Here is a 115343-nt window from a genome sequence, read left to right on the forward strand (position 1 = left end):
GAGGCCGAGCAGTTCGGCTTCACCAAGTCCTTCACGATCTACGACTCCGGCGACTCGCGCGCGCTCATCAAGCGCCTCGTCAAGGAGCACGAGGCGGACGCGTTCGGCCTCACTCCCGCGGCCACGCAGTCGAAGATCTCGCGGCTGAAGAACGAGCTGGCTGATGCTGAGTCCTACGCCCGCTCGGCCAACATGAGCGACCCTGCCGAGCGCGTGTTCGTCGAGCTGTTCGGCGCGTACCAGCGCGAGCTGCAGAAGGCGAACGCGTTCGACTTCGACGACCTCATCGGGCAGACGGTGTTCCTGTTCCGCGCGTTCCCGCAGGTCGCCGACGTCTACCGGCGGCGCTTCCGGCATGTGCTGGTCGACGAGTACCAGGACACCAACCACGCGCAGTACGCGCTGATCCACGAGCTGACGCGTCCGCCGGGATCGGATGCCGCACCCCTCGCCGGCTCCGGCGGCATGATGATCTTCGAGCCGGAGCCCGCCGCCGAAGAGGGCGCGTCGCTCACGGTGGTCGGAGACTCGGATCAGTCGATCTACGCGTTCCGCGGCGCCGACATCCGCAACATCAGCGAGTTCGAGAAGGACTACCCGGGCGCCAAGGTCGTGCTGCTCGAGCAGAACTACCGGTCGACGCAGAACATCCTGTCCGCCGCGAACGCGGTCATCAGCCACAACTTCGACCGCAAAGACAAGAAGCTGTGGACGGACGTGGGCGCGGGTGAGCAGATCGTCGGCTTCACCGGCTACTCGCAGCATGACGAGGCCCAGTTCGTCGCGGACGAGATCGAGGCGCTGCGCCGTGCCGGCGTGGACTACTCGCAGGTCGCGGTGTTCTACCGCACCAACTCGCAGTCGCGTGCGCTGGAAGAGATCTTCATCCGCTCCGCGCTGCCTTACAAGATCATGGGCGGCACGAAGTTCTACGAACGGGCCGAGATCAAGGACGCCCTGGCGTACCTCGTCGCCGTCGCGAACCCGGCCGATGAGATGGCGATGCGCCGCATCATCAACCGCCCGCGCCGCGGCATCGGCGACGTGACGATCGAGACGATCTCGCGGTACGCGGCCGACCAGCAGATCACGTTCCGCGACGCGCTCGCGAACGCGTCGGCGCTGGGCGTCGGACCCAAGATCCAGGCGGCCATCGCACATCTCGACGCGGTGCTGGCCGAGGCATCCGAGATCATGCTCCCTGCGTCGGGCGAACTGGCCCCCCCGACCGCGGTCGCCGAGGGCCTCACGCTGCTGCTGAACAAGAGCGGCTACTACGACGCGCTGCGTGCGAGCAAGGACGCGCAGGACGAAGCGCGCATCGAGAACCTCGACGAGATGGTCGCCGTCGCCCGCGAGTTCGCACGCAACAACCCCGAGGGCACGTTGCTGGACTTCCTCACCGAAGTCGCTCTCGTGTCGGATGCCGACGACCTCGAGGACGCCTCAGGCTCGGTGTCGCTCATGACGATGCACACGGCGAAGGGTCTCGAGTACGACGCCGTGTTCGTCACGGGTGTCGAAGAGGACCTCATCCCGCACCGGATCTCGGCGGGGGAGCCCGGCGGCCCGCAGGAGGAGCGGCGGCTGTTCTACGTGGGCATCACGCGAGCCCGCAAGCGCCTGTACCTCTCGCTCGCGATGACCCGCGCGCAGTTCGGCGAGGTGACGGTGGCGATGCCGAGCCGGTTCCTGCAGGAGATCCCGGCCGAGCTGCTTCACTGGCGCCAGTCGCCGGGCGACGTCAACTCGCGCGGCGGGACGCAGTCGCGCGCGCTGAACGCGCGCCGAGGTTCGGGGTCCGGCTCCGGTTTCGGCGGTTCGGGCAGCCGGCGCTACGGCGACGACCTGGTGCCGCTGGCGCGGCGCGAGCCGTCGGGCAACCTCGAGCGGTTCGCGAACAAGATCCCCGCCAAGGTGCGCGACAACGGCGACCTCGAGCTGGCGCCGGGCGACCGCATCCGTCACGACGACTTCGGCGAGGGCCGCGTCGACGCCGTCACCGGCGAGGGTGCCAAGCGCGTCGCCCACGTGCGGTTCGACTCCGCAGGGCCGAAGAAGCTGCTGATCAAGATCGCCCCGATCTCCAAGCTCTGACGGGTTATCCACAGACCGCCTCTACGTGTCCGCGGACTCTGTCAGGATGAGCGCGCGCGGCGTCCGCCGCGTCTTCTTTGTCGCGCGATGGGGTGTCGATGACTGCAGTCTGGGGCCGTTCTGGTTCTCGCTATCTCGGTGTTGTACTGGCTGTGCTGGTGCTGTTGGCGGGGGTGCTCGGTGCCACGCCGGCGCGCGCCGACGACACCGGATCGATCTCCGGTGTGGTTGCGGCGGAGGACGGCACGGGCGCTGACAGCGTCTCGGTCATCGCGCACCGTTACCAGTCGGCATGGGGATACTGGGCATGGCACACTTCCGTCGCGACGGATGCAAGTGGGGCGTACACCCTGTCCGGTCTGCCCGACGGGGACTACCGGATCGAGTTCCGACCCTTCTCCGGCGCGTCCGAACTGATCGCGGAGTACTGGGACGACGCCGGCGACATCCTGTCGGCGAAGACCATCTCCGTCGTGTCGGGTGCAGCTGTCGTCGACATCGACGCGGAACTCGGCGTGGGCGCGGCGCTCTCCGGCGAGGTGAGCGATGAAGCCGGCGAGCCGATCACGGGCGTGTCGGTGCGCGCCATCGACGACATGGGCCGGTGGGCGAGCAGCGGCTTCACAGACGCGACCGGTGCCTACCGCCTCGCGGGCCTGCGGACGGGCTCCTATTTGCTCGAGTTCGCTCCGGCCCTTCTCAGCGCCGCCTTCGCGGGCGAGTGGTGGGACGACGCCGCTTCACGCTCGCAGGCGACGTCGGTCGCGGTCACCGCCGGGACGGAACACACGGGGTACGACGCGGTACTCGGATTGGCCGGCTCAGTCGCAGGCACGGTCACGGACAGCGACGGAACCCCTGCCTCCGGCGTGGGCGTATCGGTGTACCACGCGGAGGCGTGGGGCGCGGGCGAGTGGGCGGGATCCGCCACGACGGACGAAACCGGTGCGTACGCAGTGCTCGGTCTCGCCGCGGGCGATTACAAGGTCGCGTTCTGGTCCTCGGGCTCGCTTCTCGGCGAGTGGTTCGACGACGCGCCCTACGCCGACACGGCCCGGACTGTGAGCGTCGGCTCCGGTGCGACAGCCACGGCAGACGCCGAACTGACCATCGGCGCGACGGTCACGGGCGTTGTCACAGATGAGGCCGGCGCACCGGTTGCCGACGTGGCGGTGTGGGCGCGTCCGGTCAACATCGGTGGTCCGAACTACGCGAGTGGGGTGAGCACCTCGTCGGATGGCTCGTTCACGCTCACCGGTCTCACACCTGGTGACTACCGCGTGCAGTTCATGACCGATAACGCGTCCGTCAACGTCGTCGGCGAGTGGTGGAACGACGCGAGGACGGAGGCGGCGGCGACGGTGCTGTCACTGGCGCCGGGCGAGGTCGCCACCGATGTGAGTGCACGCCTGGCGGTGGGGGCGTCGATCACGGGTGTTCTCCGCGACGGCGAGGGGGCGCCATCGGCGGATGCCCAGGTCACCCTCTACGACTCCGAGGGCCAGTGGTTGCGCGATGGCCGAGCCGGAGCCGACGGCTCCTACGAACTTCGCGGCCTCGAGGCCGGGACGTATCGTGTGGGGTTCACCACTGAGACCGGTGGCGGGGCCGCGCTCAAGGAGTGGTGGCACAACGCGCCGGACGTCGCCTCGGCCGACGACATCGTTGTCGGCACCGCGGCGACGATCTCCGGAATCGACGCAGTCCTCTCGCTCGACGACGAGTCGGTGCTCGAGACCTTCAGCGCAACCCTCTCAGGAGTGGTGACGGACGCGCTGGGGAACCCGCTCGAGGGTGTCTCGGTGGTCATCGACGCAGGCTCCTGGGGCGATGGGGCGCGGACCGATGCGGACGGCCGCTGGACGTCGCTGGGGCTCCCCGCCGATTCGTACCGCGTCTCGTTCTCGACGGAGATCGACGGAGCGCTCATCAGTGAGTGGTGGGACGACGTCGCCGACCGTGGGTCGGCCACCGTCATCCGGATCGCGAACGGCGAGCAGCGCACTGGAATCGACGCAGTACTCGGATCGGCTGTCCTGCCCGTGCTCGAATCTTCGATTCCGAAGATCACTGGTCCCCTGCGCGTGGGCAAGACGGTCAAGGCTCACCCTCGCGGCTGGACCGAGGGCACGCAGTTCGCGTTCCAATGGTTCGCCGACGGGGCGCCGATCCCGAACGCGAGCGGTGAGTCACTCGTTCTGACCCCGGACATCGCGGGTGCCCGCCTCACGGTCGCGGTGACCGGAACGCTGGCGGGCTACCAGACGGTTGTCGAGTCGTCCGAGGCCACGCGGGCCGTCGCATCGCGATAGCCCGCGCAGAGGTCACACGGAGGCCGGCTTCTCTTCGGAGAGTCGGCCTCCGTCGGGTCCGGTGGCGAGCAAATGGTGGTGGGCCAGGCGGCGCAGCGCGAGCATGACCGGCTCGTACAGCGCGGTGCCGAGCACCGCGTAGGGCACCGCCTCGGCGCGCGACATGCCGGCCATCGGGGCGAGCTCTTCGGTCGCGACCTGGCGCATCGCGTCGCTGTAGCGGCGGAGCACGGCGGGGGAGGCATCCAATCCCGCCGCTTCCAGAGCCCGCAGCGCCTCGTCGAGCTGGGGAACCGCGGTGAAATCGGGGTCGTACGTGAGGCCGAGTTCGCCGATCGCCTCTCGCGCGCGGGGATAGTCGTCGCGGTCGGACTCGACGTACGGCGGGAGGGCGCCCACCGCACGCCCCAGGGTCGCGATCGGGTCGTCGTCGGGGGCGTCGATCAGGGCCAGGATGTCGCGCACACGAGACAGCGGGAGTCCGCGCACGTCGGCCAGCGCGCCGATGAGGGTGAGGCGGGAGAGGTGCTCCTCGCCGTACTCCGCGCGGGTCGTGGAAAGCGCCTCACCCCGGGGGAGCATGCCCTCGCGAATATAGAACTTCACGGTGGCCACGGGCACCCCGCTGCGCTCCGACAGCTCCGAGATCTTCATGACGCAGCCCCCTAGGTCTTGACATTGGATACTATAGCTATCCAATATTGGAGAGCGAAACTATCCAACGGAGGCCACGATGGACCCGATCCTCACGATCGTCGCCGGCGCGACGATCCTCACCGTCATCGGCATCATGTCGGGCGGCGCCTTCCTGCTGCGGATCGCGACGCGCGGTCTGCCCTTCAACGGGCTGCAGAAGACCTTCTTCCGCGCCGGGCACGCGCACGCCGGCGTGCTCGTGATCCTGGGGCTCGTGAGCCTCCTCCTGGTGTCGGCGGTCGGCGTCCCGATGCCGTGGCAGTGGGCGTCGGTCGGCGTGCTTGCGAGCGCGCTGCTCCTCCCGGGCGGATTCTTCCTGTCGGTGCTGGGCCGCGATCCGCAGCGCCCGGGTCGCGCGATCGCTCTCCTGTGGGCCGGAGTCGTCGTGCTCGCAGCATCCCTTCTCGCCGTCGGCATCGGGGTGATCGTCGCCGGGGCCTCCGCGCTGGGCTGAGCTGTGCAGGTGCCGAGTCGCGTTCCATCCGGAGGGCGGCGGCGCGGCGGCGGGTTAGGCTCGCACAATGGCCTTGTTCTCGCGCCGTCCGAAGAAGCCCGCCGAGCAGCCGTCGACCTCCCCCGAGCCCGCACAGGCTGAGGACGTCGCGGCCGAGATCGCACCCGACGGGCCGGCCGCCGCTCCGTCCGACTCCGCGCAGGCCGCCGTGAGCGACCCGCCTTCTCCGGAGACGGATGCTGCGGCCCGGACCGCGGAGGCGGGCACCGCCCCCGACGCACCCGACGATGAAGCGCAAGCGGCATCCGTTTCCATCTCCGTCTCGTCGTTCGGCGGGCTCGGGGTGTCCCCGTCCTCCTCGCAGCCGGCCCAGCCGCGCGAGCCGCGGGCCGACGAGACCGTGCCCCCCGGCCCGCAGCCGCGCATGGGTCTGCGGGAGTGGATGCGCACGGCGCCCGAGCAGACTGAGACCGTGCCGGGGCTGCGCGACAATGTGCTGCTGCGCGCTGCGCTCGGGCGCGTCGGCGACGCCCCGGCGTCCCAGGCGCTGCTCGACGTCGCGCGGCAGCTGCTGCAGGGGCATCTCTTCCTGCGGGTCAAGGGCGACGCCCGCGCGCTCCTCGCCGAGGGTAAGGGTCTGCCGCTCGCGATCGCCAACTCCGGTGAGCGCACATTCGCCCTGGTCTACTCGAGCGGCGCCGCGCTGCAGGCGAGCGTCAAGGCAGACGGCGACACGGAGACGTCGGCAATGGGCCAGCCGGTGCTCACGGTGCTGCGGCACGTTTTCGCCAGCGCCTACGACGGGATCATCATCGACCCCGCGTCCGCCCCCTCTCGTGCCGTGCTTCCGAAGGAGCTGCTCGAGCGGGCCGTCGAGCAGGCCGATCCGCAGCTGACCGTCAAGACCCTCCTCGCGGCGGAGCGCACTCCTGAGATCAGCGGCAAGGTGGCGGAGGCGCTCACTCGGGTGCCCCTGTGGGTCGCGGTGGGAGTCGCGGAGAGCGGCGCACCCGGCCTGGCCGAGGGCCGCGACGCGGAGGGGCATCGCTTCCTCGAGGTGTACTCGCATCCGCTCGAAATCGCTGTCATGGGTCGTGGCGACAACGCCGGACCCATCACCGGCGCCCAGCTCGCCAAGGCGCTGCGCAGCGACGACGGGATCACGGGGATCGTGGTCGACCCCGCGGGGCCGTGGATCCGACTCGGCCGCGAGGATCTCGCGCCGGTGCTCGCCCTCGTGGACTGAGGCTCGCCGCCGGGCCGGGCAGCTCTACCGCTTCGCGCGGTGAGCGGGGTGACGGATGTCGCGGCTCCCCGCTAGCGTCTGATCCATGGCGTCCCCGCGGATCACCCTCACCGTGCCCGGCCCCGACGGCGATCGCGAGGTGGGGATCTCGAACCCCGACCGGGTGATCTGGCCGGAGGTCGGCATCACGAAGCGCGAGCTCGCGGAGTACCTCATCGCGGTGCAGGAGCCCTTCCTGGCCGCGAACGGCGACCGCCCCGTCTCTCTCGAACGGTTCCCCGAGGGTGTCGACGGCGAGCGGTTCTACTCGAAGAACCCGCCGAAGGGGGCGCCGGCCTTCGTCGAAGCCCAGACCGTCACGTACAACAGCGGGCGGCGGCATCCCCAGATCATCCTCACCGAGATCGCCGCGGCGGTGTGGGCCGTGCAGATGAACACGATCGTCTTCCACCCGTGGGCGTCGCTGACCGCGAACACCGACAACCCCGTCGAGCTGCGCATCGACCTCGATCCGCAGCCGGGAACGGATTTCACGGATGCCGCGGCCGTCGCCCCCGCGATGCGCGACGTCCTCGCCGAGGCGGGTCTGACGGCGTTCCTCAAGACCAGCGGCAATCGCGGCATCCACGTGTTCTGTCCGATCGAGCCGGAGTGGGAGTTCCTCGATGTGCGGCACGCGGTCATCGCCGCCGGCCGCGAGCTCGAGCGGCGTCTGCCTGACAAGGTGACGATGAACTGGTGGAAGGAGGAGCGCGGCGAGCGCATCTTCATCGACTTCAACCAGGCCAACCGCGACCGCACGATGGCCGGCGCCTACAGCCCGCGGGCGCTGCCGAACGCGACAGTGTCGACGCCCCTCACGTGGGACGAACTGGAGGCCGGGGTCGACCCGGCCGCGTTCACGGTGCGGACGGTTCCCCGGCGCCTGGCCGACGTCGGCGACCCGTGGGCGGACCTGCTCGCGAAGCCGGGGCGCATCGACACGCTGCTGGAGTGGTGGCAGCGCGACCTCGACGACGGGCTCGGCGAGCTGCCGTTCCCGCCGGACTTCCCGAAGATGCCCGGGGAGCCGCCCCGTGTGCAGCCCAGCCGCAAGAACGAGGCGAACTGGCCGAAGGATGACGCCTGAGCGTTCGCGCCACGGAGCGACCCGCAGGACGGGACTCACCCGGAGTCGGCGGACAGGTCGGCGAGGAGCAGACTCGCCAGTCCCACGGCGGTCGCACTCGCGTAACCGTGGTTCCCGCGCAGATCGTCGACCGTGACTTCGGAGGCGATCACCGCGACGGCATCCCTGACCGGATCGACGACGACCGCCGTTCCGCCCTCGCCCTGGACGTAGAACACGTCGCGACTCGGATCGATCCACCACTGGTAGCCGTAGCTGATGTCTCCATAGCCGATCGTGGCGACGACGGGGCTGGTCGCCTGGACGGCCCAGGTGGCCGACACCACCTGCTCTCCGCTCCACACCCCCTCGTCGAGGAAGAGCTGGCCGAGGCGGACGAGGTCCGTCGGGTGGAGTCGCAGGTGCGTGAAGCCGAGGTTCACCCCCTGCGGGTCGGCGGGCCAGGCGACCCCCGCATCCTGGTAGTCCTGGAGCAGTGCCTCGGGGTCGCCGGGGGTGAAGCGCTCCTCCCACCAGGGGTCGGTGTCGATCTCCAGCGGACCGAACAGCGTCTGCTCGGCGAACCGGAAGGGCGACATCCCGGTCGCCTCGGCGACGACGGCGGCGAGGATGTGAGTGCCCATGTCGGAGAAGAGGAACGCGCCATCTCCCGGCCCGCGGGCCGCCCGGTCCGCGAGGATCGAGGCGACCCAGTCCGTCTGTGCATACAGGTCGGCCGGGCTTCCGCGGATGTCGCGCTCTTCGGACGTCGGCGCGAAATTCGCAGTGTGCGTGAGCACGGACTTCAGCTGGATGGCCGCGGTCTCGGGCGTGAGGGCGGCCGCGTAGTCGGGAAGCAGCTCACCGAGCGTCGCGTCGACTCCCGAGATGAGTCCGCGGTCGATGGCGATGCCGACGAGGGTCGACGTCACCGCGCGGGTGACGCCGCGCACGTCCCAGGTGTCGTCGGCGGTCGAATCCTCATACTGCTCATACACGAGTTCGCCGTGCTGCTGCACGAGCACCGCGCGGACCGCATCCTCGCCGTAGAGCGTGCCGAAGACGGCGTCGATGTCCTCACGGATCACGTCGGCCGGTGGCGTCTGCTCGGGGAGCGAGGACGACGCTGACGAGCATCCCGAGATCAGCAGTGCCGCGAGCGCGGCGCACATCAACGCGACCCGCGTGCCTGCACGACCGCGAGAGCGCTGGTGGTCGATGCGGGCCATGGATGCCTCCGTCAGCAGTGACCCTGACCGCACGGTACACCCGCGCAGAGCACGCCAACAGAGCTCTGCCGGCAAGCACCCGCCCGCCGCGCGAAGCGTCAGACCAGGACGTCGGCGAGGTCGTACGCCGCGACCACCTCGAGCTGCTCGTACGTGCACGAGACGGGGTCTCGGTCGGGGCGCCAGCGCTCGAATTGCACGGTGTGGCGGAATCGCCAGCCTTCGAGCTGGTCGTAGCGCACCTCGAGCACGCGCTCGGGGCGCAGCCGTACGAACGACGAGTCGGCCCGACCCGCCTGGAAGCGCGACTTCTCGCCTTCGCCGCGCAGCGCCTCGCCGTCGGCGTCGCGCTCGACGAGCGGGGCGAGCTCTTCGATGAGCTCGAGCCGGCGGGCGTTGCTCCAGGCGGCCACGCCGCCGACGGGGTAGAGCGTGCCGTCCTCGCTGTACAGGCCGACGAGCAGGGAGCCGACACCCTCGCCCGACTTGTGGATGCGATAGCCCAACGCCACGACATCGGCGGTGCGCGCGTGCTTGATCTTGAACATCGTCCGCTTGCCCGGGGCGTACGGCTGATCGAGGGGCTTCGCGACCACGCCGTCGAGCCCGGCACCCTCGAACTCGGCGAGCCAGCGGCGGGCGAGGTCGGGGTCGTCGGTCGTGCGGGTGACGTGCACCGGGTCTGGCACGTCGCGCAGCAACTCGACGAGCCTCGCACGGCGCGTCGCGAACGGTTCGTCCTGCAGGTCGGTGTCGGCCACGGCGAGCAGGTCGAACGCGATGAATATCGCCGGGGTCTGCTCGGCGAGCATGTTCACGCGGGATGCCGCGGGGTGGATGCGCTGCGACAGCGACTCCCAGTCGAGCCGCCGCCGCCCGTCGCGGTCGATCGGCACGACGATCTCTCCGTCGAGCAGGCACGGCTCCGGCAGGAGCCGCGCGAACGCCTCGACGAGCTCGGGGAAGTATCGCGTGAGCGGCTTCGCGCCGCGCGACCCGATCTCGACGTTCTCGCCGTCCCACGAGATGAGGGCACGGAACCCGTCCCACTTCGGCTCGTAGCTCAACCCGCCCGCCGACTTCGCCGGCTCGGGAACGTCGGGAACCGACTTCGCGAGCATCGGCGCAGGGATCTCGTAGGGCATGCGCTCCATCCTGCCGCCCCCCGCCGACACCCGACAGGGGGCGTTCCTGGTCAGGCGGACGTGGGCGTCGAGGCCGAGGCGGCGTACAGCGCGGCCGCCTCGGCGCGGTTGGCGGCGCCGATCTTCGCGAGGATCGCCGAGACGTGCACGGACGCGGTCTTGGGACTGATGAACAGGCGCTGGCCGATCTGCGGGTTGGTCAGGCCTTCGGCGATCAGCTCGAGCACCTGCAGCTCGCGCGGCGTCAGCGTCGCGACGGCGCCGTGCGAGGAGTCGGCGGTCGCGGAACCGGGCGCGAGCCGCGCCTGGGTCGCGAGCTCGGTCGCCCAGCGTGCGACGCGGGCGACCCCGAGCGCCGGAGACTCGGCCGCGACGTCGCTCAGCAGGGTCGCGGCCTCGGTGCGCTCACCGGCGTCGATGAGCGCCCACGCGAGGCGGCAGTGCGCCGTCTGCACGTGCCAGATCGGCATGCCGCCGCCCGAGAGATCGTCGACGACTCCTCGCCACGCCTCGACGCGCTGGGCGGCGGGGACGCCGTCGGCGTCGGCCAGCGACGCCCGCACGAACCCTGCGACCGACCGTGCGAGCCCGACGCCGGGCAGCGTCTCGACCGCCGCCCCGATCCGCGCGCGTGCGTCCGGGTCGGGGGTCCGGCCGGGAGCGAGGGTCAGCAGGGCTGCCGTCAGCAGCGCGTACCGCCGCACCGCGGGCGTGCGCGCCTCGCCCTCGGCGGCCGCGAGGACGTCGGTGGCCACAGGCCCGATCTCCCCGCCGTGCAGCGCGAGCGCGGCCTCCGCGCGCTCGATCGCCCACCAGTCGTCCTTGTCGGGGTAGCGGCGCTGCGACTCCTCGATCCTGCCGCGCTCGGTGGCGAAGAGGTCGTCGCGCTCCGCCGCGCGGTCATCCCACGAGAGATGCGACGCGAGCCGGCGCACCACCGAGGCGCTGTCGACGGGGCTCAAGAGCCTGCGGGCGCGCTGCGCATACCTCAGGCCGGCGTCGGGCCGGCCCGTCGCGAACAGCGCGAACGACAGCGAATGCGCCAGCGCCGCCCCCGAGCCGCGCTCGATGCCGGCGCGCGAGACCTCTTCGAAGTGCTGCGCGCCGACGACGGAGGCCTCGTCGAACCGGCCTACCCGCAGCAGCATGTCGGTGAGCGCCTGACCGGCGTACGCGCGCATCGACGGGTCCAGGCGCAGCGTCACGGCGCGTTCGAGGGGCGCCAGCGCGCCGGGCTCGTCGTCCTCGTCGCCGGCGATGCGCCACGCCTCGACGGTCAGCGCGACCGCGAGGGCGTCGTCGTCGCCGGACTCCTCCGCCAGCGCGATCGCGCGGGCGGCGTGCTGCGCCGCATCGGTGCCGTGCTCGTCGATCGCCATGTTCGTCAGCACCCGCGAGAGCAGGATCCTCGCGCGGCGGTCGTCGCTGCCCTCCAGCAGCGAGACGGCCTCGTCGATGTCGTCGCGCCGGCCCCGGTGCTCGAGGTTGAACGTCTCGACATACCGCCGCCGCAGCAGCGCGGCGCGTGTGATCGGATCGTCGGGGCAGACGGCGAGCCCCTCGTTCGCCGATCGCAGCGCGCGCTCCGGGTCGCCGAGATCGTGCCACGCCTGCGCCGCGTCGAGGTGCAGGGCCGGCAGCGTCGTGCCGGAGCGGGTCTCGGCATCCGGGACCTGATCCCAGAGCTCGGCGAGACGCTCGGCGAGCTTCGCGGCGGTCGCGGGGGAGAACCGGGACCGCGTCTCCTGCAGGGCGACCACCGTCGCGTCGAAGGCGGCCGGCAGGTCGCGCGCGGCGAGCCAGTGCTCGGCGACGGCGGACGCGTCGTCGGGCGACTCGCCGCGGTGATCGCGAAGGTGCTCGGCGTACCGACGGTGGACGCGCACGCGCTCACTCGGCAGCATCTCGCCCTCGACCGCCTCGCGGGTGAGCGCGTGCCGGAAGGCGTAGCCGGCACCGTCGGCGACGATCACGCGCGTGTCGATGGCCTCGCGCACGGCGTGGTCGAGCGCGTGCTCGTCGAGTGCGGTCACGGCGGCGAGCACATCGTCGTCGACGTGCACTCCGCCCGCGGCCATCGTGCGCAGGGCCTGCTGCGCGTCCTCGCCGAGGCGCGCGTAGCGCGCGAGCACGAGCTCGCGCAGCGTGTCGGGAAGGGCGCGGTCGCCGAGATCCACGAGCTCCTCGACGAGGAACGGGATGCCGCCGCTGCGCTCCGCGAGCGCCTCGACGACACGCGGGTCGAGGCCGCCGGCCAGCTGCGCGACCTGCTCGGCGACCTCGTCCGGGTTCAGTGGCGTCACCTCGACACGCACGACGGAGCGCGTGCGGTCGAGCTCGGCGAGGACGGGCCGCAGGGGGTGGAAGCGGTCGATGTCGTCGGAGCGGTACGTGGCGACGATGGTGAGCCGGCGGCCCCGGAGCGTGCTGGCGAGGGTCTTCAGCAGAGCCATGGTCGCGGCATCCGCCCACTGCAGGTCTTCGAGCACGACGATCACGTGCCGGCGCTGCGAGAGGCGCTCGAGGAGCACCTCGATCGCCTCGGCGAACTCCCCGGTCGCCTCTTCGGCTTCGGGCGTCTCGTCGGCGATGCCCGGCACGAGGGCGGCGAGGCTCGCGATCGCCGCGGCGGAGCCCGCGGCCTCGCGCAGCGCGTCGGTGCCGACGGCGGCGTGCAGGTCGCGCAGCACCCGGCGGACCGGGCCGAACGCGGCGCCGATGGGGCCGAGGTCGACGCACTGGCCGAACGCGACGACCGGCTCGTCGTCGGGATCGGACCGTGACCCGAGCGGATCGGCCGTGACGAGGGCGAGGAACTCCTGCACCAGCCGGGTCTTGCCGACCCCCGCCTCGCCGCGCACGATCACGGTGCGCGGCACTGCGCGCACACCGTCGTCGTACGCCTCGAGGAGGGCGGCGAGCTCGGTGTGCCGGCCGACCATGCGCGGGCTCGAGGAGGGAGCGGGCATGGTCATATCGTGGCACCTTCCGGGCATCGGATGTCGTTCATGTGCGTCTCCTGTCGGATGCCCGCCGCGGGGGGCCCTCGCACAGGGTGCGGAAGCGGGCGGAGCCCCTGCGACTCCGCCCCCTTCCGGCGCACATCCGTGGGCAGACCTCGGGGTGTGCGCTCCCCGTCCGGAAAGCGTCAGTGGCTCGGCGCGACCGATGCGCCGCTGTTCGAGCCGTGGTGCAGCACCCCGCGGAACCAGGCGGCGAGCGGCTGGCCGTCGGGCCGTGCCGGCGACTGGCCGCGCTCGCGGTGGATGCGCATCAGCTCGTTCTCGTGAGCGAGGTCGGCGGCGCGGTGCTGGTCGAGGATGTAGCCGGTGTAGGTCATGTCGTTCATGGGTCTCTCCCGTCTGCGACGGAACCCTGGAGGCGGTTCCGGTTGTGCTGACAGGTACGACTTTCCTCGCTAAGGGGGGCGCCGCTCATCGGGCGATCGCCTTGTCTTGGCGGCCGCGGGTGCCCTAGTGCGCCGCCTGGGTGCCTTAGTGCGCCGTCGTGCCTCAGCGCGCCGCCGGGGTGCCTCAGTGCGCCCCCGGGGTGCCAGAGGCGGGCTCGTCTCGCCCTCGCCTCTCGCGTCCGGCGTCACTCGGCGACCGGATGCTTCGGCCTTGCCCACCGTGCCGGAAGATCCGGCCCGTCCCACACCTGGACGATGCCCCACGCGGCTGCGGCGATGGGCACCGCGAGCACCGCGCCGACGATGCCGCCGAGCACGGTGCCGACGGTCAGGGCGACCAGGATCACGAAGGCGTGCAGCTTCATCGACCGGCCCATCAGCACCGGCTGCAGGAAGTTGCCCTCGAGCTGGTTGACCAGCACGACCACCCCGACGACGAGGAGGGCGTTGAACCAGCCGTTGGCGACGAGCGCGACGAGGGCGGCGAGGATGCCGGCGAGCGTGGCGCCGACGATCGGGATGAACGCAAGCAGGAACACCAGCACCGAGAGGGGGATCGCCAGCGGCACCTGGAGGATGAGCAGACCGATCAGGATGCCGATCGCATCGACCGCCGCGACGGTAGCGGTGCCGCGCACGTAGGATCCCAGCACGGTGGTGGTCTTGTCGCCGATGCGCCGAGCGCGCAGGTAGTCCGCGCCGTGGAACGGCCGCAGCAGGAACTCCCACATCTGGGGCCCGTCCTTGAGGAAGAAGAACAGGATCGTCACCATCAGCACGAGCCCGGTGACGAAGTTGGCCACGGCGCTCACGCCGGCGAGCGCGCCGGAGCCGAACTGCGCGCTCGTGACGAAGTCGGTGAGCGTGGCGACCCACTCGTCGATCTGATCCGGCTGCAGGAAGTCGAACGGCAGCGTCTGCACCCAGGCGAGGAGGCTCTGGAATCCGTCTTCGGCCTGGGCATACAGGTCCTCCCACTGGTTCTGCACCGCCCACGCGATGAGCCAGCCGAGAAGGCCCAGGAGCACCACGATCGCGATCATCGTGATCAGGGTCGCGAGGATCGAGGGGACGCCGCGGCGCCGCATCCAGCTCATCACCGGGTGGAAAGCGCAGGCGAGGATGAGCGCGATCACGAGGGGGATGGTCACGAGCGTCAGCGACTGGATCGTGAAGACGATCCCCGCGACCACCGCCACCACGACGATGATCTGGATGGCCCGGATGCCGAGCTTGCCGAATCCGTCGGCCCACAGGCTCCACGGCGCACGGGTGGCCTTCGGCTCGACGTCGTGCGAATCGAGGACCACGCGCTGCGGGTCGTTACGGAACAGTCCCATGTGCCGAGCGTATTCAACGCCGCCGGCGAACCCGGGCGGGTTGCGCCGGAACGCCGCCAAGAGCTAGGCGAATGCGCTCATACCCGTGATGTCGCGGCCGATGAGCAGCGCCTGCACGCTCTCGGTGCCCTCGTACGTGTGGATCGCCTCGATGTCGGCCAGGTGCTGCATGACGCCGTTCTCGAGCAGGATGCCGTTGCCGCCGAGCATGTCGCGGGCGGTCGACGCGATCCGGCGTGCGGCGCGGGTGTTGTGGTACTTCGCGAGCGAGGCCTGCGTCGGGCGCAGCTCGCCGCGCTCCTCGAGATCGGCCATCCAGCGGCAGTACAGCTGCATCGCGGTGAGCTCCTCGAGCATGTTCGCGAGCCGCTCCTGCACCATCTGGAACTTCGCCAGAGGCTTGCCGAACTGGATGCGCTGCTGCGAGTACGACAGCGCCGCCTCGTAGCAGGCGGTCGCATGACCGAGCGCCGACCAGGCGACACCCGAGCGGGTCGAGTACAGCACGGTCGAGGCATCCTTGAAGCTCTTGGTGCCGGGCAGCACGGCATCGGACGCCACGCGCACGCCGTCGAGCGCGATGTGCGCCTGATGGATGCCGCGCAGCGACGCCTTGCCGGTGATCACCGTGCCGGTGTAACCCGGGGCGTCCTGCTCGACGAGGAAGCAGCGCACCGCGCCGTGGAACTCGTCGTCGTCCGCCTCGACACGCGCCCACACGAACGTGATGCCGCCCGAGGCGCCGTTGCCGATCCACTTCTTCGCGCCGTCGATCACCCATTCGCCGGTGGACGAGTCCCGGCGGGCGACGGTCTCGAGGGACACCGAGTCCGATCCGTGGTCGGGTTCGGTGAGGGCGAAGGATGCGGCGACCTCGCCGCGTGCGATCGGCACCAGCCAGCGGGCCTGCTGCTCGTCGCTGCCGAACAGCGCGAGCGTGCGGAGGGCGAGGCCGCCCTGGACCGCGAGCACGGTGCCGAGCGAGCCGTCGCCGCGCGAGATCTCCATGTTCACCAGTCCCGCCGCCAGAGGCGAGAAGCGCGTCAGCGCGGGGTGGACGATGCCGTCGTTGAAGAGGTCGAGCGCGCCGCCGCGCATCGCGATGTCGAGCGGGTACTCGCCGGTGTCCCACGCGTCCTGCATGCGCGTACCCACCTCGTCGACGTACGCCTGCGCCCGCTCCCACACCTCGCGGTCGGCGGCGGGGATGTCGCCGAACACGGCGTAGTAGTCGGTGCCCCGGCGGCGGGTGACATCGTAGCCCTCGACGCGCTGGCCGGGGCGGGGCTGGAAGTCGGTCACGATCGGACTCCTGGCGGTGGGTGCGGGTGGTGCGGTATCCGATTCTCGTGGAACTGAATCCCACGATCAATAGTACTCAGTCTCATCGTCCCCTCCCACCCGGACTGTTCGCGCCGATCCGGAATTCGGAGCTCGCGTCCGTTTCCGGAGCGTCGGTGGCGCATAACTTCGGAAAGGGCGTGGTTCTGCGAATTCCGGATCCGCTGCGCTAGCTTCTCGAGCATGGAACTGGTCCGGTTCTCGGCGCCCGCACACCTCGACGATGCGGGGCCGGCATCGGATTTTCCCGATCAGTGGCACGACCTCGTCAGCGGGCTGATCGCCGCGTCGACCGAGGTGAGCGGGCGCGGCGCGTACGTGAACCCGACGCTGCGTCCCGGGCGACGCGATCGCGCGCGGGCGATCACCTGGACGGGACTCTCGAGGCCGTTGCTCATGGAACACCGCGACGACCGCCGCGCCGCGTACGCGGCGGCGGAGTCGCGCGAGGTGCAGATCGAGTACCTCGAATGGCACGTCGAGAAGGTCGACGGCAGGATCGCGCGCGTCACCTTCACCACCGAGACGCCGGAGTACTGGATGCTGCTCGCCGAGCTGCACCCGGAGGCCGTGCTCGCGCTCTACCGGCGATTGGTCTCGCCGGCCGTCGCTGAGCAAGACCTCTTTCCCGACGGCGGCGCATACGACCCCCGGAACCGGTGGAATACGACCGACGGCATCGTGCACTACGTCATGCCCATCAACTCGATGGGCGATCTGCTCGGAGTCTCCCAGGAGAGCGAGCCGTCGCAGCACGCCATCGACGGCTACGACGCGCTGCCGTATTCGAGGGCGACCGGTGCCGACGCCCGCATCAACTTCGACGTCTGGGCGATGTCGCGGCAGGGGCTGTCGGTCGCCACGGCGGATCCGCCCGGCCTCTACATGATCGGCTGGGACGACTCGGGCTGGACCAAGCCCGACGGCACGCCTGTCGGCGACTACTGGACGATCGAGCGCGGCGCACGAGGCGCGGCGTTGCGGGTGGCGTACGAGGTGCCGGCAGATGAGGGGTTCCGGGTGGGCGACATCCGCATCGGCGGGCGACCGATCGACTTCGGCGGCCAGATCGCCGAGCACATCACCATGTCGGCGCACGTCGTGAGCGGGGGAGCGGCATGAGCGGCGAGGGAGCGCACGCGCTGGCACGGCTGATGCCGGCCGGCGTCCCGCGCCTTTCGGGAATCGAGCTGCCTACGCCCGAGCCGGCGCCGGTCGCCCGGTCGCTCGCGGCGGACGCGGTCCCGGAGGGGGAGCCGCGGTTCGATCCGGCGACGACCGCCGACATCCAGGGCAACGTCATCCCCGGGTTCAACAAGGATCACCAGCGGTTCCTGTTCCTGCGGATCGACGAGGTCGACGGCGCCCGCGCCTGGCTCGAGTGGCTCGCGCCGCGCCTCAGCAGCATGCAGGAGGTGCTCGACTTCCGTCGCGAGTTCCGGCGGGAGCGACTGCGGACGGGCGCCACCGAGCCCACGACACCCGCCACCTGGGTCGCCTTCGCGCTCTCGGGCCCGGCCGTCGCGAAGCTCCTGGGCGACGAGGCGCTGGACGCGATGAGCGATGCCGCCTTCCGGCAGGGGCTCGCCGCGCGTTCGACCTACCTCGGTGATCCGGCCGACCCCGCGAGGTCCGGACACCGCGCCCGCTGGCGCGTCGGCGGCGATGAATCGGAGGCCGACTTCCTGGTGACGGTCGCCGCCGATTCCGCCGCGGATGCCGAGGCCGAGGCATCCGCGATCCTCGAAGCGGGTGCGCGGAACGGGGTGTCGGCGCTCTTCGCTCAGGCCGGCGAGAACCTGCCTGGCAACCTCGGCGGGCACGAGCACTTCGGCTTCAAGGACGGCGTCTCGCAGCCCGGCGTGCGGGGCGCGACGGCCGATGGCGAACTGCTCGCACCGCGTTACCTCGACCCGCGCGACCCGCACGCACGCCTCTTCGGGAACGCGGGTCAGCCGCTCGTCTGGCCGGGACAGTTCGTGCTCGGGATGCCGCGGCAGAACCCCGCCGATCCGCTCGTGCCCGCGGCCGACGAAGGGGTGTTCCCCGACTGGGCACGCCTCGGCTCGTACCTGGTCTGCCGGCGCCTCGCGCAGGACGTGCCCGCGTTCTGGGACTTCGCGGCCGCCGCGAGCGCGGAGTACGGCACGGATCCGGTGCTTTTCGCCTCGCTGATGGTCGGCCGCTGGCCGAGCGGCGCTCCCCTCTCCCGAACACCGGATCGTGACGACCTCGACCTCGCCGGCGACGAGTTCGCGCACAACCACTTCCAGTTCGACGACGGCACGAAGGCGTGGACGCCGGACGCCGGCCTCATCGAGGGCGGCTACGGCGGCGACGGGCACCCGAAGGCACGGGCCGACGTCTTCGGCGACGTGTGCCCGATGGCGGGGCACATCCGCAAGGTGAACCCGCGCGACAGCGGCACCGACTTCGGCGCCCCCGCCGACACGATGATGCGGCTGATGCTGCGTCGCGGCATCCCGTACGGGCCCGTGCTCGCGGGTGTCACCGATCCGTCACCGGAACTGGTCGCTGCCGAGCGCGGCCTCATGTTCGTCGCGCACATGGCGTCGATCGAGGACCAGTTCGAATTCGTCACCCGGCGGTGGGCGAACTCCGCCCTCCAGCCCAACGCCGGCGGGCATGACCCGGTCATCGGCCAGGCCGACGTCTACGGCCGCCGCGACCGCTCGTTCGAGGTGCGCACACCGTCGGGGAAGGCCCACAGGTTCGTCCTCGACCGCGAGTGGGTGACGCCGACCGGCGGCGGCTACTTCTTCGCCCCGGCGATCTCGGCCGTGGGCGGGCACCTGGCGGGGGAGGCCACGCCGGCCGGCTGACCGGCCGGCTGCCGACGCTCAGCTCTCGGGGTCGTACGGGAAGGCTCGCAGCTCCTGCGCGCGCCGGCAGGCGACCGCGAGCCGACACCTCCGACATGCGCCATCCCGCCGTGCGGGCCGCCCCGGATAATGAGGAGGTGGAGCTGTGGGAGATGCGCGAGTGGTACGCCGACTTCCTCGACGCATGCAACCGCCACGACCTCGATGCCATCCGGTCGTTCCTGCATCCCTCGGTGCGCCGCGCCCACCTTCCGGCGGGTGCCGACGCCTGGATCTCCGACCTGGCGGATCTGTTCGCCGCTTTCCCGGACTGGCGGTGGCGGCGCATCCAGCTCGTCGCCGAGGACGACCGCCTCGCCGCCCACGTGCGCGGCGCCGGCACCCAGGTCGGCGCGTACCTCGGCGTCGAGCCCACCCGCCGTCACGTCAACGTCGCCGAATTCGCGATGTACCGGGTGGTCACAGGCCGGATCACCGAGTACTCCGGCTCCGATGCGCGGTTCGAGGTGCGGGAGCAGCTGAGCGGATCGCCCGTCGGCCGTTGACCGGTCTGCCGGGCGGGGTGACCGCGCGCCATAATGACGACGTGAGCGAGATCAAGACCCAGGCGACGGACGCGGATGTGTCGGCTTTCCTCGAGTCGGCGACGCCGCGGCGACGGCGCGACGATGGGATGGCCCTGGCGGAGATCTTCGGCGAGGTGACCGGAGCCGAGCCCGTCATGTGGGGTCCGTCGATGGTCGGCTACGGAAGCTATCGCTACGTGTCTCCGTCAGACCCCAAGCGGCAGGGCCAGTGGCCCAAGGCCGCGTTCTCACCGCGCAAGGCGCAGCTCTCGCTCTACGGGCTGAAGGACCTCCCCGCCGGCGCCGAGCTGCTGCCGGAGCTCGGAGAGTACACCGAGGGTGCGGGCTGTGTGTATGTCAAGAAGCTCGACGACGTCGATCTCGACGTCCTGCGGCGGCTGATCGCCATCGCGTGGGGGCGCGGCGACGACCCGCTGCCCTAGCCCGCGTGGTCGTCGAGCGCCCGGCGCAGGTACTTCGGCGCCTGCACGCGCCACGCCTCGGTGACCAGCTCGGCGAGGTGCTCCTCGTCGATGCCGGCCATGCGGAACGCGACCTTCGGCTCGCCCCACGGCGTGGTCGTGCGCAGGAACACGTCGGGCTCCATCTCGACCAGGGCCAGGGCGTCGATCGGATCGGCGACCTTGACACCGACGACGAGCTCGGACGCGATGATGGCCCGCATGTCATCGGGGATGCTCGGCCAGGGGTGGCACTCCCAGGCGTAGAGCTTGCCGCGCACGAACCAGGCAGCGCCGCCCGTCGTCGTGCGCTCTTCGCTGCCCGGAAGCGCGGCCGCGGTGCCGCGCAGATCGTCGAGGGTGGCCACGCCCAGAGCCTACGGCGCCCCTCCGACGCGCCCGTGGCCCCTGTCCCGTTCGCTCAGAACGTGATCAGCTGGCGCAGCTCGCCGCCCGCGGCGAGCCGGTCCATCGCGGCGTCGAGGTCGTCGAGACCGATGCGGGACGAGACGAGCCTCTCGAGCGGCAGGCGCCCCGCGCGCCACAGCTCGACGTAGCGCGGAATGTCGCGGCTCGGCACGGCGGAGCCGAGGTAGCTGCCGACGACGGTCCGTGCTTCGGCGGTCAGCAGCAGCGGAGACACGCTCGCGCGCGCGTCGGGCGCCGGCAGTCCCACCGTGACGGTGGTGCCACCCGGCGCAGTGAGGGCGAGCGCGGTCTCGAACGCGCGCGCGGCGCCGGCCGCCTCCACGACGACGGGGGCACGGATGCCGCGGTCAACGGCTTCGGCGGGAGTCAGCGCCTCGCTCGCCCCGCACGCCAGGGCGGCGGCGAGCTTCGAGGGCATCGTGTCGACCCCGATCACCTCGTGTCCGAGCGCGACCGCGACGAGGAGGGCCGCCATGCCCACGCCGCCGAGACCCACCACGACGACACGGCCTCCCGTCGCGGGGCGGCCGGCGTTGACGACCGCTCCGCCGCCCGTGAGCACCGCGCAGCCGAGGAGTGCGGCGATCTCGGGCGGCACGTCGGTGTCGACGCGCACGACCGACGCGCGACTCACCACGGCGTGGGTGGCGAAGGCCGAGACGCCGAGGTGGTGGTGCACCTCCTGCTGCTCGCCCCCGCGATCGCGATGGAGACGGATGCCGCCGCCGAGCAGCGTCCCGGCGGCATTGGCCGCCGAACCCGGCGTGCACGGCAGCCGCCCGTCGGTGAGGCATCCGTCGCACTCGCCGCAGCGGGGAAGGAACGTCATGACCACGCGATCGTCGACGGCCACGCCGTCGACGCCGTCGCCGACCTGCTCGACGATGCCCGCGGCCTCGTGGCCCAGCAGCATCGGGACCGGACGCACGCGGTTGCCGTCGACGACGCTGAGGTCGGAGTGGCAGACGCCCGCGGCTTCGATCCGCACGAGCAGCTCGCCGTCTCCGGGCGGCTCGAGCTCGAGCTCGCCCACCGTGAACGGGTGCGTCTGCGCGAACGGCGACGGGGCGCCCGAGACCTCGAGCACTGCTGCGGTGATCTTCATCTCTCCGTGTACGTGTCAGGGCTGTGCGGCGCGGCGGCGGAGCCGCGCGCGGCGGATCCACTTCTCGAGCTCGATCAGCACCGGCACGAGCAGGGCCAGGCCGAGCGCGGTGAGCCACTCGTCGCCCGTGAGGCTGATCGTGCCGACGAGACGCTGCATGAACGGCACCTCGACCGCGACGACCGTGAGGGCGAGCGGGATCGACAGCCACTTCACCGCGTCGATGATCGGAGCGGCGAGACCCGACTCGGGGTCACGGCGCATGACGAGACCGCCGAAGATCGAGCCCAGTGCGCAGACCACGAACGCCATGGTCACCGGCATGTTGGGCTCGGTCGAGCTGAGCAGGTCGGGGTAGAGGAGCAGGGGGACGAGCGTCGTGATGAAGATCAGGCTGCCGTAGACGAACCAGAGCGTGACGGCGGCCGGGTTGGCGATCGTCTTCTTCGGATCGCGCGGCGGCTTCAGCATGATGCCGTCGGGCGCCGGATCGAGGAGGATCACGATGACCGGGAAGATGGCGATGAAGAAGTTCAGGAACAGCACCATGATCGGCGTGAGCGGCACGCCGTTGTTGATGTCGAAGATGCTCGCGACGAGGAACAGGAGCACGAGCGAGAACAGCTGCGACATCTGGAACCGGACGTAGCTGACGATCTTCTCGTAGATCGACCGGCCGAGCCGCACCGCCGTCACCAGCGTGCCGAAGTTGTCGTCGACGAGGATCATCTTCCCCGCCTGCTTCGTGACGTCGCTGCCGGAGCCCATCGCGACGCCGATGTCGGCCTGCTTGAGCGCGGCGGCGTCGTTCACGGCGTCGCCGGTCATCGCGACCACCGCGCCCTCCTCCTGCATGAGGCGGGCGAGACGCAGCTTGTCCTCGGGGGTGACGCGGCCGAACATGTGCAGGCGCGGGAGGGCGGCCTTCAGCTCGTCGTCGCTCATCGCCTGGATCTCGGCGCCGCTGGCCGCGCCGTCGCCGAGCCCGAGCTTCGCGCCGATCGCGGCCGCCGTGATCGCGTGGTCGCCCGTGATCATGCGGACCTCGATGCCGGCCTCGCGCGCGATGCGCACGGCCTCCTTCGAGGACGGCCGCAGCGGGTCGATGATGCCCACGAGACCGACGAACGTGAGGTCGGCGACGGCCGCCATGGGGTCGTCGGCCACGGGTGCGTCGGGGGCGAACCGGCGGAACGCGAACGCCAGGACGCGCAGCCCCTGCTCGGAGAGCGAGCGGTTCGCCTCGAGAATCGCGTCGCGGCGGTCGGCGATGGGCACGACGCCCTCCATCGTCGCGACCGAGCTGCAGCGGTCGAGCACGACGTCGGGTCCGCCCTTGACGTAGCCGACGAGGGTCTCGACGCCTTCTACGGGGATCTCGTGGAATGTCCCCATGAACTTGTACGCCGAGTCGAACGGCACCTCGGCGATGCGCGGGAACTTCGCCCGCGTGAGCTCAGCGTCGGCGCCGAGCTTCGCGGCGAGCACGACGAGGGCGGCCTCGGTGGGATCGCCGATCACGGCGCCGTCGTCGGAGACGGTCGCGTCGCTGCAGAGGGTGAGTCCGAGCGCGAGCTGGTTGAACTGGGGTACCGGCAGGCCCGCGACGTGGCGCACTTCGCCGGTCTTCTCGTAGCCGGAGCCCGCGACGTTGAACCACTCGCCGCGGTAGTACAGCGACTCGACCGTCATCTCGTTCATCGTGAGCGTGCCGGTCTTGTCGGAGTTGATGGCGCTCGTCGCGCCCAGCGTCTCGACGTCCGTCAGGTTCTTGACGACGGCCTTGTGCTCGGCGAGCTGGCGCGAGCCGTACGAGAGCATGGCCTGGACGAACGAGGGCATGCCGGTCGGGATCGCCGAGATCGCCATCGAGATGCCGAGGAGGATCACCGACGCGATCTCCTGGCCGCGCAGCAGGCCCGTGATGATGATGATGGCGACCGCGCCCCACGCGATCCAGCCGAGCACGCCGGTGAGCGCGTCGAGCTCGCGCTGCAGCGGGGACTTGGCGGGCTTGACCGCCGAGAGCATCGACGCGATCTGGCCCATCTGCGTCTGCATGCCGGTGTCGGTGATGACCACCGTCGCCGTGCCGCGCGTGACCTGGGTGTTCTGGAACACCATGTCGGTGCGGTCGCCCAGCGTCGTCTCGGGGTCGGTCAGGGTGCCGGCGTCCTTCGGGATCGGCGCACTCTCGCCGGTGAGCGCCGCCTCCTGCGTCTCGAGCGTCGCCGAGCGCAGGATGCGGCCGTCGGCAGGCACGATGTCACCCGCCTCGAGGGCGACGATGTCACCCGGCACCAGGGTGGTGGCGTCGACCTGCAGCAGCGAGCCGTCACGGACGACCTTCGCCTGGGGGATCTGCATCTTGGCGAGGGCGTCGACGGATGCCTTCGCCTTGAGCTCCTGCCGCGTGCCGAGCACGATGTTCAGCACGACGAGCGCGCCGACCAGGATGCCGACGCTGACCTGATTGATGAACAGGCTGATGATCGCGACCGCGACCAGCATGACGTTCATAGGATCGGCCAGCTGCTGCAGGGCGACCTGCCACGTCGACGGCGGCTTCTCGGCCGCGATCGAGTTGGGCCCGTGCTCGGCGAGCCGCTGGGCCGCGTCGGCGGCCGTCAGGCCGCGGTCGCGGTCGCTGCGCAGCGCGGCGACGACGGCATCTGGATCCTGCGTGTACCAGGCGGCTTCGGCAGGAGTGTCGGCAGTGGTCTCCACGGCGCTCATGGCATGAACATACCGTCGGGGCGCGCACCTCAGGCAAGCAAATCGCCCGGCAGCGTCGGAGACCTCAGTCGTCGAGGCGCTCGCGCAGGCGGCGAGCCAGCTCAGCCGTCGGCATCGCCCGCGGGAACACGGCCACGACGACCTGTTCGGCCGCGGGATCGCCTTCGCGATCGGGCAGCACGCCGAACCGCCGGCGGGCGTCGTCGAGGGCCGTGCGCAGCACTGCGACCGGCACCTTCTTCGGGCCGCGGATGAGCCGGCGCAGCACGTGGTTGTGGATCGCGGTGATGAGCGCCGAGAACCCGACGGCGTCCAGCGGGTCCAGGCCCGGAAGCGACGCGCGAAGGTACTCGTCGAAGAGCCGCTCGTACCGGAACACCGTCACGATCTCGCGATCGCGCAGCGCCGGCACGCCGCGCACGACCGCATAGCGGCGCCGGGCGAGCTCGGGGTCCGCCGCGAAGTGCGCATACACGAAGACGGATGCCTCGCACACGGCCGCCCACGGATCCCGATGCGGCTGCGCCAGGAACTCGCGCAGACGCTCGAGGAGCAGCTCGTGGTCGGCGAAGACGACGTCGTCCTTGCCCCCGAACTGCCGGAAGAACGTCGAGCGCGACACGCCGGCCGCCTGCGCGATCTGCTCCACCGAGGTCTGGTCGAACCCCTGTTCCGCGAACAGCTCGAGCGCGGCGGCGACCACGGCCGAGCGGGAGGCGGCCTGGGTGGCGGAGGCGGCAGCGGTGTCGGACATCTCGGGGAGAGCCTAATGCGCCCACCGCCGTCGGTGCGGCATGCCGTCGCGCGCCGCGCCCGCATCCGGTCCCGTGCTGTCAACGGGGTCGACACACCGCATGCGGAGGTCTTCTATAGGTCCATGGCGCCGATCTGGAGGACAGAAGCCGACAGCGTCATGGGCACGCCCTTCCAATCCGCCCGGCGTCGAGACGTCGTGGTCGTGGGCGCGGGGCTCACGGGCCTGTCGACGGCACTGCTGCTGACGCGCCAGGGCATGGACGTCGCCGTGGTCGACGCCGCCGAGGTGGGCGCGCTCGCGTCGGGCGCCAACACCGGAAAGCTGACGCTGCTGCAGGGATCAGTTCTCTCAGGTCTGCGCCGCCACCATCCCGCGCACCTCGTCCGTGCCTACGTCGAGTCCAACCGCGACGGCGCCGAGTGGCTCACAGGGATCGCCGACGAGCTCGGCGTGCCGTACTCGCGGCGCGCCGCCTATTCGTACGCACAGACGCCGCAGGGCGCCGAGCGCATCGAGGCGGAGCTTCGTGCGGCGGTCGAGGCCGGTCTCCCGGTGCGGCGGGTGGAACCCGATCAGCTCGCGCAGTCCCCGTTCGACATGGTCGACGCCGTCGCGCTCGATCGTCAGGTCGCGATCGATCCGTGCCGCCTCCTCGTCGCGCTCGCGCGGGCGCTGCTGCGTGAGGGAGGGACGCTGCACACCGGCGTGCGCGTCACGCGCGTGCACGCCGTGCCTTGGGCAGGCGTCGAGACGACGAGGGGCTTCATCGCGGCGAACCACGTCGTGCTCGCGACCGCGACCCCGATCATCGACCGCGGGCTCTACTTCGCCAAAGTGCGGGGGCTGCGCTCGTCGTGCGTCGCGTTCGCGACCGACGGACCTCTCCCCGAAGGCCTCTACATCTCGGTCGACGGCGAGACGAAGTCGGTGCGGTCGATCACGCCTGAGGACGGCCCGGCCGACGCCGCCCAGCTCATCGTCGGCGGCAACGGCTTCCCGGTGGGGCGCGCGTCCTCCCCGCTCGCCGCCGTGAACAGCCTCGTGTCGTGGACGCGGCACCACTTCCCTGGTGCCGAGCCGGTGGCCTCGTGGTCGGCGCAGGACTACGAATCGCACGACCTCATCCCGTTCGTGGGCGCGATGCCGCGAGGGCTCGGCCGCATCCGGTTCGCCACCGGGTACGCGAAGTGGGGACTGTCCAACGCGCCCGCCGCGGCGCTGAGGCTGACGGCCGAGATCTGCCGTGTCCCGCGACGCGAGCGTCCCGACTGGATGAACGTGATCTCCACGCGTTTCACGGTGCCGGCCGATCTCGCCCGTGGTGGCGTCGAGAATCTCCGGGTCGGGTGGGAGGCGGCGTCGGGGTGGATCGGCGCCCAGGCGGTGCCCACGCCGGTTCGCCGGCCGGCCGAGGGCGAGGGCGTCGTCGCCAGCCGTGCCGGCCAGCCCGTCGGCATCTCGACCGTCGACGGGCGCACCTGCGCGGTGAGCGCGGTCTGCACGCACCTCGGCGGGGTGCTGCGGTGGAACGACGCCGACCTCACGTGGGACTGTCCGCTGCACGCGTCGCGGTTCACGGCGGACGGATGCCGCATCGAGGGGCCCGCGCTCCGCGACCTCCCGCGCCTGCCGCGTGTGCCGGGCGAGGAACTCGACGACGAGCCCGGCGCGTCGCTGCGGTCAGAACCGGACATCGACCGGTAGTAGGCTGGGGGACTGGTCGATATCTCGACGTCGAGACGCTTTTGAGCGTCGTCCCCACCCCCATTCGCCACCTGCGAAGGAAATCACTGTGGATCTGTACGAGTACCAGGCACGAGACCTTTTCGAGAAGTACGAGGTGCCGGTGCTCGCCGGCATCGTCGCGGACACGCCGGAGGAGGTGCGTGCCGCAGCCGAGAAGATCGGCGGTGTCGTCGTCGTCAAGGCCCAGGTCAAGACCGGCGGTCGCGGCAAGGCCGGCGGCGTGAAGGTCGCCAAGACCCCCGACGAGGCCTACGAGGCCGCGAAGGCCATCCTCGGCCTCGACATCAAGGGTCACGTCGTCAAGCGCGTCATGGTCGCGCAGGGTGCCCGCATCGACAAGGAGTACTACTTCTCGGTGCTGCTGGACCGCGCCAACCGCTCGTACCTGTCGCTGGCGAGCGTCGAGGGCGGCATGGAGATCGAGGAGCTCGCGGTCGAGCGCCCCGAGGCGCTCGCGCGCGTCGACGTCAACCCGGGAGCGGGCATCGACAAGGCGAAGGCCGTCGAGATCGCCGAGGCAGCCGGCTTCTCCGCCGACCTGGTCGACAAGGTGAGCGACGTGTTCGTCAAGCTCTACAACGTCTACAAGGGGGAGGACGCGACGCTCGTCGAGGTCAACCCGCTCGTGCTCACCGAGGAGGGCGACATCATCGCCCTCGACGGCAAGGTCTCGCTCGACGAGAACGCCGACTTCCGTCACGCCGGGCACGCACTGCTCGAGGACAAAGACGCGGCCGACCCGCTCGAGGCGAAGGCCAAGGCCAACGACCTCAACTACGTCAAGCTCGACGGCGAGGTCGGCGTGATCGGCAACGGCGCGGGCCTGGTGATGTCGACGCTCGACGTCGTCGCGTACGCCGGTGAGCACCACGGCGGCGTGAAGCCCGCCAACTTCCTCGACATCGGCGGCGGCGCCTCGGCCGAGGTCATGGCCGCGGGCCTGGACGTCATCCTGGGCGACCCGCAGGTCAAGTCGGTGTTCGTCAACGTGTTCGGCGGCATCACCGCGTGCGACGCCGTCGCCAAGGGCATCGTCGGCGCGCTCGCCGAGCTCGGCTCGTCCGCCTCGAAGCCGCTGGTCGTGCGCCTCGACGGCAACAAGGTCGAGGAAGGACGTGCGATCCTCCGCGACGCGAACCACCCGCTCGTGACCCTGGCCGAGACGATGGACGAGGGCGCCGACAAGGCCGCCGAGCTCGCCAACGCCTGAACCGCAGACATCCGGAACTAGGAAAGAACCAGACATGTCGATCTTCCTCAACAAGGACTCCAAGGTCATCGTCCAGGGCATCACCGGCGGCGAGGGCACCAAGCACACCGCGCTCATGCTCAAGGCCGGCACCCAGGTCGTCGGCGGCGTGAACGCCCGCAAGGCCGGCACCACCGTGCTGCACACCGACGCCGACGGCAACCCCGTCGAACTGCCCGTGTTCGCCTCGGTGCAGGAGGCCATCGACGCCACCGGCGCCGACGTCTCGATCGCGTTCGTGCCGCCCGCGTTCACCAAGAGCGCCATGGTCGAGGCCATCGACGCCGAGATCCCCCTCCTCGTGGTGATCACCGAGGGCGTGCCCGTCGGCGACACCGCCGAGGCGTGGGCCTACGCGCAGTCGAAGGGTGACAAGACCCGCATCATCGGCCCGAACTGCCCCGGCATCATCACCCCCGGCGAGTCGCTGGTCGGCATCACGCCCGCCAACATCACCGGCAAGGGCCCGATCGGTCTCGTGTCGAAGTCGGGAACGCTGACGTACCAGATGATGTACGAGCTGCGCGAGATCGGCTTCTCGACGGCCATCGGCATCGGCGGCGACCCGATCATCGGCACCACGCACATCGACGCGCTCGCCGCGTTCGAGGCCGACCCCGAGACGAAGGCGATCGTCATGATCGGCGAGATCGGCGGCGACGCCGAAGAGCGCGCGGCCGACTTCATCAAGGCCAACGTGACCAAGCCGGTCGTCGGCTACGTCGCGGGCTTCACGGCCCCCGAGGGCAAGACGATGGGCCACGCCGGCGCCATCGTGTCGGGCTCGGCGGGCACCGCGCAGGCGAAGAAGGAGGCCCTCGAGGCCGCCGGCGTCAAGGTCGGCAAGACGCCGTCCGAGACCGCTGCGCTCATGCGCGACATCATCGCGGGGCTCTGAACCCCACGCACGACGCGACGAGAAAGGCCTCGCTTCGGCGGGGCCTTTCTTGGTCTGATCTGGATGTATTCCAGAAGGGGAATTCGACTCCTCTCTTGTGGATGTCGGATCGAGCCGCTACCGTCCCAGACGGATGCGCACCGAATGTCTGGCGGAGCGTAGCGGGACTGGGGATTCCTGCGGCCGAAATGGGCAGAAGGGGTCCCATGAGTCGGAGGTCCCCCGGGTTCGGGGTTGGGCGAGAGAGCCGTGGCGTCCACGACGTGGCGGCCTCGGTCGTGCACGGCCGGCGGAAGGCCGCGGTCGTGGCGATCGTCGCGTCCTCGCTCGTCCTCTCGCAGCTGACCTGGGCTTTTCCTGCAGCCGCCGCCCCCGCTCAGGCGGACGCGACGCCGGTGGCACCCGCGCGTCCGCCGATCGTCTTCACGCCCGCCGACCTCAGCGGCCCTCCCGCTCCCGAGCTCGTCCCGGTCGAGCAGCCGCCTGCCGTCGCCCCCGTCGCCCTCATCGCTCCCGTCACCGTGACGACTCCGCGCACGCGGACCACGGTGACCGTCGTCGTCGTGCCGCCCGCCGCGGCCGTGCCGCCCGCATCGCCGTTCGGCCCGAACTGCCAGCAGATCTCGACCGGCTCGACGCCGCAGGCAGGCGGCAGCACGACGAACTCGTCGACCACGAGCACCAGCAGCACGAGCCTCACGTGCGGACCCGGGACGGTGAATCCGGGCTCGATCGGAAGCGGCCCGGCCGCCCCGCCGGCGCCGAACATCCCGGGCCTGCCGACGCCTCCCGAGCCTCCCGACCCGCCGGAGCCGCCGACGCCGCCGATCCCGACACCGACGCCGTCCCCCACGCCGACGCCCGAGCCGGAGCCGACACCCGAGCCGGAGCCGACACCCGATCCCTCATCGGGCGAGAGCCAGCCCGAAGCCGCTGGCACGGGCGTCTCCGGCGCCCCGGCGATGCTGTCGGTGCGGCCCTTCGACGCGACCGCGGGCGCCGGCGAGGAGGCTCCCGCGGAAGCCCCTGCGGCGTCCGAGGCGGGTGCGGGCGACGTTCAGCCCCTCGGCGACAGCGCCGCCGGCGATGCGTCCGCCCTGCAGCCCGAGGCGGAGCAGCTTCCGGCACCGGCCGAGCAGCCGGCACCCGCTGATGCTCCCGCGGCGCCGGACGCCGAGACCTCGGAAGAGCCCGAGGCGCCCGCCGCCGGCGCCACGACCAGCACGGAGCCGGTCGCATCGGACACGCCTGCCGCTCTGGCGGAGCCGGCCGCACCGACGGCCGAGCAGCCCGGACCGTGGCAGCTGTCGGCGGCAGGAGACGTGTCGGTGTCGGTCGACGGCGTCGACCTGGTGGTCGTCGCCGACGGCGTCACGACACGGCGGTCCGCGGCATCCGTCACCGCCCTCACGATCTCCGCGGGCGGGCGTGTCAGCCTTCCCGCCTCGCTCGCCATCCCGGTCACGGTCACCTCGGCATCCTCGCTCGCCGTGAGCGGCTCGAATGTCACCTGGAAGTCCGCCGGCGCCGGTGCCGGCTCGGTCGGGGCCGTCGCGTTCTCGGGCGTCGGCCATCTCGTCGCCGTCGGCGGCGGTCACGTGCTGCGCGGTCCGGCGGCCGACACCACCTGGCAGATCGACGGGGTCCGCACGGGCACCGTCGCGGGCCAGCGCTTCTCGGGCTTCGACGTGCTGCAGGGCGCCGCCGGCAACCGCGACGACTTCGTGGTGGCGCCGGGCGGGGGCATCGGGCGGGTCGACGGCGGTGCCGGCGGCTACGACGTGCTCCGCTTCAGCGGAGCCCACTCGGCGATGACGTCGCGCCCGACCGGCTCCCAGTCGGGCTCGATCGTGGTCGGCGGCAGCACGATCGTCTACGACGGCCTCGAGCCGGTGGGCCCGGCCGACGTCACCGACTTCGACTTCGCCGACGCGACCGACGACGACACGATCGAGGTCTCGGCCGACACGACCAACGTCGGCTACATCCTCGTCCGCAGCCTCGCCAACGCCTTCGAGTCGCACTCGGTCCGGCCGCTGGGCTCGTTCATCGTCAAGGGCACCGGCAAGGGCGCGACCATCCGCATCGTGGGAGTCCTGACCTTCCACGGCGTCACGTTCCGCTTCGAGGCGACGCGCGTCCTGATCGGCGCGGGCGGCGTCCTGGACGCCGGCCTCGCGGACGTCACGCTCACCGCGACATCGACCACCACCGGCGACACCCCGGCGCGGGCCGAGGTCATCCTCACCGACGCGATCGTCCGCGGGGGCAGCGTCAGCGCGACGGCCACCGCGGTCAACACCTCGGACGCCGGCGCCACAATCGGCCTCGCGCTCGGCGAGAGCGTCGCCGCGGCGCTCGTGCAGCTGGCCGGTGCCTCACGGATCGAGGCGCAGGGGGCGGTATCGCTCTCGAGCTCGTCGACCGCGACCCTGGTCACGACTTCGACGGGGACGGGAACGGATGCCGCGATCGACGCGGCCGTCGCCCACGCCACCATCGACAACTCGGCCGTCACCCGGATCACCGGCACCTCCTCGGTCCAGGCCGGCGGCGCAGTCAGCCTCTCGGCCAAGACGGTGACGACCGCGACGACCACGGCGGACGCGACCGCGGCGACGGCGGGCGCGGCGATCGCGACGACGGATGCGACGACCCGCACCTCTGCGGAGATCGACAGCACGGCGCCGGCCGGCATCGTCTCGGGCGGTGCGCTCACCGTCACCGCCGACTCGACGCACACGCTCCTCACGAAGGCGACCGCGAGCCCCGGCGGCGCGACGGCCAACGGCACATCGCCCAGCGCGACCACCGCGACCGCGTCGCAGCCGGGCGGCTTCGCCTCGGCCCCCGGCGGCTCGATCGGCGTCGCGGGGGCGCTGGCCTTCTCCGACCTCGACCAGGAGACGGTCGCCTCGGTCGGGGGCGCCTCGCCGCTCGCGGTGACAGCCGGCGGCTCCGGCGTCACCGTCGCCGCGATCTCGTCCGGGTCTGCGGTGACCGAGGCCGACGGCTCGGCCGTCGGCGGCTCCGCGACCGGCGTGGGGGTCGGCGTCTCGGTCAACCTCGCCGGCGCCCGCACGGAGGCCCGCATCGGCAACGTCGCGTTCACGGCGACGGGGGTCACGGCATCCGCCACCGCCGCGCCGCGCACCGCCGCCGGCGTCAACGAGTACCGCGCGCAGTCGGTGTCGGGCGCGGGCGGCGCGTCCGTCGTCGGAGCCGCGGGCGCGCTCGCCGTCAACGTCGCGAGCTTCCTCACGCGAGCAGCAATCCTCGCCGGCGTCACCGTGACGGCTCCCGGAGCCGATCTCGCGTTCGCCGCGACCGGCGACAACGACACCATCGCCCGCGCGCTCCCCGGCACCATCGCCGGCGCCACGACGGGCATCGGCGCCAGCATCGCGCTCAACGTCGCGAACGACCGTGCGATCGCCGAGGTCGGCGACGGCGCCACCCTCACGGGTGCGGCCGACCTGACCCTGGCGGCGCAGTCGACGTCGCCCGCGACGGCCGAGGCGCAGGGCGGCGTCGCCTCGTCCGCCGCCGTCTCGACGGTCATGGCCGTCAACATCTCGAACGTCACGACGCTCGCGCGGCTGGGCAGCGGTTCGCCGCTCGTGCTCACGGGCGCATACCGGTCGACCGCGACCCAGGTGGCGCCGGTGGTGACGACGGCGACCGGCAACGTCAGCGCCGAGGACGGCGCCGCCGTCTCCACCGTGATCGCCCTGACCTTCGCCGACCACGCCGTCCGCTCCGAGCTGGCGCGCGACCTCACCGCCGCGGCGATCCTGCTGAAGGCGGTCGGCATGGCGTCGTCGGCGACGACCGCGTCGGCGTCGGCGACCGGCGCACCCGCCGACGGCTCGCCGTCGGCGCAGACGCCTGCGGCACAGGCGACCGACGCCCGCACGTGGGCCGACGGCGTGGCTCCGGCGGCGGGCGCGGCGGGGGACGGCACCGGCGGCAGCGGCTCGACGCCGATCCCGACACCGAGCGCGCCGCAAGGCGACGTCACGGTGACGGCCGCGTTCGCCCTCACGGTCCACCAGCTCAGCGCCGATGCGTCGGTGTCCGGCATCGCCCTCGTCGCGCCGACGGTGAGGCTCGAGGCGCTCGGCAATCTGTCGGCCGCGTCCACGGCGACGGGCTCGCCCGCGACCCGCGGCCCTCCGAGCGATGCCACGATCGCAGCGGCCGTCGCGATCACCCTCGCGGATGTCACCGTCCGCGCGGAGGTCGGCCCCTCCACCAGCATCACCGCTGACACGCTCCAGCTCATCGCGGGCATCGCCCCGCAGAACGCGGCAGGCGCATCCGACGCCTCGCACCGCTTCACCACCACCGCCACCGCCGGGCAGGGATCCGGAGGCGATCTCGGAGTCGCCGGATCCGTCGCCATCTCGGTCATCGTCCTCAGCGCTTCCGCGGGACTGGCCACCGGCTCGGCCGTGAACCTGACCGGCGCCGATCGATCGCTCACGATCTCGGCCTCGTCGGCAGCGCAGGCGCAGACCCGGGCGCTCCTGGCCGATGCCGGGGTGGGAACGCCCACCACGGGCCTCGGCGCCGCGTTCGCCCTCACCAGCGTCGACCACCACACGCGGTCCGCCATCGGGGACGGCGCCACGGTCACCGGTGCCGACGACATCAGCATCACCGCGAGCACCGCGGATGCCGCATCCGCCGTCGCCCAGGGTGCGGCGCGCGGCGCCGACGCCGCGGTGGCCCCTTTCGTCGCGGTCACCCTGTCGTCCGTCTCCACCGCGGCGGGAATCGGCGCCGGCCCCGCGATCACCATCACGGGCGCTCTTCTCGTGAGTGCCGCGCAGCGAGCGACGTCCTCGACCGAGGCGCGGGCGGCGACCGGCACGTCGGCCGGCACCGCTGCCGGGCTGGGCCTCGCGATCACGGTGTCGACCCACACGGCGCGCGCCGCCCTCGGCCGCAGCGCGACGCTCGGCGGGGCAGTGACCCTCGGTGCGGCCTCGGTCTCATCCTCGACGTCCGCCGCGGGCGCGTCCGCGGCGGGCGCACCCCAGAACCCGGCTGACTCGGGGGATGCGTCCCACCCGGGCGGTGCGGCAGGCGGTGGCGTCGACGCGGCCGTGTCCGGGGCGCGCGACCACGCCGACAGCGTCGCCACGGCGGCGGGCGGATCCGGATCGGGCACCGCGGCCACACCCAGCGCCTCGACCTCGCAGGGCCGGATCAACGCCGCCGCCGCGGTGGCCGTGACCATCGTCACTGCGGCGGTGGAGGCATCCGTCGGTCCGGGTGCGATCGTCACCGCGGGCGGCGCCGTCGCGATCACCGCCGGAGAGAACACCGATGCCGCCTCCGACGCGAACGGCTCGGCGTCGCAGGGCACGGATGCCACCATCGGCGCCGCCGTCGCCCTGACCTTCGCCACGCTCACGGGCCGCGCCGCGATCGCGGCGGGCGCGAGCGTCACCGCACCCACCACGACCCTCCGGGCCGCGACGGCCGCCGACGGCGCCGACACCACGTCGACGACGGGCGCCCGCTCGATCGCCGGTGCGGGGGGCGGCAAGGTCTCGGTCGCGGGCAGCCTCGCGCTGGCGATCGTCGACCGCACCACGACGGCAACGGTGGACGGGGTCGCGGGCGGCGGGGCGGTCACCGTCTCGTCCGAAGCGGACTCCGCCACCAACGTCGCCGCACTGCCCGCCGGTCAGGGCGTCACCGACGGGGGCGACCTCGGTCTCGGCGCCGCGGTCGCGCTCGCGCTCGTGACGGTGGCCGTCCGCGCCGGAGTGGGCGACGGCGGCGACCTGCCCGGGGTCACGGCCCTCACCGTTCTCGCGAGCAGCACGAGCACCTCCACCACCGAGGCGCGGATGGGTGCCTCCGGCGGCGGGGTCGCGGTCGTCCCCGCGGTCGCCGTGACGCTCTCCAACGTGTCGACGCTCGCCCGCATCGGGGCGGGTTCCCTCATCACGGCGAGCGGAGCCGTACAGGTCGCGGCGGTGCAGAAGGCCACCGCAGGGTCCACTGCCGGCGCGATCGTCGTGGGGGCAGGCGATGCCGGCATCGGCGCGGCCGTGGCGCTGACGTTCGCGAACCATGCGACCCGAACGGCTCTCGCTCGGAGCCTCACCGCCCGGCAGGTCGACCTGATGTCGCACGCCACGTCGGACGCGACCGCGAACGCCACCGCGTCCACCGCCGGCGCGCCGCAGAACGCCGCGGACTCGGGCGACGCGTCCAACCCCGGCGGGGCCGCCGGCAACGGCGTCGACGCCGCGGTCACGGCCGAACGCGACCACGCGGATGCCGTCTCGGGCGCGCACGGCGGCGCCGGCACCGGCAGCGCCGCGGCGCCCGCCGCCGAGACGTCGCAGGGCGGGGTCAACGCCGCAGCCGCCGTCGCGCTCCTCGTCGCGACGATCGGCGCGAGCGTCGATCTCGCACCCGGCATCACCGTGACGGCGACCCAGCTCGTGCGCCTCGACACCGCTGCCGACACCGATGCGACGGTCCGCGCCGACGGCTCGGCCTCGCAGGGCGCCGATGCCACGATCGGTGCGGCGGTCGCCCTCGCCCTCGTCGACGCGGACGCGACAGCGATCGTGCCCGCCGGGGTGACGATCGTCGCCGGACAGCTCACGATCGCCGCGCGCGCGCTCGAAGAGCCGGGGGACCCGGTGTCGCGCCTCACCGTGGAGTCGGTCGCCGGCGCCGGCGGCGGCAAGGTCTCGGTGGCAGGTTCCGTCGCGATCCTCATCGCGAACCACGACGTGCGCGCCGCGCTCGAGGGGACGGCGACCGTCGGCGGCGCGGTGGCGATCAGCGCCGCGAGCGTGCTCGCCGCCTCGGTGAAGGCGCTGCCGGCCGGGCAGGGAGTGACGGATGCCGGAGACCTGGGTCTCGGCGCCTCGTTCGCGCTCGCGGCGGTCACCGCCGGGACCCGCGCAGAGCTCGCCGACGGGGCGAGCCTCGCCGGCGCCACCGACCTCACCGTGATGGCGACGGGCGACGCGGAGGTGCGCAGCGAAGCCCGCATGGGCGCGGCGGGCGGCAAGGTCGCCCTGGCGCCCGCGGTCGCCGTGACCCTCGCGACTCCCACCACCATCGCCCGCATCGGCTCGGGCGCCGCGACCACGCTGACCGGCGCGCTGGCGCTCTTCGCCTCGCAGCGCTCGCTCTCCGCGAGCACGTCCGGCGCCATCGTGCTCGGCGCGGGCACCGCCGGCGTCGGCCTGTCACTGGCACTGACCATCGCGGGTGTCACGAGCGCCGTCCAGCTCGCCCGCAGCGCGACAGCGGCCAGCGCGATCTTCGAGACCCGCGTGCTGTCGGCATCCACGTCCACCGCGACGGCGTCCGCGAGCGGAGCGCCCGAGAACGGTGCCGACTCGTCCGACCCGGGCAACCCGGGCGGTGCCGCCGGATCGGGCGTGGACGACGCCATCGCCGCGGAGCGCGCACACGCGGGTGCCGCCTCGACGGCTCACGGCGGAGCCGGCACGGGCGCCGCGAGCACGCCCAGCGCCTCCTCGTCGCAGGGCGGTGTCAACGCCGCCGCAGCGGTCGCGGTCACTCTCGCGACCGTCGCCAACAGCATCCAGCTGAGCCCCGGTGTCGTCGTCACCTCGGCGGGCGCCGTGACCCTGCTCTCGCGTGCCGACACCGACGCCTCCTCGTCGGCTGACGGGTCGGCGTCGCAGGGCGCCGACGCCACGATCGGCGCCGCTGTCGCGATCACGCTCGCCACCGTGCACAACCTCGCCGAGCTCGGCGCGGGGGCATCCGTGTCGGCCGCGAGCCTCCAGGTGCGCGCCGATGCCTCGGCCCCCGGCGGTGACGGCGTCTCGACCTCCGGCTCACGCGCGGTCGCCGGCGCGGGCGGCGGCAAGGTGTCGGTCGCGGGCTCGTTCGCGCTGGCGGTCGTCAACCACACGACGCGCGCCGCGATCGCGGGCTCGGCCGCGCTCGCAGCGGGCGACGCGATCGTGAGCGCCGGCAGCCGCACCGTCACCACGGTGGCGGCCCTGCCGGCAGGAGTCGGAGTGACCGGCGCCGGAGACCTGGGCGTCGGCGCGGCCGTCGCGCTGGCGCTCGCGACGCAGTTGACGGTCGCCGAGCTCGCCGACGGCGGCGGGCTGTCGGGGGCGCGGGACCTCACGATCTCGGCCGACGGGCGCGGAGAGGCCACCGCCGAGGTGCGCATGGGCGCCCGCGGCGGTGACGTCGCCCTGGCGCCCGCCGTGGCGGTGACGCTGTCCACCGTCACGACGAGCGCGCGCGTCGGCACGGGTGCGCTCCTCACCCTGAGCGGTTCGCTCGGCGAGACGGCAACACAGCGCGCGACGGCGGCCGCGATCGCGTCGGCGCAGGTGCTCGCCGCGGGCGACGCCGGCATCGGGCTCTCGCTCGCGCTGGCGATCTCGCAGCACACGGTCACCGCGGCGCTCGCCCGCAGCGCCTCGGCGGCCGTCGGGGCCCAGCTGCAGGCGACCGGCGTCTCGTCCTCCAGCTCCACCGCATCGGCGTCCGCCGCAGGCGCACCCGAAGATTCCAGCAGCGGTGGCGGCGGGGCGGGCGTCGACCAGGCGGTCGAGGCCGAGCGCACCCACGCGTCGGCGGCGTCGGCGGCGAACGGCGGGGCGGGAGCGGGCAGCGCCGCGGCGCCGAGCGCGTCGTCGTCGCAGGGCGGCGTCAATGCCGCCGCTGCCGTCGCCGTCACGCTCGCCGACGTGCGCGCCGAGTCCGCGCTGGCCTCCGGCGTCGTGCTGACCTCGGGCGGCACGGTGAGCCTGGTCACCGGCACGAACACCGATGCCGCCTCGTCCGCCGACGGGTCGGCGTCGCAGGGCTCCGACGCCACCATCGGCGCGGCGGTCGCGATCACCCTGGCCGACGTCGTCAACCGCGCGGTCGTACCCGTCGGCGCGACGATCGCCGCGCGGGCGCTCACGACGACGGCGACCGTCGTCACGGACGGCGACGACGCCTCCGCCTTCGGCGCGCGCTCCGTCGCCGGGGCGGGCGGCGGCAGCGTCTCGGTCGCCGGGTCGTTCGCTCTGGCGATCGTCAACCACACGGTGCGCTCCGGGGTCGAGGGCACCGCCGCTCTCACCGGCGGCGCGCTGACCTCCGACGCGGTGACGCGCACGACGACCGCCGTCGCGGCTCTGCCGGCCGGAGCGGGCGTGACGGATGCCGGAGACCTCGGAATCGGGGCATCCGTCGCACTGGCCATCGTCACGTCGCGCACGACCGCCGAGATCGCGAACGACGCGGCCGTCACCGGAGCCGGGTCGGTCACCCTGCTGGCCTCGGGCCGCAGCTCCACATCGGCCGAGGCGCGCATGGGCGCCGCCGGGGGCGACGTCGCGCTGTCGCCTGCCGTCGCCGTCGCGCTCTCCACGATCGCCTCGACCGCGCGGATCGGCACGGGTGCGCTGGTCACGGTCGCGGGGGCCGTCGATCTCGATGCGGTCCTGGAGGCCACCGCGACGGCGACCGCGTCGTCGTCAGCGCTCGCCGCCGGCGATGCCGCGGTGGGCCTCGCCGTCGCGATCGCGATCGCGAACCACTCGTCGCTCACCGAACTCGCCCGCAGCCTCAACGCCGCCGGCGCGGTGACGCTGGCGACGTTCCTCACGTCCACCGCCACGTCCAGCGCCACCGCCTCGGCGGGTGGCGCGCCCGAGAACCCGGCGGACTCGGGCGACGCCGGCAACCCCGGCGGAGCGGCGGGAACCGGAGTGGACCAGGCCGTCGCCGCCGAGCGTTCGCACGCCGACGGCGTGGCGACGGCCAACGGGGGTGCCGCCAGCGGCCCGGCCGCCGCCCCCAAGGCCGAATCGTCTCAGGGAGGGGTGAACGCGGCCGCCGCCGTCGCGGTGACGCTCACCACAGCCCGGGCCGAATCGCGTCTCGCGAGCGGCATCACGGTGACCTCGGCCGGCCTCGTCTCGCTCGCCTCGCTCGCGAACGTCGACGCCACGTCGGCGGCGGACGGATCGGCGTCGCAGGGTGCCGACGCCACCATCGGCGCCGCCGTGGCGCTGACGCTCGCCGACGTCGTGAACCGCGCGATCGTGCCCGTCGGCGCCTCGGTCGCCGCGCACGATCTGACGCTGCAGACGGGTGTGCAGCCCGCCGGTGCCGACACCGCCTCCGCGTTCGGCGCGCGGTCGGTCGCAGGAGCAGGCGGCGGCAAGGTGTCGGTCGCGGGGTCGTTCGCGCTCGCGGTCGTCGCACACACCACGCTGTCCGCGCTCGACGGAGACGTCGCGCTGACGGGCGGCGACGTCGTCGTCAGCGCCGCGAGCGTCGTGACCTCCACCGTGTCGGCGCTGCCGGCAGGCGCCGGCGTCACCGACGCGGGCGATCTCGGGGTCGGGGCATCCGTCGCCCTCAACCTCGTCACCGACCGCACGAGCGCACAAGTGTCTTCGGGAGCCGCGATCAGCGGCGCCCGCGACCTCACCCTCTCCGCCGCGGCGGACTCGGCGGCCGTGACCGAGGCCCGCATGGGCGCGTCCGGCGGCGACGTGGCGCTGTCGCCGGCCGTCGCGGTCACCCTGTCGACGGTCGCCACGGCGGTCGTGCTGGGCGCCGGCGCGCCGATCAGCCTGGCACGGAGCCTTTCGGCCACCGCGACGCAGAAGGCCCGCGCGGCGACGACCGCGTCGGCAGCCGTGCTCGGCGCCGGCGACGCGGGCGTGGGTGTCGGACTCGCGCTCACGGTGAGCGGCCACACGGTGACCGCGGCCCTGTCGCGCAACGTCACCGCGGGCGGGGACGCGAGCCTGCGGGCCTTCGGCATCTCGTCCTCGTCGTCGACTGCCGCCGCGTCTGCGGCTGGGGCTCCCGGTGACCCCGGGGGCGGGGGAGGGGCCGGCCCCGGCGTCGACCAGGCCGTCGAGGCGGAGCGCTCGCACGCGTCGTCCACCTCTGCGGCGAACGGCGGGGCCTCGGCCGCCGGCGCGTCGGCCCCCGCTGCGGAGTCCTCGCAGGGCGGCGTCAACGCCGCCGCGGCCGTCGGGGTCACGCTTGCGACGGTGGCCGCCGAGACCTCCGTCGCGGCCGGCGTCGTGCTGACGGCGGGCGGCACGGCGATGCTCGCGTCCAGTGCGAACTCGGATGCCGCGTCCTCGGCTGACGGCTCGGCGTCGCAGGGACCCGATGCCACGATCGGCGCGGCCGTCGCGATCACTCTGGCGAATGTGGTGAACCGGGCGTCCGTGCCCCCCGGCGTGACCGTGAACGCTCACGACCTGATCGTCTCGGCGGGCGTCACCGCCGACGGAGCCGATCAGACCTCGACCGTCTCGGCGCGGTCGGTCGCCGGCGCGGGCGGCGGCGACGTCTCGGTCGCCGGGTCGTTCGCGCTGGCCGTGGTGAACCACACCACGCGCGCGGGGATCGACGGCACGGTCGCCCTCTCGGGCGGAGACGCGGCACTGACGGCGGCCGCCGCCGTGTCGAGCACGGTCACGGCGCTTCCCGCAGGCGCCGGGGTCACGGGCGCCGGGGACCTCGGGTTCGGGGCCTCCGTCGCTCTGAACCTCATCACCGACAAGACGACGGCCGACCTCGCGAACGGCGCCACGGTGATCGGTGCGCGGCACCTGACGCTGAGCGCCGCCGCGGCCGACACCGCCGTCACCGAGGCGCGCATGGGCGCCGCGGGCGGCGACGTCGCCTTGTCGCCGGCCGTCGCCGTGACCCTCTCGAACGTCACGACGACCACCGGGATCGGCACGGGCGGGCTGCTCTCGCTGAGCGGTTCGCTGACCTCGACCGCGACGCAGAAGGCCGCCGCCTCGACCACGGCGTCGGCGGCGGTGCTCGGTGCGGGCGACGCCGGTGTCGGTGTCGGTCTGGCGCTCACGATCGCGAACCACACCGTGGTGGCCGAGCTGCGCAGGTCGCTCTCGGCGGGCGCGGACGTCAGCCTGAACGCATCGAGCATCTCGGTCACGTCGGCGACGGCTGCCGCCTCGGCCGCGGGCGCGCCCGAGAGCGGCGGCGGAGGCGGGGGAGGGGGCGCCGGCGTCGACCAGGCGGTCGCGGCCGAGCGCGCGCACGCCGATTCGGCCTCGACCGCCAACGGCGGCGCCGGCGCCGGCACCGCCACGGCGCCGAAGGCCGAGTCCTCGCGGGGCGGCGTCAACGCCGCCGCAGCCGTCGCCATCACGCTCGCGACCGTCCGCTCCGAGACGGTCGTCGGGTCCGCCGTCACGGTCATGGCCGGCGGCACCGCAATGCTCGCCAGTGCGGCGAACACCGACGCGTCCACCGCTGCCGACGGATCCGCGTCGCAGGGATCCGATGCCACGATCGGCGCGGCCGTCGCGATCACCCTCGCGAATGTCGTCAATCGCGCGAGCGTTCCGACGGGCGTCACCGTCACCGCGCACGACCTGATCGTCTCGTCCACGGTCGCCGTGGACGGCGCCGACCAGACCGCCACGATCTCGGCCCGCTCCGTGTCGGGCGCCGGCGGCGGCGACGTCTCGGTCGCGGGATCGTTCGCCCTGGCGGTCGTGAACCACACCACGCGTGCGGCGATCGACGGCACCGCGTCCCTCACCGGTGGCGACGCCGCACTCACCGCCGCGAGCACGGTGTCGAGCACGGTCTCGGCTCTCCCCGCGGGAGACGGGGTCACCGACGCCGGCGACCTCGGGTTCGGGGCATCCGTCGCACTGAACCTCATCACCGACCGGACGAGCGCCGAGATCGCCGACGGCGGCACGCTCGCCGGTGCGCGGCATCTCACACTCGCTGCGACGGCGACCGACGCGGGGGTGACCGAGGGCCGCATGGGCGCGAAGGGCGGCGATGTCGCGCTGTCGCCCGCCGTCGCGGTGACGCTCTCGAACGTCACCACCTGGACCCGCGTCGGCACTGGGTCGCTGTCGCTGCTGGGCAGCCTCACGATGGCCGCCACCCAGACCGCGTCGGCGCAGACGACCGCTTCGTCTGCGGTCGCCGGCGCGGCGGATGCCGCCATCGGCGTCGCGCTCGCCCTCAGCATCGCCAACCACACCGTCACGAGCGCGCTCGGCCGCAGCGTCACCGCGGGGGCCGACGTCTCCCTGCGCGCCATCGGCATCTCGTCGTCGGCGTCGACCGCAACGGCCTCTGCCGCCGGTGCCCCGGAGTCCGCCGGCGGCGGCGGAAGCTCGGGCTCTGGCGTCGCCGACGCCGTCGAGGCCGAGCGCACCCACGCGGACGTCGCCTCGGCCGAGAACGGGGGCGAAGGCGCGGGCGCTGCGACCACCCCCGCTGCGGAGTCGTCGCAGGGGGAGGTGAACGCCGCCGCCGGTGTCGCGATCACCCTCGCCACCGTGCGCGCCGAGACCCTCGTCGAGCCCGCAGTGTCGTCGGTCAGCGCGGGCGCCACCGCGGTTTTCGCCAGCTCGGCCAACACCGACGCCGCGTCGTCGGCCGACGGCTCGGCGTCGCAGGGATCCGACGCCACGATCGGAGCCGCCGTCGCCATCACCCTCGTCGACGCGGTGAACCGGGCGACCGTGCCGGCCACGCTGACCGTGACGACTCAGCACCTCATCGTCTCAGCGACGGTGACCGCGAACGGCGCCGACCAGACCTCGACCATCTCGGCCCGGTCGGTCGCCGGGGCCGGTGGCGGCGACGTCTCGGTGGCGGGCTCGTTCGCCCTCGCTGTCGTCAACCACACCACGCGCGCGGGCGTCGACGGCACTGTCGCCCTCACGGGCGGCGATGCCGCGATCACCGCCCTGAGCAGCGTGTCGAGCACCGTCAAGGCGCTGCCGGCCGGCGAGGGTGTCACGAGTACGGGCGATCTCGGGTTCGGGGCATCCGTCGCCCTCAACCTCATCACCGACAGGACCACCGCCGAGATCGCGAACGGCGTCAGCCTCACGGGTGCGCGTCACGTCACCCTCACAGCGACCGCGACCGACGCGGGCGTGACCGAGGCGCGCATGGGCGCCGCCGGTGGCGATGTCGCGCTGGCCCCGGCGGTCGCGATCACCCTGTCGAACGTGACCACGACGACCCGCATCGGCACAGGCACCCTCGTCATCGCCGGCAGCCTGACGATGGCCGCGACGCAGAAGGCCGCCGCCGCCACGACGTCGTCCTCGTCGGTGCTGGGAGCCGCGGATGCCGCGATCGGGGTCTCGCTCGCCCTCACTGTCGCGAACCACGTCGTCACGAGCAGCCTCGGCCGAGGCGTCACCGCGGGCGCCGACGTGTCGCTGAAGGCGTCGAGCATCTCGGCGTCGTCGGCCACGTCGGCCGCTTCGGCCGCGGGCGCCCCCGAGAACGACGAGGACTCCGCCGACGCGGCCAACCCGGGCGGCGCCTCGGGCACCGGCGTCAACGAGTTCGCGGCGAGCGAGCGGGCCCACGCCGACGCCGTCGCGACGGCCAACGGCGGCGACGACTCCGGCGACCAGGCCGCCCCGCAGGCCGAGTCCAGCGACGGTCCGGTGAACGTCGCCGCCGCCATCGCCATCACGATCTCGACCGTGCGGGCCCGCACGGTCATCGAGCCGGTCGTCACGGCCGTCACCGCGGCCGGCACGGTCGCGCTCGCCGCGAGCGCCAACACCGACGCGACATCATCGGCCGACGGGTCGGCGGCAGGCGACGGCGACGCGACCATCGGCGCGGCGGTCGCGCTGACCCTCGCCAACGTGACGAATACGGCCGACGTGCCGGTGACGCTCACGCTCCGGGCGCACGACCTGCTCGTCACGGCGACGGTCACCGCGGACGGAGCCGACACCGCCGCGACGATGAGCGCCCAGGCCGTCTCGGGCGCCGGCGGCGGAAAGATCTCGGTCGCCGGCTCGTTCGCACTCGCGGTGGTGAACCACACCACGCGCGCGGGTGTCGATGGCACGGTCGTCCTCACCGGCGGCGACACCGCGCTCACCGCGGCCAGCTCCGTCTCGAGCACCGTCAAGGCGCTGCCCCATGACGACGGCGTCGTCGCGACCGGCGACGCCGGAATCGGCGCTTCCGTCGCTCTGAACCTCATCACCGACCGCACCAGCGCCGAGGTGTCGGACGCCGTGAGCCTCACCGGCGCACGGCACGTCACCCTCACCGCCACGGCCACCGACGCCGCCGTCACCGAAGCGCGCATGGGCGCCAAGGGAGGCGACGTGGCGCTCGCACCCGCCGTGGCGGTGACCCTCTCGAACGTCACGACGTGGACGCGCATCGGCACCGGCATCCTGAACATCGCCGGCAGCCTCACGATGACCGCCACCCAGAAGGCCTCCGCCGCCACGACCGCGTCGTCGGCGGTGCTGGATGCTGTGGATGCCGCGATCGGCGTCGCCCTCGCGCTCACCCTCGCGAACCACGGCGCGACCAGCGCGCTCGCCCGCAACGTCGCGGCGGGCGCCGACGTCGTGGTGCGCGCCTCGAGCATCTCGGCGTCGGGCGCACTGGCGTCGGCGTCTGCGGCAGGCGCGCCCGAGAACGAGGACTCCGGCGATCCGGGCAACCCCGGCGGGGACTCGGGGACCGGCGTCGACCAGCTCGCGCAGCGCGAGCGCGACCACGCCGACGACGTCTCGACGGCGAACGGCGGCGCGAGCTCCGGCGCCGCCGACAACCCGAGCGCAGAGACGAGCGACGGGCCGGTCAGCGTCGCAGCCGCCGTCGGCATCGTCGTGTCGACGGTCCGCGCCGAGACAGTCGTCGAGCCGACGGTGTCGTCGATCACCGCGGCGGGCGCGGTGGTTCTGGCATCGAGCGTGAACACCGACGCCCGCTCGGGCGGCGACGGGTCGGCGGCCGGCGACGGCGACGCCACGATCGGGGCCGGCGTCGCGCTCACTCTCTCGAGCACGATCAACCGGGCCACCGTGCCGGCGACCCTCACGGTCCGCGCGCACGACGTGACGCTGTCGGCGACTGTGACCGCAGACGGCTCGGATGCGACCTCCACATTCGGCGCCGCGGCCTCGTCCGGGGCGGCCGGCGGCAACGTGTCGGTCGCCGGCTCGGTCGCCGTCGCGATCGTCACCACCGACACGCTCGCGGCTGTCTACGGCACGCTCGTGCTCACCGGCGGCGATGTCGCCCTCCTCGCGCGCAGCGCGGTCGCGGGCACCGTGACCGCCCTGCCGGTGGGGGACGGCGCCGGCGGCACGGGCGACGCGGGGGTCGGCGCATCCTTCGCCCTCACGCTCGACACCCACCGGACGTCCGCGCTCATCGCGGACGACGTCGCGGTGACCGGTGCCCGCGACGTCGGCCTCACGGCCGAAGCGGTCGACGCGACGACGACCGAGGCGCGCATGGGCGCCAAGGGCGGCGGGGTCGCGATCGCCCCGGCCGTCGCGATCGTGCTCTCCAACATCACCACCCTCGCCCGCATCGGCGCCGGCGTGCTCGCGACCACCGGTGACGTGCTCATCCGCGCCACGCAGCACGCCTCCGCCGAGAACTCGGCCTCGGCCGCCGCCATCGCCTCCGACGACGCCGCAGTGGGCGTCGGGTTGGCGCTCACGATCGCCAACCACACCGTCACGGCGATGCTCGGACGCAACACCACCGCAGGCGGCGACCTCACGATGCAGGCCTTCAGCTGGTCGCGCTCGAGCGCGCTGGCCGCCGCCTCCGCGGCGGGCGCGCCGGAGAACGACGAGGACGCCGGCACCGGAGACCCCGCAAACGAAGGCGGCGCCGCAGGCACCGGGGTCGACGAGCAGGTCACCGGGCAGCGCGATCACGCCGACCAGGTCGCGGGCGACCACGGCGTCGAGGGGTCGGGCGGCGCCGAGACGCCGAACGCCGAGACGAGCTCCGGCCCCGTCAACGTCGCTGCTGCCATCGGCATCGTCATCGCGACCGTGCGGGCGCGCTCGATCGTCGAAACCCCGGTGTCGGACATCACCGCCGCCGGCACCGCAACCCTCGCGTCGTCGCAGAACACCGACGCCGCGTCCGGCGGCGACGGGTCGGCCTCGCGGGGCGGCGACGCCGCGATCGGCGCCGGTGTCGCGATCACGTACGTCGACGTCGTCAACCGCTCGGTCGTGCCCGCCACGCTGACCCTCCGCGCCCGCGCGCTCGCCGTGCTCGCCACGATCACGACCGACGGCTCCGACGACACGTCGACCATCCGCGCCGTCGCCTCCTCCGGGGCGGGCGGCGGCAAGGTCTCGGTCGCCGGCTCCGTCGCGCTCGGGCTGGTGTGGTTCGACACCCTCGCGGCGGTCTCGGGGACCGTGATCCTGACCGGCGGCGACGCCACCGTCGGCGCCGGCAGCAAGATCGACACGACGGTCAAGGCCCTCGCGGCCGGCGAAGGCGTCGTCTCGACCGGCGACGCCGGGGTCGGCGTGTCCTTCGCCCTCGCGCTCGTCACCAGCGACACGCACGCACGCCTCGACGACGAGGTGTCGCTGACCGGCGCGAAGGACCTGACGGTCGCGGCGTCGTCGATCAGCCGCACCACCACCGAGGCGAGCATGGGCGCCAAGGGCGGCGATGTGACCGTGACCCCGTCGATCGCGATCACCGTGTCGGATGTCAGCACCACCGCCGTCATCGGCTCGCTCGCGTCGGGGCCGATCGTCGTCACCGGGAACGTCCTCGTCTCGGCGATGCAGCATACCGCCGCTCGCACCACCGCCGGCGCTGTGGCCACCGACGCCGGCGACGCCGCCGTCGGCGTCGCGATCGCGCTGAACTTCGCGTTCGACAGCGTCTTCGCGACGACGCGGCGCAGCATCACGTCCGGCGGCTGGATGGCATTCTCGGCGACCGGCTCCTCGCTCAACAGCGCGACCGCGGCGGCATCGGCCAGTGGCGCCCCCGGTGAGTCGAGCGGCGACGCGCCGTCGGGAGGCGTCGACGGTCAGGTGCAGGAGCAGCGCGACTACGCGGACACCGCCAGCCTCGGCCAGGGCGGGGCGGGCGTGCAGAACAGCGACAGCCCCTCGGCGTCGACGAGCGACGGCGGCGTCTCGGTCGCCGGAGCGGTCGCGCTCACGATCTCCGACGTCAGCTTCACGGCGTGGCTGCCCGACGCCCTCGTGCTCACCGCCGGCGGCCACGTCTGGCTCATCTCATCGGCGCAGGTCGACAGCAAGGCCGAGGCGAACGGCACCGCGCTCGCGCAGGACGACGCCGGCGTCGGCGCCGCGGTCGCGCTGAACCTGGTGTTCCTCGTCGACAACGCCTGGGTGGGCGAGGACGCCGTGATCGCCGCGAACGGCTTCACCGCCGCCGCCCTCATGACGACCCTGGGGTCTGACGCCACTCACGACTTCTCGACGATCGCGAACGCCGGGGCGGGCTCCGACGATGTGGGCGTCGCCGGAGCGGTCGCCCTCAACATCGTCTTCGACAGCACCGAGGCGTGGATCCCGTCGAGTGCACGCGTGGACTTCGGCACCGGCGACGTGCTCGTCGCCGCCGAGAACCGCCGCACCGACACCGCGAAGGCGAAGGCCGACGCGAACGGCGGCGGCTCGAGCACAGGGGTCGGGGCGGCCGTCGCGATCAACGTCATCTCCGACGACGTGACGCGCGCCGAGATCGAGCACGGCGCCGACGTCACCGGCGGAGCCGACATCACCGTCCGGGCCGACCACGCCGACGCCGTGCTGAACGAGGTCGCAGCGGGCTCCGAAGGCGGCACGGCGGTGAGCCCTGCGGTCGGCATCAACGTCGTGCTGCCGGTGGTGCTGGCGCGCATCGGCACCCCCGGTCCGCGACCGTTCGTCGCGACCGGCACGGTCATGGTGCGCGCGACCCACTCCGGCTCGGTCACTGTCGAAGGCGATGCGGATGCCGCCGGCGGCAGCGTCGCGATCGGTGCGATCATCGTCGTGAACGTCGTCGACATCGACGTGCAGGCCACGGTGGCCCGCGACATCGCCGCCGGCGCCCTGTGGCTCGTCGCCTCGAGCGAGCTGCACGCGAGCGCCTCGGCCAAGGCCAGCGCACGCGGCACGCTCGGCGGGTCCGAGAGCGGCAGCGACGCCGAGAACGCCGACCAGCAGGCGCAGCAGCAGCTCAGCGGCACGCCGGCCACGAGCGGCTTCGGCGGCACGCTTCCCTCGTCGAGCGACAGCGTCGCGCAAGGCAACAGCCAGGCGGGCGGGCAGTCCGGCCAGTCCAGTGACGGCGTCGGCGTCGCCGCGGCCGTCGCCGTCGACTGGATCACGGTCGACAGTCTGGCGACCGTCGTGCCTGGCCTCACGATCGTCGTCGACGGCGTCTTCGCGGTGCTCGCTTCGAACGAGACGGATGCCGCGGCCAAGGCCCTCGGAACCTCGTGGAGCATCGAGAACGACACGAACACCGTCGGCGCCGCCGTCGGGCTGAACGTCGCGACGGTCACGAACCGCGGATCGATCGGCGCCGGCGCGGACGTCACGGCCGGGTCGGTCGCGGTCACGGGACTCACACCGGCCGACGCGCGCAACGACTTCCAGGCGTGGGCGATCGCCGCGGCCGCCGGCCAGGGCGATGCGGCGGTCGCCGGCTCGGTCGCCGTGCAGGTGCTCATCCTCGTCAACGAGGCGGTGATCGGGAGCGGATCGACGCTCGTCGTCGCCGGCGGCATCTCGCTCGACGCGTCCCACCCCATGGGCCTGCAGGGTCTCGCGGCTTCCGCCGCCCTCACCACCAACGGCAGCGGGGTCGGCGCCGGCATCGTGGTCCAGTTCGTCGAGTCCACGACGCTCGCCCACATCGACTCGACCTTCGCGAGCCCGACCACCATCCGAGCCGGCGGCGCGATCATCGGACGGGCCACGGCATCCCTCGTCCCGCTCGCGGCTCCCGATGTGCCGCTCATCGAGCTGCCGGCGTTCACGGGCGTCGCCCTCGGCGCGGCGCTCGGCGGCGGCGACGCGGGGGTCGGCGGATCCCTCGTGGTCGATGTCGTGAATCGCGCCACCCGTGCGTGGCTGGGCGACGCCGCGTCGGTCAACCAGGGCATCGCGAGCGCTGCGGCCCAGGACCTGTCGTTCACCGCCTCCGACCAGACCGAATTCGTCGACGTCGCCGGCGCCCTCGGCGCGAGCACCGGGAGCGCCGGCGTCGGCTTCGCCCTCATCGTCGGCGTGCACAACAAGGACGTGCGGGCGTCCGTCGGCCGCGGCGTGACCGCCGACCTCGGCGGGTCCGTGTGGGTCATGGCGACCGCGGGGGAGAAGTTCACGCAGGTCGTCGCGGGAGGCGGCGTGGCGTCGGACGCCGGCATCGCAGGCTCGTTCGTCGTGCTCGTCGTGAACCAGGGGGCGGCCGCGCCGGGCACCCGTGCTTTCGTCGACAGCACCGCCGAGACGCCCACCGCGCTGCGCGCGCGGGGCTCGATGACGATCTCGGCCGCCGACCCCGTCACCATGACCCTGTTCGCCGGTGCGATCGGTGCCGCCAGCACCGCCGGCCTCGGTCTCTCGTCGGTCGTGTTCGTGCGCACCGGCACCGTCGACGCCTTCGCGGGACCGGAGGCCGAGCTGTGGGCCCGCGGCGGCATCGGCCTCTCGCTGACCGCCACGCAGAGCGAGGACCTGTGGCTCGTCGCCGTCGGCGGCGGAGTCGGAGGCACCGCGGGCCTCGCAGGGGCGGCGACCGTCGGCGTGCAGAACAACACCACCCACGCACACCTCGACCGCAGCGTCACCGTCGACGGCGTCGCCCCGGGCGGCTCGGCCGGCGTGCGCATCGCCGCCTCCGACGACACCACCCTGCGGGGCATCGCGGGTCAGCTCGCCGTCGGCGGCACCGCGGGCGTCGGTCTCGGTGCGGACGTGCAGGTCGTGGACAAGTCCACGCAGGCGTGGATCGCACCGCAGACCCTCGTCACGGTCGGCGGCGACGTGACCGTCGACGCCACGTCGGGCGAGAAGGTCACGAGCGTCGCGGCCGGCGGCAGCGTCGGCGGCACGGCGGCGGTCTCGGCCAACGCGACGGTGTCGGTGTACACGATCGTCACGAAGGCGTTCGTCGGCGAGGTGTGCAGCGCAGCGGTCCCGAGCGAGGCACTGTGCGCGGCATCCCGTGCCGTCGTCGTCGCCGGCGGCAGTGCGCGCATCGCGGCCGACGAGGTGCTGTCGATGGACGTCGTCGCGGGCTCGGTCGCCGTGAGCGGCACCGCCTCGGTGGGACTCACGGCGGCCGTGCCGGTGCTCAACAAGACGACCACCGCCTTCATCGGCGACCTGTCGCGCGTGACGGCCCTCGCAGGCGGCTCGGGCCTCACCGGCGCGCTCGGCGGCTACGACGTGGACTACATCGACACCCGGTTCAACCCGCAGACGGCCATCATCGGCGGCGACCAGCTCGAGCTCGGCTACGTCCACGGCATCGAGGACGGGCAGCGCGTCTCGTACGAGACCGGCGGCGGCCAGGCGATCATCGGCCTGACGCCCGGCGCCGCGTACTTCGCGATCGTCGACGCGGCGTTCCCGACCCGCCTGCGCCTGACTGCCACCTCGGGCGGCGCCCCGATCGCACTCGCGTCGCCCGCCCGACCCGGACAGTCGCACCGCATCTTCCCGACGGATCAGGCCACCGTGCCCGAGCGCATCGCGCCATACCTGACGCCGTCGAGCGATGTCGACGGCGGTTCGAACACCGTCAACCTGCCGTACGACATGCCCAGGGACAAGGCCGACAACTCCGCCACCCCGCTGGTCACCGGCGACGCCGTGACCTACACGGCCAACGGCGGAGCGCCGATCGGCGGCCTCGTCGACGGCGAGACGTATTACGTCGTCGTGACCGGCCCCCACAGCTTCCAGCTCGCTCGCACCAAGTGCCAGGCAGACCCGGCCGCGTCCGGCTGCAGCGGCACGCCGTTCGCGGTCATCGACCTCGACCCGGCCATCGCCACCGGCCGCGCGCACAGCTTCGTGCGGCAGGGGATGCAGTCACCCGGCGACCCCGCCAAGATCACCGGCATCCGCGTCCTCACTCCGCGCACCGGCGCGATCCACGGCGTCGCGGTCGTCGCGAACAACAGCGACGAGATCCTGGCCGTGGGTGCGAGCGCCGCCGTGGCTGCCACCGCCGGCGTCGGCGTCGCGGGCAACGTCAACGTCGTCACCGCCGACACCGACGCTTTCATCGGCCGCCTGGCGCGGGTGAACGACGTGAACGACGGCGCTGCTCCGTGGCAGTCGGTCACCGTCGCCGCCGGCGGCGTGTTCCGCCAGCTGATGGTGTCGGCCGCCGTCGGCGGCGGCATGGCAGGGGTCGCGACCAACGCCACCGTCGACATCGTCACGCTCGATGTCGATGCCACCATCGCCGACGACGCCATCGTGCGCGCAGCGGGCGACATCCTCCTCTCGGCCGTCGGCAGCCAGGAGATCACGGCGATCGCCGCCGCACTGGGCGCGGGTGTCGCAGGTGTCGCCGCGGCCGTCGCCGCGGTGGTGCTCGACACGCACACGCATGGGCGCGTCGGCCGCCACGTCACGCTCGACGCGGGCAACAACATCCTCGTCGCCGCCGATGACCGCACCGGGTTCACCACCGTCTCGGGCGGACTCGGCGTCGGGTTCGTCGGCGTCGGCGCCGGCGTGGTCGTGGTGTCGGCCGTCAAGGACACCGCCGCCACCATCGGTGTCGGTGGCATCGTCGACGCGCGTGCCGCGCGCGGCTGGTCGCTCGGCGGCATCCCGCTCGGCACGATCAGCGGCGACACCTTCCCGGCCGCCGGGCAGTCGGGCCTCGCCGTGCTGGCCTCCTCGAGCCAGCGCGTGTTCGGCATGGCGATCTCGGGCGGCGCGGGCTTCGTGGGCGTCTCGGGTGCGGTGAACGTCACGCTCATCCGCGGCACGACGGTCGCCGCGATCGAGAGCGCCGCGGGCGACCGCACGTTCGTGAACGGCGACCGCGCCGGCGCCGGAGCGCCGCAGAGCGTGTCGGTGACCGCCACCGACCTCACCGACACCTTCACGATCGGCGGCGGTGTCGCCGGCGGGTTCGTGGGCGTCGCGGGCGGCGTCGACATCGGCGTCGTGGACGTCGCCGCGAACGCGATCATCGGCGACTACGCCTCGATCCAGGCCAGCTCGCACCTGCGCGTGCAGGCGCTGTCGGTGCGACACATCCAGACGTACGCCGTCAGCGCCGGCGGCGGCGCCGTCGGCGTCACCGCGTCGGTGTCGGTGTGGACCGCCGGCGGTCAGCCCACCGGCAGCTACGACGACGGCAGCGGTCAGAAGGACGCGCTGTCGTCGTCCGACGGCACGCCGCAGAGCCAGGCCGACCAGCACGCGTCGGGCACCGGCTCCAACGGGTACCTGTCGATCCTCGGCGGCGCGAACGACTCGTCGGGCACGAACACCGCGCAGCGCAAGCAGGCCGGCATCGACGCCGCCGGAGCGCGAGTCGCGGCGGCCGCCCCCGGCACCACGCTCGCCTCCAGCGCCTTCTCGTCGCCCCCGCCGCTGCGGGGCACCACGAGCCGCATCGGCGTCGGGGCGTTCATCCTCACCGGCGGCTCCGTGTCGGTCACGGCCGACGCGCGCGACACGTACTTCGGCCTCGCCGGATCCGCGACAGGCGGCGTCGTCGCGGTCGGCGCATCCGTCCTCGTCGCCACCCTCCGCTCCACGGTCGACGCGGGCGTGGCGACCGGCACGACCATCCGCGCCGGCGGCGACGTCGCGGTGCGCGCCACCTACGGCGAGGGCGCCGAGGCGATCGCCTTCACCGGCCAGGTCGGCGCGGTCTCGGTCGGCGGTCAGATCCTCGTGCTCGACACCGACGCGCGGCAGACCGCGCACATCGACGACGGCGTGATCATCCCCGTGGCGGGCGGAATCGTCTCGGCCGACGCGTCGGCCGACCGCGACGTCCGCCCCCTCTCGCTCGGCCTTGCGATCGCCCTCGCGGCGGCGGGCGCGTCGGTGGCCACCGCCGACGTGCGCGGCGACACCGTTGGCCGCATCGGCGCGGTCCACATCGGCGCGGCCGGCGCCCCGGCCGGCGGACTGCGCGTGACCTCGGTCTCCGACATCTCGGTGCCGGTCACCGCGTTCTCGGTGTCGGTAGGCCTCGCCGGCAGCGGCACCGGCGCCGGCGCGATCGCCGACATCACCGGTCGCACGGCGGCGGACTTCGCAGGCGTCGCGTACGTGAGCGGCGGGGCGACGATCATCGCGGACGCTCGCAACGTCATCGACGCCGACACCGTCAACGTGCAGGTCGGTGCCGTCGCCATCGGAGTCACGCTCGCCCACGCCACCGTCACGCGCGAGACGACGGCGACCGCCGTCGACGGCTCGTGGATCTCGGCCGGCGGCGCCATCGCGATGCGGGCCACCTCGCGCAACCGCGCCGACGCGTACACACCGGGCGGCAGCCTCTCGGCCGTCTCGGCCAGTTTCATGAACCCCGAGGCACTCGTCACCGGACGCACCGAGGCGATCTTCCGCGCCGATGTCGCGACATCCGGATCGCTGACCGTCGACGCGGAAGGTCAGAACCAGGCGCTCGCGAAGGCCTTCGTGGTCGGCATCGGCCTGCTCGGCAGCGGCCAGGGCGTCGAGGCGAGCGCCGAGGTGACCTCGGCCGCGGTGGTGCGGGCGGTCATCGAGCTCGGCACGGTGTTCTCGAGCGGTCTCGTCGCCGCACGCTCGCGCATCCTCACCGACGGCGGTTCGGGCAACGTCGCGAGCGCGAGCATCACCGCGGGCTCCGGTGGCCTGGTCTCGGGCGGCGGCTACGTCGCGACGGCGTACCTGCGCGGCGGGACGACGGCCGAGGTGTACAGCGTCATCGGGGGCTCCGGCGCGGTCGAGGTGCGCAGCACCGCCGTCAACCGCGCGGCGGCCGAGACCTTCACCGCCGGCTTCGGCGGCATCCTGCAGGTGAGTGTCGCCTACGCCGAGTCCGAGATCGCGGCCTCGGCGACGACCCGGGCCTCGATCTTCTCCCCGGTCTGGTCGAACGGCGCGACGACGCTGGTCGCGCAGGCGGCCAACACGGCGGACGTGGACTCGGATGCCGCGACCATCGGCCTCATCAACGCCAACGTCCGCGTCATCAGCGCCACGATCGCCGCCGCCACGCGTGCCGAGCTCCGCGCCGGCCTCGTCGGCAACGGGCTCACGGTCGAGGCCCGCGGCACCAATCTCGCGACAGCGTCGGCAGCCTACGTCGAGGCCGGCCTCTACAACGGCGGCTTCGGCACAGCGCTGGCGATCGTCACCGATGCGGCCGGGATCACCGCCGAGGTCGCCGCCGGAACCGCCGACGTCCGCGGCGGCAACGGCGCGGTCGCCGTGACGGCGTGGTCGGCGAACACCGCCGCGACCGACATGAAGAAGATCACGGTCGCCGGGCTCGACATCAACGGCCTGCTCCCGCGCGCGACGGTCGCCGCCGCGACCCGGGCGTCGTTCACGGCAGGTCCCGCGACGTCGACGTCGTTCGCGGTGAGCGCGTCGTCGCGCAATGCCGTCGACGCGACCGCCGAGCTGACATCGATCGCGATCATCGGCGTGAGCGGCACGGTCGCCGCCGCCACGATCGCCGAGTCGGCGGCCACCACGGCTTCCGTGGCCTCGGGCGTGATGCTCGCCGCGACGGGCGCGGTGTCGGTCGTCGCCGAGAGCCGCGACGGCACGCACGCGCTCACCGGCATCGACAGCGCGGGCGGCGGCGCGGTCAAGGCGGGCGTCGTCGTCGCGCAAGCCATCATCGCAGCCCCGGTCACGGCGGCCTTCGACGGCACCCTCATCGAGTCCACGGGCGTCTCGGTCCGCGCCGTCGGCAACGCGAAGGCCGACGCGACGATCGAGGCCGTCGGCATCGCCCTCGTCGGCATCACCGGCTCGGTGGTCGACGCCGAGGTCTTCGGCTCCGCAGCCGTCTCGTCGCGGTACGGAACGGGAGTGCTGGCGACGACCGGCGCCGTCCTCGTCGAGACCGCGCTGACGTCGTCGGCGACCGCGAAGAGCGACCTGGTCTCGGGCGGGCTGCTCGTCGTCGGGGTGTCTGTGCCGACGGCCCGCGTCGCCGCCGCCGCCGTGGCCGATGCCGCGCCGCGCCAGATCGGCGGAACGTCGCTGGCCGTCAAGGCGACGGCGAACCGGTCGGTCTCGGCGACCTCCGGCAGCATCGCCCTCGGTGTCATCGCGGTGAGCATCTCCAGCGCCGAGGCGCTCATCACCGATACCGCCGTCACGCGAGCCCGCGTCCACGACGGGGCGACGGTGCACGCACCCGCCGCAGCGATCTCGGTCGACGCCACCGCGACCAACGCCGCGACGGCGGCCGGTGGCGGTGTCAACGGCGGCGCGATCACCGTGGGCGTTGCCGAGCCCAAGGCGCTCGTCGACTCGTCCACGCTCGCGCACTTCGCGGCCACCGTCGCGACGGCCGCATCGCTCGGGGTCCACGCCGTGACGTCCGACTCGGCGACGGCGAAGCTCGCCAGCACCGCCATCGGCGCCATCACGATCGACTCCGGGGCCGCGTGGGCCCGGGTGCGTCCGGTCGCCGAGGCGATCGTCGGCGCCGGAACGCCCATCGTCGTCAGCGGCGCCATCGACGTGCGTGCGGCAGCCCAACCGGTGTCGCGGTCGTTCGCCGAGAACTTCTCGGCGGCGGCGCTCGCGGTCTCGTCCAACAGCGCGCTCGCCGAGACGTTCCCGACGGTGCGCCTTTCGGTCGCGAACGGCACGACGCTGCGGGCCGGGGGCGGCGTCACGCTGACAGCGCACCAGAACTCGGCGACGCCGCCGCCGCTGCCGGTCTACGCGTTCGACGCGGTGACGGGCGTCGACCTCGGGTCGAACACGATCACCCTCTCCGGGGCGCACACGCTCGACGACTCGGCCACGGTGCGGTACGACCGCAGCGGGGGCACTGCCGTGGGCGGCATGACCGACGGTGCGAAGTACGGCGTGCTCGTCGTCTCGCCGACGCAGATCCAGCTGGGAGCCGCGTTCGAGGCCGCCCAGGTCGACCCGGCCGGCGACATCATCACGTTCACCCGCCAGCACGGGTTCGTCGACGGGCAGCGGGTCTACTACACGGCGGCGGGGTTCGGCGTGGCAGGACTCGTGAACGGCCACGCGTACCGGGTGCGGGTGCTCGACGACTTCCGGATCCAGCTGATCGACGCCGACACCCCGGCCGCCCCCGTCGAGTTCGACGGCGGCGACGTCGACGCCGCGAACGGGCTGATCGTCGCCGCGAACTCCTACAGCGACGGCCAGATGGTCCAGTACATCGCGCCGGCGGCGCGGGCGTCCTTCTACAGCACCCGCGTCGACATCGTCGTGGACGCCCAGGGCAGCCCGGTGCAGGTGGGCAGCCCGCCGACGTTCCAGGTCGAGGACAACAACGTCATCGCGGTGCGCGAGCACGGTCTGCAGACGGGCGACGCCGTCGTGTACCGCTCGACGGGCGGGGCCCTCGGCGGGATCGCGCAGGACACCACCTACTGGGTCATCCGCGTCGACGGCAACCGCATCCAGCTCGCCGACAGCCAGTGCCACGCGCTCGGCACCTGCGACGACGGCGGCGGTGGCCTCATCCCCGTCACCGCGCTCGGCCTCGCTCCCGACATCTCCGAGAGCGGCCGCGCAGTCATCCACCAGCTCTTCGCACCCGGTCAGCAGCCCATCGCGGGCCTGCAGAACGGGGGAGTGTACGAGGTGTGCAACTCGTCCGCGACCTCGTTCGGCCTGAAGCTCATCCAGGTGCTGGGCGTCTGCATCAACCGGCCGCTCGCGGCGAACGGCAGTGTGGGCACGAGCCGCTTCGTCCCGGCCGTCGTCGACCTCGGGCCGGCCCTCGGCGGCGGAGAGCTCGTCGTCGACCTGACCGCGGCGGGCAGCGGCACTCAGCACCTGCAGGTCGCCACGATGGCGCCGTCGCTTCCCTCGGGGACCTACTCGGAGGCGAAGGTCGCAGGCGACGGCGGCGGCTTCATCCAGGTCGGCTCGACCCGTCCCCGTGTCGACGTCGATGCCCACCTCGATCTCACGATCGGCGACGGCGTGCAGATCGTCGCCGGTGGAGAGATCGGCGTGCACGCGCTCAACACCGCCGCGGCGGTGGCGGACGGCACCTCGGGCGGACTCGGGTTCATCTCGATCACCCACGCGCGGGCCGTGGTGAGCGCCCAGGCGACGACCAACGTCTCGGTGCGGCCAGGAAGCGACCTGGCGAGCACGGGCGGCAGCGTCACGATCGATCCGCTGACGCTCGCGAGCGGCAACGCCTACGCATACTCGGATGCCGGCGGCTTCGGCCACGGGACCGAGGCCCAGACGCGCGCCGACCTCGGAACCACGTCGCACGTGACGCTCGACGGCCGCATCACCGCGTGGAACGACATCACGGCGTCGTCGTCCACCGCGATCCAGTCCGAGCTCCGCGCCGGCGCGTCAGGCGGATCGTTCGCCGGCAGCTCCACGTCGGGCGACTGCGGCGGCGACCCGTGCCACATCGTCGCGAACAACGAAACGACGCTGACGGTGGGCGGGGCCGCGCACCTCGAGGCCGACAACGTCGCCCTCGAGGCGCAGATGGTGTCGACCAGTCTGCTCGACCACAACCGCTCCAACGGTGACGGCGCGTTCGAGGACTCGGACGCCCGCTCCGAGGTGACGCTGAACTCGAACGCGCACGTGCACCTCGTCAGCGGTGCGAAGATCATCGGCTACCAGACGGTCACCGTGCGGGCGCAGCACCTCGACGTGCGGCTCGTCGCCGACGCCCGGGCGACGTGCGGATGCTTCGGCGGCGACAGCGACGCCGACGCGATCGTGCGCTACAACGCGACGTCGTCGGTGACGGGCGAGGCGGGGGTGCGGATCCGAACCGCGACACTCCGCGTCGAGGCCCTGCACCTGCAGGTGGTCGTCGACCCGCGCGCCTCGACGGGCGGCGGCTTCATCGACTTCGGCGGCGACGACAACAGCGCCGACGACAACCGCCACCGCTGGATCGAGTGGAACGCGGACGTGGTGCTGCACGCGCCGAACCCGACGCTCGTGGTCGACGGCTCCGGGAAGATCATCAAGAAGTACGCGGTCACCGTGCGCGACGACCTCGGGACCGTCTACATCCTGGGCCAGACCATCCCCGAGGGTCGGGAGATCGTCGTCGACCCGATCGAGAACAACGGCGGCGGCTCTGCGACGTACTTCATCAACAACCCGGCCGGATCGCAGGTCGGCACCCTCACGGGCGACCAGGGAACGCTGCAGGTGCAGAACACCTTCGACTTCGTCCGCCTGCACAACTACTCCGGCCGTCTGCTGCGGGTGAACGGGATCAGCGTGGCGAATCTCGACGACGTCGGGGCGACGGTGAACGTGCAGGCTGAGGACTCGTCGGCCTTCCGTTTCCACATCGGCCGGCCCATCTTCATCCCGACGTTCGTCGACATCGCCAACTGGGACGGCCCAGGCACTCCCGACATCATCCTGGCCGGCTCCATCGACAACCCGATCGGCACCACGCGCGTGATCAACGAGCACGGCGACATCTGGGCGCAGGGCACGGGCAGCATCCGCACGAACATCGCCCAGCTGCACGCGAACCAGGGCACGATCGGCGCGAGCTTCACGCTGTTCGGCATCCCGGTGCGCCTCCCGATCCCGGTCGTCCTCGTCCAGAGCGACTACCTCGTCGACGACGTCGACCCCACGCGCCTCGTGGAACTGCTGGCCGACGCCCGCGACGACGTCGTCCTCGACCTCACCTATGTCGCGCGGATGCCCATCGGCTCGCCGTACGCCGGCACCGCCTTCACGCCGGTGCTCGGACCGATCCACGCCGGCGACGACATCGATCTCCTCGTCCACGACTCGCTCTACGGCTCCGACGTCCCGGTGATGTCGTCGTACTGGGTGCAGGTGAACGTCACGCACCCGCCGTCGAACACGACGGTTCCGCCGACCGGCCAGTACCACACCTACTTCCACCCCGACCCGGGCCCATGGGGCGGCTTCGACGACCCCGTCCTCGTCGCCTGGGGCACGGTGAACCAGCTCGCCGACAGCGCGTACACGTTCAGCGACCTGAGCGCCGGCGACGACATCGTGGTGCGGCATCCGTCCACCGCCACCGACATCTCGTTCGTGGCCTTCTCGAACGTCGACGCGACGCTGATCAGCATGCGGTTCCCGGCGCAGCAGTACTCGGCGCAGAACGGCGACGGAGAGATCACGCTCTACACGAACGGCTTCATCGAGGACTACGAGACGATCGCCGATCTGCGCGTCGGCACCATCACCTCGACGGCGGACGACGTGTACCTGCAGACCCTGCAGAACACCGCGTCCATCCTCGACGAGGGCACGATCGACGACGGCACGCCGCGCGTCGCCGGGCGCAACCTCGTCCTGATCGCGGGCCTCGTGTCGGGCCGGATCGGCGGAGCGGACGTCGATCCGACCGGAACCGACCCCACCGACACCGCTCCCGACGTCCTCGAGATCCGCTCGTCGCTGTCGGCACGCGGTTCGGTGATCGCGCTCGCCGCGGGCGATGTCCTCCTCGACCAGGTGGCCGGCACCCTCTACGCCGCCCTCGTTCAGTCGCTCACCGCCGACGTCGCGCTGCGCACCCGAGCGGGCGGGATCCACGCGGACGCCCCGACCGGCGTCGTACGCGTCGCCGGACGCGACATCGACCTCATCGCCGTGGGCGGCACGATCGGCGCCGACAGCCTCGACCGTTCCGCAGACCTCGTCGTCGACACCGGAACCGGCTCGCGCCTGTACGCGCTGTCGCTCCCGGGCGACGCGGTGATCCTCGTCCCGCCGACGGGGATCTACCTCACCGAGGCGTCGGGATCGCTGCTGGTGCTGCGTGCCGAGGCGCCCACCGGGGACGTGCGGCTCACGGTGCCGTTCGTCGCGGGCGGTGACGACGAGAGCGTGTTCGTCCTCACCGAGGGCCGCACGATCGACGAGCTCGTCACGATGACGGAGGGGCGGATCGTCGCCGGCGACGACGTCACGCTGCTCGTGGGCCAGGACGTCGTCGCGCCGCTGCTCACCCTCATCGAGGGCTCGACCGTGACGATCCGCGCCTCGTTCGGCAAGTCGTCCGCGCTCGACGGCGGATCCTTCCTGTACTTCGGCGGCACGGTCACCGGCGGACCGACGCGCATGTCCGGCGGCCTCGGCGACGACGTCTTCCTCTTCGACGCGACAGTCGTGAACGGACGCCTGTTCGTCTTCGGCGACGGCGGCGACGACACGCTCCTGTTCGACCGCACCGAGGTCCACGGGCCCCTGGAGGTCGTCGGCGCGGCGGGCGACGACTACTTCCTCTTCTTCGAGGCGTTCCTCGGCGGTCACACCGTCGCGTTCGGCGACGACCCGGCCGACCCGCTCATCGTCGACGGCGACGACACGTTCGAGGTCTGGCGGCTGCAGACCATGACGGGCACGCACATCGCGGCGCCCGGCGATGACTTCGCCGGCACCCAGGTGCGCGACGCGCTCGTGCTGTGGGGCAACGGCGGCGACAACGACTTCCGCATCCAGACGTGGGGCGGCGAGGACGCGGTCGGTCACGACTATCGCATCGTGGTGCGGGGCGGCGGGGCGCGCACCGGCCTCGACACACTCACGATCGACGGGACGGATGCCGCGGACCTCTTCCTCTTCCGTGCTCTGGCGGCGATCGCCGAGCACCCCGATGCGCGCCGTGCCGCGTTCGTCGCCCAGCTGAACCTCGCGACCGGGACCGTCGAGAGCATCGCGTACGACGAGGGCGTGAACGCGCGCCTCACCGTGAACGGATACGACGGCGATGACGTCTTCGTGTTCGACGACAACAGCACCATCACCTCGGTGTACGGCGGCGACGGCGACGACACGTTCGTCGTCGGCCAGTTCTTCGCGACGCCGCGGATCGAGCCGAACGTGCAGCCGGGCAGCGCATTCGGCACCGTCGAGACCGAGTTCGGCAACGCGAGCGCCGGCATCAGCTTCCCGGCCGTCCTCTACGGCGGAGAGGGAGCGGACCGGTTCGTCATCAACGGCCACGCGGCCGAGCTGCGCATCGAGGCGACGACGGGTGCCGACGTGTTCCGCCTGCTGGCCGTTCGGCTCCTCGCCGGAGGCTACCGCCAGAACGGCTTCCTGTCGCTGGACGGCGGGGCGGGCGCCTCGACCGTTCAGGTGCTGGCGTCGAGCGCCCCGCCCGGGCTCGCGCTCGCGCTGACGTCGCTCGTCGGGGCGGGGCTGCTCGTGAAGCTGTACCACGTGCCGCTGCCGACGCTCGTGGCCGCGCCGGTCGTCCTGCCCGCCCCGGTCGTGCTGATCGCGGAGGATGCCGTGCCGCCCGTGCCGCTCGTCATCCCCGTGCCGCCGGTCGTGCCTGGCGCCGGCGAAGTCATCATCGTCGAGTCGGACGGCACCACGACGCTGCACAGCGGCGTGAAAGAGACCGACAGCTACACGATCGCGCTCTCCGCGCCGGCGACGGCACGCGTGTACATCACGATCTCGGCGGCCTACGGCGGCGGCATCCCGTATGCGCAGGTCTCGATCGACGGCGGCCTGACCTTCCACGACCAGGTCGTGCTGATCTTCGAGATCGGCGAGACCGGACCGAGGACGGTGATCGTCCGCCTGCTGCCCACGGCAGCCCCGCACCCGTTCCCGTCGCTGCTGACCGCGGCGCCGAGCAACGAGCCGGGCCCGGGCATGGTCGTCGAGACGGTGAGCCACACGGTGGTCAGCGATGATGTGCTGTTCGACGGGGCGGTCGCGCGCAACGTCTACATCAACGCACCCGTCGACACCCCGGAAGAGCCCGGGCAGCCGGAGGAGCCGGAGCAGCCGGGACAGCCCGCGGGCGGCGCCACCGGTCAGGGCGGCGCGACGGCAGGCGACGGCGGCCTCGCGGCGACCGGCTCCGAGGGGATTCCGGCGGTGCTGCTGACCGGCCTCGGGCTCCTGCTCGCCGGCCTGCTGCTCCTGGCCCTGCGCCGCCGTCGCATGGCCTGAGGCGAGCACCGGCTTCTCGGGTTCCGGCTGGCGGCCCAGCTCCCTGCGGCCTGAGGTGCGCCTTCTGAGGGTTTCGAGCTGGGGGCGCAGCCTCCTCCGGCGGGATGCCGGGGCGTCAGAGGGCGGTGCCGCCGAACCGCGACACCTGTCCGGCCCGGTCGGCGTCCTCGCTCGCGAGCACGCCGCCGTTCGCGACGAAGTCTGCGGCGACCTCCTCGAACATGATGCGCACGTCCTGCTGCCGGGCGCCCAGCGCCTCGACGGCGGCCCGCGTGACCTCCTCGGCGAAGCGACGGCGCTGATCGACGGTGCGACCGGGGAGGAGTTCGACTCTGATGTTGGGCATACCTCGACGATAAGGGGCGTCGCCCTCGGCCCGGCGACGGCGGCTTACGCTGGTGGCATGCCGCTGACCGGAGAGTACAAGCCGTCCACGTCCGACTGGGCCCGCAAGCAGGCGGAGGCGTTCGAGGCGTCGAACGGCGACAAGGCGAACACGCTGCGCGGGGTGCCCATCATCGTCCTGACCACGGTCGGGGCCAAGACCGGGGCGCTGCGCAAGACCGCGCTCATGCGCGTCGAGCACGACGGCCGGTACGCCGTCGTGGCCTCCAAAGGCGGTGCGCCCGACGAACCCAAGTGGGCCGCGAACATGCGCCGTGAATCCCATGTCGAGCTGCAGGACGGCGACGTCAAGCGCGACTACACCGCGCGTGAGCTCACCGGCGATGAGCGCTCCGAGTGGTGGGCGCGGGCGTCGGCCGTGTGGCCCGATTACGACAGCTATCAGTCGAAGACGGACCGGCAGATCGCGATCTTCGTCCTCGAGCCCCGCGAGGCCTGATTCGGCGAAACGCTGCAGCGGCCCTTCCGCGGAGGGCTTCCCGAGCCGGGTGCGCGGCGGCGCGTACCGTGAAGCGATCGTCACGCTCCCGCCGCGTGGGATACTTCCGCGGTGACCGACATCGAACTCGCCCGCATCGCCGGCGGAACGGTCACCCTGCACGACGCCCGCCGCAAGGCGCGCTGGAGCGTCGAGCTCGAGCCCTACGAGATCGGCGTGTACGCGGTCACGCAGGAGCAGCTCGCGGAGCTGCTGGGCGAGCCTGCGTCGCACCCGCGCCGCCCCGCGACCGACGTCAGCTGGTTGCGCGCGATCCGATTCTGCAACGCGGCGTCGGAGTGGGAGGGGCTCGACCCCGCGTACTCGTTCGACGGCGAGGATGTCACGTGGCACGTCGAGGCCGAAGGCTTCCGTCTTCCCACCGAGGCCGAGTGGGAGCACGCCTGTCGCGCCGGCTCCACGGGCCCGCACTACGGCCTCCTCGCCGAGGTCGCGTGGACGGGTGCCGACGGCGTCGGCGCCCCGCAGAACGTCGGCGGCAAGCTGCCCAACCTCAACGGCCTCTTCGACACCCTCGGCAACGTCTGGGAGTGGACCTGGGACCTGCTCGACCCCGCCCGCTACGCCGACTACCGCGTCTTCCGAGGCGGCGGCTTCGCCGACGACGCGTGGAGCGTGCGCGCGTCGACACGCCGCGGCGGCGCCCCGCGCATGCACCACGACGACGTCGGCTTCCGCGTGGCACGCGGCGGCTTCGACGCCGTCGATGCTGCGCAGGGCTGGTCCGCCGCGGTCGACCGCGACCGGGCCGACATCGACGGACCCCTTCCGCCCGGTTGGACTCCGCTGCGCTGAAAGACGGAAGCGGATGCCTCGAGCCGAGGCATCCGCTTCCGTCCGTGAATCGAGTGCTCAGCCGAGCAGGGTCTCGAGCGGTCCGCGCGCGAAGTAGAGCACGAAGCCGGCCGCCACGATCCACAGCAGCGGGCTGATCTCGCGAGCCTTGCCCGACAGCGAGCGCACGACGACCCAGGAGATGAACCCCGCGCCGATGCCGTTCGCGATCGAGTACGTGAGCGGCATGACCGTGACGGCGAGGAACACCGGAAGCAGGATCGAGAAGTCCGAGAAGTCGATGAAGCGGATCTGCGACATCATCAGCGCACCGACGATGACCAGAGCGGATGCCGCGACCTCGGTCGGCACGATCGACACGAGCGGCGTGAAGAACATGGCGACGAGGAAGAGGCCACCGGTCACGACGTTCGCCAAGCCCGTGCGGGCGCCCTCGCCGATGCCCGCACCCGACTCGATGAACACCGTGTTCGACGAGCTGGACGTGAAACCACCGGCGACCGCGCCGACGCCCTCGACGATGAGCGCCGACTTGATGCGCGGGAAGTCGCCCTTCTCGTTCGCGAGACCGGCCTCCTTCGACAGACCGGTCATGGTGCCCATGGCGTCGAAGAAGTTCGTGAAGACGAGCGTGAAGACGAGCATCAGCGCGGCGAGCACGCCGATGCGCTCGAACGAGCCGAAGGACACCTGTCCGACGAGCGACAGATCGGGCACGCTCACGAGCGACGACGGCAGCTCGGGGACCGACAGGCCCCACCCGCCGGGGTTGAGGTCGTCGCCGGAGAACTTCGGGCCGATGTTCCAGATCGCCTCGACGATCACCGCGACGACCGTGCCGGTGACGAGGCCGATCAGGATGCCGCCCTTGACCTTGCGGGCCACCAGGATGCCGGTCAGCAGCAGGGTGAACACGAAGATCAGCGTCGGCACCGTCGCAACCGAGCCGTTGACGCCCAGACCCACGGGGGGAGAGGACGCGCCGGTCGCGGTGACGAAGCCGGCGTCGACGAAGCCGATGAACGCGATGAAGAGCCCGATACCCACCGTGATGGCCAGCTTCAGCTGGATCGGCACGGCATCGAAGATCATTCGCCTGAGGCCCGTCGCCGCGAGGAGCACGATGATCAGACCGTTGATGACGACGAGACCCATCGCCTCGGGCCACGTCACCTGCCCGACGACCGAGACGGCGAGGAACGAGTTGATGCCCAGGCCCGCCGCGAACGCGAACGGCAGGCGGGTCACCAGTCCGAACAGCACCGTCATCACACCGGCGGTGAGCGCGGTGGTCGCGGCGACCTGTGTGAACCCGAGGGTGTCACCGGCGACATCCGTGCCGCTGGACAGGATGATCGGGTTCAGGATGACGATGTACGCCATCGTCACGAACGTGACGACACCGCCGCGGATCTCGGCGGGGATCGTCGATCCGCGCTTGGTGATCTCGAAGAACCTGTCGAAGCCGTTCTTCGGCTCCGGGGTCTCGGTGTTCTCGGTCTCGTCGGGGGCGTTGGATGCCGTGGACTCGGCTGTGCTCATGTGGGGGGACCTCCGATGTGAAACGTTAGTCGCTCCCGCCCCAACCTGAGGATTCGCTGGACGGATGCCTCGACCCCGCGCGCGGGCACCCTGGCCCGGGCGGTGCGCCGAAGTAGGGTCGATGGCGCATGCATCGCCTCATCGTCGCCCTCCTCGCCTCCGTCGACGCCGTCATCGCGGCGGCCGTCGGCCTTGCCGTGACCCTCGCTCCGCTCACCCTGCTGTGGGTGTTCGGATTCGGCGGCGGCGCGGACTGGGGCGTGCTGTGGCCGTCGGCGGTGTCGGTGTGGCAGCTCGGCAACCTCGTGCCGCTCAGCATCGCGCTGCCGCCCGACTACCTCGCTGCGACCGGGATCGATGCGGGCGCGGCATCCTTCGTCCTCTCCCTCGCCCCGCTGGCCTTCGCCGGGTTCACGGCGATCTTCGCCGCCCGCTCCGGTGCCCGCGCCTCGCACGCCGACGCGTGGCTCACCGGAGTGCTCACCTCGAGCGCCGTGTTCGCGCTGGTGACCACCGGCGCCGCGTTGAGCGGCGCCAACGGCGTCGCGAGCGCCGAGACGTGGCAGGCGATCCTCGTGCCGACGCTCCTGTTCGTCCTGCCCGCCCTCGTCGCGGCGATCGTGACCGAGTGGTCGGAGGCGGGATCCGGGGCGATCGCGCGCCTGCGCGACCGCGTCGAGTCGGCGCCGCACGACTGGGGCGAGGTGCCCGCGCTCATCGCGCGCGGGACCGCCGTCGTCGTGCTCGGACTCGTCGGCGTCGGCGCCGCGGTCGCTGCCGTCGCCCTGTTCGCCCGGGCGGGGCAGATCGTCGCCCTGTTCCAGGCGGGCGATGTCGACCCCATCGGCGCCACCGTCATCACGCTCGTCCAGCTCGCCTACGTGCCGACGCTCGCGGTGTGGGGGATGAGCTTCGTCGCCGGACCCGGCTTCGCCGTCGGCACGGGCACGGCGGTCTCGCCCGCCGGAACCCAGGTCGGCGTCATCCCGGGTCTGCCCGCGCTCGGCGCTGTGCCCGAGTCGACGACATCGTGGCTGCTGCTGCTCGCCCTGCTGCCGATCGCGCTCGGCGCGCTCGGCGGGTGGATCGCGCGGTCGCGGCTCCTGCACGCCGGGGGACCTTCCCGCACACGGATGCTGCAGCCTGCGCCGTCCGCCGGGCCGGCGTCGTCGCGGTTCGATGCCGGGAAGACGGCGGCACTCAGCGGGCTGCTGTCGGGGTCGGCCACGCAGGAGCCCGGCGCCGAGGGGCATCTCGACGACCACCTGGATGCGGCGGAGGATCCGATCGCGGCCCGTCTCGTCGTGACCGCGGGCATCGCGCTGCTCTCCGGCGGCGCCGCGGCGCTGCTCGCCTGGGCGGCGTCGGGATCGCTCGGACCCGGGCGGCTGGCCGAGTTCGGGCCTGATGCCGGTCCCGTCGGGCTGGCGGTCGGCCTCGAGGTGCTGCTCGGTGCGGCCATCCTGCTGCTGTCGCCGCGTGCGGCGGACGGCCGCCACTCGGCCGCGCAGAACCCCGCGCTCGGCGCGGCCGCGGTCGAGCCGGCGACGGCGGACGACGACCCGCACGCGGAGCCGCCGGAGGCGGCGGCGTTCGCCGCGGTCGCGGCGTTCGCGGCCCGGCGATCGGGCGCGGCGCCCACGGAGGACGCCGAGCAGCCGCATCCGTCCCCTCCCGCGCGCGGATCGCGGCCGGCGCCGCTGCCCGGCACCGATGGTGGCGTCGCACCGGAAGCCACGACGGAACCCATCGAGCTGCCCCGGTCGGCGCCGCCGGGGGAGGGGAACGGTTCCCAGTAGACTGACCTGGTGCTCACGGTCGCCGTTCTCATCTCGGGCACAGGCTCGAACCTGCGCGCTCTGCTCGACGCGGCGGCCGATCCCGAGTTCCCCGCCCGCGTCGTCGTCGTCGGCGCCGATCGCGAGGCCGACGGGTTCGCGCACGCCGAGGAGTACGGAATCCCCACGTTCATGGTGCCGTTCGCGCAGTTCGCGAGCCGCGAGGAGTGGGGCACCGAGCTCGGCGCCCAGCTCGAGGTCTGGCGGCCCGACCTCGTCGTGCTGAGCGGTCTCATGCGCCTGCTGCCGGCGGACCTCGTGGACGCGTGGTCGCCTCGCATCATCAACACCCACCCGGCGTACCTGCCGGAGTTCCCCGGTGCGCACGGCGTGCGCGATGCGCTCGCCGCCGACGTCGCGCAGACCGGGGCCAGCGTCATCATCGTCGACAACGGGGTCGACTCGGGGCCGATCCTCGCCCAGGAGCGCGTGCCCGTGCTCCCCGGTGACGACGAGCACGCCCTGCACGAGCGCATCAAGCCCGTCGAGCGGCGCCTCCTGATCGACGTGGTGCGCCGCGTCGCGACCGGCGACCTCGACCTCGCGGCGGTGTCCGCGAGCGCCCAGCTCTGACCCCCACCCCACCGAGGAGACCCGCATGGCCGGACCGAGCCACGACCCCGCCCTGTACCGCCCCCGCGATGTCGTCGCGGTGCGCCGCGCACTCGTGTCGGTGAGCGACAAGACCGATCTGCTGGCGCTCGGCGAGGCGCTGGCCGCCGCCGGCGTCGAGATCGTGTCGACGGGTGGTTCCGCGACCCTGCTGCGCGAGGCCGGCTACACCGTGACCGACGTCGCGAGCGTGACGGGCTTCCCCGAGTCGCTCGACGGCCGCGTCAAGACGCTGCACCCTGGCGTGCACGCCGGCCTCCTCGCCGACCTCCGCCTCGAGGACCACGAGCGTCAGCTCGCCGAGCTCGACATCGCCCCGTTCGAGCTCGTCGTGGTGAACCTGTACCCGTTCGTCGAGACCGTGCGCTCGGGCGCGCAGGGCGACGACGTCGTCGAGCAGATCGACATCGGCGGACCCGCCATGGTGCGCGCGTCGGCGAAGAACTACGCCAACGTCGCGATCGTCGTCTCGCCGTCGTCGTACCCGGCGGTCATCGACGCCGTCCGCGCCGGCGGCACGACGCTGCTGCAGCGCCGCGAGCTCGCGGCCCGTGCCTTCGCGCACACGGCCGAGTACGACCGCGCGGTCGCGACCTGGTTCACCGAGGGCACGCTCCTCGAAGAGGCCCTGCCGGCACACCTCACGATCAAGGCCGAGCGCCTCGCGACCCTCCGCTACGGCGAGAATTCGCACCAGCGCGCGGCGATCTACACCCGCAACGGCGGTCACGGCATCGCCCAGGCGATCCAGCTCCAGGGCAAGGAGATGTCGTACAACAACTACGTCGACGCCGACGCCGCCCTGCGTGCCGCATTCGACATGGTCAAGCCCGCGGTCGCCATCATCAAGCACGCGAACCCCTGCGGCATCGCGGTGACGGCGCCCAACGCCCTCGACCCCATCGCCAGCGCGCACCTGCGCGCGCACGAGTGCGACCCGGTGTCGGCGTACGGCGGCGTGATCGCCGCCAACGGCACGGTGACCCTCAAGATGGCCGAGAACCTCAAGGACATCTTCACCGAGGTGATCGTCGCGCCCTCGTTCGAGCCTGCGGCGCTGGAGGTCTTCAAGGCGAAGAAGAACCTGCGCCTGCTGCAGCTGCCCGCCGACTGGCAGCAGGAGCGCATGGACGTGCGCCTGGTCTCGGGCGGTCTGCTGCTGCAGGACGCCGACCGCTTCCCGGACGACATCGAGTCCGTCGCGAAGGACTGGCAGCTGGTGTCGGGCGAGCGTCCGGCCGACGAGGAGATGACCAACCTCATCTTCGCCTGGAAGGCCTGCCGCGCGGTCAAGTCGAACGCGATCGTCCTCGCCAAGAACTCGGCGACGGTCGGCATCGGCATGGGGCAGGTCAACCGGGTCGATTCGTGCCGCCTCGCGGTCGAGCGCGCCGGTGACCGCGCCGCCGGGTCGGTCGCTGCATCCGACGCGTTCTTCCCGTTCGCGGACGGCCCGCAGATCCTGCTCGACGCGGGCATCGCGGCCATCGTCCAGCCGGGCGGCTCGGTTCGCGACGACGAGGTCATCGCCGCCGCGAAGGCCGCGAACGTGACGATGTTCTTCACGAACGAACGTCACTTCTTCCACTGATCCGAGAGAGGACGCCGACGGATGACGGACGCACTGGCCGATCGCTGCGCGACCCTCGCGCAGCCCGTGGTCGACCTGATGGCGGCCGCGATCGAGTGCCAGGCGGGCGGGGCGGATGCCTTCGCCCGCGTGGCGGATCTCGCCGCCGAGGTGCGGCGGGTCGCGGAGCGCGGCAGCACGGGGATCGACCAGGCCGACTACGTGGCGTGGACCGCGGCGGCGCCGCGCCTGCTCACCGAGATGGCGGAGGCGGCCGAGCGCGGCGACGCCCGCGGGGTCTGGGCGGCGTTCGCAGACCCGCAGGCCGGCCTGCACCGGCTCGGCACCGCGTGCGCCGGTCAGCCCCGCTGGTGATCAGCAGGCGGCGGGCAGCGCGACAGGCTCGGCGTCTCCCCAGCCGCTGAACACGGCGTGCACCGACCCCGCTTCGTCCGCGCGGATCAGCTCGAAGGGCAGGGCGGGCCCCGTCGTGCTCGCCCGGAGCACGCCGGCGGTGCCGTCTTCGCCCAGCAGCAGTTCGATCGCGTCATCCGCAGGCGCTCCCAGCCCTGAGGCATCCGCCGTCGCGTCGGCGATGAACGCGGCCGGGTCCAGCAGCGGATACCAGCGCGTGATGAGCGCGTCCGTCGCGGCGACGCACGCGACGGCGCCCGCCTCGAGGCCCGCGTCCGCGGCGATCGCGTCCGAGGGAATCACCGCCGCCCGCGCACCGTCGACGACGATCGACGTCGTCCCGCCGTCCACCGCCACCTCGGCGCTGAAGCGCTGCGCGCTGCCCGTGAAGGCGACGTCGAGCACTCGACCCGACGCATCGCGGAACGTCGCGGTCATCGAGGTGTCGGCGGTGGCGGCATCCGCCAGGATCTGCGTGCGCGCGTCGGCCGGCGCCAGGAGCGACAGGCCGTTGGCGTCGCGTTCGGGATCGTAGCCGGTGAGATCGACCCACGTCGGCGTCGGCACGGGCTCTGCAGGGGCGCTCGCGCAGCCGGTCACGAGGAGGAGCGAGGCGACCACCGTCACCGCCGCGCCGAGGCGGCGCTCAGTCATCGGCCGGGGCGCCGGCCGCGGCGGCATCCGCGACGCACGCGGAGGAGGCACCCTGCGCCGCGACCGCGTCGGCGTCGAGCGTGACGGGCTCCTCCGTCGCCGAGGCGGGGCGGACGACCACGCAGGACCGGTCGTCGATCAGGCCTGCCGAGACGGGGATCCATGCCTCTTCGCCGGTGATGAGCTGCGAGACGTCAACGACTTCACCGCCCGGGCCGCCCACCACGAGGAGCTGGTAGGGCACATCCGGGCCCGCCCAGGTGGCGCGCACGTTGTCGGAGCCCACCGTGAGGGTGAGGCCGGACGCCGCGGCTGCGGGATTGAGCATGCCGATCACGAGGAACGCGCCGAGGGCGATCAGCGCCAGCAATGTCGTGCCGATCGAGACGAGCGAGGCCGGGTGCCGCCACAGCGGCCGCGGCTTCTCGACGGCCTCGTTGAGCTCGGGAAGGATGTCGGCGCTGGTCTCGAGCGGCCGCATCGGGCCGGGAGTGGTGGCCAGGCTCGCACGCCCGGCCTCCCAGCCCACGCGCACCGGGCCGTGGCCGGCGGGGGGCACCTCGACGGGTGCCGGTGCGAACACGGGCGCGGCGGTCACGATCGCGGTGGGGCGACGCGGCGGGCGCGACATCGTGGCGAGCGGGATCGCATCGGTGGCCGGCCGGTCCGCGTCGACAGTGAGTACCTGGGCCGGCTCCGGCGTCGCCGACTGGCGGTGGAGGCGGCGCATCGAGGGGTTGTCGGTCATGTGCTTCCGGCGTCGTCGGGTGCCCGGGTCCGGTGCGGGCACCCGATTACTATAGTGTCGTCCGCCGCCCCCGGCCCCTGGAGTCCCATGTTCCGCAGACCGACGGCGGTGCTCGGTGCGGTGATCCTGGCAGTGGCGACCGCGCTCGTGCCGGTCGCGGCATCCGCCGCACCGTCCGCCGAGGAGACCGACGAAGCGCAGGCGGCGAACTCCGCGCTCATCGAGATCCCGTACGGCGAGCCGGGTGAACTGCCCGTCGCGGAGGGTGTCACGGTCGACTGCGGCGCGCTGCCGGCCGGCGACGGTTTCGAGATCACGTGCGAGCCGGCGGGGATCACACTGACGGTGGCGGCGTACGACCCCGCGTGGGGTGAGCGCGTCCTGCCGGTCACACTGGTCTCCGGGGCCACGCGCACCGTTGTGAACTATCGGGTCGCCCTCGCCCCGCCGCCGGCGCCCGAGATCACGACACCCCGGGTGGACGCCCCGTTCGCGGCGGGCAGCCAGGTGCTGATCCCGCTCTCGCTCCTGGGCATCACGTGCACGCTCTGCAGCCCCGGGACCTCCTCCGTGCGCGTGGAGGCGGTGTCGCCCGACACGGCGCACGCGGGTGTCGGGCCGACGCATCTCGCCGTGCGCTCGGGCGCGCCGGGCGACGTGACGGTCGAGCTCTCCGTCGAGGACGACGCCGGCCAGATCGCGACGGCCGAGGTGACCGTGAGCATGGTCGCGACGGCTCCGGGTGCTGCACCCCGGGCCCTGCACGTGGGCTCGGCACCCACCCGCTCGGTCGACCTCACGGACCTCGCGTGGGGCGAGGACCTCTCCTTCTCCTGCTCCGCGACGGTCGTCGGCGGGACGTGCGGGGCGGACGGCGTCGTCTCGTTCCCCGCGGCCCCGCTACCCGGAGACCAGCTCTCCTTCCGCGTCGTCGACGGCCGCGGTCACCAGGCCGTCGGGAGCGTCACGTTCACAGGCGACGCCGCGGACGCAGTACTACCGGTCTCTCCCATGCCGCTCGACTGGTCGCAGACGAGTCCGCTCGGAATCAGCGTTCCTGCGCCGGCCTCCGATCAGGACGATGGCGCGACCGTGCTGTCCCGACTGTCCCGCATCCTCCAGGAAGTGCCTACGCCATGACTTTGCGCCTGACGATCGCCGATCGGCACTCATCCGTGACCACCGACTCGTGGGTGGTGAAGGTCGACGAGGCCACGACGGTCTCGGAGCTGGCCGAATCGCTGCAGGTCGATCCGGCCATCCTCGCCCCCTCGGCCGATGCCGTCGAGACGCTCGCCGGATCAGGGCTGCGCAGCGGCCAGGTGGTGCCGGCTGCCTCGCCGCAGGTGATCTCGCCTGGTCGCCTCCGGCTGGAGTTCGTCGCCGGCGCCTTCGCCGGCGAGGCGGTGCCGCTGCAGCCCGACCGGCCGGTGTCGGTGGGGCGCGAGACCGGCGGCGACGTCGTGGTCGCCGACCCGCATCTGGCTCCCCGCCAGGTCACCATCACGGCGACCGGCGGGTACACCGCCGACGGGACCTTCCAGCCGCTGTCGGCGATCGTCGAACCGAGCGATCCGTCCGCGCAGGTGCTGGTCAACGGTCAGCCGGCCGAGGGCCCGGTGCGCATCGTTCCGGCCGACCTCGTGCAGCTCGGCAGCAGCGTGGTGCGCATCGGCATGGCGCCGGCATCCGACGCCGACATCACCGTGGACGAGCTCGGCGCCCGCGCGTTCAATCGGCCTTCGCGCATCCGCACCCCGTCGTCGACGCCCGTCGTCCAGCTCCCGGGCGACAAGCCCGCCGAGACCGACGCCTCGCCTCTGCCGTGGCTGTCGGCCATTGTGCCGATCGTGCTGGGCGTGACGCTCGCGATCGTCTTCCAGCGGCCGATCATGCTCATCATGGCGGCGGCGTCGCCGGTGATGGTCGTCGGCTCGTTCATGGCGAACAAGCGCCTCGCCCGGCGCAAGGGGGAGCGCACCGAGGCGGAATGGGCGGCTGAGATCGCGAGCGCGCGCACGCGCATCGCCGACCTCGTGCGATCGCAGCGACTCGACGCCTGGTACCGGGCGCTGGATCCGGTGCTCATCCGCGACATCGCCACACGGCCGCTCGCCCGGCTGTGGGAGCGCCGCCGCAGCGACGAGGACTCACTCAAGGTGCGCGTCGGTGTCGCCGACGTGCCCCTCGACGTCCGTTTCGAAGGCGGTCCGCAGAAGGAGCGCACCTCCGAGCGGCGCGTCGGCACGTCGCCCTCGCCGGTGTCGGTCGACCTCTCCGCCGGCCCGCTCGCGATCTCCGGCCCGGCGGACGTCGCAGGCGGGATCACCCGGTCCATCGTGACCGGACTCGCCACGCTGCGCTCGCCGCGAGACCTGCACCTCATGGTGCTGTGCGACCGCGAGCAGGATGCGGAGTGGTCATGGGTGCAGTGGCTGCCGCACGTGCAGCCCGGCGCCGGTCCTGTGGCCCTCATCGGCAACACCGACCTCACCCGCCGCGAGCGGCTGCGCGAGGCGGGGGCGCTCCTCGAGGCTCGCATGCGCTCGGGCGGCGACCGCCGGTCCGACGCACAGCTGATCGTCGTCGTCGACGGAGCACGCCGGTACCGCATGCTCCCGGGCATGGTGACGATCCTCGAGAAGGGCGCCCAGTTCGGCATCCACGTCATCGCGATCGACTCCGACCGCACGAGGCTGCCCGAGGAGGCGGCATCCGTCATCACCGTCGACGGTGCCGACCCCCTGCTCGGTCGCGTCGAGACGGCCGAGGAGTACTTCGCGCCGGTGCTGGTCGACCAGGTCACCACCGCCTACGCCGAGGACGTCGCCCGGGCGCTGTGTCCGATCGAGCACGTCCGCGGCGTGGGCGACGACGCGACCCTGCCGTCGAGCGTGCGATACACCGAGCTCATGGGCGTCGACCTCGACGACGCGCGCCCCATCGCCGAGCAGTGGCAGCTGGTGCCGCGGCAGTCCTACGTGGTCATCGGCGCCGGGACCGAGGGCGAGTTCGCGATCGACATCGCCGCCGACGGACCCCACGCCCTGGTCGCCGGAACGACCGGCTCCGGCAAGTCCGAGTTCCTGCAGACCCTCGTGGTCTCGCTCGCGCTCGCCAACCGCCCGGACGCGCTCAACTTCGTCCTCATCGACTACAAGGGCGGGTCGGCGTTCGCCGACTGCGCGCGGCTCCCACACACCGTCGGCATGGTGACGAACCTCGACGCCCGCGAGACCGAGCGCGCCCTCGCGTCGCTCGACGCGGAGCTCAAGCGGCGCGAGCGCGTGCTCCGCGACGACATCGGCGCGAAGGATGTCGACGCCGCGTGGGAGAAGGATCCGGATGCCGCGGCCCGGCTCGGCCTCGCGCGTCTCATGATCGTCGTGGACGAGTTCGCGGAGCTGAAGACGGAGCTCCCCGACTTCATCACCGGTCTCGTCCGCATCGCCCGTGTCGGCCGCTCGCTCGGCGTCAACCTCGTGCTGGCGACCCAGCGGCCGTCGGGCGTCATCACGCCCGAGATGCAGTCCAACATCAACCTCCGTGTAGCCCTGCGGGTGACGGACCGGGGAGACTCGGCCGACGTCATCGGCACACCCGACGCCGCGCTCATCCCCGCCGGATCGCCCGGCCGCGGGTACGTCCGGGCCGGGCTGGACGCGTCGCCTGTCGCGTTCCAGACCGCGCGCGTGGCCGCCCTCCGCGTCGGCCATCAGCGGTCGGCGCGCGTGCTGCCGCCCGTCGCCAAGGTGGGGTGGCAGACGCTCGGCCTCCCGCCCCGGTTCCCGGCTGCGGCCGAGGCCGGCGTGCACCGCCCCGACCAGGACGACACCGACCTGCGCGCGCTCGTGCAGCTGGCGACGCAGGCGGCCGCGATCCTCGGGATCGCGAAGAGCCCGTCGCCCTGGCTCATGCCCCTTCCCGAGGTGCTGCCGCTCGATCGCTTCGACGAGAACGCCGCGCCCGAGGGCGCCGTCGTGCTCGGCCTCGCCGACGTCCCGGCGCAGCAGCGCCAGGAGCCGCTGCTGTGGAGCATCCACGACGGTTCGCACCTGCTCCTCTTCGGCGGCAGCCGGTCCGGCCGCACCACGGCGCTGCGGACCGTCGTGTCGCAGGCGATCCTCCGCTTCACCCCGGCCGACCTCCACCTGTACGTCGTGGACTACGGCAACGGCGCGCTCCTGCCGCTGGCGGCCGACCCGCACACCGGCGCGGTGGTCACTCCCCAGGACGCCGAACGCCTGCCGCGCCTGCTCGGGCGTCTCGGGACGGAGCTGTCGCGCCGCCAGAGCGTCCTCGCCCAGGCGGCCGTCGGCAGCATCGCCGAGCAGCGCCGGCAGGCGTCGCCGCGCGACGCCCTCGCGTACGCGGTGGTCGTGATCGACGGCTGGGAGCGCCTGGCGGCATCGATGACGCCCGACGAGATGCTCGCCGTCCGCGACCAGGTCATGCGCCTTCTGCGCGAGGGCCCCGCCGTCGGCATCCGCGTCGTGATCACCGCCGATCGCGCCGTGCCGTCGGACAAGATCGCGGGCTTCATGGACACGCAGTACGCGCTGCCGATGCGGGACGTCAACGACTACCGTGCCGCCGGCATCATGGTCCGCGACATCGCCCCCGAGATGCCGCCGGGCCGCGTGCTGTTCGGGCCGACCGGGGCCGAGGGCCAGATCGCGGTGCTGTCGGCCGACACGAGCGGCGAGGCGCAGACCGGCGCACTGCGGGGCACGGTCGAGCACGTCGCGGCGCACTTCGCGCGGTTCCCGCAGCTCGCCGAGCTTCCCGCGCCGCTGCGCGTCGACCCGCTTCCCACCCACATCGGGCTGTCGCGCGCCTATGCCCTGCCGGTCGCGGCACCCGACATGCCCGAGGCGCCCATCGTCGGCGTCGGAGGGGACACGCTGTCGCGCTTCACGGTCGATTGGCCCGGCACCGGCGGCTTCGTCGTGGTCGGCGATCGCCGCAGCGGCAAGACCGACGCCCTGGCTCTCATCGCGCACCAGCTCGCCTGGGCGGGTCAGCGCATGACAGTGGTCGCCGCGGCAGGCTCCGTGCTGGCCGAGGTGGCGGCATCCCACGGCACGCCCGTGCTCACGACCGCCTCGGACGCGACGGAGATCGAGGCCGTGCTGACGGGCGCCGAGGTGCTCACGGCGGTCATCGACGACGCGGAGTCCATCCGCGACTCGGCGCTGGAGCGCGCGTTCGTCGCGGCACGGTCTCGGCTTCGATTCGTGGTCTCGATCGCCGCGGATGCCGCCGGAACCGCCGTGTCCGGTCCGGTCTCGGACGCCAAGCGCGGCCGGGCGGGGATCGTGCTGTCGCCGCCGACGTCGATCATCGGCACCCAGGTGTTCGGCGCGCAGCTGCCCCGCCACCTCGTCGGCCGGGGCGGCCCCGGCAGCGGCGTGCTGTTCCTCGGCGGCGAGTACCGCGCGGTGCAGGTGCCGGACCTGCGCGTGTGACCGAGGGCGAACGGATGCCGCGAGCCGCCGCCCGGGCGAAGCGTCTACTGTGGAATCCGGCCCGCCGCGCATCGGGCACGGCCGCGCCGCACCTCTCGCGATCTCGAGGATCTCGCACATGACCACCCACTGCCGCTTCTGCGGCGAGGCCGTCCGGCCGAACACGATGTTCTGTCCCGCGTGCGGGCAGATCATCGTCGGCGACGCCCCGCGCCCGCAGGGTGCGCCCCCCTTCCCCACCACGGGCGGGCGGCGGCAGGATGCCCCGGCCCCCGCAGGGGCGCCGGTCGAGCTGCCGCCTGTTCCGCTGCCCGACGTACCGGCGTGGGCGCGTCCGGTGGCAGAGCACCCTGCAGCGGCGCCGGCAGCGCCGCCCACGCCGATCCCGGCGTCCCCGGCCGCTGCCACACGTGCTCCCGCAGCGGCTCCCGCGCCCGGCCCGCTGCGGACGCCGCAGCCCGCGTCCGCCGCGTCGCCGCTCGCGCTCCTGCTTCCGGGGGGAGCCCGAATCCCCATCGACCGTGTGCTGGTCCTGGGGCGGCAGCCCGGGGCCGGGGCGGCGCAGCGCGGGGGAGTGCCGGTGGAGGTCATCGACCCTTCGCGTTCCATGTCGCGCGTGCACCTCGTGGTGCAGACGCGCCCGGACGGCGGCACGATCGCCACCGACCCGGGATCGGGCAACGGCACGGTCGTCGTGCGCGCCGGGCAGAGGCATCCGCTCGTCCGGGACGTGCCGTTCGAGCTGGCGGCCGGCGACCGGCTCGCCCTGGGCGATGTGATCGTCGACGTGGCGTGATCAACGAGGAGACACCGTGACCGACATCTCTGCCGATCCGTGGCGTCAGTTCATCCAGTCCGGCCGCGCCCTGCGGCTCGAGGTCGAACGCGTGCAGCTGACGGCGACGCTGAAGCGCAACACGCGCTACCTGCTGGTGACGGGCGGCATCAGCGTCGCGGTGCTCGCGGTCATGGTCGGGCTTTTCGCGTCAGGCATCGGCCGCGCCGTCACGTACGTCCTGCTCGCGATCCTGCTGGTCGTGATGCTGGGCAACGTCGGGCTGGGCCTCATCACGCGCCGACGCGTCCTGAAGACGCTGGCGGTGGAGGGCGTGTTCATCGAGGTGGATGCCGCCGGCATACGCCTGGCCGGCGTGCCGCCCCTCGCGTGGGCGCAGACGCTCGGTGTCGTCGTGTCCGACAACCGGGCCACGATCGACGACGGCAAGGGCCTCGCACGCCGGCTGCGCACGCTCACCTACCACACCGGCGGCTCGCTGAACTCCGTCGTCATCGGCCTGCACGACATGCGGGCCGTGCGCGCCGCGGCAAGCGGTCCGCGCGTCGCGTCGCTCGACCTCGGAATGCACGACCACGGCGCCGTCGTGCTGAACCTCGATGTCGCCCTCGACCGGGAGCAGTGCGATCAGGTCCGCGAGGCGCTGCGCGCAGCGACCGCCCTCAACAGCGTTCCCTTCCGTTTCACCGCCGACAACGGCACGGTGGCGCAGGCCACGCTCCAGATGGGCCGGGGCGACAGGCTGACCGTCTCCTGACGCCCGTGCACGGCGTCCGAGATCAGCCATGGGGAATTGTCCCCATGGCACCTGTCGCGGTGCATGTCAGGATGAGACCGAACGTTTCACGCGGGCGGACACCGCCCCCCACCCACGGAGGATCCCATGGCGGACATCAAGGTCACTTCTGAGTCGCTCTCCGGCGTCGCGAACCAGCTCGCGTCGGGCGCCACGTCGATCGAGTCGCAGCTCAGCAACCTGAAGTCCCTGGTCCAGGGCCTGATCGCAGGCGACTGGGGCGGCGCGGCCTCGCAGTCGTTCAACGAGCTGTACGAGCAGTGGGATGCGGCGGGCCTGCAGCTGAAGGAGTCCCTCAACGGCATCAGCGACCAGCTGTCGAAGGCCGCCCTGGCCTACGAAGAGTCCGAGAACAACATCTCGAACAGCTTCCGCGCCTGACCTGTCCGTGAAGGGCCGGGCATCGCCCGGTCCGACCGCCCCCGCGGGGGCGGTGACGCGAAGGGAGCGCAGTCGTGGCGCACTTCTCGGTATCGACCCCGGCGCTCGGGTACTCGGCGGCGTCGATGGCCGCCGCCCTGGCGGACTTCGACGCGCGAGTGGCCCAGGTCTCGGCATCCGTCAACTCCGTCGTCGGGGCGTCGTGGACGGGTGACGCGTCCGACGAGTTCGCCACGGCGTGGGCCGACTGGCTCGCCGGCGCGGCGACGACCCGTGCGGCGCTCGCCGACATCGTCGCGCGGCTGCAGGGCGCCGAAGCGGGCTACGCGAGCACGGAGGCGAGCCTGACCGCCGCGTCCCGCTCGTCGCGCGTCGACGCACGCCGGACGGGGGGCAGGGCATGAGCCGGCACACCTTCGACATCGCGCAGCTGCGCGAGCTCGAGACGACCCTGTCGAACCTCGTCGAGTACTGCACCGACCTCGAGACCCACGCGGCGGGCGCCACGGCTGCCGCCACCGGGCAGTGGTCGGGCGTCGCCAGCGTGGAGTTCCTCACCCGCGTGCAGACCTGGCAGGTCGGAGCCGTGTCGCTGCGCGCCTTCGCCGAGGACCTGAAGACGTGGGCGGGCGACGCCGCCACGGCGTACGAGACGGCGCAGACCGACACCCAGACGATGTGGGCCAGCCTGTGAACCAGAGAAGAATCGACCCGACGCTGTACATCGCCGCGGCCGACGAGTTCCGCGCGATCAGCGAGTCCGCCGCGAGCCGGCTGTCCGACGCCAGAAGCTCCCTGGGCCAGTACGCCCGGATGGCCGGAGACGACCCCGGCGGCGAGCAGCTCGCACAGGGGTACGACGACATGGCGCGCGACGCGCTGCAGGCGCTCTCAGACATCGCGGTGCTCGCGAACACGATGGACCGCGCCATCATGCAGAGCGGCTGGAACCACGCCGCCGCGGAAGAGGCGGCCGGGGGCAAGCCCGCCGGCGGCGCGTTCACGGTCCGCCCGGCGCGCACGCCCGTCTCCGTCGGGGCGCCGCCGTCGGCCTTCGGAGGCAGCGACGACACCCCGGACGCGTGGGATGTCGTCAAGGACTTCGTCGGCATGATGTGGCCGAACGCCGACACCGCGAAGCTGCGCAGCGCCGGCACGACGTGGGACGGCGTCGAGCGCGATGTCAGGGCCCTCGCCACCGAGATCCGCCAGGCGGACGACGCGCTCATGGGCCTCAACAGCATCGAGCTCGCCAAGCTCCGTTCCGAGGTCGGCGACTTCGCGACCGACGTCTCGGCCGCCGCGACCGACATCTCCGAGGTGGGCGACCTGTGCCGAGAGTACGCGGCCGACGTCGAGGAAGCCCACCGCGAGGTCATCCAGATGCTGGTGCAGCTCGCGATCGAGATCGCGGCCACCGTCGCGATCGGCGCGGCCCTCAGCGTCTTCACCTTCGGCGCCAGCGCCGTCGTCGCGGGTGGCGGCATCACCGCCCGCATCATCCTCGTCGCGCAGCGGATCGTCACCTTCCTCATGAAGGTGTCGGGCACGGCGGCGCGGATCGTCGCGCGGCTGGCGGCCATCACGGCACGCATCGCGCCGCTCGCGAACCGCTTCCAGCGGACGGCCCGCATCGTGATCAGCGTCTCGTCAGGCACCCTCGCGGCCGGTTCGTCCGAACTGCTGGTCAAGGGCAGGGACGCGAACCTGCTGGTCGCGATGGGCAGTGGGTTCGTCGGTGGCGCAGTCACCGACACCGTCGCGCTGGCGTTCGGAAAGTACGGGCAGCGGGTCGCGGTGCAGGCGCTGGCAGGCGGGCTCGGCGGTGCATCCAGTGGCGCGTCGAACGGACTGCTCAACGGCGACGGGATCGACATCCGCCAGGTGCTCATCAGCGGCGCGGGCGGGGGACTCCTCGGCGCGGGCACCTCGATCCGCGGCCGGCGGGGCGACACCGCGCACGCCGCCGATCCGGGCAGCGGCAGCGTCCGCACGCCGGACGCCGAGGGGCCGCGCATCGGCGGCTCGGACGGCCCGAGCACCGGTGACGGCAGCGGCATCGGCCGGCAGCCGGACTACGACGGCCCCCAGGTGACGGGCGGCAGCGACACCGGTGGCAGCGGAGCCGGCGACGGCGGCAGCGGCACGCGTCCCGACTACGACGGCCCCCAGGTGACCGGCGGCAGCGACGCCGGCGGCAGCGGCGGCGACGGTGGCGGCATCCGCATCCCCGACGGCGAGGCGCCGCAGTCTCCGACGATCGAGGTCACCCCGCACGTGGGTGACGCCGGCGGCGGCGCAGACCTGCCGACGGCGCCGCACGTGGGTGACGCCGGCGCCGGCGCAGACCTGCCGGCGGCGCCGCACAGCGGGACCGACGCGCCCGCGACGCCGCACTCCGGAACCGATGCCCCGACAGCGCCGCACACCGCAGCGGACACGCCGACGACCGCCGACGACATCTCGCGTCAGTTCGATGATCTCGAGGCCGACATCGACCGTCAGTTCGACGATCTGCAGGCCGACATCGACCGTCAGTTCGACGACCTGCAGGCCGACATCGACCGTCAGTTCGACGACCTGCACGCCGACATCGACCGTCAGCTCGACGACCTCGGGGGCGACGTTGCGGGGGCGGACGGTGCGAGCGACGCCGTCGACATCACGGCGGACTGCACCGCGTCGGACTCGCCGCTGGGGCCCGACGCGAATGCAACGACCGCGGAGCACCCGGGCGGCGACCACGTGCCTGCCCTCGGCGTCGAGGCCGAGGTCAAGCCCACCGGACCGCTGGCGATCGAGCCGCCGCAAGCGGACATGTCTCTCTCCTGGGGCGGCGAACAGGGTTACGTCGATGTCACCGGAGCGCTGGGCGCGCAGACGCCCGACCCACCCCAGGGATGGACCGACATGTCTCAGATCACGTTCAACACCCAGCCCGACTCGCAGCTGTTCTGGACGGGGCGCACCGAGATGCCGAACCCCACCGGCAGGCCCTACGTCGGCAGCTCGGACCTCGCGACCGGACTCGCACAGGGGAAGGGAGCCACCACGCTGGAGCTGTATCTCAGCGAGAACGGCATCAAGATGCCTCGATGGTCCGAGGACCCTCAGGTGCAGGCGATGTGGGGTGAGGTCTCTCGCAAGTACGCGGAATCTGCGCAGGGTATTGTACGAGTCGTTCTCGGTCGCAACATCCGGCCGGATGCGGTGTGGCTCCAGTACGAGTTCGACGCGCTGAAGAGCAACCCGAACGTGTCTCAGATCATCGCGATCGATCCCGCGACCGGCGGCATGCGTTCCCTGTTCGAAAGGCGATGACATGATCGACGAAGCCCTGAGCAGCGCCGTGATCACCTATGTCGGCTACGACACCGACACGGCGATCCCCGGGCGTCATCCCGATCGCATCGCCGACGACGACCTTCGTCGCGAGGTACTCGCGATCGTCGCGACCGTCGATCGCGAGGAACCCGGCGATCAGGGCCTCTGGGTCTGGGGTGCAGAGGTCGCCACCCGAGTGGGTGAGAAGTACCCTCAGCTGTCCTCCGACGCGCTGGATGCGCTGAAGGCGCTGATCACGTTCGAATGGCGCTGAGGCTCGAGTGAGCGGAGCGGGCGGACGTCGAGCGCTTCATCGTCATCCGCACACCGCATCGTCACCGACAGCCGTGTCCGATTTCCGCGAGCCGATGTCGGGGGAGCGTGTCAGGCTAGGGGCATGAGCCTGGCCATGACGTTCGACGAGAGGTACCGTGCGATCGATTCGCGCGACGCCCGCTTCGACGGGCAGTTCGTCACAGCGGTGCGCTCGACCGGCATCTACTGCCGCCCGAGCTGCCCTGCGCGCACCCCGAAGCCTTCCAACGTCACGTTCTTCCCGACCAGCGCCGCCGCGCACGAGGCCGGCTACCGCGCGTGCAAGCGGTGCCTGCCCGAGGCGGCGCCGGGCTCGCCGCAGTGGAACCTCCGCGGCGACACGGCCGGCCGCGCCATGCGGCTCATCGCCGACGGCGTCGTCGAGCGCGAGGGCGTCCCCGGACTGGCGCGGCGCCTCGGCTACTCGCCGCGCCACCTCACGCGCCTTCTCACCGCCGAGCTCGGCGCGGGGCCGCTGGCCCTCAGTCGCGCGCACCGCGCGCAGACGGCACGCATGCTGCTGGTCGGCACCGATCTCTCCGCCGCCGACGTCGCGTTCTCGAGCGGGTTCGCGAGCGTCCGCCAGTTCAACGACACCATCCGGGAGGTGTTCGGGATGCCGCCGCTCGAACTGCGCGCGCGGCGTCGCGTCTCCCGGCACGAGGGCCCGGCCGCTTCGGCGCCCGGGGTGACGATCGACCTCGCGCTGCCGCACCGCGGCGCGCTGGACGCGCCCGGCCTGTTCTCCTGGATGGCCGCACGCGCGATCTCGGGCGCCGAGGCGGCGACGGCGTCGAGCTTCGCCCGTACGCTGCGCCTGCCCCAGGGCCCAGCCTGGTTCGAGCTCCGCCTCGACGACGTCGGGCGGGTGCGGCTGCGCGCCGCGCTCACGACCCTCGCCGACCTCTCGACGCTCGTCACGCGAGCACGCCGCCTCTTCGACCTCGACGCCGACCCGGACGCGGTCGACGAGTCGCTGTCGGGGCATCCCGAGCTCGCTCCTCTCGTGGCGGCGCTGCCGGGCATCCGGGTTCCGGGCGCCGCCGACCCGCACGAGATGCTGGTCCGGGCGATGGTCGGGCAGCAGATCACCGTCGTCGCCGCGCGCACCGCTCTCACCGCGCTCACCGCCGCACTCGGCGAGGAGGCCCCCGCCTTCGCGGGCATGCTGTCGCCGGGCGCCGGCGCTGGCGAGAGCCCTGCCCCCGCCCGCCTGTTCCCGACGATGGCCGCCATCGCCGAACGCGGACCCGAGGTGCTCCGCGGTCCCGCGGCTCGCATCCGCGCCATCACCGGAGCCGCCGCGGCACTCGCCGACGGCTCGCTCGCTCTCACCGCGGGCGACGATGCCGCCGAGCAGCGCGCCGCTCTTCTCGCCATGCCCGGCATCGGGCCCTGGACCGCCGACTACGTGCGCATGCGCGTGCTCGCCGACCCCGACGTCTTCCTCCCGGGCGACGTCGCCGTGCGCGCGGGGGCCGCCGCGGTCGGCCTTCCGGCCGAGGCTCGCGCCCTCGACGCGTGGGCGGCCCGCACCGCCCCCTGGCGCAGCTACCTCACCGCTCACCTGTGGCGCGCCGTCCCGCCGAAATCCGCCGTACCGCGCGGGGGTGCGGCGTCGATCGTCCCCACCCCGTCCCTCACCACCGGAGGCATGTCATGACCACCGCCACCATCCAGACCCTCGACACCCCCGACGGCGCGTTCACGATCCTCGCCGACGACCAGGGGCGCGTGCTCGCCTCGGGGTGGACCGCCGACGCCGACGCGATCCTCGCGCGTCTCGCGGACCGCGTGCGCCCGTCATCCGTGGAGAAGGGCGAGACGGATGCCGCGGCCGCCGTCGCCGCCTACTACGGCGGGGACCTCACCGCCATCGACGACGTCGCGGTCTCGCAGCACGGCACCGCGATGCAGCTCGCCGGGTGGTCTGCGCTGCGGCGGATCGCGCCGGGCCGACCGCTGACGTACAGCGAGTTCGCCGTCGAGCTCGGGTCTCCGAGTGCGGTGCGGGCCGCGGCATCCATCTGCGCGCGCAACGCGCCCGCGCTCTTCGTGCCCTGCCATCGGGTGCTGCGCACGGACGGCACGCTCGGCGGGTTCGCGTGGGGGCTGCCCGTCAAGCAGCGACTGCTCGAGCGCGAGGCGGCGGTGCCCGCGCTCATCTGAATCGCCCGCTTCAACCGCTTTCCGGGGGATGGGAAAGCGGTTGTTGCATTCAGAGAATTCCCAGATATATGCTGGAGGGCTGTCGCGTCGCTACGACCTAGCGGAGTGCGCAGCCCTTTCCGCTGAGCCCAAGGAGGACGAAATGTATCAGGCCGCCATCGCCGCGAAGACCGCCTTCGTCCTCCGTCTCGCGGGACCGCGCACCGTCTCCCGGCTGCCGCGTCCCCGCGTCCAGGGGTAATCCGCTCCTCGCACCTGCCGGCCCCGCCGGATTCGGCATACCGCCGTCCCCCCGAGCGTTCCTCCCGAACAAGCTCTTCCCTCATGACAGCGCTCCCACATCGCGCTCTCGCCACGCGACCCGACGACGGGTCACCGCAACACCCCCACAAGGATCATGACCACCACCGCCCTTCCTGAGCGATCAGAACAGCCGCAACGGTCCGAACTGTCCACCTTCAAAGCCCTCGCCCGGCTCCTCCCGTTCGCGAAGCCCGTGCTTCCGCGTCTGGTGATGGGTGCCGCCAGCGCGCTCGTCGCCAGCCTGCTCGCGCTGACCATCCCGCTCGTGCTCGAGCAGGTGGTCGGCGGTCCGATCGCCTCCGGCGACATCGTCATGATCGGGTGGGGCGCCGCGGCGATCCTCGCGCTGGGCCTCGCCGAGGCCCTCATGGTCTGGCTCCGTCGCTGGTTCGTGCTCGGCCCCGCGACCATGGTCGAGTACGAGCTGCGCCAGACGTTCTACTCCCGCCTGCAGCGCCTGCCCGTCGCCTTCCACGACCGGTGGCAGTCGGGGCAGCTGCTGAGCCGCATGATGCAGGACATCAGCATGCTGCGCCGATGGCTCGCCTTCGGTCTCGTGCTGCTCGTCGTCAACGTGATCACGATCGTCGTGGGCACGGCGCTGCTGTTCCGCTGGCACTGGGTGCTCGGCACGATCTTCCTCGTGACGTCCGCTCCCCTCTGGTACGCGGGATACAGGTTCGAGAAGTCCTACGGCACGCTCGCGCGCCAGTCGCAGGACCAGGCCGGCGACCTCGCCACCTCGGTCGAGGAGAGCGTGCACGGCATCCGCGTGCTCAAGGCGTTCGGCCGCGGCAAGCACGCGCTGCAGAAGTTCACGCGACAGGCCGAGACGCTGCGCGAGACCGAGCTGAGCAAGGCCCGCGCGGTGGGCTGGATCTGGTTCTGGCTCGTGCTGCTGCCCGACATCGCCTTCGCGCTGTGCCTCGGCGCCGGCATCTACCTGACGGCCATCGGTCAGCTGCAGGGCGCCGAGCTCATCGCCTTCTTCGCCATGGCCACGGTGCTGCGCTGGCCGATGGAGTCGATCGGCTTCCTGTTCTCGTTCCTGCTCGACGCGCGCACCGCGACCGACCGCATCTTCGAGGTGTTCGACGAGCAGAACACGATCGTCGACCCCGAGGAGCCGACCACCATCGAGAAGCCGCGCGGCGAGCTCGCGTTCGAGGGCGTGCACTTCCGGTATCAGGATGCCGCGGAGCGCGAGCGCGACCTGCTCGACGGCGTCGACCTCGTGCTGCGGCCGGGCGAGACGATGGCGCTGGTGGGCCTCACCGGCTCGGGCAAGACGACCCTCACGACGTTGCCCACGCGGCTCTACGACGTGACCGGCGGGCGCGTGACGCTCGACGGCGTCGACGTCCGCGATCTGACGCTCGCCGAGCTGCGCCGGCACGTCGGCATGGCGTTCGAGGACGCGACCCTCTTCTCCCAGTCGGTGCGCGACAACGTGCTGCTGGGGCGGGAGGACCTCGTGCCCGGCAGCGAGGAGGCCGAGCGCGTGATGCGTGAGGCGCTCGACGTGGCACAGGCGTCGTTCGTCGACGACCTGCCGGACGGCGTCGACACGATCATCGGCGAAGAGGGCCTGTCCCTCTCGGGCGGTCAGCGCCAGCGCCTCGCGCTCGCGCGCGCCGTCGCGGCCCGGCCCGCCGTGCTGGTGCTCGACGACCCGCTGTCGGCCCTCGACGTCGACACCGAGGCTCTCGTCGAGGACGCGCTCCGCGAGGTGCTGCACGAGACGACCGCTCTCGTGGTCGCGCACCGCCCCTCGACGGTCACGCTGGCCGACCGGGTGGCGCTGCTCGAGGCGGGCCGCGTGACCGCGGTCGGCACGCACTCGGAGCTGCTGCGCACCAGCGAGCACTACCGACACGTGATCTCGAGTCTCGAGGTGGAAGAAGCCCGACTCAGGGCGAGACAGGAAGACCAGGAGTGGGAGGTGACCCTGTGAGCGCCACGGTGACCGGAACGAGCGGCGAAGACCGCTCCGATTACACGCGCGACGAGAGCAAGGCGATTCGCAAGCGCTCGCTGCGCCTCCTCGGCTCGCTCATCACGCCGGTGCGCGGGCAGCTGATCCTCGCGGGCGTCGTGCTCGTCGTCTCGACTGCACTGCGCGTCGCGGGGCCGTGGCTCATCGGTATCGGCATCAACAACGCGCTGCCGGCCGCGGTGGAGCGCATGGACTGGGCGCCGACGATCGTGGTGGTCCTCGTCTACCTCGTGACGGCTCTCGGCGGCGCGGCCCTGATCGGGTGGTACGTCGTCGTCGCGGCGCGCCTCACGCAGGCGATCATGCTGGACCTCCGCAAGCGCATCTTCCTGCACACGCAGCGCCTGAGTCTGGAGTTCCACGAGTCGTACACGTCGGGTCGCATCATCTCGCGCCAGACGAGCGACCTCGACACCATCCGCGAGCTCCTCGACGGAGGCCTCAACGAGCTGGTCTCGGGCATCCTCTACGGTGCGTTCACGCTGGTCGCGCTGTTCCTGGTGGACTGGCAGTCCGGCCTGATCCTCACGTTCATGGGCATCCCGCTCTTCCTGCTGATGCGCTGGTTCTACACGCGCTCGCAGCTCGTCTACCGCGAGTCGCGCGTCATCAGCGCGAAGGTCATCGTGAAGTTCGTCGAGACGATGACGGGCATCCGCGCCGTGAAGGCCTTCCGCAAGGAGGGGCGCAACGACGAGGAGTTCGGCGGTCTCGCGCTGGACTACCGCGACGTCAACATGCGCTCGATCCGCCTGTTCGGCACATTCGAGCCCGGGCTCATGGCCGTGGCGTCGTTCACCCTCGCGATCGTGATCGCGTGGGGCGGCATCCGTGTCGTCGACGGCGCGATGGAGATCGGCTTCCTGTTGTCGGCGGTGCTGTACGTCCGCAACTTCTTCTCGCCGCTGCAGGAGGTCGCGTTCTTCCTGAACTCGTACCAGTCGGCGACGGCGGCCCTCGAGAAGGTGTCGGGCGTCCTCGAGGAGCAGCCGACGGTTCCCGACCCCAAGAACCCGGTCGATCTCTGGGCGGCGAAGGGCCACATCCGGTTCGACGACGTGCTGTTCGGGTACTCGCAGGACCGCGTCATCCTTCCGGATTTCTCGCTCGACATCCCGGCCGGTCAGACCATCGCGCTCGTCGGAACGACGGGTGCCGGCAAGTCGACGCTCGCCAAGCTCGTGTCGCGGTTCTACGACCCGACCCGCGGTGCGGTGACGCTCGACGGCGTGGATCTGCGCAACCTGCACCCGAAGGACCTCCGCCGTGCGATCGTCATGGTCACGCAGGAGGCCTATCTGTTCAGCGGCACGGTCGCCGACAACATCGCGCTGGGCAAGCCCGACGCGACGCTCGACGAGATCCAGGCCGCGGCGCGCGCGGTGGGAGCGGATGCCTTCATCCAGGCTCTCCCCGACGGCTACGGCACCGACGTCAACAAGCGCGGCGGCCGGGTGTCGGCGGGGCAGCGCCAGCTGATCTCGTTCGCGCGGGCCTTCCTCGCGAACCCGGCGGTGCTGATCCTCGACGAGGCGACCGCGTCGCTCGACATCCCGTCGGAGCGCCAGATCCAGGACGCCCTGCAGACGCTGCTGGCCGACCGCACTGCGATCATCATCGCGCACCGGCTGTCGACGGTCGCGATCGCCGACCGCGTGCTCGTCATGGAGCACGGCGAGATCATCGAGGACGACACCCCCGAGGAGCTCATCGGCGGCACCGGCAAGTTCGCGCAGCTCCACGCCGCCTGGCGGGAGTCGCTCGTGTAGCCCACCTCACCACGCTCGACCCCGGATGCCCCGGCCAACCTGTCCACACAGGGCCGGGGCATCCGTCTTGCGCGCCTTCGCTCGTTCCCGCTTGCACAGGTCAACCGGGGTCTTGCAGGAGCGAAGTCGGCACGGATCTCCTGTAGAAGCCCGGTTGACCTGTGCAAGCGGGGCAGGCGAAGGGCCTCAGGCGTGGGCGATCGACACGGCGTGGGCGAGCGGATGCTGCGGCGCGAGGCCCGCGAGGGCGGCCGCGCCGTCGATGCCGTGGCCGCGGGGCTCGACGAGCGTGACGTCGAATCCGCTCGCGGCGATGTGCGAGGCGAAGGCCTCGCGCAGCTGCGGGGACCGGAAGACCCCGCCGATGGCGCACGCGGCGAAGTGCTCGTCGGGCTCGTCGGAGCGGACCCGGCGCAGCGCCGTCTCGACGCTGTGGGCGAGCTCGCCACCCGCGCGCACGGTGATGTGCTGCGACACCGCGTCGCCGTCCGTCGCCAGGCGGGCGACGTGCGCGGCGAACGAGGCGACGACGCTCACGCGGTCGTGGTCGGACTGCAGGTGGATGTACGCCTGCGTGAGGTCGGGCCACCGCTCCTCGGCCACCGCACGCAGCGCCGTCGCGGGGCCGCGGCCGTCGAACTCGCGCATGACCGCGTCGAGCGCCTCGCGGCCGATCCAGTAGCCGCTGCCGGCATCGCCCATGAGGTAGCCCCACCCGTCGACGCGCGCGACGTGCTCCGCGCCCACGGCAAGCGTGACCACACCCGTTCCGGCGGCGACCACCGCGCCACGGGTGTCGCCGAGCGCCCCGAGGAACGACGTCGTCGAGTCATGCGCGAGGATCACCTGGCGGACGGCGGGGTCGTCGATGCGGGCGAGGAAGGCCGCGGCATCCGATTCCCGCGTCGTGAGTCCCGACACACCGGCGCTCACCACTGACACCTCCGCCCCGGTCTGCTCGATCGCCGCGTGCGCGACGGCGGCCAGCTGCGGCAGGAGCGGCTCGTGCGTGCGGATGCCGGGGAAGATGAGGTCGTGCCCGCGCACCCGCACCTTGATGCCGGTCTGGCCGGCATCGATCGCCAGTACTGTGCTCATGCGGGTGTCGCCCCTTCTTCCCCCGAAGCCGGCCATCGCTTCATCCCACGTCGATGGTCCACCCGTCGGAGCTTCCGCAGAAGCCCCCGTGATCGTCCGGTCCGTCATGGCGTCCGCGCCTCCGCATCGCTCGCGCGGGCGAGGTACGCCTCGCGCAGGAACGTGCCCGCCGGCTTGCCGTAGGGGCAGTAGTCGTCGTTCGCGGGGGCCTGCGCTGGGGAGTAGAGCCGCGCCGGCCAGTCCCACAGCATGAAGCCGCGCACCCAGGGGCGCGCGTCGCACGCGGCGAACATCGCCTCGTAGTAGCGCAGCTGCGCCTCACCGGAGGGTGCGCCGGGCAGCGACCAGTCGTTCGGCCGGTCGGGCGAGCCCTCGCGCGAGGGGCACCCCGCCTCCATGAAGAAGAACGGCTTGCCGGATGCCGCGACCGCGGCGCCGATGCGATCGAGCTCGGCATCCCAGCGGTCGATCGGGTAGTACCCGCTCGAGCTCACGACGTCGACCGCGTCCCACCAGCCGACGCGGTCCTCCTGGTACTTGTCGCAGTTGTAGGTCACGATGCCGGAGTACTCGGCCCGCACGGCTGCGATGAGCTCGCGCCACTCGGCCTCGCGGGAGTCGGCGCGCACCATCTCGCAGCCGACGCAGAGCATCTCGCAGCCCTCGGCCTCGGCGATGCGCGCGGCGTGCACGATGAACTCCCGGTACGACGCGAACCATTCGGCCCATGTCGGCTCGCCGGGGACGTCCTGGTCGAAGAACCCGATGTGCGCGCGCCAGGTGCCGTCGGCGACGTTGACGACGGGCTTCAGGCACACCTTCAGTCCGAGCGCCTTCGTCTCGCGGATCGCCCACACGATCTCGTCGTCGGTCACAGTCGGCTCCTCGCGGAACCGCACCTCCGTCGACTGCGCGGTGTCCTGCAGCGCCGAGTACGCCAGCGCGGTCCAGTTGACGCCGTGGTCGGCCATCAGCCGCAGGGACTCGGATGCCTCGGCCGTCGCCCATGTTCCGCGCACGCCCGTCCATCCCCAGGTCATTCCGGCCACGTACGGCCCGAGCGCCTGGGCGGTCTCGGCGGTCACGCGACGACCAGCTCGTTGGCGGTGCGCAGCACGCGCGGATCGGACAGCACGGATGCTGCGAGCACGTCGCCGTCGTGACGCACGACCAGCGTCGTGCTCTCGCCCGGCAGCAGGGTGACGAGCGCATCGGACGCCACGGCATCGGGGTCGACCTTGTCGACGAGGAGCGTGAGGTCGCGCACCAGCGTGGAGGCGGTGAGCGTGACCCGCGTGCCGCCCGCGACCGGCTCGGTGCGGACATCGACCTGGGCAGCGCCGAGCGCCGAGTCGCGGGGCTCGGCGAAGAACCAGAAGCCGCGCGCGCCGTCGACGCCCGCGACCACCAGCTCGCCCGCGACGTCACCGGCCGTCGCCACGTCGGCCGGCAGTGCGACCGTGACCGTCTCGCGCGGCGCCAGCGACACGGACGTGGCGAAGCGCGCGAGCTCGTCGCCCCCGAACCCGGCGCGGCGCGCGACGAGCTCCCCGGTCCACGGCTCGGCCGTGTCGTTCACGAGCACGGCGGCGAGCCCGCCGTCGCGGGGCTGCACCGTCACAGCCCGCGGCGCGAAGGCGTTCTTGAGCGCGTAGTACAGCGGCTTGGGTCGCTCGTCGCCGTCGATCGCCGCCCACGATGTGACGGGCCAGCAGTCGTTGAGCTGCCAGACGATCGCGCCCTGCGTGTGCGGCGCCCAAGAGCGGAAGTGCTCCAGCGCGGTGCGCACCGCCAGCGCCTGGTTGAGCTGCATCGCCCAGTGCCAGGTCTCCATGTCCTCCGGAAGCCGGAAATGGGGCAGCAGCCCGTTCGTGAGCTTGACGTTCCCCTCGCCCGCCTTCTGGTGCACGATCATGCCGGGGGATTCGGGCGTGAGCGGGTCGTCGCCGATCGAGCGGGTGAGGGTGCTCCACGTCGGCGGGCCCTGCCACCCGAACTCGGCGACGAAGCGGGGCGTGTGCTGACGGTACGTGGTCCAGTCGATCCGGTTCCACTGCTCCCACAGGTGCACGCTGCCGTGCTGCTCGTCGTTGGGGTGCGGGCCGGTCTGCTGCTGCCCGTCCCATCCGAGACCCGGGCTGAAAGGGCTCCCCGGCGCGTAGGGCACGTGCGGGGCGAGCTGCGCGATCAGCGACGGGAACAGCTCGTAGTAGTAGTGCGCGCCCCAGGTCTTGCCGTCGAGGCGCAGCTTCCAGCCCCAGTCCTCGTAGCCCCACAGGTTCTCGTTGTTGCCGGTGAACAGGACGAGCGAGGCGTGATGGGCGAGCCGGGCGATGTTCTCGCGAGCCTCCGCCTCGACCTCGGAGCGCAGCGGATCCTCCTCGGCGTACGCCGCGCACGCGAACAGGAAGTCCTGCCACGTCAGCAGACCCAGCTCGTCGGCCAGCTCGTAGAAGTCGTCGGACTCGTACAGTCCGCCGCCCCACACCCTGATGAGGTTGAGGTTCGCGTCGAGCGCCTGCTCGAAGCGGCGCCGCACGCGGTCGCGAGTGACGCGCACGGTGAGTGCGTCGTCGGGGATCCAGTTGACACCCTTCACGAAGACGGGCTGATCGTTGACGACGAGCGTGAACGGCGTCCCCGACTCGTCGGGCGTCGTGTCCCACCGCACGTCGCGGAAGCCGACCCTGCGCACCGCGTGGTCGAGAACCGTGCCGTCGGCGGCTGCGAGCTCCACCTCGACGTCGTACAGCGGCTGTGCGCCGTACCCGACCGGCCACCAGCGTTCCACCTCGGCGAGCGAGAGCGCGACGGTCGCGGACGTGTCATCACCGGCCAAGCTCCCGGAGGTCTCCACCCCGCCGGCACGCACCGTCACGATGACAGGGTCGTGACGCGAGCGCTCGAGCTCCACGTCCACCGTGATCGTTCCGCCGTCGCCCGAGGGTGTGGCGACGACGCGCGTCTCGGCGAGGCGCGCGAACGACCACGACTCCAGGCCGACGGGCTTGACGATGCCGCTGGTGTACGTCGCGATGCCCCAGTCCCAGCCGTAGCTGCACGCGGACTTGCGGATCGCATCGTTGGGCAGGGCGTACGCCCGCGGCCGCACACCGAGCGCGACGCTCTGCTCATTGGCGTACTTGATCGGCGACCGGAAGGCGACGACGAGCTCGTTGTCGCCCTCGACGAGGAGGCCGCGGACGTCGAACCGGTACGAGCGATGCTGATTCGCCGTGGCGCCGATCTCACGACCGTTGAGGCGGATCGTCGTCACGGTGTCGAGGCCCTCGAAGACGAGGTCCGTCCGGTCGGCGTCATCCGGCGTCCAGGCGAACGTCGTGGCGTACGTCCAGTCGACCAGCCCGATCCACGCGAGCGCGGATTCGTTGTCGTCGAGGAACGGGTCGGGGATGAGGCCCGCGGCCAGGAGGTCTGTGTGCACGCATCCGGGCACGGTCGCCGCGACGGCGGAGTCGAAGCCGGCGGGCGCCGGGCCGGCGGCAGCGCGGAGCGTCCACCCCGCGTCGATCGGGCGGAAGGAGAGGGAAGAGGTCACTTGACGGCTCCTGCGGTGAGGCCCTTGTAGATCCAGCGCTGAAGCAGCAGGAAGGCGATGAGGGTGGGGATGATGACGAGGACGGTGCCGGCCGAGATGACCTCCCACTGGGCGCCGAACGGTCCCTTGAACCGGAACAGCGAGGTGGAGATGAGGCCCTCCGACGGCAGGTAGAGGAACGGGGCGTAGAACTCGTTGTACACCGCGATGCCCTTGATGATCACGACCGTGGCGATCGCGGGGCGCAGGAGCGGCAGCACGATGCGCCAGTAGATCGTCCAGCGGTTCGCGCCGTCGATCATCGCGGCCTCGTCGAGCGACACCGGGATCGATTGCATGAACTGGATGAACAGGTAGATCGCGATGATGTCCGTGCCCATGAACAGCAGGATCAGCGCGGCCTTCGTGTCGTACAGCCCCAGCCCGTTGATGAGCTGGAACGTTGCGACCTGACTCGTCACGCTCGGAATGAGCGTCGCCACGAGGAAGAGGCCGAAGACCAGCTTCTTGCCGCGGAAGGCGAACCGGTCGAGGGCGTACGCGGCCATCGTCCCGATGAAGATCGTGCCGGCGAGGGACACCACGAGCACGATCGTGGTGTTCACGAAGCCCTCGAGCATCTTCCCGCTCGTGAACGCCGTGACGAAGTTGTCGAAGTTGAGCCAGTTCTCGGGCGGATCGAAGGGGCCGGTCTGCGCGTACTCGGGGGCGGTCTTGAGGCTCGCGAAGAGCAGCACCGAGAGAGGCAGCAGCGTCACGACCGATGCGATCACGAGACTCAGGTACTTCGCCGTGGTGGCGCTCACGCCCCGGAGGCGCTCGAGCGGCGAGCGGCCGCGGATCGCGCGCGGCGGGGTCGTGCGCTGCGGCATCGTACGGAGGTCTTCGGTGGTGGTCATGTCAGGTCGACCTTCTCGTCGGGGAACACCTTGCGCTGGATCCAGGTGACGATCAGCACGATCATCAGCAGCACGACGGCCATGGCGGAGGCGAGCCCGACCTGCCGGAAGCTGAACGCGGTCTGCAGCGTCTGGATGACGAAGGTGGCCGATCCGTTGGCTCCGCCGGTCATGATGAACGGGATCTCGAACACGCTGAGGCTGCCGGCGATGGCGAGGATGAACGACAGCCCCACGACGCGGCGGATGCCGGGGAAGATGATCGCCCAGAACTGCTGCCAGCGGCTGGCGCCGTCGAGTTCGGCCGCCTCGTACAGCTCGTGGGGGATCGACTGGATCGCCCCGAGGAACAGGACGAAGTTCATGCCGGTGTAGCGCCACACCGAGGTGCCGGCGAGGGACCAGTTGACGATGTCGGGGTTGCCCAGCCACTGTGGCGGGTCGGTCACGCCGAACCAGCTGAGCACGGTGTCCAGGGAGCCGCCCGGCTGGAACAGGTAGAGGAACACGAAGCCGATCGCGACGCCGTTGATGAGATACGGGAAGAACAGGATGCCGCGGAACAGGTTCGAGAAACGCGTCGAGAAGCTGAGGAGCGAGGCGAAGTACATCGCGATCGCCATCTGCGCGAACGACGCGAAGAAGTAGTACAGGCTGACGCCGAACACCGAGAAGATGCGCGGGTCGGTGAAGACCTGGACGTAGTTGTCGAGCCCGACGAAGTTCTTCTCGAGATCGATGCCGTCCCAGTCGGTCACGCTGAAGTAGAAGAGGTTCACCGCCGGCCAGTAGGTGAACAGCAGCAGCAGCCCCACCGCGGCGGCGAGGAAGAACCAGGGGGTCAGATGCTGGAGGACGCTCCGTCCGGCGGAGCCCCCGCGCCGGCGGCCGGCACGGCGGGAGCCCCCGCCGAACCGGCGCGCGCGGAGGGGCGCGGAGAGGACGGCAGGGGCATCCGCCGGTGCCGCACCGGGTGTCGCAATGGCCATGTCGCTGCCGTCCCCGTCCGCTCAGCCCTGGAGCTTCTCGACCGAGGCGCCCCAGCGCTCGTTCAGCTCGGCGAAGTAGCTGTCCTTGTCGCCGTCGGCGGCGCCGCGCGCGATGTCGACGAGCTTCTGACGGTAGATCGGGCCGTAGAGGTCGATCTGCGCATCGTCGGCGACGTTGTTGATGAGGCCCTCCTTGCCGGCGGGGGCGGGGTTGATCTCCATGAGCTCGACGCCCGCCTCCTCGAAGCCGGCCAGGTTCTCGGGGAGCGGCTTGTCGATGACGGGGGAGATCATGCCCTGCGCCTCGGTGTAGCCGGAGTCCTCGACGACCCACTGGATCCACGCCCAGGCGGCTGCCTTGGCCTTGGAGTGCTTGCTCACGGCGAGGTTGTAATCTCCGCCGATGACCGCGAGCTGCGTGCCGTCGACGTTCGCCGGGAACGCCATGTAGCCGATGTCGTCGGCCGACGCGCCGTTGTCCTCGGCCGCGGCCTGCATCTGGGAGATCGCCCAAGAGCCGAGCGTCATCGCGGCGATCTTCCCGGTGCCGAGGTCGACCTTAGACTGCTCCCAGTTGGTGGTGAGCGGGTCCTCCTCCGTGAGCCCGGCGGCGACGGTGTCGTACAGCAGCGAGTCGATCGCGTAGACGTCGGTGCCCTCGGTCCACGGCGCGGTGTCTTCCGCCATCGTGATCGGCGCGTCCGCGTCGTCGGTGACGACGCCGAGGTTGCCGAAGCTCTGCGTCAGCGGCCAGCCGTCCTTGTAGTTCGTGTACAGCGGGATGGCGTCGGTGTTGTCCTTGACCTTCTGCAGTGCCTCGAGCCACTCGTCCTCGTTCGTCGGCAGCGCGGTGACGCCGGCCTCTTCGAAGACCTTCTTGTTGTAGACGACGCCGTTCGCGTTGCCGCCCCACGCGATGCCGTACTGCGTGCCGTCGTAGCTCGCGGCGGGGAGGAAGCGGTAGGTGTCCTCGAAGTCGGCGGTGTCGCCGAGCGGTTCGAGGAACTGCTCGTACTGCTCCGGCTTGATCGCCGGGATGCCGATGACGTCACCGTAGTTCGTGGTGCTCATGCGCGTGAGCATCTCGCCCGCGTAGTCGGTGATGCCCTCGAACGTGACCTTCACGTCGGGATACTTCTTGTTGAACTCGTCGGCGTACTTCTGGTACGTGCCGTCCTCGACCAGGTCGGTGCGCCACGTGACGACCTTGATGTCGCCCTTGACCTCGCCGTCGATCGTGTTGTCGGCGTCGCTCGCGCCGCCTCCCGCGCAGCCGCTGATCGCGACCGCGGCGGTGGCCAGCAGCGCGAGGCCCGCCAATGCCTTCTTCGCCATGTGATTTCTCCTTGTCAGGTTCGCCCTTGAACTGCCGGTGCGCGTCGTCGCACCGTTGCGTGGTTCGTCGCGCGGTCAGACTACGCATCTTCGAAACGGTTCCGCAAGCGCGACATGTCAGCGCTGTCTTATGTTGTCCCACGGACATGATTCCAAGAAACATGCGCGCTGAACTGGGGTTATTTTGTAATCCATTGCGGATGCCGTGACCTGATGTCTTCGGAATGTCCTACGTGGACATCCGTGGTCTGGTGATGCTAGCGTGAAGCCCGCACGGCAAGGAGGCCCGATGACGGTTCAGCAGCGCGCGACCCTCGAAGACGTCGCGCGGCTCGCGGGTGTGAGCTCGAAGACGGTCTCGCGGGTCTTCACCCACCGCGATCTCGTCGCGCCCGAGACCGTCGAGCGCGTGCTCGGCGCCGCCAAGCGCCTGCGCTTCCGGCCCAACCCCCTGGCGCGCAATCTGCGCCGCGGGGGCCCGACCAACACGATCGGGTTCATCATGGGCGAGCTGAGCAACCCGTTCTACTACAAGCTCGCGGCGGGCATCGAACGCGAGCTGTCGGCCCACGGCTTCTCGCTCGTGGTGGCGACCACCGACGACACCGCCGAGGGGGAGGAGCGCGTCGCCGACGCGCTCCTCGGTCAGCGGCTCGGTGCGCTGCTGCTCATCCCCGTCGCCGACGACCAGTCCTACCTCGAGGGCGAGCGCCACCTCGGCACCCCCGTCATCGCGATCGACCGACCGGCCCGCAACCTCGTGGCCGACTCGATCGTGCTCGAGAACCACCGCGGGGTGTTCGACGCCACGACGCGCCTGCTCGAGCGGGGCCACCGCCGCATCGGCTACATCTGCAACCCGGCGTCCGTCTACACGCAGGCCGAGCGGTTGCGCGGCTATCGCGACGCGCTCGCCGGGTACGGGATCACCGACTCGTCGCGGTGGGAGCGGCTCGCCGACGACCTCGCGGTTCCCGCCGACGGCTTGATCGCCGACCTGCTCGACCAGCCCGACGCCCCCACGGCCATCATCACCGGCAACAACCGCGTCACGGTCGGCGCGCTGCGCGTGCTGCGCGATCGAGGCGACGACGGCACCGCCCTGGTCGGCTTCGACGACTTCGACACCGCCGACGTGCTCGGGGTGACCGTGATCAGCTACGACCCGCTGGCGCTCGGCAAGGCCGCCGCGACGCTCGCCATCGAGCGCATGCAGGACCCCGCCGGCTTCACCCGTCAGCTCGAGATGCCCACGTGGATCGTCGAGCGCGGCACCGGCGAACGCACCCCCGCAGAGAGGACCACCGCATGACCCCCGGCTTCATCCGTCTCGAGAGCGAAGGCGTCGGAGTGCTCCTCGACGCCCGCGGCCCGGGCCTTCCGCACGTGCTGCACTGGGGAGCGCCCGTCGGCGCGATCACCGATGCCGATGCCGACGCGCTCGCGAAGGCGCTGAGCCGACAGACCTCGCCGGGCACGCTCGACGCGGCGTGGCAGGTGTCGCTGTCCCCGCAGGAGGGCGACGGATGGACCGGGCGCCCGGGGATGCAGCTGCGCCGCGACGGCGTCGTGCACCACGCGCGGTGGGACGTGACAGGCATCGACGCCGACGACCGGTCGGTCACCGTCCAGGCGCGGGATGCGCCATCCGCTCTGCGTCTGTCGATCACGGCGGGCATCGAGGCCGGCGGTGTCGTGTGGGTGCAGCACGCGCTCGCGCACGATGGAGAGGCGGGCGCGACGTCGGTCGACGTCGACTGGCTGGAGGCGACGCTTCCGGTGCCGTCGACGACCGACACCCTGCTGACGTTCGACGGTCGCTGGACGCGTGAGAAGCGGCCGGTCGTGACGCCGATGCCCGCGGGCGCCACCGTGCGTCAGACGCGGCGCGGCCGCCCAGGCCACGACAACCCGGTCGCGGCGATCGCCGGGATCGGGGCGCCGCGCTGGCAGCACGGCGCCCTCTGGGGCGTGCACCTCGCGTGGTCGAGCGACCTCACGACGCGGGTCGACCGGGTCACCGATGCGGTGACGCTCATCGGTGCCGGCGAGCTGCTGCGGCCCGGTGAGATCCGCCTCGCGCCCGGCGACGAGTACCGGGCGCCGCGCGCGGCCTTCGTGTACACGGCCGAGGGCCTCGACGGTTTCGCGCACCGCGTGCACACGTGGCTGCGGGCGCGGCCGCAGCATCCGTCATCCGTCCGTCCGCTCGTGCTCAACACGTGGGAGGCCGTGTACTTCGACCACGACCCCGATCGGCTCACCGCGCTCGCCGAGCGGGCGGCCGAGGTCGGCATCGAGCGGTTCGTGCTCGACGACGGGTGGTTCCAGGGTCGCCGCGACGACTCGACGAGCCTTGGCGACTGGGTCGTCGACCGGACGGTGTGGCCCGACGGCCTGGGCCCGCTCGCGGCGCGCGTGCACGAACTGGGCATGCAGTTCGGGCTGTGGTTCGAGCCGGAGATGATCAGCCTCGACTCCGACGTCGCGCGTGCGCACCCGGACTGGCTGCTCCACGACGGCGGCCACCTCGACCACGAGAAGGGTCTCTCGTGGCGCGGGCAGTACGTCATGGACCTCGCGAACCCGGACGCATACGCCCATGTGCTCGGACAGATCGACGCGCTCGTGGGCGAGCTCGGCATCGACTTCATCAAGTGGGACCACAATCGCGACCTCGTCGAGAGCGTGCACGACGGGCGCCCGGGCGGGCATGCGCAGATGACGGCTGTCTACGAGCTCATCGCGGAGCTCACGTCGCGGCATCCGTCGCTCGAGATCGAGTCGTGCTCGAGCGGTGGGGCGCGCACCGACCTCGGGATCCTCGAGGTCACCGACCGGGTGTGGGCGAGCGATTCGAACGACCCGGTGGAACGTCAGGACATCCAGCGCTGGACCGGCCTGCTGCTGCCGCCCGAGCTCGTCGGCGCGCACGTGGGCCCGACGACGTCGCACTCGTCGGGGCGCACCACCGCGCTGCCGTACCGGATGGCGACGAGCCTCCTGGGCTCGGCGGGGTTCGAGTGGGACATCCTGTCGTGCGCCGACGACGAGACCGCCGCGATCGCGCGGTTCGCCGCGCTGTACAAGGAGCTTCGGCCGATCGTCCACGGCGGACGGATGCTGCACCCCGAGCTGCGCGATCCCGCCTGGCGCGCGACAGCCTTCGTCGCCGACGAAGCGGCGGTGGTGGTCGTCGCGACGGTGGCGAGCCTCGAGGATGCCCGTGCCGAGCGCCTGCGCCTGCCCGGGCTCGACCGAGCCCGTCGATACCGCGTGCGGGTGCGCCGAGAGATCGGCGCGGCCGAGTACGGCTGGATCGCGCCGGAGTGGTTCACCGCCGGCGAGATCGAGCTGCCCGGGTCGCTGCTCGCCGAGGTCGGCCTGCAGCTGCCGACGCTGTGGCCGGTGCAGGCTTTCGTGCTCCACCTCGAGGCCCTCTGACCAGGGCCGCGCGGGGCTAGATCAGGTCGCCGAGGAAGCGGGCCTGCTTCGGGAACTGGAACGCCTGTCCGCCCTCGTGGCCGTTGTGCGTGTAGACCTCGATCTGCTTCGCCGGGTTGGTGTGCCGGTTGTACGCCGCGTACACGGTCGACGGCGGGCAGATGGTGTCCATGAGGGCGACGGAGTACAGGGCCGCAGCATCCGCTCGCTTCGCCATGTTCACGCCGTCGAAGTACGACAGTGTCTCGAACACGCGCTCGTCGCGGCCGCGATGCACGGCGAGGTACCGCACGACCTCCTGGTAGGGGTCGTCGCCGGTGAGGCCGACGGCGCGTTCGAAGTGGCAGAGGAACGGCACGTCGGGCATGACCGCGACGAGGCCGTCCGACAGTCCCGCCGCCGCGATGGCGATGCCGCCGCCCTGGCTCGCGCCGCACACGGCGATGCGGTCGGCGTCGACCTGCGGCAGCGCGCGCATGGCGTCGACGGCGCGCACCGCATCCGTGAAGACCCGGCGGTAGTAGTACGTCTCGGGGTCCTCGATGCCGCGGGTCATGAAACCCGACGACGAGGGACCTGTGCCGTGCGGGTCGAGGGTGTCTCCGCCCGAGCCCCACATCGAGCCCTGGCCGCGCGTGTCCATGAAGAGGTGGGCGTAGCCGGCGGCGGCCCAGCCGAGGCGCTCGCCGGCGAGACCGCGGCCGCCGCCGTAGCCCTGGTACTCGACCACCGCGGGCAGCGGCCCCTCTGCGCCCGCCGGAAGCGTCAGCCACGCCTTGACCGGGTCGCCGCCGAAGCCGGGGAACGTCACGTCGAAGATGTCGACCAGCGTGTACGGCGTCTCGAGGCGCACGACGTCGGGCGAGGCATCCCACCGCCGCGACTGCGCGAGCGTGTCGGCCCAGAAGGCATCGAAGTCGGCGGGCTCGCGAACGTCGGGGGCGTAGTCCGCGAGCTCAGCGGGGGACAGATCGAATCTCGGCACGCGCTCACCCTAGCGCGTCGCGCGGAAGCGTTTCGACGCCCTGGACCGAGAAGGCGACGGGGTCTCGATGGGGGAGGGGTATTCGAGGCCCCGCCGCCGGTCTCTGGGCGCCCGGCGGGCGCTGTGTGGGGAAGTCTTCGGGTCGATCGTGCGGCTCTGCGTCAGAGACGGATCTCTGCGATCACTTCACCGTACTCGGTCTCGCCGACCGGTGTGAAGCCCACGCGCTCGAAGAATGCCTGCGGGCCGCCTTCGCCGGCCTCGTAGATGACGTTCACGTGGTCCATCCCGCGGTTGCGCGCCTCTTCGAGCAGCCCCGCGACGGCGAACCGCCCGACTCCGCGGCCCTGGTCGTCGGCGTCGACGTTGATGCGCCACAGCACCGAGCGGAAGTGCTCCTGCGGATCGTCGGGGTCGAAATTGCCGCTCACGAAGGCGACGACCTCCTCGCCGTCGACCACCACGCGCTGCCAGGTCGTCTGCGGGTTCACGACCGTCGCCGCGATGCCGTAGCTCACCGGCGACAGGAACTCCTCCTGGCCGGGCTTGAGCGACATATTGTTGACCGCCACGATGGTCGCGGCGGACAGTTCGACGAGTCGCAGATCACCCATGGAGCACAGGCTAGCCCCCATGGCGGAATCCGGCATCGTCCGGAAGTCGGATTAACACGGTGTTCATACGCCGAAGTATCTTGACGTCGAGATATCTCGGCCGCTTGCGATAGGCTGAACGCCGACCCGCAAGAAGGACGTGACTGGTGACCGACTCGACCATCATCTACACCTACACCGACGAGGCACCGGCCCTCGCGACCGCATCGTTCCTGCCGATCGTGCAGGCCGTCACCCGCCAGGCAGGAGTGGACGTCGAGACGCGCGACATCTCGCTCGCGGGCCGGATCCTCGCGGCGTTCCCGCAGAACCTGACGCCCGAGCAGCAGGTCGGCGACGCGCTCGCCGAGCTCGGCGGCCTCGCGACGCTCCCCGAGGCCAACATCATCAAGCTGCCGAACATCTCGGCCTCGATCCCGCAGCTCAAGGCCGCGATCGCCGAGCTGCAGTCGCAGGGCTACGACATCCCGGACTACCCGGACGAGGCGCAGTCGCTCGAAGACAAGGACGTGCGCGCCCGCTACGACCGCATCAAGGGCTCGGCCGTGAACCCCGTCCTGCGCGAGGGCAACAGCGACCGCCGTGCGCCGCTGTCGGTGAAGAACTACGCGCGCAAGCACCCGCACCGCAACAAGGCCTTCGGCGAGGGCTCGAAGACCCGCGTCGCGACCCTCGGGCACGACGACTTCAAGTCGAACGAGAAGACCACGGTGATCCCCGCCGACGACGTGCTCTCGGTCCGCTTCGTCGCGGCCGACGGCACCACCACCGAGCTCAAGACCGGCATCAAGGTGCTTCCCGGCGAGATCGTCGACGGCACCTTCCTGTCTGCGGCTGCGCTCGACGCGTTCCTCGCCGAGACGCTCGAGACCGCCAAGGCGGAAGACGTGCTCTACTCCGTGCACCTCAAGGCGACGATGATGAAGGTCAGCGACCCGATCATCTTCGGCCACGTCGTGAAGGCGTACTACGCCGACGTCTTCGACGCCTACGGCGACAGGATCGCCGAGGCCGGCCTGACCCCGAACGACGGCCTGGGCGCGATCCTGGCGGGCCTCAAGAACGTCGAGGGCGGCGACGAGATCGCCGCCGCGTTCGCCGCGGCGACCGACACCCCGCGCCTGTCGTACGTCAACTCCGACAAGGGCATCACGAACCTCCACGTGCCGTCCGACGTCATCGTCGACGCGTCGATGCCCGCCCTCGTCCGCAACGGCGGCAAGCTGTGGGGCGCCGACGGGGGCGAGGCCGACACGCTGGCCGTCATCCCCGACTCGTCCTACGCCGGCGTCTACCAGACGGTGATCGACGACGTCATCGCGCACGGTCCGCTCGACCCCGCGACGATCGGCACCGTCCCGAACGTGGGTCTCATGGCGCAGGCCGCCGAGGAGTACGGCAGCCACGACAAGACGTTCGAGCTCTCCGCCGCCGGCACCGTCCAGGTCGTGAACTCGGCCGGCGACGTGCTGCTCGCACACGAGGTCGCCCCGGGCGACATCTGGCGCGCGACCCAGACGAAGGACGTCGCGATCCGTGACTGGGTGAAGCTCGCGGTCACGCGCGCCCGGGCCACCGGTGCCCCCGCCGTGTTCTGGCTCGACGAGAACCGCTCGCACGACGCGGCGCTCATCGCCAAGGTGAAGACCTACCTCGCCGACCACGACACCGACGGCCTCACGATCGAGATCCTCGCGCCCGCCGCCGCGACCCAGTACTCGCTGGACCGCCTGCGAAAGGGTGAAGACACGATCTCGGTGACCGGCAACGTGCTGCGCGACTACCTCACCGACCTGTTCCCGATCCTCGAGGTCGGCACCAGCGCGAAGATGCTGTCGATCGTCCCGCTGCTCGCGGGCGGCGGCCTGTTCGAGACCGGTGCGGGCGGCTCGGCCCCCAAGCACGTGCAGCAGCTCCTCGCCGAGGACTACCTGCGCTGGGACTCGCTCGGCGAGTTCTTCGCGCTCGCCGCGTCGCTCGAGCACCTCGCCGACTTCACCGGCAATGCCAAGGCGCGCGTTCTCGCCGACACCCTGGATGCCGCGACCGGCACCTTCCTCGAGAACGACAAGTCGCCCGGCCGCGCCCTCGGCACGATCGACAACCGCGGCAGCCACTTCTACCTCGCCCTCTACTGGACGCAGGAGCTCGCCAAGCAGCAGGCCGACGCCGACCTCGCGGCGGCCTTCGCCCCGGTGGCCGAGGCGCTCGCCGCGAACGAGCAGAAGATCGTCGACGAGCTCCTCGCGGTGCAGGGCTCGGCCGTCGAGATCGGCGGCTACTACCGCCCCGACGCCGAGCTGGTCGCCGGTGTCATGCGTCCGTCGCAGACCTTCAACGAGGTCATCGACGCGCTCTGACGACCGACTCGCGAAGGGGCGGATGCTGCGGCATGCGCCCCTTCGTCGTCTCCAGGGCTGTTGCCGGGCGGGGTCGCACGGCTCTACCCTGGGGGCGCCACCGCCGCTGGGGAGGGGCGGCCCGTCCAAGGGGAGACGATGTCGTCTGCGCTCTACACGCTCGGGCGCTGGGCCTTCCGCGCCCGCGGTCTGGTGCTGGGCGTGTGGATCGCGCTCCTCATGGCGCTGTTCGCGGGCGCGGCGCTGCTGGGCACAGGCACCGACAACACGTACACGATCCCGGGGACCGAGTCCCAGGAGGCGCTCGACGCGCTCGGGCGCACGTTCCCGCAGGTCAGCGGAGGGTCGGCGCAGCTGATCGCCGTCGCGCCGCCGGGCGGATCGGCGACCGATCCCGACTTCGAGGCTGCGGTCGAGGCATCCGTCGATGCGATCGCCCAGATCCCGCAGGTGTCGTCGGCGACGTCCCCGTACGGCCAGGCGGCGTCCGCGAACATCAGCACCGACGGCGACGCCGCACTGGTGCCGATCCAGCTGACCGTGAGCGGCACCGCCGTGCACGCCTCGACCGGCGAGGCACTGCAGGATGCGGGAGCTGCGCTGCAGGACGCCCTGCCCACGGGCTCCGAGGTGTCGGTCGGCGGGCAGCTCTTCTCGCAGAGCTCGACGGGCATCAGCATCACCGAGCTGATCGGCATCGGGGTCGCGTTCGCCGTGCTGGTGTTCACGTTCGCGTCGCTGGTGGCCGCCGGGCTGCCGCTGGTCACCGCGATCGTCGGCGTCGGCGCCTCGTTGTCGATCGTGCTCATCGCGACGCGGTTCACCACGATCACCTCGACCACGCCGCTGCTCGCGCTCATGCTCGGCCTCGCCGTCGGCATCGACTACGCACTGTTCGTGCTCGCGCGACATCAGGACCAGCTCAAGGAGGGCGTCGAGCCGGAAGAGGCCGCGGCTCGAGCGATCGCGACGTCGGGGTCGGCGGTGGTGTTCGCCGCCCTCACGGTGATCATCGCGCTCCTCGGGCTCGTGGTCGCGGGCATCCCGTTCCTCACGACCATGGGCGTCGCCGCGGCCGTCGCGGTCGCCCTCGCCGTGCTCGTCTCGCTCACGCTGACGCCCGCGCTGCTGGCGTTCGCGAAATGGCGCGTCGTGCCGCGACGGTACCGTCCCGCACGGCACACGGATGCTGCGGCCGTCGTCGACGTGGAGGCGCCGGCCGACGCCGTCGATGACGAGGGCGAGAAGCCTCCGCTCGACGACGCCGAGGTGGCGCTCATCGACCCGGCCGAGGCGGAGGCGGACGCGGAGGGGGCGACGGATGCTGCCGCCCCGGGCGATGCGACCGACCCGGAGGGTGCGCACGCGGTGCCGGCCGAGACCCCGCGGGCGCCGGGACGATTCTTCCGCGGCTGGGTGCGCACCGTCACCCGGTGGCCGCTCGTGACCGTGATGCTGATCGTCGGCCTGCTGGCATGCGCCGCCCTCCCCGCGGCGCACCTGCGCCTCGCCCTGCCCGACGCGGGATCGATGGAGGAGGGCGAGCCCGGCCGCGAGACGTACGACCTCATCGCCGAGCACTTCGGCCCCGGGTACAACGGCCCGCTGCTCGTGACGGGGTCGGTGATCGAGAGCACGGATCCGGTCGGACTGATGGACGACCTCGGGGCGGAGATCGCGACGGTCGACGGCGTGGCGTCCGTGCCGCTCACGACGCCGAACGAGACCGGCGACACCGGCATCGTGCAGGTGATCCCCGAGGGCGGTCCCGACTCCGTCGCGACGGCGAAGCTCGTCGCGACGCTGCGCGGCCTGCACGGCCACTTCGAGACCGAGTACGGCGTGGACCTCTCGGTGACGGGATACACCGCGGCCGGCATCGACATCTCGGAGAGGCTGGCCGGCGCGCTGCTGCCGTTCGGCATCCTGGTGGTGGGTCTCTCGCTGGTGCTCCTCGCCATGGTGTTCCGCTCGATCGTCGTGCCGATCACCGCGGCGCTCGGCTACGTGCTGTCCATCGGCGCGGCGTTCGGGCTCACGACGCTGGTCTTCGTCGACGGGGTCTTCGCCGACGCCCTCAACGTCGCATCGGTGGGGACGGTCATCAGCTTCATGCCGATCATCCTCATGGGCGTGCTCTTCGGGCTCGCGATGGACTACGAGGTGTTCCTCGTCAGCCGGATGCGCGAGGACTACGTGCACCACAGCGAGCCGGTGCGTGCCGTGCATGACGGGTTCGCAGCATCCGCCCGCGTCGTCACCGCGGCCGCGACCATCATGTTCGCGGTGTTCGTCGCATTCGTGCCCGAGGGTGATGCCAACATCCAGCCGATCGCGTTCGGGCTCGCCGTCGGCGTGGTGATCGACGCGTTCCTCGTGCGCATGACGCTCATCCCGGCGGTGCTCGTGCTGTTCGGGCACCACGCATGGTGGATGCCGGCGTGGCTGGACCGCCTGCTGCCGTCGTTCGATGTCGAAGGGGAAGGGCTCGCGGAGGAGCTCGCCTTGGCCGACTGGCCCGATCGCGACCTCGCGCTGGCGGCAGAGGGAGCGCGCGCGCACGCCCACGAGTGCACGCTGGACGCGGAGCTCGCGTCGGGCGGCATCCTCGTGATCGAAGGGGCGGATGCTGCGGAGCGGCGCGCGATGCTCGCCGCGCTGTGCGGGCGTGCCGAACTCGCTGAAGGACGCGTCAGGGTGGCCGGGTTCGTGCTGCCGGCCCGCACCACCACCGTGCGCGCGCGGACGTCGTACTGGCGCGTGCCACCGAACGGCGGCGGCCTCGACCTGGCGCTCGACTCGGGGCCCGCCCTCGTGTTCGTCGACGGGCTCGACGACGTCGGCTCACCGTCGGCGCTGCGGCGCGTGCGTGCGGAGCTGACGGCGGCGCGCGCCGCCGATCCGTCGCTGGCCATGGTGGTCGCCGCACGCGACAGCGTCGACGTCGAGCCGGCGCTGCCCGCCGACGCGGTGCCCTTCGTCGTGCGACTCGCCGGCCGCGACCGCGATCGCAGGCTCGTGGCGGCGCGTGGTGCCTCCGCGGCCCCCGCGGGGTCGGACTGATGGCCGCGTTCGGCGCGACCTCGGGGTCCTCGCGGCTCGGCCGCCTGGCGGTGATCGGTCTCATCATCGTGCCGCTGCTGATCGGCGGGATCCTGGCGTGGGCGCTCGCCGCACCCACGTCGCACCCGGAGCGGCTCACGGCCGCGATCGTGAACGACGACGCGCCCGTCACCGTCGACGGCCGGTCCGTGCCGCTCGGGCGTCAATTCGCCGCGGGACTGATGGCCGGCCAGGAGCCTGCGCAGCCCGGGGCCGGCACCACCGATGACCCGCCGAGCCTGGACTGGGTGCTCACCAACGACGAGGATGCCGCCGAGGGGCTCGCGGCCGGGCGGTACATGGCGGTCGTGCGGATCCCCCCGACCTTCTCGGCCGACGCCACCTCGATCTCGGGGCCCGGCGCACAGGCGCGGCAGGCGGTGGTCGAGGTGCGCACGACGCCCGCATCCGCCTGGCTCGACCCCGCGCTGACCGGCGCGGTGACGCAGGCCGCGACCGCGGCCCTCGGCCGGGAGCTCACCGGCCGATACCTCCAGCAGGTGTACGCCGGGTTCAACACGATCGCCGAGCAGATCGGCCAGGCGGCCGCGGGAGCGGATCAGGTCGCGGACGGTACGGCTTCGGCGGCGGCGGGTGCGGCCGACCTTTCGGGCGGGGCGAGCGCGCTGTCGTCAGGGCTCGCATCGCTGAGCGCAGGAGCTGCGGGCCTGGCGTCCGGGCTGGCACAGCTCGACGCCTCGGCCCAGCCGCTTCCCGGTGCGGCCGCGGACGTCGCCGCCGGGGCGAACCGGGTCGCCGGTTCGCTGGACCAGGCGCTTCGACAGGCGGATGCCGCGACCCTCGCCTTCGCGGAGGTCGTCGCCGAACTGTGCGGGCTTCCCGGACCGGGAACGCTGTGCGACCGGGCCACGCAGGCGCTTCGGCAGCTCGAGGCCGCCGAAGCGGGGCTGCGCGATCTTACGACCGGCGCGCGCCGCGTCGCCGTCGGAAACGACGCGCTCGCCGCCGCGCTGCCGAGGGTCGTGGGCGGCATCGATGACGCCGCGACGGGCGCCGGCGAGGTGTCGGCGGGTGCAGTCTCGTCCAGCGGAGGCGCTGGAGAGGTGGCGTCCGGCGCCGCCCAGCTCGCCGCGGGTACCGCCCAGGTCGACGCCGGCGCCGCCGAGCTGTCGTCGGGGCTCGATTCCGCGTCGACCCAGCTCCCCACCTACACCGATGACGACATCGACACACTGTCGGTGGTCGTCGCGGAGCCCGTCGTGGTGGACCAGGCGACGCCGGCCACCGGCATCCAATCCGTTCCCCTCTTCACGATGATCGCGCTGTGGCTCGGCGCCCTCGTCGCTGCCATCGCCGTGCAGGCGGTGCCGACCGCCCGCCTGCTCAGCGGCGCCGGCTCGGTCGCGATCGGCCTGCGCGCCGTCGTTCCGACCGTGGCGGTCTGCGCCGCGCAAGGCGTCGTCGTCGGTGCCGCTGTGCTCACGTCGGTGGGCGTGAACCCGCTCGAGTGGATCGCGTTCGTGGTGTCGGCGATGCTGTGCGGCGCGGCCTTCGGCCTCGCGAATCAGGGGCTGGCGGCCGCGTTCGGGGCCACCGGCCGCATCGTCGCCGCGCTGATCGCGATCGTGGCGCTGGCGGCCGGGCTCGCAGGAACGGTTCCGCCGGTCATCTCGCAGATCTCGGCGGCGCTGCCGACGGCGGCCGCCACAGCGCTCCTGCGGGCGGCGCTCACCGCTGACGCGGCCGGAGTGGTCCCGGCGATCATCGGGCTGTGCCTCACGGCTGTCGCGGGGCTCGCCCTCGTGATCGCCGGGGTCGCCGCGCGGCGGCGGGTCAGCGTGGAGGCGTGACCGCGATCAGGCGTGGACCCAGACCTCGGTGCCGCGCGCCGTCCAGTCGTAGACGAACTTGGCGTCGTCGTTCCACATGTTCACGCAGCCGTGGCTCTGCGGAAAGCCCAGGCGGCTTCGGAAGTTCGAAGCGCCGTGGAACGCGATGTCCGGTGCGAACCAGGTGATCCAGGGCACGTCCTTCGTGCAGTAGCTGTTCACCGCGGCCGGGTTGTAGCACAGCGCGCCCATGTCCTGGACGCGGGTGAAGGCGTTCACGGTGAAGTGCCCGGTGGGCGTCGGCGTGCCGGAGAGCCCCGACGAGATCGTGTACGAGGCGACCACGTTGCCGTTCTCGAAGAGGGTCGCCGTCTGGCTGGAGAGGTCGACCTCGACGGTGCGGGCGAAGGTGGAGACGACGGGCGCGACCTCGGTCACAGGCGTCTCGAACACCGCGTTGCCGGCGGACAGCTGCGTGGCGAAGTCGGAGGCGAAGTTCGTGGTGTCGCCGACCTCGCGGCCCGAGATCCCGGGCGCCTCCTCGCGGAGGACCTTGCCGGCCGTGTTGGTGATGACCGCGCCGTTCTCGGCCGGCCGATTGATCGCGGCGGGAAGACCGTCCACCGCGGCCTGGATCGCCGCCTTGTCGGCGGTGATGTCGTACGCGGCGTTCTCGGGGTCGGGTGCGACGGTGAGCCAGGCTGCCAGCGTCGCGCGATCGATCGGCACCGTGCGCTCTTCGCCCACATAGAAGCCGGCCGTGTCGAGCATGCCGTTCAGCTGCGCGGCGGTCGCGTCGGCGGTCTCGGTCGAGATGTCGGCGGGGACCTCGGCGGAGACCGGGTCGAGCTGCACGCGAGTCTCGCCGGCCTCGAAGGCCGCCTGGATGGCGCCCTGGACGGCGGCCACGTCGACCCCCGCCCCTGCGACGGCCGGCGTCGCGACGTAAGACGCGGTGGCGGCGTCGAACGCGAGCGTCGCGTCGGTCGGGTCGGTGTAGAGCTGCGGCGCGACCTCGCGGAGGGCGGCGGCGGCGGTGGCCGGGTCGAGCTCGATCTCGGCATCGGTCGCGGCGAACCACGCGGTGGGGTTCCACATCGGATGCTGCGCGAACGCGGCGTCGGCGAGTGCCTTCGCGTCGACCGCGGCGCCGAGCTCGGCGCCCGTGATCTCGGCGTCCTCGCCCGCGCCGGTGAGCACGACCGTGGTCTCGGCCAGACGCTGCTCGATGGAGTCGGCTGCCGCACCAGGCGTCAGCCACCCGACCGGCACACCGGCGACCGTGGTGCCGGGCGCGATGAGCACCAGCGACGAGACGACGAGACCGACCACGGCGACGCCGGCCGCTGCGCTGACCCAGATCGCGGTGCGCTTCTTCTTCGGCTTGGGCTCCGCCGGCGCCCACGCGAAGGTGGGGGAGCCGTCGGCCGACGCGGTCCCGGCCGCCGTGGCGACATCGCTCGCGGGCTCGGCGGAGAGGTCTGCGGTCGGCGCGAGCTCCGTCGCGGACGCGGGTGCGAGCACGGCCGTCGCGACGGCGACGGTCTCGGCATCGGTGTCGGAGGCGACGGATGACTCGGGCTCGGCCCCGTCGATGGGCTCGGTGTCGTCGGCGTCTCGGTCGACGGGTTCGGGCTCGGCTTCGGGCTCGACTTCCTCAGCGGCGACGGGCTCAGCCGACTCGTCGACCTCTGCCTCAGCTTCGGGCTTCTCGTCTGTGGCGTCGACTGCTTCGGCTTCCGCCTCGGGCTCAGGCTCAGGCTCTGACGCCGATTCCGCCTCCGGCTCGGCTTCCGCCTCGGAATCCTCGCCGGCGTCGTCAGCGGGGGAGTCCTCCGCGTCCGCAGCCGCGACGGACTCGGCCGTCTCGGCTTGCGCCGGGGCCTCAGCATCCGTCTCGCTCACGGCATTCGATTCCGCGGTCTCCGCCGATGCGGACTGCTCGTCCTCGACGGCCTGCTCGACCTGGACGGCGTCATCCCCGGACGCCTTCCCGGCCTGCGACTCGGTCGCCAGATTCGTCACGCCACACCCCCGACTGTGATCAACGCTTCCACCCATGGTAGGCGACGCGGCCGGGTGTCGAGGTCACGGGCTGGTCACGCACGAACCGCCGGTCACAGCACGAATCCCGAGCGTGGCTCCGTAACGATCGCAACACGGCGGATCACGGTTTTGTAAAGCATCCGCTCAAATTGAGGTGAGGGACTTGCGAAAAGTTAGTTCGTAAGGTCTACTAACAAACATGCCCAACACGGAAGCGCGACGCGGCCCTTCCATTATCGACGCGCCGCAGAGCATCACCACGAATGCCCGTGCATTCGCCCCCGGACGCACGCTCCGCCAGGGCGCGAAGGTCCTCCCCGAGCACGCGCGCGGCCACAACCGCTCGCTCGTGCTCCAGACCCTGTTCCACCAGGGCGCGATGAGCCGGGCCGACCTGTCGCGTGAGACGGGGCTCACCCGGGTCACGATCTCCGACCTCGTGGCCGAGCTCATCGCCGACGGGTTCGTCGCCGAGATGGGTGTGCGCGAGGCCTCGGGGCCCGGCAAGCCCGCGATCCTCGTCGACCTCGACCACGCCGGTCACCGCATCATCGGGCTCGACCTGTCGGGCAGCGACACGTTCATCGGCGCCGTCCTGACCCTCGACGGCGGCATCGTCGCGCGTCGCGAGGTCGCGGTCCCCGCCGCCGACGCTCTCGTCGGCACCGTCGTCGAACTCGCCCGCGCGCTCGTCGCCGAGTCGCACGCGCCCGTGCTGGGCGTGGGCGTCGGCACCCCCGGTGTCGTGGACGATCGGGGTGTCATCCTCACGGCACCCAACTTCGGCTGGGCCGGTTTCGACCTCGAGGGCGCGCTGCGCGGCGCGCTGGGCGTTCCCGTCCTCGTCGCGAACGACGCCAACGCCGCCGTGCTCGCCGAGTACACGTTCGGCGGCGCTCCTGACGACGTGCTGCTCGTCAAGGTCGGGCGAGGTGTCGGCTCCGGGCTGCTGCTGGCAGGCCAGCCCATGCGCGGCAGCCGTTTCGCCGCGGGGGAGATCGGCCATGTCACCGTCGGCACCGACGGCGGCCCGCAGTGCGCATGCGGCAAGGTCGGATGCCTCGAGGCCTGGCTCTCGGTTCCCTCGCTGACGTCGCGGCTGAACGCGGCAGCCGATCCCGCCGCCCACGAGGGCATCCTCCGCGACGCGGGGGAGCGGCTCGGCATCGCCCTGGCACCCGTGGTCGGCGCGCTCGACGTGTCGGAGATCGTCCTCTCCGGCCCCCCTGAACTCCTCGGCGGCTCCCTTGCGGAGCAGACCGTCGAGACACTCCGCGCGCGCACGCTTGCGCCGTCCGTCGACGAAGGCGTGCGTGTGCGGATGACGGAGCAAGGCCAGGACATCGTCCTGCGCGGCGCGGCCGTCATGGTCCTGTCCGGACAACTCGGGGTGTCCTGACACAGCGCGATTCCCCGGGGGATCCCCCCGGATCCCGAAACAACACGGAACGCTCCCCGCGGAGCAACCGATCCCCGGATGGGCCACCCGGCCCAGCCGAAACACCAAGAGAACACCGAACAACGAAGGAAGACACCATGAAGAAGACGCTTGGAGCTGTGGCGCTCATCGGCGCCTCGGCACTGGTGCTCGCCGGCTGCGCCGGCGGCAGCGACAACGGCGGCTCGTCGTCCGATGAGGGCGCCGAGATCCGTGTGTGGCTGGTCGGCACCGACACGCCGCAGGACGCCCGCGACTACCTGAAGAAGACCTTCGAGGACGAGAACCCCGGGTCGACGCTGGTCATCGAGGAGCAGCAGTGGACCGGCCTCGTCGACAAGCTCACCACAAGCCTGTCGTCGAACGACAGCCCCGACATCGTCGAGATGGGCAACACGCAGGCCCCGGCGTTCACCTCGAGCGGCGCCCTGCTGAGCCTCGCCGACATCGAGGGCGACCTCGGCGGCGACGACCTCCTCCCCGGCTTCGTCGAGGCGGGCAGCTGGGACGGCACCCTGTACGCCGCGCCGTACTACTCGGGCGCCCGCGTCGTCTTCTACAACACGGCGATGTACGAGCAGGCGGGCGTCGCGGTGCCCACCACGCTCGACGAGTACGTGTCGAACGGCGTCACCCTCGCGGGCGCGCTGCCGGGTGTCTCGGGCGTCTACTTCCCGGGCAAGGACTGGTACAACGCGCTGCCCTTCATCTGGGAGAACGGCGGCGAGATCGCCGTGCAGGACGGCGACGAGTGGGACGCGCAGCTGTCCAGCGACGAGTCGCTCGCCGGTCTCGCGCAGGTCCAGGAGCTCATGACGAAGGCCTCGCTGGCCCCGAAGGACGGCGACGAGACCGAGGGCTGGGTGCCCTTCCGCACCGAGCAGTCGGCCACGTACTCGGCTCCGAGCTGGGCCTACTGGTCGATCGTCGCCGACGAGGACAAGCAGCCGACCGCCGTTGCCGACACCACCGGCTACTACGCCCTCCCGGGCATGGACGGCGGCGCGGCTCAGGTGTTCGCGGGCGGCTCGAACGTCGGCATCGCCGCGAAGTCGAAGAACCCCGACCTCGCCAAGAGCGCGCTCGAGATCATGCTGAGCGACGAGTACCAGACGATCCTCGCCGAGAACGGCCTCGTCCCGGCGCTCGTCTCGCTCGGCGACAAGGTCGCCGCGGCCACGCCGGAGCTCGCGACGGTCATCGCTGAGGCTGCTGCCAACGCCAAGCTGACGCCGGCTTCGCCGAACTGGGCCGACGTCGAGGCGCAGGGCATCATGCAGGACCTGTTCGTCAACATCGCGAACGGCGGCGACATCAAGGAGCTCGCCACCGCTGCCGACGAGCAGATCGAATCGATCCTGAACGGCTGACATCACTGAACGGGGTGCCTCGTGCCGCGAGGCACCCCGTTCCATGCCCGCACAGGGCTCGACACAATCTTTTTGAGAGGAGGTTCGCCATGACCACCGTCCCCGCAGAGGCCCCCGCGCCCCCGGCTCCGCCGTCCGCGTCACGGCAGGACCCCGAACGTCCGAAGCGGCGCCGCTTCCCTTGGGCACCCCTCGCGCTCCTGACGCCTGCGCTGATCATGCTCGCGGTCTTCATCGGCTGGCCGCTGGTGCAGCTCGTGATCATGTCGTTCCAGAAGTTCGGCCGCGCGCAGATCTTCGGCGCCCCGCCCGAGTTCATCGGGATCGACAACTACGTCGCCGTGCTGACCGACCCCGAGTTCTGGGCCGTGCTCGGCCGCAGCGTGGCGCTCTGCGTCGTGAGCGTCGTCGCCACGATGCTCCTCGGCGTGGCCATCGCCGTCATGATGACCAAGCTCGGCGCCGTCATGCGCACCGCGGTCTCGGTGTCGCTCCTGCTCGCGTGGGCCATGCCCGCGCTGACCGCCACCATCGTGTGGGGCTGGATCTTCGACACGCAGTACGGCCTCGTCAACTACGTCCTCACGCAGATCACCGGCCAGAACTGGGTCGGTCACAGCTGGCTCATCGACCCCACGAGCTTCTATGCCGTGGCGGCGATCATCATCACGTGGGGCGCGATCCCGTTCGTCGCGTTCAGCACCTACGCCGCGCTGTCCCAGGTGCCCGACGAGGTGCTCGAGGCTGCTTCGCTGGACGGGGCGGGAGGCTTCGCGCGGTTCCGCCTCATCGTCTTCCCCTACCTGCGCTCCATCCTCCTCGTGCTGCTGGTCCTCCAGATCATCTGGGACCTGCGCGTCTTCGCGCAGATCTATGCGCTGCAGTCGATCGGCGGCGTCCGCGCCGAGACGAACACGATCGGCGTCTACATCTACAGCGTGTCCATGGCGTCGGGCGACCTCGGCGCCGGCGGCGCCATCTCCGTGGTCCTCGTCGTGATCCTCCTCGCGATCTCCGGGTACTGGATCCGCACGATGCTGAAGGAAGAGTCATGACCGCCCGTCCTCGCCGCGTCGTCTCGCGCGTGTTCCTGAACGTCGCGGCCCTGGTCGTGATCGCCTCGTCGCTGTTCCCCGTGTACTGGATGGTGAACACGTCGCTGCTACCGGCGTCGGCCGTGCGCTCGACGACCCCGCACTGGTGGCCCGACGAGTTCACGCTCAGCAACTACCAGGAGGCCCTCACCGACGACAGCCTGCTCAACGCGCTGTTCAATTCGGTCGCGGTGACGGGGATCACTCTCGTGGTCACCCTCGTCTTCGCGTTCCTCGGCGCGGTCGCCGTCTCGCGGTTCCGCTTCCGCTCCCGCACATCGTTCATCGTCGCGATCCTCGTGATCCAGATGATCCCCGCAGAAGCGATGATCGTCTCGGTGTTCCGCGTGCTCGACGGCTGGTACCTGCTCAACACGATCATCGGTCTGAGCTTCGTCTACATCGCCACTGTGCTGCCGTTCACGATCTGGACGCTGCGCGGCTTCGTGAACGGCGTGCCCGCCGATCTCGAGGAAGCTGCGATGATCGACGGATGCAGCCGCGCGGGCGCCTTCTGGCGCATCACGTTCCCGCTGCTGGCTCCCGGCCTCATCGCGACCGGCGTGTTCGCCTTCATCCAGGCCTGGAACGAGTTCGTCTTCGCCCTCGTCATCATGACGCGGCCCGAGTCGCTCACGCTGCCCATCTGGCTGCGCGCCTTCGTGCAGGCGACGAAGGCGACGGACTGGGCCCTCGTCATGG

General features: G+C 72.1%; 65 protein-coding genes (2 of these 65 cut by a window edge). 41 read left to right on the forward strand and 24 right to left on the reverse strand.

Annotation, left to right across the window (positions count from 1 at the left end):
- Together J2Y46_RS08590 and J2Y46_RS08595 are read left to right on the forward strand one after the other, a co-directional pair.
- Positions 1–2097 carry the 3' portion of an ATP-dependent helicase gene (locus J2Y46_RS08590; RefSeq protein ID WP_045300709.1) on the forward strand. 363 nt of this gene lie to the left of the window's left edge, so the window shows 2097 of its 2460 coding nt (coding positions 364–2460); the start codon falls outside the window, past its left edge; it ends in the stop codon at positions 2095–2097.
- Between the two features lie 98 nt (positions 2098–2195).
- A complete protein-coding gene (locus J2Y46_RS08595) occupies positions 2196–4409 on the forward strand; it encodes a carboxypeptidase-like regulatory domain-containing protein (RefSeq protein ID WP_157005611.1) in 2214 nt (737 codons plus the stop codon).
- Between the two features lie 12 nt (positions 4410–4421).
- Here the strand turns inward: J2Y46_RS08595 and J2Y46_RS08600 are convergent, their stop codons facing one another.
- Positions 4422–5063 (reverse strand): MerR family transcriptional regulator, encoded by a 642-nt coding sequence (locus J2Y46_RS08600; protein ID WP_045300713.1) that lies wholly within the window; start codon positions 5061–5063, stop codon positions 4422–4424.
- A gap of 79 nt (positions 5064–5142) precedes the next feature.
- On the opposite strand from J2Y46_RS08600, the gene J2Y46_RS08605 reads away from it, so the two are divergent.
- The 3 genes from J2Y46_RS08605 (at position 5143) to ligD (ending at position 7934) form a co-directional block, all read left to right on the forward strand.
- Positions 5143–5559 (forward strand): hypothetical protein, encoded by a 417-nt coding sequence (locus J2Y46_RS08605; protein ID WP_310241659.1) that lies wholly within the window; start codon positions 5143–5145, stop codon positions 5557–5559.
- 67 nt (positions 5560–5626) lie between these two features.
- Positions 5627–6805: an SseB family protein gene (locus J2Y46_RS08610; RefSeq protein WP_310241660.1), complete on the forward strand. Its 1179-nt coding sequence runs from the start codon at positions 5627–5629 to the stop codon at positions 6803–6805.
- Between the two features lie 85 nt (positions 6806–6890).
- Positions 6891–7934, forward strand: a complete 1044-nt coding sequence (gene ligD, locus J2Y46_RS08615) for a non-homologous end-joining DNA ligase (RefSeq protein ID WP_045300719.1) — start codon at positions 6891–6893, stop codon at positions 7932–7934.
- A gap of 35 nt (positions 7935–7969) precedes the next feature.
- Here the strand turns inward: ligD and J2Y46_RS08620 are convergent, their stop codons facing one another.
- From J2Y46_RS08620 to J2Y46_RS08645, 6 genes are all read right to left on the reverse strand, one after another.
- The gene (locus tag J2Y46_RS08620; RefSeq protein ID WP_310241661.1) at positions 7970–9142 is read right to left on the reverse strand and encodes a serine hydrolase; all 1173 of its coding nucleotides are present in this window, start codon (positions 9140–9142) and stop codon (positions 7970–7972) included.
- 98 nt (positions 9143–9240) lie between these two features.
- Positions 9241–10287, reverse strand: coding sequence for an ATP-dependent DNA ligase (locus J2Y46_RS08625; protein ID WP_045301110.1), 1047 nt, complete (start codon positions 10285–10287; stop codon positions 9241–9243).
- 50 nt (positions 10288–10337) lie between these two features.
- Positions 10338–13256 (reverse strand): AAA family ATPase, encoded by a 2919-nt coding sequence (locus tag J2Y46_RS08630; protein ID WP_310241662.1) that lies wholly within the window; start codon positions 13254–13256, stop codon positions 10338–10340.
- A 179-nt stretch (positions 13257–13435) separates the two neighbouring features.
- The gene (locus J2Y46_RS08635) at positions 13436–13636 is read right to left on the reverse strand and encodes a hypothetical protein (protein ID WP_045300725.1); all 201 of its coding nucleotides are present in this window, start codon (positions 13634–13636) and stop codon (positions 13436–13438) included.
- A gap of 245 nt (positions 13637–13881) precedes the next feature.
- Entirely contained in the window at positions 13882–15036 is a 1155-nt protein-coding gene (locus tag J2Y46_RS08640; RefSeq protein ID WP_045300727.1) for an AI-2E family transporter, read from the reverse strand.
- Positions 15037–15099: 63 nt separating this feature from the next.
- Positions 15100–16338, reverse strand: coding sequence for an acyl-CoA dehydrogenase family protein (locus J2Y46_RS08645; protein ID WP_045300728.1), 1239 nt, complete (start codon positions 16336–16338; stop codon positions 15100–15102).
- A gap of 222 nt (positions 16339–16560) precedes the next feature.
- Between J2Y46_RS08645 and J2Y46_RS08650 the strand changes: the two genes are divergently transcribed.
- The 4 genes from J2Y46_RS08650 to J2Y46_RS08665 all read left to right on the forward strand — a co-directional run bounded on the left by J2Y46_RS08650 (position 16561) and on the right by J2Y46_RS08665 (position 20229).
- Positions 16561–17499 carry a hypothetical protein gene (locus J2Y46_RS08650; RefSeq protein WP_310241663.1) on the forward strand — a complete coding sequence of 313 codons (939 nt, stop codon included), beginning with the start codon at positions 16561–16563 and terminating at the stop codon, positions 17497–17499.
- Positions 17496–19220, forward strand: coding sequence for a Dyp-type peroxidase (locus J2Y46_RS08655; RefSeq protein ID WP_310241666.1), 1725 nt, complete (start codon positions 17496–17498; stop codon positions 19218–19220). Before J2Y46_RS08650 ends, J2Y46_RS08655 begins: the two co-directional genes overlap by 4 nt.
- 137 nt (positions 19221–19357) lie before the next feature.
- The gene (locus J2Y46_RS08660) at positions 19358–19765 is read left to right on the forward strand and encodes an ester cyclase (protein ID WP_045300732.1); all 408 of its coding nucleotides are present in this window, start codon (positions 19358–19360) and stop codon (positions 19763–19765) included.
- A 41-nt stretch (positions 19766–19806) separates the two neighbouring features.
- Positions 19807–20229: a DUF1801 domain-containing protein gene (locus J2Y46_RS08665; RefSeq protein WP_310241667.1), complete on the forward strand. Its 423-nt coding sequence runs from the start codon at positions 19807–19809 to the stop codon at positions 20227–20229.
- On the opposite strand, the gene J2Y46_RS08670 is transcribed toward J2Y46_RS08665, so the two are convergent.
- From J2Y46_RS08670 to J2Y46_RS08685, 4 genes are all read right to left on the reverse strand, one after another.
- Positions 20226–20615, reverse strand: a complete 390-nt coding sequence (locus J2Y46_RS08670) for an MmcQ/YjbR family DNA-binding protein (protein WP_045300734.1) — start codon at positions 20613–20615, stop codon at positions 20226–20228. The two genes, J2Y46_RS08665 and J2Y46_RS08670, sit on opposite strands and share 4 nt — an antisense overlap.
- 53 nt (positions 20616–20668) lie before the next feature.
- On the reverse strand, positions 20669–21781 hold the full coding sequence (locus tag J2Y46_RS08675) for an alcohol dehydrogenase catalytic domain-containing protein (RefSeq protein WP_310241668.1): 1113 nt from the start codon (positions 21779–21781) through the stop codon (positions 20669–20671).
- 15 nt (positions 21782–21796) lie between these two features.
- Positions 21797–24517, reverse strand: a complete 2721-nt coding sequence (locus J2Y46_RS08680) for a cation-translocating P-type ATPase (protein WP_310241669.1) — start codon at positions 24515–24517, stop codon at positions 21797–21799.
- A gap of 64 nt (positions 24518–24581) precedes the next feature.
- Positions 24582–25271 (reverse strand): TetR family transcriptional regulator, encoded by a 690-nt coding sequence (locus tag J2Y46_RS08685; RefSeq protein ID WP_310241670.1) that lies wholly within the window; start codon positions 25269–25271, stop codon positions 24582–24584.
- A gap of 159 nt (positions 25272–25430) precedes the next feature.
- Between J2Y46_RS08685 and J2Y46_RS08690 the strand changes: the two genes are divergently transcribed.
- The 4 genes from J2Y46_RS08690 to J2Y46_RS08705 all read left to right on the forward strand — a co-directional run bounded on the left by J2Y46_RS08690 (position 25431) and on the right by J2Y46_RS08705 (position 62124).
- Positions 25431–26978 carry an FAD-dependent oxidoreductase gene (locus J2Y46_RS08690; protein WP_310241672.1) on the forward strand — a complete coding sequence of 516 codons (1548 nt, stop codon included), beginning with the start codon at positions 25431–25433 and terminating at the stop codon, positions 26976–26978.
- Positions 26979–27066: 88 nt separating this feature from the next.
- Complete coding sequence (gene sucC, locus J2Y46_RS08695) at positions 27067–28230, forward strand: ADP-forming succinate--CoA ligase subunit beta (RefSeq protein ID WP_045300744.1); 1164 nt, start codon at positions 27067–27069, stop codon at positions 28228–28230.
- Between the two features lie 34 nt (positions 28231–28264).
- Entirely contained in the window at positions 28265–29167 is a 903-nt protein-coding gene (gene sucD, locus J2Y46_RS08700) for a succinate--CoA ligase subunit alpha (RefSeq protein ID WP_045300746.1), read from the forward strand.
- 206 nt (positions 29168–29373) lie between these two features.
- Complete coding sequence (locus J2Y46_RS08705) at positions 29374–62124, forward strand: hypothetical protein (RefSeq protein WP_310241675.1); 32751 nt, start codon at positions 29374–29376, stop codon at positions 62122–62124.
- A 115-nt stretch (positions 62125–62239) separates the two neighbouring features.
- Here the strand turns inward: J2Y46_RS08705 and J2Y46_RS08710 are convergent, their stop codons facing one another.
- Positions 62240–62470 carry a tautomerase family protein gene (locus tag J2Y46_RS08710; protein ID WP_045300750.1) on the reverse strand — a complete coding sequence of 77 codons (231 nt, stop codon included), beginning with the start codon at positions 62468–62470 and terminating at the stop codon, positions 62240–62242.
- Between the two features lie 57 nt (positions 62471–62527).
- On the opposite strand from J2Y46_RS08710, the gene J2Y46_RS08715 reads away from it, so the two are divergent.
- Positions 62528–62968, forward strand: coding sequence for a nitroreductase family deazaflavin-dependent oxidoreductase (locus J2Y46_RS08715; RefSeq protein ID WP_045300752.1), 441 nt, complete (start codon positions 62528–62530; stop codon positions 62966–62968).
- 111 nt (positions 62969–63079) lie between these two features.
- Positions 63080–63823, forward strand: a complete 744-nt coding sequence (locus J2Y46_RS08720; RefSeq protein WP_310241677.1) for an SUMF1/EgtB/PvdO family nonheme iron enzyme — start codon at positions 63080–63082, stop codon at positions 63821–63823.
- A gap of 57 nt (positions 63824–63880) precedes the next feature.
- Here the strand turns inward: J2Y46_RS08720 and J2Y46_RS08725 are convergent, their stop codons facing one another.
- Complete coding sequence (locus tag J2Y46_RS08725) at positions 63881–65365, reverse strand: NCS2 family permease (RefSeq protein ID WP_045300756.1); 1485 nt, start codon at positions 65363–65365, stop codon at positions 63881–63883.
- A 128-nt stretch (positions 65366–65493) separates the two neighbouring features.
- On the opposite strand from J2Y46_RS08725, the gene J2Y46_RS08730 reads away from it, so the two are divergent.
- The 4 genes from J2Y46_RS08730 to J2Y46_RS08745 are packed head-to-tail and all read left to right on the forward strand — an operon-like array spanning position 65494 to position 69760.
- Entirely contained in the window at positions 65494–67164 is a 1671-nt protein-coding gene (locus tag J2Y46_RS08730) for a DUF6350 family protein (protein ID WP_310241680.1), read from the forward strand.
- 9 nt (positions 67165–67173) lie between these two features.
- Complete coding sequence (purN, locus tag J2Y46_RS08735; RefSeq protein WP_310241682.1) at positions 67174–67776, forward strand: phosphoribosylglycinamide formyltransferase; 603 nt, start codon at positions 67174–67176, stop codon at positions 67774–67776.
- Between the two features lie 25 nt (positions 67777–67801).
- A complete protein-coding gene (gene purH, locus J2Y46_RS08740) occupies positions 67802–69406 on the forward strand; it encodes a bifunctional phosphoribosylaminoimidazolecarboxamide formyltransferase/IMP cyclohydrolase (protein WP_310241687.1) in 1605 nt (534 codons plus the stop codon).
- A 21-nt stretch (positions 69407–69427) separates the two neighbouring features.
- Positions 69428–69760 (forward strand): hypothetical protein, encoded by a 333-nt coding sequence (locus J2Y46_RS08745; RefSeq protein ID WP_045300762.1) that lies wholly within the window; start codon positions 69428–69430, stop codon positions 69758–69760.
- On the opposite strand, the gene J2Y46_RS08750 is transcribed toward J2Y46_RS08745, so the two are convergent.
- Both J2Y46_RS08750 and J2Y46_RS08755 read right to left on the reverse strand, forming a co-directional pair.
- Entirely contained in the window at positions 69761–70453 is a 693-nt protein-coding gene (locus tag J2Y46_RS08750) for a hypothetical protein (protein WP_310241689.1), read from the reverse strand.
- Positions 70446–71243 carry a hypothetical protein gene (locus tag J2Y46_RS08755; RefSeq protein ID WP_310241690.1) on the reverse strand — a complete coding sequence of 266 codons (798 nt, stop codon included), beginning with the start codon at positions 71241–71243 and terminating at the stop codon, positions 70446–70448. The genes J2Y46_RS08750 and J2Y46_RS08755 overlap by 8 nt, the downstream gene beginning before the upstream one ends.
- Before the next feature lie 45 nt (positions 71244–71288).
- Between J2Y46_RS08755 and J2Y46_RS08760 the strand changes: the two genes are divergently transcribed.
- The 13 genes from J2Y46_RS08760 to J2Y46_RS08820 all read left to right on the forward strand — a co-directional run bounded on the left by J2Y46_RS08760 (position 71289) and on the right by J2Y46_RS08820 (position 88518).
- Complete coding sequence (locus tag J2Y46_RS08760) at positions 71289–72341, forward strand: hypothetical protein (protein WP_310241691.1); 1053 nt, start codon at positions 71289–71291, stop codon at positions 72339–72341.
- The gene (locus tag J2Y46_RS08765) at positions 72338–76669 is read left to right on the forward strand and encodes an FtsK/SpoIIIE domain-containing protein (protein ID WP_310241692.1); all 4332 of its coding nucleotides are present in this window, start codon (positions 72338–72340) and stop codon (positions 76667–76669) included. The genes J2Y46_RS08760 and J2Y46_RS08765 overlap by 4 nt, the downstream gene beginning before the upstream one ends.
- Positions 76670–76787: 118 nt before the next feature.
- The gene (locus tag J2Y46_RS08770; protein ID WP_157005617.1) at positions 76788–77465 is read left to right on the forward strand and encodes an FHA domain-containing protein; all 678 of its coding nucleotides are present in this window, start codon (positions 76788–76790) and stop codon (positions 77463–77465) included.
- A gap of 16 nt (positions 77466–77481) precedes the next feature.
- Positions 77482–78222, forward strand: a complete 741-nt coding sequence (locus J2Y46_RS08775) for a hypothetical protein (protein WP_310241693.1) — start codon at positions 77482–77484, stop codon at positions 78220–78222.
- Between the two features lie 126 nt (positions 78223–78348).
- On the forward strand, positions 78349–78642 hold the full coding sequence (locus J2Y46_RS08780; RefSeq protein ID WP_045300773.1) for a WXG100 family type VII secretion target: 294 nt from the start codon (positions 78349–78351) through the stop codon (positions 78640–78642).
- A 74-nt stretch (positions 78643–78716) separates the two neighbouring features.
- A complete protein-coding gene (locus tag J2Y46_RS08785) occupies positions 78717–79046 on the forward strand; it encodes a WXG100 family type VII secretion target (RefSeq protein ID WP_045300775.1) in 330 nt (109 codons plus the stop codon).
- Entirely contained in the window at positions 79043–79336 is a 294-nt protein-coding gene (locus J2Y46_RS08790) for a hypothetical protein (protein WP_045300777.1), read from the forward strand. Before J2Y46_RS08785 ends, J2Y46_RS08790 begins: the two co-directional genes overlap by 4 nt.
- Positions 79333–81963, forward strand: a complete 2631-nt coding sequence (locus J2Y46_RS08795) for a hypothetical protein (RefSeq protein WP_310241697.1) — start codon at positions 79333–79335, stop codon at positions 81961–81963. The genes J2Y46_RS08790 and J2Y46_RS08795 overlap by 4 nt, the downstream gene beginning before the upstream one ends.
- Position 81964: 1 nt before the next feature.
- Positions 81965–82240 carry a hypothetical protein gene (locus tag J2Y46_RS08800; protein WP_045300781.1) on the forward strand — a complete coding sequence of 92 codons (276 nt, stop codon included), beginning with the start codon at positions 81965–81967 and terminating at the stop codon, positions 82238–82240.
- Positions 82241–82363: 123 nt separating this feature from the next.
- A complete protein-coding gene (locus J2Y46_RS08805) occupies positions 82364–83944 on the forward strand; it encodes an Ada metal-binding domain-containing protein (protein WP_310241699.1) in 1581 nt (526 codons plus the stop codon).
- Positions 83941–84450 (forward strand): methylated-DNA--[protein]-cysteine S-methyltransferase, encoded by a 510-nt coding sequence (locus J2Y46_RS08810; RefSeq protein WP_310241701.1) that lies wholly within the window; start codon positions 83941–83943, stop codon positions 84448–84450. Before J2Y46_RS08805 ends, J2Y46_RS08810 begins: the two co-directional genes overlap by 4 nt.
- A gap of 397 nt (positions 84451–84847) precedes the next feature.
- On the forward strand, positions 84848–86707 hold the full coding sequence (locus tag J2Y46_RS08815) for an ABC transporter ATP-binding protein (protein WP_310241704.1): 1860 nt from the start codon (positions 84848–84850) through the stop codon (positions 86705–86707).
- A complete protein-coding gene (locus J2Y46_RS08820) occupies positions 86704–88518 on the forward strand; it encodes an ABC transporter ATP-binding protein (RefSeq protein WP_310241706.1) in 1815 nt (604 codons plus the stop codon). Before J2Y46_RS08815 ends, J2Y46_RS08820 begins: the two co-directional genes overlap by 4 nt.
- 186 nt (positions 88519–88704) lie before the next feature.
- Here J2Y46_RS08820 and J2Y46_RS08825 read toward each other — a convergent pair whose 3' ends face one another.
- The 6 genes from J2Y46_RS08825 to J2Y46_RS08850 all read right to left on the reverse strand — a co-directional run bounded on the left by J2Y46_RS08825 (position 88705) and on the right by J2Y46_RS08850 (position 96398).
- Entirely contained in the window at positions 88705–89616 is a 912-nt protein-coding gene (locus J2Y46_RS08825) for a BadF/BadG/BcrA/BcrD ATPase family protein (RefSeq protein ID WP_310241708.1), read from the reverse strand.
- A 104-nt stretch (positions 89617–89720) separates the two neighbouring features.
- Positions 89721–90701 carry a glycoside hydrolase family 113 gene (locus tag J2Y46_RS08830; protein WP_396653160.1) on the reverse strand — a complete coding sequence of 327 codons (981 nt, stop codon included), beginning with the start codon at positions 90699–90701 and terminating at the stop codon, positions 89721–89723.
- Entirely contained in the window at positions 90698–93175 is a 2478-nt protein-coding gene (locus tag J2Y46_RS08835; protein WP_310241710.1) for a glycosyl hydrolase 2 galactose-binding domain-containing protein, read from the reverse strand. Before J2Y46_RS08835 ends, J2Y46_RS08830 begins: the two co-directional genes overlap by 4 nt.
- Positions 93172–94074, reverse strand: coding sequence for a carbohydrate ABC transporter permease (locus J2Y46_RS08840; protein ID WP_045300794.1), 903 nt, complete (start codon positions 94072–94074; stop codon positions 93172–93174). Before J2Y46_RS08840 ends, J2Y46_RS08835 begins: the two co-directional genes overlap by 4 nt.
- Entirely contained in the window at positions 94071–95063 is a 993-nt protein-coding gene (locus tag J2Y46_RS08845) for a sugar ABC transporter permease (RefSeq protein WP_310241711.1), read from the reverse strand. The genes J2Y46_RS08840 and J2Y46_RS08845 overlap by 4 nt, the downstream gene beginning before the upstream one ends.
- A gap of 21 nt (positions 95064–95084) precedes the next feature.
- Positions 95085–96398, reverse strand: a complete 1314-nt coding sequence (locus J2Y46_RS08850; RefSeq protein WP_045300798.1) for an ABC transporter substrate-binding protein — start codon at positions 96396–96398, stop codon at positions 95085–95087.
- A 289-nt stretch (positions 96399–96687) separates the two neighbouring features.
- Between J2Y46_RS08850 and J2Y46_RS08855 the strand changes: the two genes are divergently transcribed.
- On the forward strand, positions 96688–97710 hold the full coding sequence (locus J2Y46_RS08855; RefSeq protein ID WP_310241715.1) for a LacI family DNA-binding transcriptional regulator: 1023 nt from the start codon (positions 96688–96690) through the stop codon (positions 97708–97710).
- Positions 97707–99842 carry an alpha-galactosidase gene (locus J2Y46_RS08860; RefSeq protein ID WP_310241716.1) on the forward strand — a complete coding sequence of 712 codons (2136 nt, stop codon included), beginning with the start codon at positions 97707–97709 and terminating at the stop codon, positions 99840–99842. Before J2Y46_RS08855 ends, J2Y46_RS08860 begins: the two co-directional genes overlap by 4 nt.
- Positions 99843–99858: 16 nt before the next feature.
- Here J2Y46_RS08860 and J2Y46_RS08865 read toward each other — a convergent pair whose 3' ends face one another.
- Positions 99859–100827, reverse strand: coding sequence for an acetylxylan esterase (locus J2Y46_RS08865; protein ID WP_045300804.1), 969 nt, complete (start codon positions 100825–100827; stop codon positions 99859–99861).
- A 161-nt stretch (positions 100828–100988) separates the two neighbouring features.
- A complete protein-coding gene (locus tag J2Y46_RS08870; RefSeq protein WP_045300806.1) occupies positions 100989–101441 on the reverse strand; it encodes a GNAT family N-acetyltransferase in 453 nt (150 codons plus the stop codon).
- A 146-nt stretch (positions 101442–101587) separates the two neighbouring features.
- On the opposite strand from J2Y46_RS08870, the gene J2Y46_RS08875 reads away from it, so the two are divergent.
- The 3 genes from J2Y46_RS08875 (at position 101588) to J2Y46_RS08885 (ending at position 108714) form a co-directional block, all read left to right on the forward strand.
- Positions 101588–103801, forward strand: a complete 2214-nt coding sequence (locus J2Y46_RS08875; protein ID WP_310241720.1) for an NADP-dependent isocitrate dehydrogenase — start codon at positions 101588–101590, stop codon at positions 103799–103801.
- A gap of 138 nt (positions 103802–103939) precedes the next feature.
- Positions 103940–106864, forward strand: a complete 2925-nt coding sequence (locus J2Y46_RS08880) for an MMPL family transporter (protein WP_310241722.1) — start codon at positions 103940–103942, stop codon at positions 106862–106864.
- Positions 106864–108714, forward strand: coding sequence for a hypothetical protein (locus tag J2Y46_RS08885; protein ID WP_310241723.1), 1851 nt, complete (start codon positions 106864–106866; stop codon positions 108712–108714). The genes J2Y46_RS08880 and J2Y46_RS08885 overlap by 1 nt, the downstream gene beginning before the upstream one ends.
- 6 nt (positions 108715–108720) lie before the next feature.
- Here the strand turns inward: J2Y46_RS08885 and J2Y46_RS08890 are convergent, their stop codons facing one another.
- Positions 108721–110718: a L,D-transpeptidase family protein gene (locus J2Y46_RS08890; RefSeq protein ID WP_310241725.1), complete on the reverse strand. Its 1998-nt coding sequence runs from the start codon at positions 110716–110718 to the stop codon at positions 108721–108723.
- 220 nt (positions 110719–110938) lie between these two features.
- Between J2Y46_RS08890 and J2Y46_RS08895 the strand changes: the two genes are divergently transcribed.
- The 4 genes from J2Y46_RS08895 to J2Y46_RS08910 all read left to right on the forward strand — a co-directional run.
- Positions 110939–112138 (forward strand): ROK family transcriptional regulator, encoded by a 1200-nt coding sequence (locus J2Y46_RS08895; protein ID WP_310241727.1) that lies wholly within the window; start codon positions 110939–110941, stop codon positions 112136–112138.
- Between the two features lie 137 nt (positions 112139–112275).
- On the forward strand, positions 112276–113547 hold the full coding sequence (locus J2Y46_RS08900; RefSeq protein ID WP_310241729.1) for an extracellular solute-binding protein: 1272 nt from the start codon (positions 112276–112278) through the stop codon (positions 113545–113547).
- Between the two features lie 89 nt (positions 113548–113636).
- On the forward strand, positions 113637–114602 hold the full coding sequence (locus J2Y46_RS08905; protein WP_045300819.1) for a carbohydrate ABC transporter permease: 966 nt from the start codon (positions 113637–113639) through the stop codon (positions 114600–114602).
- Positions 114599–115343, forward strand: the 5' portion of a protein-coding gene (locus tag J2Y46_RS08910; RefSeq protein ID WP_045300821.1) for a carbohydrate ABC transporter permease. 98 nt of this gene lie beyond the right edge of the window; 745 of the gene's 843 nt are visible here — the first part of the coding sequence; its start codon is at positions 114599–114601; its stop codon lies off the right edge, out of view. Before J2Y46_RS08905 ends, J2Y46_RS08910 begins: the two co-directional genes overlap by 4 nt.

Origin of the sequence: Microbacterium sp. BE35, from assembly GCF_031457705.1 — a bacterium.
Taxonomy (GTDB): Bacteria; Actinomycetota; Actinomycetes; order Actinomycetales; family Microbacteriaceae; genus Microbacterium; species Microbacterium trichothecenolyticum.

Coding starts and splice junctions, on each gene's coding strand:
- J2Y46_RS08825 (WP_310241708.1), bottom strand. CDS start 89,616: ATGAGCACAGTACTGGCGATCGATGCCGGCCAGACCGGCATCAAGGTG.
- J2Y46_RS08710 (WP_045300750.1), bottom strand. CDS start 62,470: ATGCCCAACATCAGAGTCGAACTCCTCCCCGGTCGCACCGTCGATCAG.
- J2Y46_RS08810 (WP_310241701.1), top strand. CDS start 83,941: ATGACCACCGCCACCATCCAGACCCTCGACACCCCCGACGGCGCGTTC.
- J2Y46_RS08770 (WP_157005617.1), top strand. CDS start 76,788: ATGACCACCCACTGCCGCTTCTGCGGCGAGGCCGTCCGGCCGAACACG.
- J2Y46_RS08595 (WP_157005611.1), top strand. CDS start 2,196: ATGACTGCAGTCTGGGGCCGTTCTGGTTCTCGCTATCTCGGTGTTGTA.
- J2Y46_RS08715 (WP_045300752.1), top strand. CDS start 62,528: ATGCCGCTGACCGGAGAGTACAAGCCGTCCACGTCCGACTGGGCCCGC.
- J2Y46_RS08860 (WP_310241716.1), top strand. CDS start 97,707: ATGACCCCCGGCTTCATCCGTCTCGAGAGCGAAGGCGTCGGAGTGCTC.
- J2Y46_RS08760 (WP_310241691.1), top strand. CDS start 71,289: ATGTTCCGCAGACCGACGGCGGTGCTCGGTGCGGTGATCCTGGCAGTG.
- J2Y46_RS08840 (WP_045300794.1), bottom strand. CDS start 94,074: ATGACCACCACCGAAGACCTCCGTACGATGCCGCAGCGCACGACCCCG.
- J2Y46_RS08620 (WP_310241661.1), bottom strand. CDS start 9,142: ATGGCCCGCATCGACCACCAGCGCTCTCGCGGTCGTGCAGGCACGCGG.
- J2Y46_RS08800 (WP_045300781.1), top strand. CDS start 81,965: ATGATCGACGAAGCCCTGAGCAGCGCCGTGATCACCTATGTCGGCTAC.
- sucD (WP_045300746.1), top strand. CDS start 28,265: ATGTCGATCTTCCTCAACAAGGACTCCAAGGTCATCGTCCAGGGCATC.
- J2Y46_RS08780 (WP_045300773.1), top strand. CDS start 78,349: ATGGCGGACATCAAGGTCACTTCTGAGTCGCTCTCCGGCGTCGCGAAC.
- J2Y46_RS08730 (WP_310241680.1), top strand. CDS start 65,494: ATGCATCGCCTCATCGTCGCCCTCCTCGCCTCCGTCGACGCCGTCATC.
- J2Y46_RS08745 (WP_045300762.1), top strand. CDS start 69,428: ATGACGGACGCACTGGCCGATCGCTGCGCGACCCTCGCGCAGCCCGTG.
- J2Y46_RS08880 (WP_310241722.1), top strand. CDS start 103,940: ATGTCGTCTGCGCTCTACACGCTCGGGCGCTGGGCCTTCCGCGCCCGC.
- J2Y46_RS08790 (WP_045300777.1), top strand. CDS start 79,043: ATGAGCCGGCACACCTTCGACATCGCGCAGCTGCGCGAGCTCGAGACG.
- J2Y46_RS08885 (WP_310241723.1), top strand. CDS start 106,864: ATGGCCGCGTTCGGCGCGACCTCGGGGTCCTCGCGGCTCGGCCGCCTG.
- J2Y46_RS08630 (WP_310241662.1), bottom strand. CDS start 13,256: ATGCCCGCTCCCTCCTCGAGCCCGCGCATGGTCGGCCGGCACACCGAG.
- J2Y46_RS08610 (WP_310241660.1), top strand. CDS start 5,627: ATGGCCTTGTTCTCGCGCCGTCCGAAGAAGCCCGCCGAGCAGCCGTCG.
- purH (WP_310241687.1), top strand. CDS start 67,802: ATGGCCGGACCGAGCCACGACCCCGCCCTGTACCGCCCCCGCGATGTC.
- J2Y46_RS08855 (WP_310241715.1), top strand. CDS start 96,688: ATGACGGTTCAGCAGCGCGCGACCCTCGAAGACGTCGCGCGGCTCGCG.
- J2Y46_RS08900 (WP_310241729.1), top strand. CDS start 112,276: ATGAAGAAGACGCTTGGAGCTGTGGCGCTCATCGGCGCCTCGGCACTG.
- J2Y46_RS08805 (WP_310241699.1), top strand. CDS start 82,364: ATGAGCCTGGCCATGACGTTCGACGAGAGGTACCGTGCGATCGATTCG.
- J2Y46_RS08845 (WP_310241711.1), bottom strand. CDS start 95,063: ATGGCCATTGCGACACCCGGTGCGGCACCGGCGGATGCCCCTGCCGTC.
- J2Y46_RS08705 (WP_310241675.1), top strand. CDS start 29,374: ATGAGTCGGAGGTCCCCCGGGTTCGGGGTTGGGCGAGAGAGCCGTGGC.
- J2Y46_RS08765 (WP_310241692.1), top strand. CDS start 72,338: ATGACTTTGCGCCTGACGATCGCCGATCGGCACTCATCCGTGACCACC.
- J2Y46_RS08680 (WP_310241669.1), bottom strand. CDS start 24,517: ATGAGCGCCGTGGAGACCACTGCCGACACTCCTGCCGAAGCCGCCTGG.
- J2Y46_RS08750 (WP_310241689.1), bottom strand. CDS start 70,453: ATGACTGAGCGCCGCCTCGGCGCGGCGGTGACGGTGGTCGCCTCGCTC.
- J2Y46_RS08895 (WP_310241727.1), top strand. CDS start 110,939: ATGCCCAACACGGAAGCGCGACGCGGCCCTTCCATTATCGACGCGCCG.
- J2Y46_RS08815 (WP_310241704.1), top strand. CDS start 84,848: ATGACCACCACCGCCCTTCCTGAGCGATCAGAACAGCCGCAACGGTCC.
- J2Y46_RS08850 (WP_045300798.1), bottom strand. CDS start 96,398: ATGGCGAAGAAGGCATTGGCGGGCCTCGCGCTGCTGGCCACCGCCGCG.
- J2Y46_RS08635 (WP_045300725.1), bottom strand. CDS start 13,636: ATGAACGACATGACCTACACCGGCTACATCCTCGACCAGCACCGCGCC.
- J2Y46_RS08600 (WP_045300713.1), bottom strand. CDS start 5,063: ATGAAGATCTCGGAGCTGTCGGAGCGCAGCGGGGTGCCCGTGGCCACC.
- J2Y46_RS08605 (WP_310241659.1), top strand. CDS start 5,143: ATGGACCCGATCCTCACGATCGTCGCCGGCGCGACGATCCTCACCGTC.
- J2Y46_RS08640 (WP_045300727.1), bottom strand. CDS start 15,036: ATGGGACTGTTCCGTAACGACCCGCAGCGCGTGGTCCTCGATTCGCAC.
- J2Y46_RS08870 (WP_045300806.1), bottom strand. CDS start 101,441: ATGGGTGATCTGCGACTCGTCGAACTGTCCGCCGCGACCATCGTGGCG.
- J2Y46_RS08650 (WP_310241663.1), top strand. CDS start 16,561: ATGGAACTGGTCCGGTTCTCGGCGCCCGCACACCTCGACGATGCGGGG.
- ligD (WP_045300719.1), top strand. CDS start 6,891: ATGGCGTCCCCGCGGATCACCCTCACCGTGCCCGGCCCCGACGGCGAT.
- J2Y46_RS08625 (WP_045301110.1), bottom strand. CDS start 10,287: ATGCCCTACGAGATCCCTGCGCCGATGCTCGCGAAGTCGGTTCCCGAC.
- J2Y46_RS08725 (WP_045300756.1), bottom strand. CDS start 65,365: ATGAGCACAGCCGAGTCCACGGCATCCAACGCCCCCGACGAGACCGAG.
- J2Y46_RS08675 (WP_310241668.1), bottom strand. CDS start 21,781: ATGAAGATCACCGCAGCAGTGCTCGAGGTCTCGGGCGCCCCGTCGCCG.
- J2Y46_RS08685 (WP_310241670.1), bottom strand. CDS start 25,271: ATGTCCGACACCGCTGCCGCCTCCGCCACCCAGGCCGCCTCCCGCTCG.
- J2Y46_RS08905 (WP_045300819.1), top strand. CDS start 113,637: ATGACCACCGTCCCCGCAGAGGCCCCCGCGCCCCCGGCTCCGCCGTCC.
- J2Y46_RS08655 (WP_310241666.1), top strand. CDS start 17,496: ATGAGCGGCGAGGGAGCGCACGCGCTGGCACGGCTGATGCCGGCCGGC.
- J2Y46_RS08690 (WP_310241672.1), top strand. CDS start 25,431: ATGGGCACGCCCTTCCAATCCGCCCGGCGTCGAGACGTCGTGGTCGTG.